Below are 114230 nucleotides of genomic sequence, written 5' to 3'. Positions count from 1 at the left end.
CTCGGTGCCGGTTTCGTTCCAGCAAGCGAGCAGGTGGGCATTCAGGTCAAAGGCTGAGTCGCCCGCACTCGCGTCGGTGAAGCGCTTGAGCATGTCCAGCAGTTCGTCGAGCGCCAGGGCGAGGCCCTGCTCACGGCTGGTCGTGTCGGGTTCGCGGAAGGGCCGGTCGTACTCGCGTTCGAGCAGCCAATGGCTGCCAGGTTGCTCCGGGCGGATGTGCACGATGGAGGAGAAGACCTGGGTCGATTCGATCAATGCCGGCAGGTATTGCGCGGGAATCTCCAACGGCCGGGAGCCAACCACGAGCAGGCAGTGCAGATAGCCACCGGCGACGGTCTGGCTGCGCGGCTCGAAGGCTTCGCCGTCGTCGATGGGCAGGTGCTGGACTTCGATTCGCAGGGCGCGCCCGTACACCTGGTGCAGCAGGCTCCACAGCCCTGGCGGGGCGGGGTGGTGGTTCTGCAGGCAGTTGAAGTGGATTTCCTGCAGGCTGCGGACCATGCGTTGCATCAGCAGGGCGGCGGTCTTGCGCTCGGCGCGGCGGGTGCGCAGCAGGTGCCAGTAGCCACTGAGCAGCCGGCGGTGGAGGGCGACGATGAGTTTTTCCGCCTTGTCGGCCCTGGCCTGTTCGAGCGCGCCGGTGTGCTCGCCGAAAAGGTCGGTGAGGTGGCGGCTGACGTCGAAGATTTCCGGGCGCAGGCGTTCGAGTTGGCGCAGCAGCTTGATGCCGGTCAGGCTTGCGTGATCCTGTTCGATGGCCTTGCGATAGAGCTCCCGCGTTCGCTGGGCCAGGTATTCGAGGGCGGTTTCCATGTGTCCCGAGGTTCCGAAGAATGCTGGCGAACCCTTCGGAGACTGCGAGATTCAGCGCGATTTGCGATTCAGACGAATCTGAATGATGGGGCGTAATGCGTCACAGGAATGAAAAAAGGGAGGCCATGGGCCTCCCCTTTTCGTTTCCCGCCTCCCTGGATTCAGAGCACCCGCACGCTGGCGAAGGTGGATTCGCCCTGGGCCTGACTGAGGGCCGAGATGGCCGAGGAGTTGGGCATGAGGGCGAGATCCTGCGGGATCGGCATGACCATGACCGGCTGGCCGATCGGCTGGCCCTGGCGCTCGTCGCGCGGCGGGATGCCGAAGTACTCGCGGTAGCACTTGGAGAAGTGCGGCGTGGAGACGAAGCCACAGACCGAGGCGACTTCGATGATGGACATGGAGGTCTGCTTGAGCAACTGGCGCGCGCGGATCAGGCGCAGCTTCAGGTAGTAGCGCGACGGCGAGCAGTGCAGGTACTTCTGGAACAGGCGCTCGAGCTGGCGACGCGAGACATTGACGTAGACGGCCAGTTCGTCGAGGTCGATGGGTTCCTCGAGGTTGGCTTCCATCAGCGCGACAATTTCCTGCAGCTTGGGCTGGTTGGTGCCGAGCATGTGCTTGAGCGGCACGCGCTGGTGGTCCTGCTCGTTGCGGATGCGCTCGTAGATGAACATTTCGGAGATCGCCGCCGACAGCTCGCGGCCGTGCTCGCGGCCGATCAGGTGCAGCATCATGTCCATCGGCGCGGTGCCGCCGGAGGAGGTGAAACGGTTGCGGTCGATGGAGAACAGGCGGGTGCTCATGGCCACGCGGGGGAAGGCTTCCTGCATGGCGGCCAGGCATTCCCAGTGCACCGAGCAGTCGTAGCCGTCGAGCAGGCCGGCGCGGGCCAGGGCCCAACTGCCGGTGCACACGGCGCCGAGCTTGCGACCCAGGCGCGCCTGGGCCTGGAGGAAGGTGGTGTGCTCGCGGGTGACGCTGCGCTGGATGCCGACGCCACCGACCACGATCAGCGTGTCCATCTGCGGAGCGCTGTCGCAGGCTGCGTCAGGAGTGATCTGCAGGCCGTCGCTGGCCCAGACCTGGCGGCCGTCGAGGCTCAGGGTGTGCCAGCGGTAGAGTTCACGACCGGACAGCTGGTTGGCCATGCGCAGCGGTTCCACCGCCGAGGCCAGGGAGATCAGGGTGAAGTTGTCCAGCAGCAGGAAGCCGATGGACTGCGGAGCTCGGTTTTGCGGGGGAACTCCGGGGTTGAACGCGTTCATTCGATCACCTCACGCTAGTCACAGTCGCCTCGCTGGAGGCGTTTCTTATGCTTGTTGTTCTGTTCGGGAACCTGACCCGGGCGCGGCCCGGACTGCTCCTCTGTTCTCTCTACCTATTAGCAAGGCAAATGCCGTGCCTAGGTTGAATGGGCGTTCAATTAAAAAAGAAAACGGCATGGGAATGCCGCTTTTGCAGGCCCGGATTGCGACGCCTCGAAGGTCGCAAATACGCATGGATCTTGGGCTGGGGTTTTTGGTAGCACTCACCGGTCACGCGACCGGCGGTGCTGTGCCCGGAACGGTAACGCCCCTGGTGCCGTCGGGACGGGCGTACCGCTTGCGCCATCAGGGGGCGCGCCAGGCCTGGCGTGGTCGATTGCGGGTCAGCACTCGATGATGCTGACGGCCAATCCGCCGCGCGAGGTTTCCTTGTACTTGTCGTGCATGTCGGCGCCGGTGTTGCGCATGGTGCGGATCACCTGGTCGAGGCTGATGAAGTGCTGGCCGTCCCCGCGCAGGGCCATTTGCGCGGCGTTGATGGCCTTCACCGCGGCGATGGCGTTGCGCTCGATGCAGGGCACCTGGACGAGGCCGCCGACCGGGTCGCAGGTCAGGCCGAGGTTGTGTTCCAGGCCTATCTCGGCGGCGTTCTCGACTTGCTCGGGGCTGGCGCCGAGCACTTCGGCGAGGCCTGCGGCGGCCATGGCGCAGGCGGAACCGACTTCGCCCTGGCAACCGACCTCGGCACCGGAGATGGAGGCGTTCTTCTTGCACAGGATGCCGACGGCCGCTGCGGCCAGGAAGTAGTTGGTGACGTCGTCGTCGCTGGCATCGGGGTTGAAGCGCATGTAGTAGTGCAGCACCGCCGGGATGATGCCGGCCGCGCCGTTGGTGGGCGCGGTGACCATGCGCCCGCCGGCGGCGTTTTCCTCGTTCACGGCGAGGGCGAAGAGGTTGACCCATTCCATGGCCGAGAGCGTCGAGCCGATGACGTTGGGTTTGCCGATTTCCTGCAGGTTGCGGTGCAGGCGTGCGGCACGCCGCTGCACGTTGAGGCCACCGGGGAGGATGCCTTCCTGGCTCAAGCCGTTGTTCACACAGTCGCGCATGGCCTGCCAGATGACCTTGAGGCCTTCGCGGATGTCGGTTTCGCTGCGCCACATGCGCTCGTTGGCCATCATCAGCTCGGACACGCGCAGGTTGTGGCGGCGGCAGAGCACGAGCAGTTCGGCGGCGCTGGCGAAGTCGTAGGGCAGCACGGTGCTGTCGGTGTCGAGGCTGCCGGAGGCGGCCTGTTCCTCGTCGACCACAAAGCCGCCACCGATGGAGTAGTAGGTGTCGCTGTGCAGCACCTGGTCGCCTTTGATGGCGGTCAGGCGCATGGCGTTGGGGTGGTAGGGCAGGTTCTCTTCGAGCAGGCGCATGTCGCGGATCCAGTCGAAGGGGATCGCGCGACTGCCGGCCAGCAGCAATTCGCCGGACTCGCGCAGCGTGGCCATGCGTGGTTCGATCTGGCGCGGGTCGATGCGGTCCGGCCATTCGCCCATCAGGCCCATGATCACCGCGCGGTCGGTGCCGTGGCCGACGCCAGTGGCGGACAGCGAGCCATACAGGCGCACTTCCACGCGCGTGGTGCGTTCGAGCATCTGCCGCTCGCGCAGGGCGCCGACGAACAGCGCGGCAGCGCGCATGGGGCCGACCGTGTGCGAGCTGGAAGGGCCGATACCGATCTTGAACAGGTCGAACACACTGATTGCCATGCCGGACTCCGAGCGAGCTGCGCATCCGTAAGAGAGTGGGATAGGCACGTCCCTGTGCCCGCGATGCCCGGTCATGATCGACCCAAGTCCGGCACCGGCGACGTCCATCGACGACGCGGCCGTATCCAATAACGCCGCCGGTACACCTTGCCGGAGCAGGGCATGGGGCCGCCTGTTCCGGGGCCGACGAAAGCTTGCCTCTTTACGACGCGATCGCCGCGAACCACGACCGGTCGATAGGCGTGGGCGGGCGCGCTGTTCCATGATCCGCCACCGACGAACGGCCGCGTTCGCCCGTGTCCACCCCCCTTCTCCGCAGTCAGAGGCTGGCCTCATGAAGAGTCTTGTGTCGTCGCTGTTGGCGTTATCCGTGGTACTACCGGGCGCTGTGCGCGCCGCCGAACCCGAATCCTGCTCCGTGGTGCGTTTCGCCGACGTGGGCTGGACCGATATCACCGTGACCACCGCGGTGACGCGACTGGTGCTCAGCCACCAGGGTTACCGTACCCAGGTGGTGCGGCTGTCCGTGCCGGACACCTACAAGGCGATGGCGGAGAAGAAGATCGACGTGTTCCTCGGCAACTGGATGCCGAGCATGGCGAACGACATCAAGCCCTTCGCCGACAAGGGCCAGGTGGAAACCGTCGGCGCCAACCTCGAAGGCGCCAAGTACACCCTGGCGGTGCCGCGCTACGCGTACGAGGCCGGGCTGAAGACTTTTGCCGATATCGCAAAATTCAGGGAGCAGCTGGGTGGGCGCATCTACGGTATCGAGCCGGGCAACGATGGCAACCAGCTGATCCAGAAGATGATCAAGGAAAAGGCCTTCGGCCTGGGCGACTTCAAGCTGGTGGAATCCAGCGAGGCCGACATGCTGGCCTACGTCAAGCGAGCCGGGGCCTTGAAACAGCCCATCGTGTTCCTGGGCTGGGAGCCGCACCCGATGAATACCCGCATCCAAATGAACTATCTGGAAGGAGGGGATTCCTACTTCGGTCCCAACTTTGGCGGCGCAACGGTCTTCACCAACGTCAGAGCAGGCTATCTTCAGGAGTGCCCCAATGTCGCGCGGCTGCTGAAGAACCTGAAGTTCGATCTGGCGATGGAGAACCAGTTGATGGATGCGGTGCTCAACGAGCGACGCAATCCCCGCCAGGCCGCCAAGAGTTGGTTGAAAGCCAATCCGCAGGTGCTCGATGGCTGGCTGCAGGGTGTCGCTCCCGGCTCATCGGGCGCGGCGCCGGGGGGCCAGAAAACCGCCGCCATGGATTGATCCGAGCTTCTGGAAGTCGCTGGAACCGGGCCTTTCCACTGGATGCGACATGGCTGGTGCTGAATACGACTTCGCCTGCACTGGATGCGACCCACCCGGTATGCGACGAAATTTTCCTGCTCCATGATCGTTTACGAAATGACAACAAAAGGGCCCGCCCCAGGCCCCAACCATAATTCAGACCGCCGCGCCCCACCGTGGGCAGCGCCGGCGCCCACCCCGCAGAGGAGTACGCTCATGAATGGTTTCAAGTCTTTGCTGCTGGCTGTGTACATTTGCGCGCCGCTGGCGGTTCAGGCCGCTGAACCTGACTCGTGCGGCACGGTACGTTTCTCCGACGTCGGCTGGACCGACATCACCGTGACCACCGCCACTACCCGACAGGTGCTGGAGTCCCTTGGCTACAAGACCAAGGTGACCATGCTTTCCGTCCCGGTGACCTACAAGTCGCTGGCGAACAAGGACCTGGACGTCTTCCTCGGCAACTGGATGCCGAGCATGGCCAACGACATCAAGCCCTACGCCGACAACGGGTCGGTGGAGACGGTGAAGGCCAACCTCGAGGGCGCCAAGTACACCCTGGCTGTCACCCAGGCGGCCTATGACGGCGGCCTGAAGTCCTTCGCCGACATCGCCAAGTTCGCCGACAAGCTCGACAACAAGATCTACGGCATCGAGCCGGGCAACGACGGCAACCGCCTGGTTCAGGGCATGCTCGACAAGAACCAGTTCGGCCTGGGCAAGTTCAAGCTGGTGGAGTCCAGCGAGGCCGGCATGCTTTCGCAGGTCGGACGCGCCGACCGCCGCAACCAGTGGATCGTGTTCCTGGGCTGGGAACCGCACCCGATGAACACTCGCTTCAAGATGAAGTACCTCGAAGGTGGCGATGACGTGTTCGGCCCCAACTACGGCGGCGCGACCATCTACACCAACGTGCGCAAGGGCTACGCCCAGGAGTGTCCGAATGTCGGCAAGCTGCTGACCAACCTGACCTTTACCCTGGACATGGAGAACAAACTCATGGACGCCGTCCTCAACGGGGGCAAGAAGCCCGAAGAGGCGGCCAAAGCCTGGTTGAAGGACCATCCGGAACTGCTCGACGCCTGGCTCGCCGGCGTGACCACCCGTGACGGCAAACCAGCCTTGGCGGCAGCCAAGGTGGCATTCTCGAACTAAGAGCCGAAGTAATTGCCGTTGGCCGATTCCCTAAGCTTCTGATGGGCCCGCATTATGTTTCTGACTGACCACAAGCTACCGCTGGGTGAGCATATCGCCGCCTTCGTCGACTGGCTCACGCAACATGGCGCGTCGGTGTTCGACAAGATTTCCGACACCCTCGAGTTCCTCATCCACGGCGTCACCAACAGCCTGCTCTGGTTCAACCCGCTGGCGCTGATCGCGCTGATGGTCTTCCTGGTGTTCTACATTCAGCGCAGCTGGGGCCTTGCGGTATTCGCCCTGGCCTCGCTGCTGCTGATCCTCAACCTGGGATACTGGCAGGAGACCATGGAGACCCTGGCGCAGGTGATTTTCGCCACGGTGGTGTGTATCGCCATCGGGGTGCCGCTGGGCATCCTGGCGGCGCACAAGCCCTGGTTCTACACCGGGCTCAGGCCACTGCTGGACCTGATGCAGACGGTACCCACCTTCGTCTACCTGATCCCCACCCTGACCCTGTTCGGCCTGGGTGTGGTTCCGGGCCTGATCTCCACGGTGATCTTCGCCATCGCCGCGCCCATCCGCCTGACCTGCCTGGGCATCCAGGACGTGCCGGCGGAACTGATGGACGCCGGCAAGGCCTTCGGCTGCTCGCGCTGGCAACTGCTGACGCGCATCGAGCTGCCGCACGCCATGCCGAGCATCGGCGCGGGGATCACCCAATGCATCATGTTGTCGCTGTCGATGGTGGTTATCGCCGCGCTGGTGGGTGCTGATGGCCTCGGCAAGCCGGTGGTCAATGCGCTCAACACCGCGGACATTTCCCTCGGCTTCGAGGCCGGTCTGGCCATCGTCCTGCTCGCCATCCTGCTCGACCGGGTGTGCAAGCAACGTTCGCTGCGGGGGAGGTAAGCACTATGTCGGCGATTCGATTCGAACATGTGGATGTGATTTTCGGCACCCACACCAAGGAAGCGCTCAAGCTGCTGGACCAGGGCCTGGGCCGCGAGGAAATCCTCAAGCGCACCGGCCAGGTACTGGGCGTGGAGGATGCCTGCCTGGACGTCAATCGCGGCGAGATCTGCGTGATGATGGGGCTCTCGGGCTCGGGCAAGTCCAGCCTGCTGCGCTGCATCAACGGCCTCAACCGGGTCAGCCGCGGCAAGCTGCTGATCGAGCACGAGGGCCAGCAGGTGGATATCGCCAACTGCTCGCCGGCGACGCTCAAGACCATGCGCACCAAGCGCATCGCCATGGTGTTCCAGAAGTTCGCGCTGATGCCCTGGCTGACCGTGGCCGAGAACATCGGCTTCGGCCTGGAGATGCAGGGCCGCCCGGCCAGCGAGCGGAAGAAGGTGATCGACGAGAAGCTCGAGCTGGTCGGCCTGTCGCAATGGCGCGACAAGCGCCCCGATTCGCTCTCCGGCGGCATGCAGCAGCGCGTCGGCCTGGCCCGCGCATTGGCGATGGATGGCGACATCCTGCTGATGGACGAACCTTTCTCCGCGCTGGACCCGCTGATCCGCCAGCAACTGCAGGACGAACTGCTGGTGCTGCAACGCCAGCTGCACAAGACCATCGTCTTCGTCAGCCATGACCTGGACGAGGCGCTGAAGATCGGCACGCGCATTGCGATCATGAAGGACGGTCGCATCATCCAGCACGGCAAGCCCGAGGAAATCGTGCTCAGCCCGGCGGACGACTACGTGCGCACCTTCGTCGCCCACACCAACCCGCTCAACGTGCTCTGTGGCTCCAGCCTCATGCGTGGCCTGGACCAGTGCCGCCGCCAGGCCGACGAGGTGTGCTTCGACCAGGGCCGCGACTGCTGGCTGGGTCTGACCGAGACCAATCAGATCAAGACCGCGCGCCAGGGCAGCAACATCATCGACCTGCAGCAATGGCGTCCGGGCGACCCGGTGGAGAAGCTCAAGCACGAGCCGACCCTGGTGGACGTCAACATCCGCATGCGCGACGCGCTGCAGATTCGCTACCAGACCGGCCACAAGCTGGTGCTGCAGGAGCAGAGCCGCGTGGTCGGCGTGCTCGGCGACAGCGAGCTGTACCACGCGCTGCTGGGCAAGAACCTGGGCTGATTCGATGCCCGAATGAAAAACGCCGGCTCCCTGCGAGGGGAGCCGGCGTTTTTGTTGGCGCTGGCGACGGTATTCTCCTGTAGCAGCGAGGGGGACGCCCAGTCCTTGCTCGCGAACGGATTACCCGGCGGCGCTGGCGCTGGGCGGTTCGCGAGCAAGCTCGCTCCTACAACTTGTGCCCGGTGCCTCGGCAGGCCCTCACCCTAACCCTCTCCCAGGGGGAGAGGGGACTGTCCTCTGCGCTCGGGAAGCTTGGAGCTTTCCGGCTATCTTCGTTACCGATCCAGTACACCGAACGGCTCCCTCTCCCTTTGGGAGAGGGTTGGGGTGAGGGGCTCTCCCCGTACCGGAGCTTCAGGGGAACGTGGGAGCGGACTCTGTTCGCGATAGCCCCACGCCGGCACAGACCACGGAAGGAGCATCAGTGCTTCAGATCAGCCAACCCCTTGAGCAGCGCCTCGTGGAAGCGCTTCGGGTCCTGGATCTGCGGCGCGTGGCCCATGTCGTCGAACTCCACCAGGGTGGCGTTGGGGATCGCCTTGGCGGTCGCCTTGCCCAGTTCGGCGTAGTTGCCCAGCTTCGGCTTGAGCTCGGCCGGAGCGATGTCCTTGCCGATGGCGGTGTTGTCCTTGGTGCCGATCAGCAGCAGGGTCGGCATCTTCAGCTGGCCGAATTCGTAGACCACCGGCTGGGTGAAGATCATGTCGTAGAGCAGCGCCGAGTTCCATGCCACGCGCTCATGGCCGGCGCCGTTGAACAGGCCGGCGAGCATGTTCACCCACTTGTCGTACTCCGGCTTCCACTGGCCGGCGTAGTAGGTCGCCTGCTCGTACTGGCGGATGCTGTCGGCGCTGGTCTTCAACTCGCGCTCGTACCACTGGTCCGGCGTGCGGTAGGGCACGCCCAGGGCTTTCCAGTCTTCCAGGCCGATGGGGTTGACCATGGCCAGCTGCTCCACCTGCTGCGGGTACATCAGCGCGTAGCGGGCGGCGAGCATGCCGCCGGTGGAGTGGCCCAGCAGGGTGATCTTGCCGATCTTCAGGTGCTCCAGCAGCGCGTGGGTGTTGGTCGCCAGCTGCTGGAAGCTGTACTGGTAGCGCTCGGGCTTGGTGGATTTGCAGAAGCCGATCTGGTCCGGCGCCACCACGCGGTAGCCGGCGTCGCTCAGCGCGGCGAGGGTGGTTTCCCAGGTACCGGCGCAGAAATTCTTGCCGTGCAGCAGCACCACGGTGCGGCCGTTGGGCTGTTTCTTCGGCTTCACGTCGATATAGGCCATGTGCATGTGGTGGCCCTGGGACGCGAAGCTGTAATGGCCGACCGGGTAGGCGTAGTTGAAACGCTCCAGTTCCGGGCCATAGGTGGGTTTGGATTCGGCGGCGTGCAGCGGCAGGGCGGCGGCCAACAGCAAGGCGGGAAGCCAGCGGCGGGGCATCGGGAAGCTCTCCTGGTGGTGGGGCACGGGTCAGACAGCGGGAAAGGCCATAGGTTGGCAGATTTCCGGGCGGGATGCCGCATCGGCGGGTAATGCGAGAAGCGCTTTTTTGTAGGAGCGAGCTTGCTCGCCAACCGGGTGGGTGCGGCCTAGGCGTTCGCGAGCAAGGGCTAGGCGCCCCCCTCGCTCCTACAGGTTTGGGCCAGCGCCGAAGTGGCGTCAGGCCGCGGTGGCGCCGCCGGTCAGCCAGTCGATGAACAGCGAGAACAGTTCCGCCTGGGAGTTGATCTCCAGCTTGGTGTAGAGGTGCTTGCGGTGCATGCGCACGGTTTCCGGTGAGATATCCAGCACCCGCGCGCTGGATTTCACCGAGTGGCCGCGCAGTAGCAGGTGGGCGATTTCCCGTTCGCGCTCGGTCAGCCGGTCGGCGCCGAAGTTCATGAAGGCGGCGCGGATATGCCGGTTCAGCGGCGCCTGCTCGTCCGGGGCGCTGACACTCACACCGCGCCCGGCCAGCAGCAGGTCCAGCCCGCCGTTGCGCTCGAACTGGCGGATCAGTTCGCGCACCAGCGGCAGGACGGTAGCCAGCAGGTCCAGCTGGGTTTCGCTGAAGCGCGCGCCGCTCCTGCCCTGGTACAGGCACAGCGAGACCTTGCGCGACTCGCCCAGGTCGATGATGAAGTGGCAGTCCTCGGTGCAGCCGAACTTGAGGTAGTAGGTCTTGTAGTACTCGCTGGCGAAGAAATCGTCCGGGGCGATATCGGCCAGTGGGTAGAAGCCTTCGGTGAGGCCGTCTTCCATGGCCAGGCAGAAGGGGTCGAGCAGGTAGCCGCGGGCGTAGTAGCGATCGATCAGCGCCTCGTGGTGTTCCGGGTCGATGCCGCGCTGGTATAGCGGTTGCGGCGGCTGGCCGCGCTGTTCCAGGCCGAGCATCACCGACTCCAGTGGTACCAGGCAGCCCAGGGCGTCGGCCAGGCGTTCGACGAAGACGACCTCGCCGACACTGGCCATGACGCGCGCCAGCCCCGCATGCCAGGCATGCAGGGCCAGTGCATCGGACGTTTCGCTCAGTGCCTGAGATTCGCTCATGCCCGGCAGCATAAAGGGCTGCCGGGGTGTAGGCAAAATCCTCGGATCGATCATCAGTGCCCCGCGTAATCACCGCTGCGCTGGAGGTCAGCGGCGGCCTCCAGGATCGATTCGCGCAGGGTGTCGACGATCTCGTCGACCTGCGCGCGGGTGATGGTCAGCGGCGGCGACATCACGTTCAGATGCACGATGGGCCGCACCAGCAGGCCCTTGGCCTGGGCGCGCAGGTGGATCTTCTCGCCGATGTTCAGCTCCTCGGGGAAGAGCACCTTGCTGCGCTTGTCGGCGACGAACTCGACGCAGGCCATCAGCTTCTGGCAACGCACGCTGCCCACCAGCGGCAGGTCGGCCAGTTCCTGCAGACGCTGCTCCAGGTAGCCGCCGACGTCCTTCACGTGCTCCAGCAGATTCTCACGCTCGATGATCTCGATGTTCTTCAGCGCCGAGACACAGCTCACCGGGTGCCCGCTGTAGGTGAAGCCGTGGGCGAAGCAGCGGCCCTTGTCGGCCTCGCCGATCACCTTCCAGATGCGCTCGGAGAAGATGCACGCGCCCAGCGGCAGGTAGCCGGAGGTCAGGCCCTTGGCGGTGGTGATGATATCCGGCTGCATGCCGAACACGTCCTCGGAGGCGAAGAAGGCGCCCAGGCGGCCGAAGGAGGTCACCACTTCGTCAGCGACGTAGAGCACGTCGTACTTCTGGCATACCTGCCACATGCGCTGGTGGTAGCCCTTGGGCGGGATGATCACGCCGCCCGAGCCCATGATCGGCTCGGCGAAGAAGGCGGCGACCTTGTCTGCGCCCAGTTCGAGAATCTTGTCTTCGAATTCCTTCACCAGGAATTCGAGGAAGTCCCCTTCGGTCATCCCTTCCGGCGCGCGGTAGGGGTTGGGGCAGGAAATGTGGTGGATGACGTCCTTGAGGAAGTCGAACTCGGCGGGGTGGTCGGCGACCTTGCCGCCCAGCGACATGGTGAGGAAGGTCGAGCCGTGGTAAGCGTTGACGCGGCTGATGATGTGCTTCTTGTCATGCTTGCCGCGGCAGTTCTGGTAGTACTGGATCAGCCGGTAGGCGGTGTCCACGGCGGTGGAGCCGCCGGTGGTGAGGAACACGTGGTCCAGGTCGCCAGGGGCGAGCTGCGCGAGTTTTTCGCAGAGCTGGATGGCGGTGACGTTGGCCATGTCGCAGAACGGGTTGGAGTAGGCCAGCTGGCGCACCTGCTCGGCGATGGCGTCGGCCATTTCCGCGCGGCCCAGGCCGATGTTGGTGCACCACATGCCGCCTACGGCATCCAGGTAGCGATTGCCCTTGGTGTCGTAGATGTACGCGCCCTCGCCGGCGGCGATGTTCAGCGCACCGTTGACCCGGTGATCGTCGAACACGTGGTAGCCGTGCATGTAGTGGGCTTTGTCGGCGGCGACCAGCTGCTCGTCGTTGAACTGGGCGAAGAAGGCTGGGGTGGTGGTGGTCATTGTCTGTACCTCGAAATTACGGTTCGTCGTGCGAGTCCTTGCCCTCTCCCTGACCCTCCCCCTGAAGGGAGAGGGGACCGTTCGGAGTACTCGGTGACTACGACGGTCATTGCGGGCACGCAGTCAGCGACATCACAGGAAGACGACTTCCTTGAACGTGGCTGCGGGCTGCCCCCTCTCCCTTCAGGGAGAGGGCTGGGGAGAGGGGGCTGTGGTCTTGCGCTATCAGGTCCCGGTCTTCACCGCGTTCCAGGTACGGGTGATCAGGCGGGTGGCCTTGGGGGTCTGCACTTTCTGGGTGAACAGGCGGGCGCGGGTCTCGGCGTCGGGGTAGATCGCCGGGTCGTTGCGCACTTCGGCGGCCAGCAGCGGGGTAGCGGCGGCGTTGCTGGAGGCGTAGCGGATGTAGTCGGCGACACCGGCAGCGACCTTGGGCTGCAGCATGTACTCGATGAACTTGTGGGCGTTTTCCACGTGCGGCGCGTCGGCCGGGATGTAGAAGTCGTCGAACCAGATCAGCGAGCCTTCCTTGGGCACGAAGTAGCCCAGCTTGACCTTGGCGCCGGCTTCGTCGGCGCGGGCCTGGGCGGTGGCGTAGTCGCCGGACCAGGTCATCGCCATGCACTGGTCGCCGTTGGCCAGGCCGTTGAGGTAGCTGGTGGAGTCGAACTTGCGGATATACGGGCGGATCGATTGCAGCAGGTCCTGGGCGGCCTTCAGATCCTCGGGCAGCGCGCTGTTGGGGTCGCGCTTGAGGTAGGCCAGGGCCAGCGGGATCACGTCGGTGGGGGAATCGATGATGGTCACCCCGCAATCGGCGAATTTCGACACGATCTTCGGATCGAACAGCATCGCCAGCGAGCCGATGGGCGCATCGGGCATGCGCTGTTTGATCTTGTCGATGTTGTAGGTGATGCCGTTGCTGCCCCAGGTGTAGGGCGCCGAGTACTTCACGCCCGGATCGTAGTGGTCCAGGTGCTTGAGCACGTCGGGGTCGAGGTTGTTCCAGCTGGGCAGCTTGGACTTGTCCAGCGGCTGGAACACGCCCGCTTTCAGCAGCGGCGGCACCAGGGCGGCGTTGAGCACCACCAGGTCGTAGCCCGAGCGGCCGGGCAGCAACTTGCCCTGCACGGTCTCGTAGGAATCGAAGGTGTCGTAGACCACCTTGATCCCGGTTTCCTTCTCGAAGTCGGCGACGGTGTGCTCGCCGATGTAGTCGGTCCAGTTGTACAGCCGCAGCGTCTTCGCGCCGGCGGCATCCTCCCCGTGACCCAGTGCCGGCAAGGTCGCCAGCGCCGCGCTGAGTACTGCTGCGAGCGTTTTCTGCATGTCAGTCCCACCTTTGATTTTGTTATGGATTGGAGATATCGCGGATGAAGCCACTCTCGACCAGGGGCACAACCCGGACCATTCCCCGAACGGGTAGGTACTGGCGCCTAATCGAACAATCGTTCAGATTGGCCACCTGACACTTTAGGAGCCAGGCATGAACGAGGAAGTCCGCTTTACCCGACTGGAGCCGGAGCAGCGCAAGGCGCTGCTGATCGAGGCCACCCTCGCGTGCCTGAAGCGCCATGGCTTCCAGGGGGCTTCCATTCGCAAGATCTGCGCCGAAGCCGGCGTCTCGGTGGGGCTGATCAACCACCACTATTCGGGCAAGGACGAACTGGTGGCCGAGGCCTACCTGACCGTCACCGGGCGCGTGATGCAGTTGCTGCGCGAAGCCATCGCCGAGGCGGCGCCGGATGCACGCGCTCGGCTGTCGGCGTTCTTCCGTGCGTCGTTCTGTGCCGAACTGCTCGACCCGCAACTGCTGGATGCCTGGCTCGCGTTCTGGGGCGCGGTGAAGACCGCCGAAGCCATCAACCAGGCGCATGACCATTCCTACGGTGAGTACCGCACCTTGCTGGCGCAGGCGCTGAAGGATCTGGCGCAGGAACAGGCATGGTCCGATTTCGACGCCGACCTCGCCGCCATTGCCCTCAGCGCCTTGCTCGATGGCTTGTGGCTGGAATCCGGGCTGAACCCCAATACCTTCACCCCGGAACAGGGCGTGCAGATCTGCGAGGCCTGGGTAGATGGGCTCCAGCATGGCGGCCGGCAGCGTTTCAGCCGGTCGCCGGCGGCCTGTTGATCGATTGTTCAGCGAGCGGTAACCTGCGGCCATCTGCAGGACAGCTCCTACAGCTCTACCTCAACGTATAACAAGAATTGCCCCGCCACGAGCGGTGGCGTCAGCAGGGTATTGCGATGACTTCCCGTGTACTGATCGTCGACGACGATCCGGTGGTTCGCGAGCTCCTCCAGGCCTACCTGGGCGAGGAGGGCTATGACGTGCTCTGTGCCGGCACCGCCGAACAGGCCGAGGCGAGCCTGGCCGAAGCCGAACAGGGCGGGCAGCCCATCGACCTGGTGATGCTCGACATCCGTTTGCCCGGCAAGGACGGCCTGACCCTGACCCGCGAGCTGCGCGTGCGCTCGGAGGTCGGCATCATCCTGATCACCGGCCGCAACGACGACATCGACCGCATCGTCGGCCTGGAGTGTGGCGCCGATGACTACGTGATCAAGCCGCTCAACCCCCGCGAGCTGGTCTCCCGCGCCAAGAACCTGATCCGCCGCGTGCGCCACGCGCGCCAGCCCGCTGCCGCCTGCACGCCAGTCAGTCGTCAGCACCACAAGCGCTTCGCCCAGTGGACCCTGGACCCGGACCGCCGCCGCCTGATCGACCTCGATGGCAGCGAAACCCCGCTGACCCACGGCGAGTTCCAGCTGCTCGGCGTGTTCCTGCGCAACACTGGCCATACCCTCAGCCGCGACCAGTTGATGGACCAGATCCGCAACCGCGAATGGCTGCCCAACGACCGCTCCATCGACGTGCTGGTCGGCCGCCTGCGCCGCAAGCTGCGCGACGACCCGGCCGAGCCGGAGCTGATCATCACCATCCACGGCGCCGGCTACCTGTTCACCGCCACGCCTGCCGACGCCTGAGACATGCGCTGGATGTTCCTGCTGTGCCTGGCGCTATCTTTGCCGACTGCGGGCGGTGTTGCTGGCGCCGCCCAACCCGTCCGCTATTGCGACTACCCCGTCTATCCGCCCATCTCCTGGAGCGACGGCCACGAAGTGCGCGGCCTGGCGCCGCAAACCGTGCGCAGCGTGCTTGGCGAACTGGGCTACGAGGTGAAGACCGTGGTGCTGGGCAACTGGAAGCGCTGCCTGCTGGACGCCGCCGAAGGCCGCGTCGACGTGGTGCTCGCCTACCAGACCCCGCAGCGCGACGACGGCCTGCTGTTCTCCCGCGTGCCGGTGCTGCGCGAGGAAGTGGCGATCTTCTACAACCGCCGCAAGCCGGTGCGTTTCGACCAGTTGAGCGATCTGGCGAATTACCGCGGCGGGCTGCTCTTCGGCGAGAGCTACGGACCTGAGTTCGACCGTTTCGTCGCCGAGCACGGCAACGTCGAATGGGTCTCCGACAGCCGCCAGAACTTCGGCAAGCTGATCCGCCAGCGCATCGATTTCATCGCCCATGAGCGGCGCACCGGCACCCTGTTCGCCGAGCAACTGGCCGGCGGGCAGGACATCGCCGCGCTGCCCCGGCCGCTCACCGTGGATTACCTGCGCATCGCCGTCTCGCGCCATTCGCCGCTGGCCGCGCGGATGGACGAGATCGACGCCGCGCTGAAACGGCGCGTGGTCGACGGCAGCATCGCCCGCTGGCTGGACGAGAGCGAGCGCGGTTACCGCGCCATGCTCGCCGGCGACGGGGTGCCGCGTTGAAGCTGCCCGGCGGCCTGGCCCGGCGCCTGCTGCTGCGGGTGCTGCTGTTCAGCCTGTGCTTCACCGTGCTGGCCAGCGCCGCACAACTGTACTTCGAATACCGTCGTGAGATGCGTGACATCGATGCGCGCCTGGAGCTGATCCGCGTCGGCTACCTCGCCAGCTTCGAGCGCAGCCTGTGGGACCTCAACCAGGAGCAGCTCAACGTGCAGTTGCACGGCCTGGCCGACTTCCCCGACATCGCCCAGGTGCGCCTGCGCAGCGCCGACTTCAACCTGGTGCAGGACGCCGACGACACACGTGGGCCGTTCCGTACCGAGCGCTACGCCCTGGCCTTCCAGCCGCCGGACGGCGAGCGCCGCGACCTGGGCGAGCTGGAAGTCAGCATCGATCTCGGTGCCGTCTACCTGCGCCTGCTGCACGGCGGGCTGACCAGCCTGTTGTGGATGGGCGTGTTCCTCTGCGGCCTGGCGGTGGCACTGAGCTGGCTGTTCCACAGCCTGGTTACCCGCCACCTGCGCGCCATGGCCGAATTCGTCCGCGGGCTCACTGGCGGCAACCTGGGCACCGAGCTGGCGCTGGCTAAAAAACGCTCAGGCGAAGAGGACGAGATCGACACCGTCGCCGATGCCCTCGACGGTTTGCGCCGGGCCCTGCGTGCCGAGTTGCGGCGGCGCGAGGCTGACCGCGAAGCGCTGCAGAGCAAGCGTGACGAATTGCAGCGGCGGGTCGAGCGGCGCACCGCCAGCCTGCGCCGCGCCAAGGAGGAGGCCGAGGCCGCCAACCGCGCCAAGAGCCGCTTCCTTGCCACCATGAGCCACGAGATCCGCACACCGCTCAACGGCATCCTCGGCATGGCCGAACTGCTGCGCGCCGCGCCCCTGGGGGAGCAGGACCGGCGCCGGCTTCAAGCGTTATCCACAGCAGGCGAAGGACTGCTGGCGATCCTCAACGAGGTGCTGCACTTCGCCAAGCTGGAGGACGGCGCCAGCCAGCCGGAGCCGGTGGACTTCTCCCTGCGGCGCCTGCTGGACGACGTGGTGACCCTGCTGGAGCCATGCGCCGACGACAACGGCACTTGCCTGCGCTTGCGTATCGAACCCCAGGTACAGGACGGTTGCCGGGGCGCCGAGCAGTTCCTGCGCCAGGTGCTGAGTAACCTGCTGGCCAATGCGCTGAAGTTCACCGAGGAGGGCGAGGTGCTGCTGGAGGTCGCTGTGCTGGAGACCGGCGACGCCGGCCAGCGTCTGCGCTTCAGCGTGACCGACGACGGTATCGGCATCTCCGCCGAGCAGCAGGAAAAGATCTTCCAGCGCTTCACCCAGGCCAGCGACGAGGTAGCGCGGCGCTACGGTGGCACCGGGCTGGGGCTGGCGATCAGCAAGCGGCTGGTGGAAGCCATGGGCGGCGAGATTGGCGTGGAAAGCCTGGAAGGCGAGGGCAGCACCTTCTGGTTCGAGATCGTGCTGGCGCCGGGCGTAGTCCCGCGCTCCAGCGTGGCCGTCGAACAGGCGCCAGCGCTGGACGTGCTGGTGGTGGAGGACGTCGCCCTCAACCGCGAGGTCGCCCAGGCCCTGCTGGAGCGCGACGGTCACCGCGTGCAACTCGCCGAGGACGCGGCGCCGGCGCTGGCGCTCACCGCCGCGCGGCGCTTCGATCTGATCCTGCTGGACATGCACCTGCCGGGGATGAACGGCCTCGACCTGTGCCGGGCGATCCGCACGCAGGCCAGCGGACTCAACGCGACCACACCGATCCACGCCTTCACCGCCAGCGTTCAGCCGGGCATGGTCCAGCGCTATTTCGAGGCTGGCATGCAGGGTGTGCTGGGCAAGCCGCTGCGCCTGGACGACCTGCGCCGTGCGCTGTCCGGCGTGACCTGGGAGCTGTTGCCGGAGGCTGTGGATAACGGCCCGCTGGATCGGCAGGTCCTGGAGACCCATCGTCGTTTGCTGGGCGAGCACAAACTGAACGAGCTGCTCGCCAGCCTGTGGAAGCTGCTCGATGAGCAATGGCCGCTGCTGCTGGATGCGCTGCGCCAGGATGACGCCGTCGAGGCTGCGAGCTTGGCACATCGGCTGGCCGGGAGCTGCCGGTCCATGGGGTTGCGCGGGTTGGGGGATTGCCTGGGTGAGCTGGAGGAGGCGGCGTTGGCGGGGGCTTTGCTCGGTGATTGGCTGGAGCGGCTGGAGCGGGAGAGGGTGGTTGCTTCTGAGCTTTTTAAGAGCATCCGGACGTAGTTTCGGCGCGGGCGGACGGCCCTCACCCCAGGCCTCTCCCAGGGGGAGAGGGGGCCGTTCGGCGTAGTTGGCGCGTTCGGCATTCGCCGGCGAGCACCAATTTTGCAGCTTGCGCAGGACAGTCCCCTCTCCCCCTGGGAGAGGGCCAGGGTGAGGGGATCGCCCCAGCGTCTTGCCAGCCAGGGAGCGCTCTTACAAAAGAAACCCGCTGAAAGCCCAGCCCCACGCGCCCCGCACAAAATCCTTACATCTTTCTACAACTTCGATCCGTAGGAACAACGGGGTCTTACATCGCCTTCCAATAATCCGGTGGCATCCGTGCCCGAGCCACGGCCTCTGATTGATTGGAGATAACAATAATGATCCAACGTAGAGTTCCGCTCCGTCGCGCCCGCCGTTTCCCGGAGGTGCGCCATGTCTGAGTCCCATCACGCCCGTAGCGGCGAGAAGATCCAGCTCACCCGCGCGCTCAAGAGCCGCCACATCTTCATGCTGTCCCTCGGCGGCGTGATCGGTACCGGCCTGTTCATGGGCTCGGGCGTCACCATCAGCTCGGGCGGCCCGATGGGCGCCATCCTCGCTTACCTGGTTGCGGGCCTGCTGATGTATCTGGTGATGGTCTGCCTGGGCGAGCTGTCGGTGCAGATGCCCGTCTCCGGCTCCTTCCAGGCCCACGCCACGCGCTTCATCGGCCCGGCCACCGGGTTCATGATCGGCTGGGTCTACTGGATGAGCTGGGCCTCCACCGTCGGCCTGGAATTCACCGCCGCCGGCATGCTGATGACCCGCTGGTTCCCCGACGTGCCGATCTGGCTGTGGTCGGGCTTCTTCGTGGTCGTGCTGTTCTCCCTCAATGCCCTGGCTACCCGCGCCTTCGGCGAGGCCGAATACTGGTTCTCCGGGATCAAGGTTGCGGCCATCCTCGGCTTCATCGTGGTCGGCCTGCTGGTGATCTTCGGTGCCATCCCGCTGAACAGCGGCGAGGCCGCGCCGGGGCTGTCCAACCTGGTCGGCGACGGCCTGTTCCCCAACGGCCTGTCCGCCGTGTTCGCGGTGATGATGACGGTGGTCTACGCCTTCCAGGGCTGCGAGATCATGGGCGTCGCCGCCGGCGAGACCGACCAGCCGGAAAAGAGCATCCCGCGCGCCGTGCGCAACGTGGTGTTCCGCGTGCTGATCTTCTACGTGCTGGCGATTGCCGTGCTGTCCTGCATCGTGCCGTGGAAGCAGGCCGGGCTGATGGAAAGCCCCTTCGTGCAGGTGTTCGACAGGGTCGGCATTCCCTACGCCGCCGACCTGATGAACTTCGTGATCCTCACCGCGATCCTCTCGGTGGGTAACTCCGGCCTCTACGCGTCGACCCGCATCCTCTGGGCCATGTCCAAGACCGGCATGGCGCCGCGCAAGCTGTCCAAGCTCAGTGCCCGTGGCGTGCCGCTCTACGCGTTGCTGATCAGCCTCGGCTTCGCCCTGCTGTCGCTGCTCACCAGCGTGGTCGCCGCCGACACCCTGTTCATGGTGCTGATGGCGGTGAGCGGAATGGCCGGCACCGTCACCTGGATCGTCATCGCCTACGCCCAGTACCGCTTCCGCCGCGAGCACATGGCCAAGGGCGGCACCGTGGCCGACCTGAAGTACGCAGCGCCCTTATTCCCGCTGATCCCGCTGGCGTGCATCGCGATCTGCTGCTCGCTGTTCGTGTTCCTCGCCATGGACCCGACCCAGCGCCCGTCGCTGTACTGGGGCTTCGGCTTCATGGGCGCGTGCTATCTCGCCTACTACCTGCTCAGGCGCAAGCGTGGCCAGGTGCTGAGCGAGGAGGCGCTGCCGGGTATCGGTTGAGTCTTCCTGCATCGGAAAAGCCCCGCCTCGCGGGGCTTTTTCTTTGGCTCTTTGTAGGAGCGAGCTTGCTCGCGAACCCGCCCAACTCCGGAACCGCCGGAAAATCTGTTCGCGAGCAAGCTCGCTCCTACAAGGATTCCACCGCTCCCGGAGGCGCAGGAGTGGACTCTGTCCGCGAAGGCCCGCAGGGCCGTTTGTTCGAAGTTGTAACAAGCTCTCGGGGAAAACCCTGTGGAAACCCCTCAGCCCCCGCGTCGCGCGGCCTTCCCGCCGTTCGGCGGCACGTTACAAGCCCCCCATTCGGGTGGATTGCGAGCTTGCTGAACACTTGTTTAGTATTGCCTCCAACGCTTCATCCGCCTCAGCCAACGACTACAAGAACGAGGGCAGCATGACTCAGCCATCCCCGCTCAGCCGGGTCCAGGACGGTATCGCCTGGATCACCCTGAACCGCCCCGAGCAGCGCAACGCGCTCGACGTCCCCACGCTCAAGAACCTGCTGGCCCTGCTCGATGCTTACGAGGCCGACGAAGCCGTGCGCGTCATCGTGCTCAGCGGTGAAGGCCGCAGCTTCTGCGCCGGCGCCGACCTCGCCGAATGGGCCGAGGCCGAGGCGCGCGGCGAGCTGGAAACCTACGGCTGGACCGAAACCGCCCACGCCCTGATGCGCCGCCTGCACAGCCTGGACAAGCCGACCATCGCCGCCGTCAACGGCACCGCCGTCGGCGCCGGGATGGACCTGACCCTGTGCTGCGATTTCCGCATCGCCGGCGCCTCCGCCCGCTTCAAGGCCGGCTACACCGGCATGGCCTACTGCCCGGACGCCGGCGCCAGTTGGCACCTGCCGCGCCTGATCGGCGGCGAAGCGGCCAAGCGCCTGCTGTTCCTCGACGAACTGTGGAACGCCGAGCGCGCGCTGAACGCCGGCCTGGTCGGCGAAGTGGTCGCTGACGATCAATTGCAGGCTCAGGTCGGCGAATTCGCCGCACGCCTGGCCGCTGGCCCGACCTACGCCTTCGGCCACACCAAGCGCCTGATCCGTGAAGGCGCCAGCCGCACCCTGGCCCAGCAGCTGGAAGCCGAACAGGCCGCCGGCTTGCTCTGCGGCCGCAGCGAAGACGCCGCCGAGGCGCTGCGCGCCGTGGCCGAGAAACGCTCCCCCCAATTCAAAGGCCGCTGACGGCTGCAGGTGATGTGATGGATTTCCAACTGACCCAAGAACAGGAAATGCTCGTCGAGGCGGTCAAGGCTTTCGTCGAGAAAGAGCTGCTGCCCTACGAGGAAGAAGTGGACCGCGCCGACGCGGTGTCCCCGGAACTGGCCGCGAAGATTCGCGGCAAGGCCCTGGCGGCCGGCTTCTACGCTTTCAACATGCCCGAGGAAGTCGGCGGCGGCGGCCTGGACTACCTGTCCCAGGCGCTGGTCGAGCGCGAACTGTCCAAGGTCTCCTGGGCCCTGCACGTGTTCGTCGCGCGCCCCTCGAAGATCCTCATGGCCTGCAAGGGCGAGCAGATCCAGAACTACCTGCTGCCGGTGGTGCAGGGCGAGAAGATCGACTGCTTCGCCCTCACCGAGCCGGGCGCCGGCTCCGACGCCAACTCGATCAAGACCCGCGCCGTGCGTGACGGCGAGGACTTCGTGATCAACGGTTCCAAGCACTTCATCAGCCACGCCGGCCACGCCGACTTCGCCATCGTCTTCGCGGTGACCGACACCTTCGAGCGCAACGGCAAGAAGCGCAACGCCGTGACCGCCTTCCTGGTCGACAAGGGCACCGCCGGCATGACCGTGCGCCGCGGCCCGAAATGCGTGAGCAACAAGGGCTACCACACCTACGAAATCTTCTTCGACGACTGCCGCGTGCCGGCCTCCCAGGTCCTGGGCGAAGTCGACAAGGGCTGGGAAGTGGCCAACGCCTGGCTCACCGCCGGCCGTGTGATGGTCGCCGCCAACTGCGTCGGCCAGGCCCAGCGCGCGCTGGACCTGGCGCTGCAATGGTCGGCCGACCGCAAGCAGTTCGGTGCGGCGATCGGCAGCTACCAGGGCATCTCCTTCAAGCTCGCCGACATGGCCACGCAGATTCGCGCCGCCGAGCTGATGACCCTGCACACCGCCTGGAAGATGGATCACGGCAGCATGACCGACGGCGAAGCCGGCATGGCCAAGCTGTTCGCCAGCGAAGTGCTGGGCAAGGTTGCCGACGAGACCGTGCAGATCTTCGGCGGCATGGGCCTGATGGACGAAGGCCCGGTGGAACGCATCTGGCGCAACGCGCGCATCGAGCGCATCTGGGAAGGCACCTCGGAAATCCAGCGCCACATCATTTCCCGCGAACTGCTGCGTCCGCTGCTGCGCTGAGGCCCGTGCCATGAAACGCGAAAACCTCCAGCGCCTGCTGGCCCCCCGTCACGTCGCCTTCATCGGTGGCCGCAGCATGGCGCGCGCGCTCAAGCGCTGCGCCGAAGGCGGCTTTCCCGGTGCGATGTGGCTGGTCAACCCGCAATACGACGAACTCGAAGGCGTGCCCTGCGTGCGCAGCGTCGCCGAACTGCCCGAAGGTCCGGACGCGGTGTTCGTCGCCACCAACCGCGACCTGACCCTGCAGGCCGTCGCCGAGCTGGCCGCGAAAGATGCTGGCGGCGCCATCTGCTACGCCTCCGGCTTCGCCGAGACCGGCGCCGAAGGCGAAGCGCTGCAGTGCCGCCTGCTCGAATCCGCCGGCGACATGGCCCTGCTCGGCCCCAACTGCTACGGCCTGCTCGACTACCTGCACGGCTCCGCGCTGTGGCCGGTGGCCCACGGCGGGCACATGGTCGAGAAAGGCGTGGCGGTGCTGACCCAGAGCGGCAACTTCGCCTACAACCTGTCCATGAGCGACCGCTCGCTGCCCATCGCCTACATGGCTTCGGTGGGCAACCAGGCGCAGCTGGGCGTGGCCGAACTGATGGACGTGCTGCTCGACGAGCCGCGCGTCACCGCCATCGGCCTGCACCTGGAAGGCCTGAAGAACGTCCCCGGCTTCGCCCGCGCCGCCTTCAAGGCGTTGAACAAAGGCATTCCGGTGATTGCGCTGAAGACCGGCGTGTCCGAGATCGGCGCCGAGCTCGCGCTCAGCCACACCAGCTCCCTGGCGGGCTCCGATGCGCTGTACGACGCGCTGTTCGACCGCCTCGGCGTGATCCGCGTCAGCGGCCCGGTGAGCTTCATCGAAACCCTCAAGGCCGCCGCCTGCGGCAACCTGCCGGCCGGCCCGAGCCTCGCCGCGTTGGCCTGCTCCGGGGGCGACGCCGGGCTGATCGCCGACTACGCCGAACGCAATGGCCTGAGCCTGCCCAAGCTGCTCGACGCACAGCGCGCCGAACTGGCGCAGGTGCTGCCGGACTACGCCAATATCGCCAACCCGCTGGACTTTACCACCGCCATCTGGGGCGATGGCCCGGCGCTGGAGAAGATGCTCGACAGCGCCCTGCAGACGGAAGCCGACGCCGCCCTGCTGGTGCTCGACTACCCCGGCGAAGAAACCGGCGAGCGCCCGCAGTGCGACCTGCTGCTGGAGCTGTACTGCGCCGCGCTGGAGCGCCACGGCAAGGTCGGCTTCATCGCCTCCGCGTTGCCGGAGCTGCTGCCCAAACATGCCCGCGAACTGCTGCATTCCCACGGCGTCGCCGCGCTGCAAGGGGTGGAAGACGGCCTCGCCGCCTGGGGCCGCATCGCCCATTACCGCCAGCGTCGCGAAGCGCTGCTGACCCGCGGCGAAGCCGCCCTGGTGCCGCTCTGCCCGCAGACGCTGGAAGGCGAAGGTCGTCTGCTGGACGAGTGGCAGTCCAAGCAGGCGCTGAAACCCTTCGGCCTGCCGTTGCCGCGCGCCGCGCTGAGCACGCCGACCCAGGCCCGCGAAGCGGCCGCCGATGTCGGCTTCCCGCTGGCGCTGAAAGTGGTCAGCGCGCAACTGCCGCACAAGACCGAGGCCGGCGGCGTGGCGCTCAACCTGCGCAACGAGGCGGCGCTGGAAGCCGCGTTGTTCGACATGCGCGAGAACATCGCCCGCCACGCCCCCACGGTGCCGTTCGACCAGGTGCTGCTGGAGCGCATGGCCAATCCGCCGCTGGCCGAGCTGATCGTCGGCATCAAGCGCGAGAACGGCTTCGGCCTGGCGTTGGTGCTGGGCGCCGGCGGCATCCTCGTCGAGCTGCTCAAGGACAGCCGCAGCCTGCTGCTGCCCACCACCGACGCGGCGATCCGCGACGCCTTGCTCAGCCTGCGCAGCGCGCCGCTGCTCACCGGCTTCCGTGGCCGCGCGGCGGTGAACCTGGAGGCGCTGGTCGAGGCGATCCGTGCGGTGGCCGACTACGCCTGCGAACACGTGGACAACCTGCTGGAACTCGACGTGAACCCGCTGCTGGCGGACGCCGAGGGCGCCGTGGCGGTGGATGCGTTGATCCGCACCGTTGAATGACCTGCCTGTAGGCACGGGCTGCCCGCGAACGAATCCACCGAGGAGCGTTCGCGGGCAGGCGTGTTTCTACGAAGAACGCTTCGAGGAGTGAACATGCAGAACGACAAGAAACTCACCGGCGGCCAGGCCCTGGTGCGCCTGCTGGCCAACTATGGCGTCGACACCGTGTTCGGCATTCCCGGCGTGCACACCCTGGAGCTGTACCGTGGCCTGCCCGGCAGCGGCATCCGCCACGTGCTGACGCGCCACGAGCAGGGCGCCGGCTTCATGGCCGACGGCTACGCGCGCATCAGCGGCAAGCCGGGCGTGGCCTTCATCATCACCGGGCCGGGCGTGACCAACGCCGCCACCGCCATCGGCCAGGCCTATGCCGACTCGATCCCGATGCTGGTGATCTCCAGCGTCAACCACACCGCCAGCCTCGGCAAGGGCTGGGGCTGCCTGCACGAGACCCAGGACCAGCGCGCCATGACCGCGCCGATCACCGCGTTCTCCGCCGTCGCCTTGAGCGCCGAAGACCTGCCCGAATTGATCGCCCGCGCCTACGCCGTGTTCGACAGCGAGCGTCCGCGCCCGGTGCACATCTCCGTGCCGCTGGACGTGCTCGCCAACCCGGTTGCCCGTGACTGGACCAAGGAAGTCGTGCGCCGCGCCGGCCGTGGCCAGCCCAGCAGCGAAGCCTTGACGCAGGCTGTGGATAAACTCAAGGCCGCCCAGCGCCCGATGATCATCGCCGGCGGCGGCGCGCTGCATGCCGCCGATGCCCTGGCTGCGCTGAGCGAGCGCCTGGCCGCGCCGCTGTTCACCAGCGTCGCCGGCAAGGGCCTGCTGGCGCCGGACGCGCCGCTATCCGCTGGCGCCACCCTGTGCACCCAGGCCGGCTGGGACATGATCGCCGAGGCCGACGTGGTCCTCGCCATCGGCACCGAGATGGCCGACACCGACTTCTGGCGCGACCGCCTGCCGGTCAACGGCGAAGTGATCCGCGTCGACGTCGACTCACGCAAGTTCAACGACTTCTACCCGAGCGCCGTGGCGCTGCTGGGCGATTCGAAAGCGACCGCCGAAGCCCTGCTCGCCGCACTGCCGAGCGCAGACCGTGACGCGGCGAAAGCACAATCGCGCATCGCCGAACTGCGCGCGCAGATCGACGCCGGCCACGCCCCGCTGCAACGTATCCACCAGTCGATCCTGCAGCGCATCGCCAAGGTCCTGCCGGACAACGCCTTCATCGCCAGCGACATGACCCAGCTGGCCTACACCGCCAACTATCTGTACCCGAGCAAGGCCCCGCGCGGCTGGCTGCACCCCACCGGCTACGGCACCTTGGGCTATGGCGTACCGGCCGGCATCGGCGCCAAGTTCGGTGCGCCGGAGCGCCCAGGCCTGGTGCTGGTGGGCGACGGCGGCTTCCTCTACACCGCCCAGGAACTGGCTACCGCGACCGAGGAACTGGACAGCCCGCTGGTGGTGCTGCTGTGGAACAACGATGCGCTGGGGCAGATCCGCGACGACATGATCGGCCTGGACATCGAGCCCATCGGCGTCCTGCCGCGCAACCCGGACTTCGCCCTGCTCGGCCGCGCCTACGGCTGCGAGATGCGCCAGCCGCAGAGCCTGGACGAACTGGAGCGCGACCTGCGCAGCGGCTTCGCCCATCCGGGCGTGACGCTGATCGAGCTGAAACACGCCTGCGCCCAGTAGGACCTGTTGCACCCGCCGGGGCCCCTGGGCCCTGGCGCCTTGAAGGATGAACACCATGCGCTACTCGAACTTCACCCAACGCATCGCCGGCGACGGCGCCGCCGCCTGGGACATCCACTACCGCGCCCTGGCGCGCATGGAGCAGGGCGACGACATCCTGCTGCTGTCGGTGGGCGACCCCGATTTCGACACTCCCGTGCCCATCGTGCAGTCGGCCATCGACAGCCTGCTGGCCGGCAACACCCACTACGCCGATGTGCGCGGCAAGCGCGCGCTGCGCGAAGCCATCGCCCGTCGCCACAGCCAGCGCAGCGGCCAGGCGGTCACCAGCGACGACGTGGTCGTGCTGGCCGGTGCGCAGTGCGCGCTGTATGCCGTCGCGCAGTGCGTGCTCAATCCGGGCGACGAGGTCATCGTCGCCGAGCCGATGTACGTCACCTACGAAGCGGTGTTCGGTGCCTGCGGCGCCAAGGTCATCCCGGTGTCGGTGCGTTCCGAGCACGGCTTCCGCGTGCAGGCCGAGGACGTCGCCGCGCTGATCACCCCGCGCACCCGCGCCCTGGCCATCAACAGCCCGCACAACCCCTCCGGCGCCAGCCTGCCGCGCGCCACCTGGGAAAAGCTCGCCGAGCTGTGCGTGAGCAATGACCTGTGGATGATCTCCGACGAGGTCTACAGCGAGCTGCTGTTCGACGGCGAACACATCAGCCCCGCCAGCCTGCCGGGCATGGCCGAGCGCACCGCGACCCTCAACAGCCTGTCGAAATCCCACGCCATGACCGGCTGGCGCGTGGGCTGGGTGGTCGGCCCGCGCGAGCTCTGCGCGCACCTGGAAAACCTCGCCCTGTGCATGCTCTACGGCTCGCCGGACTTCATCCAGGACGCCGCCTGCACCGCGCTGGAAGCCAAACTGCCGGAACTGGAAGCCATGCGCGAGGCCTACCGCCAGCGCCGCGACCTGGTGCTCGACTGCCTGGCCGATTGCGTCGGCGTGCGCGCCCTGCGCCCGGACGGCGGCATGTTCGTGATGGTGGATATCCGCGCCACCGGGCTCTCCGCCCAGGACTTCGCTGATGTGCTGCTGGACCGCCACGGAGTCTCCGTGCTGGCCGGCGAAGCCTTCGGCCCCAGCGCCGCCGGGCACATCCGCCTGGGCCTGGTGCTCGGTGCCGAACCGCTGCGCGAAGCCTGCCGCCGCATCGCCCTGTGCGCCGCCGAACTGCTCCAGGAGAAACGTTATGCGTGATCGTTCTCAGCTTTACATCGATGGCGCCTGGGTGGCGCCGCAAGGGCAGGGCGTGGCCGAGGTGCAGAACCCCGCCACCGAGGACTGCGTCGGTCGCGTGCCGCTGGGCGGCGAAGGTGACGTGAACCGCGCGGTGGACGCCGCCCGCCGTGCCTTCCCGGCCTGGTCGCAGACGCCGTCCCACGTGCGCGCCGGCTACATCCGCGCCCTCGCCGAACAACTGAAGAACCGCGCCGACGAAATGGCCGCGCTGATCACCGCCGAGCTGGGCATGCCGGTGCAGTGGTGCCGCATGGTACAGGTCGACGGGCCGATCGAGGGCCTGGAAAGCTATGCCGCGATGGCCGCGCACATGGACGAAGTGCGCGAGGTCGGCAACTCGCTGATCGTCAAGGAAGCGGTGGGTGTCTGCGCCTTCATCAACCCCTGGAACTACCCGCTGCACCAGCTGATCGGCAAGCTCGCCCCGGCGCTTGCCGCCGGCTGCACCGTGGTGGTCAAGCCGAGTCAGGACACCCCGCTGCACGCCTTCCTGCTGGCCGACATGGTCCACGCCATCGGCCTGCCAGCCGGCGTGTTCAACCTGGTCAGCGGCCCCGGCTCCAAGGTCGGCGAAGCGCTGGCACGGCATCCGGACGTGGACATGGTCTCGTTCACCGGCTCCACCGGCGCGGGCGTCAAGGTCTCCGAAGCCGCGGCGCCGACGGTCAAGCGCGTGTGCCTGGAGCTGGGCGGCAAGTCGCCGTTCCTGATCACCGCCGATGCCGATCTCGCCGCCGCTGTGCGCCACGGCGTGCAGGACGTGATGATCAACTCCGGGCAGACCTGCACCGCACTCACGCGCATGCTGCTGCCGGCTCATCGCTATGCCGAAGCCGTGGAAATCGCCCGCGCCGAAACCCTTGCGCTGAAGATGGGCGACCCGCTGGACGCCGACAGCTTCCTCGGCCCGATGTGCTCGGGTGGCCAGCGCCGCACCGTGCTCGACTACCTTCGCGTCGGCCAGGAAGAGGGCGCGCAGCTGATCTGCGGCGGCGCCGAACGCCCGGCGCAACTGGAGCGCGGGCACTATGTGCAGCCGACCCTCTTCGCCGGGGTGAACAACCAGATGCGCATCGCCCGCGAGGAAATCTTCGGCCCGGTGCTGTGCCTGATTCCCTATGTCGATGAAGCAGAAGCCATCGCTATCGCCAACGACTCGCCGTTTGGTCTGTCCAGCGCCGTCTGGGCGGGCGATCGCGAAGATGGCCTGCGCCTGGCGCGGCAGATGCGCGCCGGCCAATGCTTCGTCAACGGCGGTGCCTTCAACTACCGTGCGCCTTTCGGCGGCTACAAGCAGTCCGGCAACGGCCGCGAATGGGGTGAGCAGGGCTTGCACGAGTTCGTCGAGCTCAAGGCCATTCAACTCTGAGCGCCTGAACAGCGCCCTCTCCCCAGCCCTCGGCTTTGCGCTCTACCTCCTGCAGCCATGCAGTCGTCTCCCGCAAGCGGGAGAGGGGCGCAAAAGCGCTTCGGCGCGACCGGCGGGAGACGGTGCATGAATACGAATACTCCCTCGCCCTTCAGGGAGAGGGCTGGGGAGAGGGTGCCGAGCCAACACACCGATCCGCCAAGAATTGCCTTTCCGGCCAGGAATCCACATGAACGTACTGATCGTCCACGCCCACAACGAACCGCAATCCTTCAGCACCGCGCTGTACCAGCTCGCCGAGGAAACCCTCCGCGGCCAGGGCCACGAAGTGCAGGTCTCCGACCTCTACGCGATGAACTGGAACCCGGTGGCCAGCGCCGCCGACTTCGGCGCCCGCGCCAACCCCGAGTACCTGGTCTACGCCCTGGAACAGCGCGAAGGCGCCAAGGCGAAAACCATCGCCGCCGACATCCAGGCCGAACTGGACAAGCTGCTCTGGGCCGACCTGGTGATCTTCAATTTCCCGATCTACTGGTTCTCCGCGCCGGCCATCCTCAAGGGCTGGTTCGACCGCGTGCTGGTCTCGGGCATCTGCTACGGCGGCAAGCGCTTCTACGACCAGGGCGGCCTGGCCGGCAAGAAGGCGCTGGTGACCGTGACCCTCGGCGGGCGCGACCACATGTTCGGCGACGGCGCCATCCATGGTCCGCTGGAAGATATGCTGCGGCCGATCCTGCGCGGCACCCTGGCCTACACCGGCATGAGCGTGCTGCCGCCGTTCGTGGCCTGGCATGTGCCCTACATCAGCAACGACGCGCGCCAGGACTTCCTGCGTCAGTATCAGGACCGTCTGCAGAATCTGGAGAACGACCAACCGCTGGAGTTCGTGCGCCTGGAGCAGTTCGACGAGCGCCTCTACCCGCTGCCGCGCTAGACGCTTTTCTACAGGTTCTGCCTTCTGCCCGGTGTAATGGCTTGCGCCTGCCAATCAGCTGGCCAGAAACGAAAAAGGGCGGCCATCCTAAGAAGGCCGCCCCTGGAGAAAGAGTCAGTCGCTGCAGCCAGGTATGCGCGGGGGAGAGGGCCGTCGATTGGTGTATCGGCGGCCGTACGATGAGCCTGGTATGCCCAACGTTGCTGCAGCGACTTGTCCGGCACTATACGTGGTAACAATCGCTAAAAAACGACCCTATACTGCGATTCAGTTTTGCGGCGCGGACAATAATTGTCGTCGTCTCCTACAAGACGGATAAGCAGGGGGAAGGATGGACGTACTTCACGCGATGCGGGCTTTCGTCCGGGTGGTGGATGCTGGCAGTTTCACCGCCGCCGCCAACGCCCTGGGGTTGTCCACCGCCCAGGTCTCGCGCGTGGTTTCCGACCTTGAAGCGCAACTTGAAGCCCGCCTCCTGCACCGCACGACACGGCGCCTGGCGCTGACCGAAACCGGCGAGCGCTACCTGCTGCGCTGCCGGGAAATCCTCGCCGACGTCGAAGAGGCGGAAGCCGAGGCCAGCGGCGCGCACCTCAAGCCGCGCGGCCGGCTGCGCGTGCACTCGCTCACCGGCCTTGGCCAGCAGCACCTGATCCCGCTGATCTCGCGCTACTGCGAATCCTTTCCCGAGGTCTACATCGAGCTGACCCTGGCCCAGCGGCAGCCGGACATCCTCGAGGAAGGCCAGGACGTGGTGATCACCCGCGACCGCGAACTGCCCGACTCCGAGTTCGTCGCCCAGACCCTGGGCACTATCTACAGCGTGCTCTGTGCCAGCCCCGAGTACCTCAAGCGGCGCGGCACCCCGACCAGCGTCGCCGACCTGCACCAGCACCAGTGCCTGCGCCTGCAGGACCCGACCTTCCCCGAGGGCTGGGCCTTCGAGGAGGGCAATGAAGAGAGCGTGATCCGCCCGCGCGACACCTTCATGGTCAACGTTGCCGAGGCGCTGACCGGCGCAGCTGCCGCCGGCATGGGCATCTGCCTGCTGCCCAGCTATGTCGCCGCGCCCGCCCTGCGGCGTCGCTCGCTGGTGCGCGTATTGCCCCGGCACAGCTTGCACGTGAGGCACATCTACGCGCTGTACCCGTCGCGACGCTTCCTCGACGCGAAGATCCGCACCTGGGTCGAGTTCCTCAAGATGGAATTGCCGAAGATGTTCGAAGAGGACGAAGCAGCGCTCAACGATCCCGTCAACTGGGCATAAGGCCATCTCGGACCTTGGGCGCTGGCGCGGCAGATCGTCGCAGCCGCTCTATATCGGTGTTCTCGGACGATCGGCGCGGATTGTTGCTTTTTAGGCAATGCTTTGTTGGTTAGCTAGCTATTTTTCTACCCACTGTTGCGCCGTAACCTTTCTCCAACCCCGACCAATCGGGTGTTCAGAAAGGATCACCGTCATGTCCCGTTCGCTTTATGTTGCTGCCCTGCTGTCCGTCTGCTCGCTGTCCTTCACTCAGCTGAGCTTCGCCGAAGAATCGCGCCTGATGACCGACAAGATGGTCAAGGCCAACGAAGCAGTGATCGCCCAGCAGCAGGCCCAGTCCGCCGAGCAGACTGCCAAGGCCGCTGCCAGCAGCAACGCCGATTCCTGATCGGCCGCTTCCCCCGGGAAGTCCGGAGCGTGAGCCGGGCTTCTCAACACCTTGCGCCGCATACGATATGCGGCGTTTTTTTTGCCCGCGTTTCAGGTGGTTGCCAGATGACTGTTACAGATGCTGTAACAGTCTTTCCCCGTCCGTGATCTGTATTCCTGTCTGATCGGTCAATATACTTGACCCAACAGCGCGGCTTTCGAGCAGCGCTGTTACCGGCCTCACCGCCGGCAAGCTTCCCGACGCCGATTCTTGATTGCTCCAGATCGACGTCCGTCTCAAGGCCGCTGCTATCAGCGGCCTTTTTTTATGCGCGGTGGAAAAGAGCCGGCGGGCTGGTAGGCTGGGCACACTCCGCGCCGCAGGCCGGATTCGACAAGGATGCCGAGATGACCAGTGACAATCCCTTTGCGACACCCCAGGCACCGCTCACCGCACCGAAAGCCGCTTTGGCATCGGTCGGCCGCGAGCCCCTGCAGTTCGTCGCCGCCATGATCGTGGCCGCGGCCGTGGTGTTCTTCGGCAGCAATGCCGTGCAGTGGATCTTCGACCTGGGCAACTACCGCGAGCGCCTGCCTCAGTACTTGCCGACCATGCTGGCGAACTGGCTGGGTGGGCTGGCTTTCTATGCCGCGGCAGTCCTGCTGCTGGTGCATTACCAGCGCGAGCGCCACGGTATCGCACGCTTCCAGCCGCTGGCCGGACTGTTGGTAGGCTTCGGCGTGGCCTATCTGATCGCCACCATGGTCGTCAGCACCGCCGTGTCCTACCTGAGCGTGTCCTTCTACCAGTGGGCTTTCGAGCAGGGCTCCCGGACCCTCTGGATAGCCCTGTATGGCCAGGTCAATTCGCTGATCAACCTGGCCCTGGGTTGCCTACTGCCGCTCTGGCTGGTCCTGCACCTGGCGCGCTCACGGTGTGAACCGATGGCGCCGGGCCAGGCCGCCGTGCTGCCGTCCTGGCATGTGGCGTTGGCGGTTGCGCTGTGCTTCACCGCGGTGATCTACAAGCTGGTCACGGCACTGGGCTACGGAGTGCTCTACCTGTACAGCGGCGCTGACGGCTGGCAGTCGGTATTCATGCTGTCGAGTTGCGTACTGCCTTTCGCCATCGTCATGACGGCCGTGCGGACTCGCCTGCCCGCCCGGCTCTCGCGCTTCGCCGCCGGCCGCGTGCTGGCCTGCGCGCTGGTGCTGCTGGCGTTATGGATGGTCGCTATCGTGCTGGCGTCGGTCCTGGTGGCCTTCGCCGCCTACAGCTCGCTGAACTCCAGCAGCCTGCCGCTCTACCTGCTGCCTCCAGCGATCCTGCTGCTCGCACTGCTCTGGCCGCTGGCGCGCTGGTGTACCGGCTGGTTCTTCGCCGAGCAGATGGCGGCTGCCGCGCCCCGGTAGCCCTCTGTCGATTGCTGATGCCCGGCACAATAGTCATCAGCAGCAAACTTTCAGGATCCCGACAAGTGCAGGAAAGCCCATTCAGTACCCCCCTGGCCGAACTGGGGGAAGAGGCGGAGGCCTCCGTGCCAGCGCTCTGGCAGCCATATCTCGTGGTGGCAGCGATGTTTCTCGTCGGCATGGGCGCCATGCTGTTGGATACACTGCGACGCTGGAGCGAAGGCGCCCCAATAATGCGGCTGTTGTCGGATGCACCGGATTTGCTTGGGCCCTGGCTGTCTTCGCTGGTGGCCAGCGCAGCGGTGGTCGTGCTGTTCATGCAGGCACAGCGCGAGCGCCATCGGATTCGAAAATTCATGCCCCTCGTGACACTGGCAGTAGTCTTTGCGGTCTTGCAGGCGCTTGCGATGGAGTTGTACCGCGCATTCCTCCTGGGCAAGATCCAGGGGATCGCCCGTCTGCTGAACGAGCTCAGTGACTTCTCGATGTTCGTCATCCCGGCCGTACTGATTGTCGGCACGTTGGCGCACCTGCTGCTCTGCCTTGTTCCTCTGTGGATCCTGTTGGCGGCCATCCGGTCGCGTTGTGCGCGCCAGCGTCTGACAGAGCCGTTGCCGATTCCGCGGGTGCACGTTGCATTGGGTGTAGCGCTGGGATTTTCTGCACTCGCCGCGAAGCCGCTGTCGGGTGTGGTGCGGGTATTTCTGCTCAACAAGGTGGGGCAGTGGGCGCTGGCAGTGGAAATGCTGTCCTGGCTGGTTCCTGCCACGGTGGTGCTGGCGTGCGTCTATCTGAAGCTTCCGCCATGGCTGCCCCGGTATTCTACGGGCCGAATTCTGCTCGCAGCCGTAAGCACTTTCTTCGGCTGGGTTTGCATCACCGCCATGTTTGGTCTGCTGGGCTACGTCTTTTTCCATGAAGCCGTGATGCGTCTGCAGGCTTCCAGCGGTCTGCCCCTCGTCGCGTCAATCGCGATCCTCGGGCCGTTGCTTCTGCTGGTTCATTGGGCTTGCATAGGCGCCCTCTGGTTGACCCGGCGCACGAAGTCCGAGCCGTTGCCGGCTCAGTCCTCGCCCAGGTAGTCCCCACGGCTCAGCCCGTGGCGCTGCATCTTCTCGTTGAGGGTGCGGCGCGGCAGGCCGAGCAGCTCCATCACCGCCTTGATGTCGCCCTTGCACTGGCCCAGCGCCTGGCGGATGCACTGCGCCTCGTAGGCTTCCATGCGTTCGAACAGGCCGTTGCCGGCCGGCGCTTCCGGTAGCTCGGCGCGGTCCAGGCCGAGCACGTGGCGCTCGGCGGCGTTGGCCAGTTCGCGGACGTTGCCCGGCCAATCGTGGGCGAGCAGGCGGGCCAGTTGGGTTGCCGACAGCGGCGCAGCTTCGCGGCCGAACTTCTCGCTGGCCAGCAGCGCGTAGTGCTCGAACAGCAGCGGGATGTCCTCGCGGCGTTCGCGCAGGGGCGGCAGGCGCAGCTCGGCGACATTCAGGCGATACACCAGGTCCTCGCGGAAGCGCCCGGCGCGGGCCTCTTCCAGCAGGTCCGGCTTGGTGGCGGCGATCACCCGCAGGTCGACCTTGATGCTCTGGTTCGAACCCAGGCGTTCCAGCTGCTGTTCCTGCAGCACGCGCAGCAGCTTGACCTGTTGGGCCAGCGGCATGCTTTCGATCTCGTCGAGGAACAGGCTGCCGCCGTTGGAGTGCTCCAGCTTGCCGATGCGCTTGCCCTGGGCGCCGGTGAAGGCGCCGCTTTCGTGGCCGAACAGTTCGGTCTCGAACAACTGCTCGGGGATCGCCGCGCAGTTCAGTGCGACGAAGGGCTTGCCGGCGCGCGGGCCGAAGTCGTGCAGGCAGCGCGCGACCAGCTCCTTGCCGCTACCGGTGTCGCCACGGATCAGCACGTTCACCGGCGTACCGGCCAGCGCCATGATCTGCCGGCGCAGGGTTTCCATCGGTCGCGAGACGCCCAGCAGGCGGGATTCGATCTGGTCCTTGAGCGCCGCCTGCTCGCGCAGCTGGCGGTTCTCCTGCACCAGCCGGCGTTTCTCCAGGGCGCGGCGCAGGCTGTCGAGCAGGCGTTCGGGGGTGAAGGGTTTCTCGATGAAGTCATAGGCGCCCTGGCGCATCGCCTGCACCGCCATGGGCACGTCGCCGTGGCCGGTGACCATGATCACCGGCAGGTCGCGGTCGAGCTGCTGCAGGCGGTCGAGCAGGGCCAGGCCGTCGGTGCCGGGCATGCGTACATCGCTGATGACCACGCCGGGAAGCTCGCGGGCGACGCCTTTCAGGCACTCGTCGGCGCTGCTGCACAGGCGCACTTCGAAACCGGAGAGTTGCAGCCATTGCTGCACGGCGTCGCGGATGGCGGCTTCGTCGTCGACGAAGAGAATGGTCTCGCTCATGGTCTGGATTCTTCGCTGGCGGCCGGCAGGCTGAGCCGGAATACGGCGCCGCCGGAGGGCTGGTTGGCGGCGCCGAGGCGCCCGCCGAGTTCGTGGACGATGCCGTAGGATACCGCCAGCCCCAGGCCCAGTCCTTCTCCCACCGGCTTGGTGGTGAAGAAGGGGTCGAAGACGCTGGCCAGGTGCGCCTCATCGATGCCCGGTCCGTTGTCGGCGACTTCCAGGCACCAGTGCTCGCCGTCGCGGCGCAGAGTCAGCTCGATGCGTGGCTGGGCGCTGTTGGCCACTGCGTCCAGGGCGTTGCGGATCAGGTTGACCAGCACCTGCTCCAGGCGGATCGCGTCGCCCAGCACCCAGGCCGGTGATTCCAGCGCCTGGCGGATGTCCACGCCTTCGGTACGGATGCGCACGGCCAGCAGTTGCAGCGCCTGCTCGACCACGTGGCCCAGTTCGATGCGCTCGCGCAGGCCGCCGGGGGTCTTGCGGGCGAAGGTCTTCAGGTGGCCGGTCAGCGCGGCCATGCGTTCGAGCAGCTCGTCCACGCGCACCAGCGCGGCGCGGGCGTCGTCCTGGCGGCCGGCATCGAGCAGCAGGCGCACGCTGGCCAGCTGCATGCGCTGGGCGGTGAGCGGCTGGTTGATTTCGTGGGCCAGCGCGGCGGACATCTGCCCCAGAGCCGCCAGCTTGGCAGCTTGCACCAGGCCGTCCTGGGCAGTGCGCAGGGCGGCGGTGCGCTGCTCGACCAGGCGCTCCAGTTCTTCCTGGTTGCGCTGGCGCAGGCGGGCCAGGCGCCGTCGCTGCTGCAGCCAGAGGACGAGGAATACCAGTGCCATCCACGCACCGGCGGCGGCCAGGCGGGCGCTGGTGACGTCCGACTGTACGCCGCGGGTGTCGCGCAGCAGGTGCAGGGTCCAGTCTTCTTCCGGCAGGCCGACCGATTGCCAGAGGTAGTCGCCGCTGATTTCCTGGCCGTCGACACGCACCATGCGCGCATGCTCGCCGAGGCTTTCCAGCGTCCGGTGCGGCAACGCGCTGAGCGGCTGCCGGTGGTACTGGCGGGTATCGGCCAGTTCCGCGCGGGCCACCGCGTCCAGCGGCATCAGCTCGCGGTAGCGCCAGCGCGGGTGGTTGGCGAGGAACACCACGCCCTTGCTGTCGCTCACCAGCACCACGTCCGGGGTCTGGCTCCACTGCCGTTCGAGGTCGGGAAACTCCAGCTTGACCACGATGGCGCCGAGGAAGGTGCCCGCGTCGTCACGCAGTGCGTTGGACAGGAAGTAACCGGGAATGCCGGTGGTCACGCCGACTGCGTAGAAGCGCCCGGCGCCCTGGGCGATGGTCTGGCGAAAGTACGGCCGAAAGCTGTAGTTGTGGCCGACGTAGCTGGTCGGCAGGTTCCAGTTGCTGGCGGCCACGGCGAGGCCGCTGCGGTCCAGCAGCTCCAGCGTCGACGAGCGTGCCGCGCCGTTGATTTCCTGCAGCTTGAGGTTGAGCCGGTGCTGCACTTCGTCCGTCAGCGGGCCGCGCATGGCCGCGCGCAGTTCCGGGTCCAGCGCCAGCACGGAGGGAATGCTGCGGAAACGCTCGATCAGGGTATGCAGGGAACTGGCGTAGAGGCCCAACTGCTCATGGGCGGTTTCCGCCTCGGCCAGCAGCGCGCGGTGCCGCGCCTTCTCGCCTGCCCAGAACACCGACAGCACCAGCCCGGCCAGCAGGAGCAGGCAGATCAGCAGCAGGCGAAGGGGGCGGGTAGGCGACATGTTCGACGGTGTTCGACCAAGGGTCGGCGACAATAGCATGACCGCGCGCTGGTCCGGCGCCCCGCTGCCTCGCTAAACTGCCGCATCCCGATGGAGAGCTTCGATGCAGTTGTCGTCCTGGACCCACGAAGGGTCCGCCGGTTTCACCCTGCGCGGCTGGCGCAGCGAGCCCAGTGGCAAGCCGCTGCTGCACTTCCTGCATGGCAATGGCTTCTGTGGCCGTGCCTACGAGCCGATGCTGAAAGTCCTGGCGGAGGATTTCGACCTCTGGCTGTGCGACGTCCAGGGCCACGGCGACAGTGACCACGGCGGGCGCTTCCATGGCTGGAACCGCAATGCCGAGATGGCGGTGGAGGCCTTCCAGGCCGGCAACAAAGCCTTTGGCGACGTGCCGCACTACGCCGCCGGGCACAGCTTTGGCGGCGTGCTCACCAGCCTGATCCTCGGCCGGCATCCCGAGCTGTTCCGCCGCGCGGTGCTGCTCGACCCGGTGCTCTTTACCCCGGCGATGATCGGCGTGATGGCGCTTTCCGAAGTACTCGGCCTGCACAAGCGCCGCACCATGGTGCAGAAGGCGCGCTCGCGGCGCAGCCAGTGGCCGGACCGCGAGGCGGCCTACGCCGGCCTGCACGGCCGCGGTATCTTCAAGGGCTGGACCGACGCCGCGCTCCGGGCCTACGTGGAGAACGCGATGAAGCGCACCGAAGCAGGTGTCGAACTGAAATGCCGGCCCAGCCGCGAGGCGGAAATCTTCAGTTCCTTTCCCAAGCGCCTGTGGCCGTCGCTGGGCAAGGTGGTGACGCCGACCCAGGTGCTGTTCGGCGAGCGCACCTACCCGTTCGTGCCCAAGTCGGTGGCACGCTGGTGCGCTTCGAACACGGTGGTGAGCGGCCAGTGCGTCGACGGTGGCCACTGCTTCATGCAGGAGTTTCCCGAAGACAGCGCCGAGCGCGTGTCGCGCTTCCTGCTGGGCCACGAATGAACGACCCGGCCCGCGAGTCCGTCTGGCTGGCCCTGTCCGAGCTGTGGCTAGATACCGAGCTGGACGAGGCCGATCTCGCTACCATCGCGAGCACCCTGGCAATCAGCGGCTACCCGCCGGAAGAACTGGAGGCGATCTATCGCCTGGAAGTGGCGCCGGTGGTCTGGAGCAATAGCTGGGTGACGGCGGGGGTGTGGGACGGCTTCGATCCCGACTGGCTGTTCGAGGGCTGCCGGCGCAACCAGAAGCGGCGCTATTCACTCTGGCATCGCGGGCGCTGCCGGCTGCTACGCAAGGCAATGACGGCGGCGGTGGAAGAGGACTGGCGGAAGATCCGCGCGCAGCTCTAGTCGCCGACTTTCTTGCCCTGGTGCGCGCGGCGCCATTCGTCCAGGCGCACCACTTCTGCCTTGGCGCGCGGCGCTGCAGGGGTGTCGTCGAAGACCGCGTCGATAATCTCTTCGTCCACCGGCTGGGCGGCGGGATGGAAGGTAGCGACCGGCGAGAGCGGCATGCGCGGCTCCGGCTCCATGCGGAACGGCGCCAACTCGACCCGGCCCAGGTGCTGGCCGAACATGGCGATGCTACCGGCGTAGCGTTCCTGGCCGGTGGCGGTGAACTCGAAGGCGTATTCGCGGGCCAGGCGCAGGTTGCCGCGGCCGTCGCGCTGGAAGCGGAAGCGCTGCAGGGCCATGGCGTCATCCAGCAGTTCCACGCCCTCGCGCGCGCAGTGCTGCTTGGCCAGGACCAGTGCACGCTCGCGGATGCCATGGGCGCGCCACCACCAGGCGGCGCCCGCGACAACCAGCATGAAAATGAAAAGATTGCCCAGGTCCACTTCGGCTTCCTCGGAATCGGCGCATCAGCTTACTCACTCCGCCGCCGGGCGGCGAGAGGGGGATGTTCACAGCGTGTGAATTGCGCCCCATACTGCCCCATTCTGTAGCAGGACACCGTTATGCCGCGCACTCCCCACGTTCTCGCCATCCAGTCCCACGTCGTCTTCGGCCACGCCGGCAACAGCGCCGCGGAGTTCCCCATGCGACGCGTCGGGGTGAACGTCTGGCCGCTGAACACCGTGCAGTTCTCCAACCATACCCAGTATGGCCACTGGACGGGCCAGGTGCTGCCGCCGGAGCAGATTCCGGCGCTGGTGGACGGCATCGCTGCCATTGGCGAGCTGGGCAATTGCGACGCGGTGCTGTCGGGCTACCTGGGCAGTGCGGCGCAGGGCCGTTCGATCCTCGAAGTGGTGCGCCGCATCCGCGAGGCAAACCCGCGTGCGGTCTACCTCTGCGACCCGGTGATGGGCCATCCGGAAAAGGGCTGCATCGTCGCCCCGGAAGTCGGTGAGTTTCTGCTCCACGAGGCCGCCGCGGTGGCTGACTACCTGTGCCCGAACCAGCTGGAGCTGGACAGCTTCTGCGACCGCCAGCCGACCTCCCTGGAAGACTGCGCGGCAATGGCCCGTGGCCTCCTCGTGCGCGGCCCGAAGGCGATCCTGGTGAAGCATCTGAACTACCCTGGCAAGCCGGCGGATGCCTTCGAGATGCTGCTGGTGACCCTCGACGAGACCTGGCACCTGCGCCGCCCGCTGCTGGCCTTCCCGCGCCAGCCGGTAGGCGTGGGCGATCTGACCTCGGGCCTGTTCCTCGCCCGTCTGCTGCTGGGCGACGACCTGCGCACAGCCTTCGAATTCTGCGCCGCCGCCGTGCACGAAGTGCTGCTGGAGACCCAGGCCTGCGGCAGCTACGAGCTGGAGCTGGTGCGCGCCCAGGACCGCATCGCCCATCCGCGGGTGAAGTTCGAGGCGGTGAAGTTGGGGTGATCTGAACGGGGTTTTAGGGGGGAATCCTGCGCTGGGTGCGCCCCTCACCCTCACCCTAACCCTCTCCCGGGGGAGAGGGGACTGTCCTGAGCGGGCGGGCAGAGTGGAGTTCGCTGGCTGACGCCGAGTTATCCACAGAATGCCGATCGGCTCCCTCTCCCTTCAGGGAGAGGGCGGGGGAGAGGGCGAGTCCCGCGCGCCGAACTTTCCTTGTGGGACCGATGGGCGCCTAGCCCCTGCTCGCGAACGGATTTCCTGGCAGCTCTGGCGTTGGCGCTGGGTGGTTCGCGAGCAAGCTCGCTCCTACCAAGAGCGGATCAAAGCATGTACTTGCCCAGCAGCAACCCGCCCACCACCATCGCGGTGAGCAGGCCGAACGCCAGCCCCAGGCGTTTCTCGATGGCCTCGCGCAGCGCCGGGCCGGCCCAGAACAGCAGGGCGCAGGTCGCCGCGAAACGCAGGGTACGCGCCACCACGCTCAGGGCGATGAACAGCACCAGATCGAGCTGGGTCACCCCGCTGGTGAGGGTGATCAGCTTGTAGGGCAGCGGGGTGAAGCCGCCGCCCAACAGCACCATCAGCCAGCCGAGCTCGTTGTAGCGCTCGGCGACCTCGGCGAAGTTCTCCTGCAGCCCGTAGAAGGCCAGGATCGCCTGGCCCACCGTCTCGAACAGCAGCAGGCCGATGAAGTAGCCGGCGATGCCGCCCAGCACCGAGCTGACAATGCAGATCGCCGCGTAGCGCCAGGCCTTGGCGCGGTTGGCCAGCACCATCGGCACCAGCAGTGCATCCGGCGGGATGGGGAAGAACGAACTCTCGGCGAAGGTCACTCCGCCCAGCGCCAGCTCCGCCCGCGGATGGCCCGCCAGGCGCATGGTCCAGTCGTAGAGCCGGCGCAGCATGGCGTCAGGCCGACTGCGGCAGGTGGTCGTCGCCCGGTGCCGCGGCGGCGTCCTCGCGTTCGACCCGCTCGACCATGCCGCGGGCGATTTCGCGCTCGCCCATGATCACCAGGCTGGCGCCGTTCTGCTCCAGGTAATCCACTTCGGCGTCGAAGTGGGCGCGGGCGATGATGTCCAGGTTCGGGTTGATCGCCCGCGCGTGGCTGGCGATGGTCCCGGCCTCGAAACCGTTGGGAATGGCGATCAGCAGCCAGCGCGCCGAAGTGATGTTGGCCTGGGTCAGCACATCGGGATTGGCGGCATTGCCCACCACCACGCAGAGGCCGTGCTCGCGCAGTTCGGCGGCCTTCTCGCGCTTGTCCTCGATGACCACCACCGGCACCTTGTCCTTGCGCAGCCGCTCGCTCACCAGCGCGCCGACGCGGCCGTGGCCGATGAGGATCGCGTGGTTGTGCTCCAGCACCGGCGGCGGCAGGTCCTGGGGCTCCACCTGGACCACGCCGGGCTCGCTCTCGGCCTTCTGCTCCTGGCGCGCCTGCAGGCGGTCGATGGCGATGAACAGCAGCGGGTTGACCAGGATCGACAGGATCGCGCCGGCCAGCACCAGGTCGCGACCGGCTTCGGGCAGCAGGTTCAGGGTGACGCCCAGGCCGACCAGGATGAAGGAGAACTCGCCGATCTGCGCCAGGCTGGCGGCGATGGTCAGCGCGGTGCTGTTGGGGTGGCCGAACATGCGCACGATGACGTAGGCCGCCACCGACTTACCGAAGACGATGACCAGGAAGGTCGCCAGCACCGGCAGCGGCTCCTGGATCAGGATCGCCGGGTTGAACAGCATGCCCACCGAGACGAAGAACAGCACGGCGAAGGCGTCACGCAGCGGCAGCGAGTTCTCGGCGGCCTCGTGGCTCAGCTCGGACTCGTTGAGGATCATCCCGGCGAAGAACGCGCCGAGGGCGAAGGACACGCCGAAGATCACCGCCGAGCCGTAGGCGATGCCCAGGGCGATGGCCAGCACGGCGAGGGTGAACAGCTCGCGCGAGCCGGTCTTGGCGACGCGCTCCAGCACCCAGGGCACGAAGCGGCGACCGCCGACGATCATCACCGCGACGAAGGCCGCGACCTTGCCCAGGGTCAGCAGGATCGGCATCAGCAGGCCGCCGTCGCCACCGTCGGAGGTGCCGCCCAGGGAGCCGGCCAGGGCCGGCAACAGGACCAGGGTGAGGACCATCGCCAGGTCCTCGACGATCAGCCAGCCGATGGCAATGCGCCCGCGCTTGGTGTCGATCAGCTGGCGCTGCTCCAGCGCGCGCAGCAGCACGACGGTACTGGCCACCGACAGCGCCAGGCCGAAGACCAGCCCGCCGCCGAAGTTCCAGCCCATCATCCACGCAAGGCCCAGGCCGAGCAGGGTGGCGACGCCGATCTGCACCACCGCACCGGGGATGGCGATGGCTTTCACCGACAACAGGTCCTTGAGCGAGAAGTGCAGGCCGACGCCGAACATCAGCAGGATCACGCCCAGTTCGGCGATCTCCACGGACAGCGCCTGGTCGGCGACGTAGCCGGGGGTGAACGGCCCGGCCAGCACACCGGCGAGCAGGTAGCCCACCAGCGGCGAGATACGCAGGCGGTTGGCCAGGGCGCCGAGGACGAAGGCCAGCACGAAGCCGACGGCGAGGGTGGTCAGTAACGGGGTGTGATGCATGGTCTGGGCTCCGGGCACTCAGGGAGCGACCGGACTGCGCATCAGCACCGGGTCGCTCGACGGTGGGTCACGGGGGCAAACCCGCGTGTGAAAAGTTTAGGCGTAGTAATCAATTCCTACCTTGCTTTCACGCAAGGGTAACCTGTTGACGCATTGGGAAATTTCCGCGGCACGCGGGATTTCTTTTCAGGAAATGTCGCGAACGTCCGTCATTCGTCGCGAAGCTCCTTGTAGCGCTGTTCCAGCTCCTGGCGAATTTGCCGACGCTGTTGGGCCTGGGCAAAGCGACGTTTCTCGTCCTTGGTCTGCGGATCGAGTTGCGGCACGACGATCGGCTTGCGCTCGTCGTCCAGCGCCACCATGGTGAAGAAGCAGCTATTGGTGTGGCGCACGGACTTCTCGCGGATGTTCTCGGTGACCACTTTCACGCCGATCTCCATGGAGGTGCGGCCGGTGTAGTTCACCGAGGCAAGGAAGGTGACCAGTTCGCCGACGTGGATCGGCTGACGGAAGATCACCTGGTCCACCGACAGGGTCACCACGTAGTGGCCGGCGTAACGGCTGGCGCAGGCGTAGGCGACCTCGTCGAGGTACTTGAGCAGGGTGCCACCGTGGACATTGCCGGAGAAGTTGGCCATGTCGGGGGTCATCAGGACGGTCATGCTGAGCTGGTGGTTGCCAGGTTCCATGGAATTCTCGGGCAATTGTCTGGGGAAAAGGAAAGGGGCCTCACTCTGGACAACCCGAGCGCGGCTGGCGACACAGTTTTTTCTATATCCCTGATTGAGCAGCGGCGCCAGTGGACCCTTCGCCAGCGGTGTATCTGCCGTTCGAACAACGCCCTGAACGAAAACGGGCGACCCCTGGCCGCCCGTTCACGTCGCTGCGCTTCAGCGCCCGGCCGAGAGGCCGAAGTCGATGGCCAGGTCCGCACCGGTGATGGCTTCGGATTCCGGCTTGCAGAGGTACCAGACCAGCTCGGCGACTTCCTCCGGGCGGATGAAGCGCGCCACCTTGCCCTGTGGATAATCCTTCAGCAGTTCGCGCTTGTAGGCCGCCGGGTTGCCCTGGCCGTAGCGCTCGGCCTGGTAGTCGAGCATCGGCGTGGCGATGTCGGCCGGCGAGATGGCGTTGACCCGCACGCCGGATTCGGCGAGTTCCAGGGCCAGCGTGCGGGTGAGCATGGTCAGCGCCGCCTTGCTCGCACAGTAGGCCGCGGAGCCGCGATAGGCCTGGCGGCCGGAGTCGCTGGAGATATTGACGATGCTGCCGTGGTTTTCCTTGAGGTAGGGCGTCGCGGCCTGGCACATGTAGAACGCCGCCTTGAGGTTGACCCCCAGGACCAGGTCGAAGTCGTCCTCGTTGAAGTCTTCCACCGGGCCTTCGCGCCAGACACCGGCGGCGTTCACCAGGGCATCGAGGCGGCCGGTGCGGGCGAGGATGTCGGACATCAGGCTGTGGCAGTTGTCCGCTCGTCGCAGGTCGCCGACGGCGGTGGCGTCCAGCGGTACTTGCGCGTTCAGCGCATGCAGGCCGGCTTTATCCACATCGGTGGCGGCGATGCGCCAGTGGCTTTGGGCGAAACGTTTGGCGATGGCTTTTCCGAGGCCACCGGCAGCGCCGGTGATCAGTACGACGGGAGTGCTCATTGTCTACGGGTTCTCCCTGCCTGAGAGAGGACGGCGGCCGGCAGGCAGACCGGCGGCGCCGCGTTGACCACGGAAGCGCTCAGCCGCGCCCCGTGGAACTACTGACCAAGAAAAGACCAGAATCTTCACTCTGGCAGGGTAAATTTTTCGTAAGTCTTTTGCGTGTCGGCGGGTGAGCTGATTGCTGGGCGCAAAATGGCGGATAACGCTTCGCGTTATGCGCCCTACGGGAGCCCAGGGGACATCTTACGTAGGGCGAATAACCGTTCACGGTTATCCGCCGTTTCGGTCAGTCGTTCAGGCGTGATGCAGATACCAGCGCCAATCCTGCTCGCCGACTTCGCCCATGAACTGGCGGAACTCTTCCCACTTGATCGCCAGGAACACCTTGAGGAATTCCTCGCCCAGCGCGTCGCGCGCCCAGGTGGAGGACTCCAGCGCGCGCAGCGCGGTGAGCCAGTCGGTGGGGAGGAATTCGGTGGCCTGCTCGTAGCCGTTGCCGACGATGGGCGCGCCTGGGTCGATCTGCTCGCGGATGCCTTCATGGATCGCCGCAAGGATCGCCGCCGCCGCGAGGTACGGGTTGGCGTCGGCGCCGCAGATGCGATGCTCGATGTGCCGGCTCTTCGCCGGGCCGCCAGGCACGCGGAACGACACGGTGCGGTTGTTCACGCCCCAGCTCTTGGCCAGCGGCGCATAGCTGTTGGCCTGGAAGCGGCGGAAGGAGTTGGCGTTGGGGCAGAAGATCGCCAGGGAATCCAGCAGGCGCGCCATCATGCCGCCGATGGAGTGGCGCAGCAGTGGAGTGCCGTGAATGTCTTCGCTGGCGTAGAGGTTGTTGCCCTGTTCGTCGGCCAGGCTGACGTGCAGGTGCATGCCGGAACCGGCGCGGTCGCCGAACGGCTTGGCCATGAAGCAGGCCTGCAGGCCGTGCTTGTTCGCCACGCCCTTGACCAGGCGCTTGTAGCGCACGCCTTCGTCGATGGCCTGCATGACGTCGAAGCGGTGCTCCAGGGTCAGCTCGACCTGGCCTGGCGCGTACTCGGAGATCGCCGTGCGTACCGGCAGGCCCTGCACTTCGCAGGCGGCGTAGAGGTCGTCGAGGAACGGCTGCAGTTGTTCGAGCTCGTAGACGCCGTAGACCTGCGGCGCTTCCGGACGGATGCCGTTCATCTGCAGCGCCGGCTGCGGGCGGCCGTTGGCGTCGCGCTGCTTGTCCAGCAGGTAGAACTCCAGCTCCACCGCCATCACCGGGTGGAAGCCGTCGGACTTCAGCCGGTCGACCACGCGGGACAGCGCCTGGCGCGGGTCGGCGGGCGTGGCGGGCAGGCCCTGGGTCGGGTGCATGCTCACCTGCAGCTGGCCGGTGGGGCTGGCGCGCCAGGGTTGCAGGGTCAGGCTGCCGGGCAGCGGGTAGGTCCAGCAGTCGGCGTCGGCCACTTCCCAGACCAGCCCGGTGCCTTCGACGTCCTCGCCCTGCACGGTCAGCGCGAGGATCGAGCTGGGCAGCGGGCGGCCGTTGTCGTAGATCGCCAGCAGCTCGTCGCGGTGCAGCAGCTTGCCGCGCGGGATGCCGTTGGCGTCGATGATGAAGAGTTCGATGCTGCGCACGTCCGGGTGGGCGGCGAGGAAGGCTTCGGCTTCCTTTCGATCGGCGAATTGCATGGTGGTCCTCGGTGGGCGCGGGGCGCCGAATTGTCTCTTCGTAGGAGCGAGCTTGCTCGCGAACGCTCTTTTGTAAATCCGCTGCGGGGCGGGTTCGCGAGCAAGCTCGCTCCTACAGGGGGAGTTTCGATCAGGCCTCGCGCGCGCCGGGAATCGCCAGCAGCTCGGTGATGCCGGCATCGAGGGTCTCGATCAGGCGATCCACGTCCGCGGCGGTGGTGTCCGGGCAGCACAGGGTCATGTTGTGGAACGGCGTGATCAGGATGCCGCGGTTGATCAGGTACAGGTGCAGCGCCATCTGCAGCTCGTCGTGGAAGGCCGCTTCGGCCTCGGCGCCGGTACGCGGGGAGACGGGGCAGAACTGGAACTCGCTGCGCGCGCCCAGCTCGGTCACCGACCACTTCAGGTCGTGCTTGGTGATCAGCGTGCGGAAGCCATCAGCCAGGCGCTTGGCCAGCGGCAGCATGTGGTCGTAGGCCGCCTGGGTCATCACCTGTTCCAGGTTGGCGCGCATGCAGTGCATGGCCAGGGCGTTGGCCGAGAGCGTGGTGCCCATGCCGCTGTGGCCGTGCCCGTGGCTGTCTTCCTGGGCGCTCTTGCGCGAGGCGGCCATGCGTTCGGCCATCTCCGCGCTGCAGCCGAAGATGCCGCAGGGCACGCCGCCGGCAATCGGCTTGCCGACCACGAAGAAGTCCGGGTCGAGGTTCCACAGCTGGGTGCAGCCGCCGATATTGGTGGAGATAGTGTGGGTTTCGTCGATGATCAGCAGCGAACCGTACTTGCGCGTCAGTTCGCGGCACTTCTGCATGAAGCCCGGATCGGGCAGGACCATGCCGATGTTGGTCATCGCCGGCTCGCACAGCAGCGCGCAGACGTCACCCTGGGCCAGTGCGGCTTCCAGCGCCTCGACGTCGTTGAAGGGGATGGAGCGGCTGTGCTGGGTCAGGTCGTAGGCCTGGCCGACCAGGCCGGAGCGGTGCACGGTTTCGCCGTCGCGGTAGCGCACCATCACGTCGTCGACGGTGCCGTGGTAGCAGCCGTCGAACACCAGCAGGGTCTTGCGCTTGGTCACCGCGCGGGCCCAGCGCAGCACGTAGCGGTTGGAGTCGGTGGCGGTAGCGGTTACCTGCCAGTAGGGCAGGCCGAAGCGCGCGGCGAGCAGCTCGCCGCAGACCACCGCGTCTTCGCCGGGGAGCATGGTGGTCAGGCCGCGCGCGCCCTGTTCGGCAAGGGCGCGGGCGATCGGCGCCGGCGAGTGGCCGAACATGCTGCCGGTATCGCCGAGGCAGAAGTCCACGTAGTCATGGCCGTCCACGTCGTAGAAGCGGGCGCCCTGGGCGCGTTCGACGAACAGCGGGCAGGGCGTGGACCAGTCGGCCATCCAATGCATCGGCACGCCGGCGTACAGCGACTGGTGCGCGCGCTCGGCAAGGGCGACGGACTTGGGATTCTGTTCCAGGAAGCGCTGGCGCTCGCGGGCTGTGAAAATATCCACGGCCTGTTGGGCGATTCCGCTGGCGGTCATGTTGCACACCTCGTTTGTTATTTCGCACATCTTCCATTTGTGATCACAAAAATGTCAATACAGCGAAGCGACTGCCTGATAATCTGCCCTGTAACGAATTTTGTGATCACAGAACAAGAAGATGCCCATGAAAGATGTCACGAATGAGTCCGCCTGGGCCGGCCAGGTAGCTCTGGTCAGCGGCGCCGGCAGCGAGTCCGGCATCGGCTTCGCCAGTGCCCGCCGGCTGGCGCGCAACGGTGTGAAGTTGCTGCTCACCGCCAGCAGCGAGCGGGTCCTGCAGCGGGCGCAGGAGCTTTGCGCCGAGGGCTTCGAGGCCCGCGCTCTGCCCGCCGACCTGACCGATGAAGGCGACGTCCTTGCCCTGGCCGAGTGGGCGCAGGCGCAATGGGGAAGGGTAGACGTGCTGGTGAACAACGCCGGCATGGCCATGCAGGGTAGCCCCGAACCCTTCGCCGAACTCGCGGCGATGGACCTGGCAACCTGGAACCTGTCGCTGGCGCGCAACCTGACCAGCGCCTTCCTGCTCACTCGTGCGCTGCTGCCGGGCATGCTGGAGCGCGGCTACGGGCGCATCGTCAACGTCAGCTCCACCACCGGCACGCGGGCCAGCAATCCGGGCGAGTCGGCCTACAGCGCGGCCAAGGCCGGAATGCTCGGCATGAGCATGGGGCTGGCGCTGGAAGTGGCGCAGCGCGGGGTGACGGTGAACAGCGTGGCGCCGGGCTGGATTGCCACCGGCTCCAGCAGCGAAGAAGAAATCCAGGCCGGGCGGCGCACGCCGCTGGGTCGTTCCGGGCGACCGGAGGAGGTGGCCGCCGCCATTGCCTTCCTGGCCTCGCCCGAAGCCAGCTACATCACCGGCGAAGTGCTGGTGGTGGATGGCGGCAACTGTCTGATCGAAAACAAGGGATAAGCGAGATGAAGCACGACTGCAGCCTGACCTTCGCCCAACTGCCGGCGCCGCCGGCCGGGCGGGAGTGAAACCATGGCCGACAACCTTCAGGAACAGCTCTACCAGAACCTGCGCCAGGCCCTTTTGAGCGGGCGCTTCCAGCCTGGCGAGCGGCTCAAGATCCGCGACCTGGCTGACGAATGGGGCACCAGCCCGATGCCGGTCCGCGCCGCCCTGCAACGCCTGGTGGCAGAGGGCGCGCTGGAAGGTGAGCCGCAGCGCTCGCTACGGGTGCCGGTGATGACCCGCGAGCGCTACCTGCAGATCCTGCAGGTGCGGCAATCCCTGGAGGGGCTGGCGGTGGAGGATGCGGCGCGGCACCTGCGGCCCGCCGACATGGCCGTGCTGCGTGATTGCACCAAGCGCATGGAAGACGCGCTGAACGCCCGTGACGTCCATGGCTACCTGGAAGCCAACAGCCTGTTCCACCTGACGCTCTACCGCGCCTGTGGCAACCCCACGCTGTTGCGCATGATCGAGGCGCTGTGGCTGCAGGTGGGGCCGTTCTTCAACCGGCTTTTCACCGAGGCCGACCTGTCGCTGCGCCTCAACGACTTCCACGAAGACACCCTGCAGGCGCTGGAGCGTGGCGATGGCGCAGGCGCACGCAAAGCCATCGAACAGGACCTGGGCTACTGCGGCCAGTACCTGCTCAATCTGCTGGAGCTGGAAAGCGGGGGAAGGCTGGGGGCGCGCTAGGGCGCCCTTCAGGGGGTCTTGATGAAGCGGACGTTGTCCTTCTTGATCAGGATCGTCTCGCCGTTCAACTGCTCGAATTCGTAGTAGTCATTGTATTTGTCGTAGTCGGAGTGATCCTTCACCAGGATTTCGCTGCCGTCCTGCAGCGTCACCACGGCCTTGTCGGCGCATCCGGCTAGGCCGAGCAGCAACAGGCAGGTGAACAAGGCTTTCAACTTCATAGTTTCTCCACGGGGCATCGTACCCGCCCGGGCAGCAAGGGCTGGAGGTACGCTGGGTTGCCTGTGTGACCATGGAAGTTTCAGGAAATTCCGACATGGGGCTTCAAGTATCGAGCCATACGTCGCGTGCCCAGGTCCAGACGGAGTCCCAGGTTTCCTCGGTGAGCTCGCCGTCGGCCCAGAGAATCACCTCGCCGTCCTCGGCGACCGCGTAGTAGTCGTCACCGTCGGCGCAGAGCGGGATCAGCTCGCGCGGCAGGCCATTGGCCCAGGCCACGGCCGCGACTTCCGGCAGGTAGGTGTGGGACTGTGGATCGGTCGCCGTGACGGGTTCCAGGCGGCCATAGACGACGTCGCTGACCAGCAGGAGGAACTCGCGGAATTCCGACGGAATGCCGATCAGCAGCGCTTCCTCGATCTCCACCAGCAGTTCTTCGTCGGGCAGTTCCAGCGGTACCGGAACCGGCTCGTTCGCTTCACGCAGTTTCTCGATCACATCTTCCACAGACGGGGCCTCTCTATATTCGACGAATGGCGCGCTTTATACAGTAGTAGCCGGCCCTCCGCGCAAGACCACTGCGCGGGCGCCGTCCGGACGAGCGGCGGGGGCAGGGCAAGCCTGTGGCCGATGTGCAAAAACGAAAAAGCCCGGCAATCGCCGGGCTTCTTCTTCACGCGCTAGGGTCAGTTCTGGCGGATGCCAGCCACCAGCCAGGGCTGGTTGTCGCCCTGGGCGCGCTCCATGCGCCAGCTTTCGCTGAAGGGTTCGCCCTGGTCGAAGCGCGAGGACTTCGACACGCCGCTGAAAGTCAGGGTGGCGATGGTCTTGTCGGCCTGGTCATCCACGCCCTCGAGCTGCACGTCGAGGTTGTCGATGTAGGTGGACTGGTAGCTGTCGCCCAGGTCCGCGCGCTCCTGCTTGAGGAACTGCAGCATCTGCGGGGTGACGAATTCGGCGATCTTGTCCATCTCGTTGGCGTCCCAGTGCTGCTGCAGGGACATGAAGTGCTCGCGGGCGGCGCCGATGAAACGGGTCTCATCGAACCAGCTCGGGGCGTTGATCACCGGACGGCTGTCCATCACCGGGCGGGACGCGCCACCGAAGATCGACGGCGGAGCAGTCGGCATTTCACGCTGCATCGGCGCATGGCCGCCGGCCATGGCGGGCTGCTGGCCCTGCTGCTGGCGGCGACGCGAAGCGATGAAGCGGAACGCGATGAAGGCGATCAGCGCGATGATCAGGATGTCGAGGAACTGCATGCCCTGGAAGCCGTCGCCCATGAACATGGAGGCGAGCAGGCCACCGGCGGCGAGGCCGGCCAGCGGGCCGAGCCAGCGCGAAGCGCCGCTCTTGGCAGCGGCGCCGGCAGCGCCTGCGGCGGCACCGGTCGCGGCCGGGCCGGCGGCAGTCGGGGAATTCGGCGCGGCGTTGGGTTGCGCCTGGCGGGTCTGGTGGCTCGGCGCAGAGCCCATGCTCTTGCCGCCACCGAAACGTTTGGCGGCGTTGACGTCGAGGCTGAGCGTCACGGCGACACAGAAGGCCATGGCAAGGCTGAGAAAGCGCTTCATCGTTGTCATTCTCTTGGTTGGTATACGACGCACGTCATGTTGCAGGCCGGGGCCGGTGAGGGCCAGCCGGATTTTGTTTCGTGCTGTTGCCCTGTTCGGGCCCGACCCCCTGATATGGGGGCGGTTGAATCCCTTTCCAAATCAGTCTGTTACTGATTCTTTCAGAGCCGCCTGTCGGAAGGCTCGGATGGTAGGCTTCGCTGAGCGAGGCCGTCAGCCGCGCGATCCCTGACCCCACGCCGCGAGGACCGCCGACCATGCATGCCATCGACTTCATCCAGGACCTCGCGGTGATCATGCTGATCGCCGGTTTCGTCACCATCCTCTGCCACCGCTTCAAGCAGCCGGTGGTGCTGGGCTACATCATCGCCGGGGTGATCATCGGCCCGCACACCCCGCCCTTCGCGCTGGTGCACGACGAGGACACGATCAAGACCCTCGCCGAACTGGGGGTGATCTTCCTGATGTTCTGCCTGGGGCTGGAATTCAGCCTGCGCAAGCTGTTCCAGGTCGGCGCCACGGCCTTCATCGCCGCGTTCCTGGAAATCACCCTGATGATCTGGGCCGGCTTCGAGATCGGCCGCCTGTTCGACTGGAGCACCATGGATTCGCTGTTCCTCGGCGCGATCCTGGCGATGTCTTCCACCACCATCATCATCAAGGTCCTGGGCGACCTGAAGATGAAGAACGAGCGCTTCGCCCAACTGATCTTCGGTGTGCTGATCATCGAGGACATCCTCGGCATCGGCATCATCGCCCTGTTCTCCGGCATTGCCGTGAGCGGCACGGTGGAGGCCGACCAGGTGTTCTCCACGGTCGGCAAGCTGAGCCTGTTCATGGTCGTCGCGCTGGTCGTCGGCATCCTGCTGGTACCGCGCCTGTTGGCCTACGTGGCGAAATTCGAAAGCAACGAGATGCTGCTGGTGACGGTGCTCGGCCTGTGCTTCGGCTTCTGCCTGCTGGTGGTGAAGCTGGAATACAGCATGATCCTGGGTGCCTTCCTGATCGGCGCGATCATGGCCGAGTCGCGCCAGCTGATCCAGATCGAGCGCCTGATGGAGCCGGTGCGCGACATGTTCAGCGCGATCTTCTTCGTCGCCATCGGCCTGACCATCGACCCCAAGGTGCTGGTGGACTATGCCGCGCCGATCCTGGTGATCACCCTGGTGGTGGTCGCCGGCAAACTGATCTCCTGCGGTGCCGGCGCCTTCATTGCCGGCAACGACGGGCGCACCTCGATGTGCGTGGGCATGGGCCTTTCGCAGATCGGCGAGTTCTCCTTCATCATCGCCGCGCTGGGCATGAGCCTGGGCGTGACCAGTGACTTCCTCTACCCGGTGGTGGTCGGCGTGTCGGCCATCACCACGCTGCTGACGCCCTACCTGATCCGCTCCGCCGACCCGCTGGCGCTGTACCTGGGCCGCAGCCTGCCATCACCCATGGTGCGGGTGTTCAGCCTGTACGGCGAGTGGCTGCGCAGCATCAAGCCGCGGGGCGACAAGGCGATCCTCGCCGGAATGATCCGGCGCATCCTGCTGCAGGTCGGGGTCAACCTGACCCTGGTGATCGGCATCTTCTTCGGCCTGGCGTTCTTCGCCGGGCAGATCGGCCAGTGGCTGGCGCAGTTCGTCGAGCCCGAGGCGCTGCACAAGGCGTTGATCTGGGGCGCCGCGCTGTTGCTGTCGCTGCCGTTCCTGATCGCCGCCTACCGCAAGCTCAAGGCGCTGGCGATGCTGCTGGCGGAAATGGGCGTGAAGGCGGAAAGCGCCGGCCGCCACACGGCCCGCGTGCGCCGGGTGATTTCCGAGCTGATCCCGCTGCTGTCGCTGGGCGGCATGATGCTGCTGCTGGCGGCGCTCAGTTCGAGCATCCTGCCGCCGGGTGAGTTGCTGGTCGTGGTGGCACTGATCGCCGCGCTGGTGATCGCGGTGTTCTGGCGCTGGTTCATCCGCGTGCATTCGCGGATGCAGGTGGCACTGATCGAGACCTTCGAGCAGAACGGCGGCGGGCATCACTGAGCCCGCCGGTCGAGCGGGGGAGTGACCTGTAGGAGCGAGCTTGCTCGCGAACCTCACGGCACTGCAGCTTCCGGTGAATCCGTTCGCGAGCAAGCTCGCTCCTACAAAAAGCGGCTCCGAGGTGCCGGCGGATAACCTGTTCCAGGTTATCCGCCCTACGGCCCTGAAGCAGACGGCTCAGATCGCTTCCAGCTTCGCGTAACCCATCATCAGCCACTTGCTGCCCTCGCTGTCGAAGTTCACCTGCACCCGTGCCTGGGCGCCGGAGCCTTCGAAGTTGAGGATCACGCCGTCGCCGAACAGCGGGTGGCGCACGGACTGACCGAGGCTGAACGGGGTGTCCGGCACGCTGGCGCCGCTGAACAGGTTGCCGCTGCGCTGGTTGCCCGAGAGCGGGCGGCTCACCGAGTTGGACAGGCGCACTTCCTGGATCAGGCTCGGCGGGATCTCGCGGACGAAGCGCGAGACCTTGTTGTAGGTCTCGCTGCCGTACAGGCGGCGGGTTTCCGCATAGGTCATGACCAGGCGCTGCATGGCACGGGTGATACCCACGTAGGCCAGGCGGCGTTCTTCTTCGAGGCGGCCGGGCTCTTCCAGGCTCATCTTGTGCGGGAACAGGCCTTCTTCCATGCCGGCGAGGAACACCAGCGGGAACTCCAGGCCCTTGGCGCTGTGCAGCGTCATGAGTTGCACGCTGTCCTCGAAGGCGTCGGCCTGGGTGTCGCCGGATTCCAGCGCGGTGTGGTCGAGGAAGGCCACCAGCGGCGGGGTGTCCTCGTCGTCCGGGGTCTCGAAGGCGCGGGCGGCGCTGACCAGTTCTTCCAGGTTTTCCACCCGGGCCTGGCCTTTCTCGCCCTTCTCTTCCTTGTGGTAGGTGACCAGGCCGGACTGCTCGATGACGATCTGGGTCATCTGGTGCAGCGGCAGGCCCTCGACCTTCACCGCGAGCAGGTCGACGGTCTCCAGGAAGCCGTTCAACGCGCTGGCGGCGCGGCCGGCCACGGCCTTGGCGGCGATCACGTCGTTGATCGCGCGCCACATGGAGGTGCCGTTCAGGCGCGCGGCGTTGCGGATCGCCTCGACGGTCTTCTCGCCGATGCCGCGCGGCGGCACGTTGATCACCCGCTCCAGCGCGGCGTCGTCATCGCGCAGGCGGATCAGCCGCAGGTAGGCCAGGGCGTTCTTGATCTCGGCGCGTTCGAAGAAGCGCTGGCCGCCGTAGATGCGGTAGGGGATCTTCTCGCGCAGCAGCGCCTCTTCCAGGACGCGGGACTGGGCGTTGGAGCGGTAGAGGATGGCGATCTCGCTGCGCTTCAGACCATCCTTGCGCAGGGCGTCCTCGATGGTCTCGACGATGTAGCGCGCCTCGTCGTGCTCGTTGAACCCCGAATACAGGGTGATCGGCTCGCCGTCGACGCCGTCGGTCCACAGCTCCTTGCCCAGGCGCCCGCTGTTGTTGGCGATCAGCGCGTTGGCGGCCTTCAGGATGGTGCCGGTGGAGCGGTAGTTCTGCTCCAGGCGGATGTCCTCGGTGCCGGCGAAATCGTCACCGAACTGCTGGATGTTCTCGATCTTCGCGCCGCGCCAGCCGTAGATCGACTGGTCGTCGTCGCCCACCACCATCAGGCTCTCGCCGCCCTTGCCGAGGAAGCGCAGCCAGGCGTACTGCACGGCGTTGGTGTCCTGGAACTCGTCCACCAGGATGTGGCGGAAGCGCCGCTGATAGTGCTCCAGCAGGCTCGGTCGGTCGCGCCAGAGGTCCAGCGAGCGCAACAGCAGTTCGGCGAAGTCGACGACGCCGGCACGGGCGCAGGCGTCTTCGTAGGCCTGGTAGACGCTGACCATGGTCGACAGGTAGAGGTCGCCGCCGGCCTGGATGTTCTGCGGGCGGTTGCCCTCGTCCTTCTGCCCGTTGATGAACCACTGCGCCTGGCGCGGCGGCCAGCGCTGCTCGTCCAGCCCCATCTCGCGCACCACGCGCTTGACCAGGCGCAGTTGGTCGTCGCTGTCGAGGATCTGGAAGTTCTCCGGCAACCCGGCTTCCTGCCAGTGCGCGCGCAACAGGCGATGCGCCAGGCCGTGGAAGGTGCCGACCCACATGCCCGCCGGGTTGATCCCCAGCAACTGCTCGATCCGCGCGCGCATTTCGGCGGCTGCCTTGTTGGTGAAGGTCACGGCCAGGATGCTGTGCGGCGAGGCGTTCTCGACCTGGATCAGCCAGGCGATGCGGTGCACCAGCACGCGGGTCTTGCCGGACCCGGCGCCGGCGAGTACGCGCTGGCGCCCCAGCGGCGCGGCTACGGCCTGGCGCTGCGGGTCATTGAGGGAGTTGAGCAGGTAGGAGATGTCATCGTTCATGGGGAGGCATTCTACCGACGGGCGGTTTTCCCCGGCAAACCGGGCCGCCGTCCGGCGTCTTCCCGACGAAAGTTGGGAGGGCTTACAGCCAATTGCCATCATCCTGCTTGGGTGGGGCTAGCTCCTCGGGTATGCTCCGCCGACGCCTAGGCCAGAACCTACAAGAAAAACGCCTATGACCGCTTATGTAGAGCCTTCGGCGATCCCGGTGAGCCATGCCGAGATCCGCCAGCAGTACGCTCACGAAATTGCCGTCGAACGCACGCGCCTGCTCTACCAGGGCTCGCGGGTGCCGACCCTGCTCATGCTGCTCAATGGCCTGGCCTGCGCCGGGCTGCTGTGGGACTACGTGCAGCCGGGGCTGCTGGCCGGCTGGCTGGTCTGGCTGGTGCTGCTGGCCGTGCTGCGGCTGATCCAGGTCTCCGCCTTCAATGCCGCTTGCGCCGAGCGCCAGGCCAGCCCGCACTGGCAGCGCACCTTCCTGTTCGGCGCCGGGGCTTCGGGCCTGACCCTGGCCTTTGCCGCGATCGCCCTGGTCCCGCCGGATGCCTTCCTCCAGCAATCCCTGGTGTTCGGCCTGATCGCCGCGGCCATCCTGTCCGCCAGTGTCGCCTACGCGGTCAGCCTGCCGGCCTTTCTCACCTTCGCCTTGCCCTGCCTGTTTCCGTCCATTGCCTATTTATTGATCAGCGATAACCCGTTGCAGCAGGGCTGGGGCGTGCTCGGGGTGATCCTGCTGGCCGCGCTGCTGGTGGTGGCCTGGCAGATTCATCGGGTCGTCCACGTCGGCCTCCTGCGGCGTTTCCAGGCCCAGGCGCTGGTGGCGCACCTGGAGCGCGCCAACGCACAGACCGAGGCGCTGAACCAGGACCTGGAGCGTGAAGTCGAGCAGCGCCGCCGCGCCGAGCGCGAACTGTGCCGCGCCCGCGACGCGCTGCAGGAGCGAGTGGAGGCGGGCAGCGCCAAGCTCAGCCACACCGAGGCGCGCCTGGCCCTGGCGCTGGAGGCCAGCGAGCTGGGCCTGTGGGACTGGAACCTGCTGACCGACGAAGTGCACCACTCGCACCTGGAGGAGATCTTCGGCATCACCCAGGAATCGGTGAAGAGCGTGCGCAACGACCTGCGCCCGCGCCTGCACCCCGACGACGTACCGCTGCTGCGCCGCGCGCTGGTCGAGCACCTCAAGGGCCGCACCGACGGCTACCGCATCGAATACCGCGTGCGCCACGCCGCCGGCCACTGGGTCTGGGTGGAAGACCGTGGCCGGGTGATGGAGCGCGATGGTCGCGGGCAGGTCACGCGGATGGTCGGCACCCGCGCCGACATCTCCCCGCGCAAGCTGCGCGAGGAGGAACAGCGCCTGGCCGCCACGGTGTTCGAGGCCGCCAGCGAAGGCATCATCATCCTCGACCCCGATTACCGCCTGATCGCCATCAATGAGGCCTTCACCTCACTCACCGGCTACCGCCGCGAGGAGTTGCTGGGGCACAACGTCGCGCGGCTGATGGGCTCGGCGGAGAGCCTGCGGCGCTACCAGTCGATCCGCACCGAGCTGGAGCGCCAGGGCACCTGGCAGGGCGAGCTGATCGAGACGCGCAAGAACGGCGAGTTGTACCCCCAGTGGCTGCAGCTCAACGTGGTGCGTGACAGCCGGGGAGCGGTGGCCCATGTGGTCGGCTTCTTCGCCGACCTCACCGCCCGCCGCGATGCCGAGGAGCGCCTGCGCTACCTGTCGCACTACGACGAACTCACCGGGCTGGCCAACCGCACGCTGTTCAAGGAGCGCCTGCACGAGGCCAGCCAGCGGGCGCGCCAGGAAGGCCGCACGGCGGCGCTGCTGCTGATCGACCTGGACCGCTTCAAGCTGCTCAACGACAGCCTCGGCCACGAGGTCGCCGACCAGTTGCTGCGGCAGATGTCGCGGCGCATGACCCAGACGGTGCCCGAGGCCGACACCATCGCCCGCTTGTCCGGCGACGAGTTCGCCGTGCTGATCGACTCCTACGCCAGCCTTGCCGCGCTGGCGCGGCTGTCCAGCCGGCTGCTGGCGAAGCTGCGCACGCCGATGACCGTGGGCGGCCACGAACTGGTGGTCAGTGCCTCGGTCGGCATCAGCCTGCTGCCGGACAACGCCTGGGAAATCTCCGCGCTGATGAGCCAGGCGAACATGGCCATGCAGCATGCCAAGCACCTGGGCGGGAATACCTTCCAGTTCTTCACCGACAACCTGCAGGCCTGCACCCTGGAGCGCCTGCAGCTGGAGACGCGGTTGCGCAAGGCCATCGACGAGGGGCAGCTGGACGTGCACTACCAGCCCAAGCTGAACCTCGCCAACGAGCGCCTGGACAGCGCCGAGGCACTGGTGCGCTGGCGCCATCCGGAGATGGGCATGGTGCCGCCGGGCGATTTCATCGGCTTGGCCGAGGAGACCGGGCTGATCGGCGCCATCGGCGAGTTCGTCCTGCGCCGCGCCTGCCAGCAGGCCCGCGCGTGGCAGCGCCAGGGGCGCGAGCTGCGGGTGTCGGTCAACCTGTCGGTGCACCAGTTGCGCACCGGCAATCTGGTCGACCTGGTGCGGACCGTGCTGGAGGAAACCGGCCTGCCGTCGTACCTGCTGGAGCTGGAATTGACCGAAAGCCAACTGCTGGACAACGTCGAGAGCGTCACCGCGACCTTCCGCCAGCTGCGCGAGATGGGCGTGAAGCTGGCCATCGACGACTTCGGCACCGGCTATTCCTCGCTCAGCTACCTGAAGCGCTTCCCGGTGGACTATGTGAAGATCGACCAGACCTTCATCCGCGACCTGTCGGAGCGCGGCGAGGACGCGGCCATCACCCGCGCGATCATCGCCATGGCGCACAGCCTGGAACTGAAAGTGGTGGCGGAGGGCGTCGAGCACGCCGAACAGCTGCGCTTCCTGCGCGCCCACGGCTGCGACGAAATCCAGGGTTACCTGATCAGCCAGCCCGTGCCGGCCGATGCCTGCCTGGCGTTGCTGGAGAGAAGCGACCGGCTGGTTCAGTGATGCTGGTGGTCGCCGGACACGCCCTGTAGCACGCTCTGGTCGATTTCGCTGAAGCGCAGTACTCGCCCGCCTTCGGCGGTGGCCATGCGGTCGGCGTCCGCGCGGTCGGCGAATGATGCCAGCGTGGCGCCCATGGCGCCGGGGCGCTTCACCCCGACCACGTAGAACGCGCTGGTGGCGTCGATCAGGTGGCGGTCATCGGGGTGGTTCCAGTCGCTGCGGGCCATGTCGTGCACGTACAGGCGCGCGCCGCTGTGCTGGTTTTCCGGCTGCAGCCACCAGCCCAGCAGCTCGGCGGTGGAGCAGAACTTGCGCACTGCGCCGGGGGCCACGGCTTCGCCTTTCGGCCCGGCGAAGTCGCCGATGTTCATGCCGCACACGTGGCATTCCTCGCCGTTCTGGAAAGGCACCGGAGCGAGATTGGCGTTTTGCCGGGCGGCATCGTCGCAGCCGCCGAGCAGCAGGGCGAGGATGCCGGCGGTGAAACCCAGGCGAAGGGAGCGGGACAGCAGCATGGTGAAACTCCTCAAGTCAGATCGGGCGCCGGCGGAACAGCGCGTAGGCCAGCGCCAGCGCGGCCAGGGTCCAGGCGCACAGCGCCAGCCAGAGTGCCGCGACGGGAACGGCCAGATCCCGGCCGAGGGTCAGCACGCCGCCCAGTTCGGCACCGAAATCGGGCAGGTTGATCAGCCGGTAAAGGTCGGTCGGGTTGAGCAGCAGTAGCCAGGGCAGCAGGTTGGCGCTGAGCTGGCCCTTGCCGATCACCAGCAGGGCGAGCAGCGCGAGGTCGAACAGCAGCACGAAGAAGAACCACACGCCCAGCGCCAGCCCGGCGGCGGTGGACTTCTCGCTGACCCGGCTGCTCAGCGCATAGGCCATGGCCAGGAAAGTCCAGCCGAGCAGGCAGGACGAGAGGATGAAGCGGGCGAAGGAGCCCAGCAGTTGCCCCAGCGGGATGCCCGGCACCAGTACGGCAATGGCCAACGCGGCGGCGGAGAAGCCCAGCAACGTGGCGAGACCGAGAATCAGGCCATGGCCGAGGAACTTGCCGACCAGAAGCTGCCCGCGGCCCAGCGGGTAGGTCAGCAGTAGCAACAGGGTGCCGCCTTCCTCCTCGCCGACGATGGCGTCGTAGGCCAGCAGCAGGGCGATCAGCGGCATCAGGAAGGTCGCCAGGCTGGTCAGGCTGGCCAGCGTTGCCGGTAGCGAAGTGAAGCCCACCTGTCCGCTGGCGGCCGCACCCAGCCAGGCGATACCGACTGCGAGCAGCGCGAACAGCAGGCTGATGGCGAGCAGCCAGCGATTGCGCAGGCCGTCGGCGAGCTCCTTGCGGGCGATGTTCCAGATCATGGTCATGTCGGGACTCCCGCGTGCGCGCTTTGCATGTGGTGCCGATAGAGGTCTGCCAGCGACGGCGGCAACACCTCGAGCTCCTGTGCTTGCTCGGCGAGCAGCACGCTGAGCACTTCGTGCTGGTGCGCTTCGCCGACCCGCACCTCCACGCGCCGGCCATCCAGGGCGGTAACGCCATGACCTGCCTCGCGCCAGTGTTGCGGCCAGTCGCCGTCGAGCCTGCCGGCGTAGCGGATGCGCACTGGCAGCCTGGCATCGCGGCGCAGGTCAGCGAGGCTGCCGGCGGTGAGCAGCCGGCCCTTGGCAAGGATCGCGGCGCGGTCGATGTGCGACTCCACTCCGGGCAGCACATGGGAACAGAGGATGATCCCGGTGCCCTGTGCGCGCAGGCGGTCCAGCCACTGGTAAAGCTCGATGGTGGCCAGCGGGTCGAGGCCGACGGTGGGTTCGTCGAGCAGCAGCAGTTGCGGCTGGCCGAGCAGCGCCTGGGCCAGGCCAAGGCGCTGGCGCATGCCCTTGGAGTAGGTTTTCACCCGGCGCTGCGCGGCGTGGCCGAGGCCGACCTGCTCGAGCAGTTCGTCCACCTCGGCGGGCCGTGCGCCCTTGAGCCGGGCGAAGTGCTGCAGCGTCTCGCGGCCGCTGAGCTGAGGGTAGAAGGTCACGTTCTCCGGCAGGAAGCCGATGCGCCGGCGCACCGCCGGGTCTCCCGGCGACTGGCCGAAGACGCGCACGCTGCCCCGTGTCGGACGCAACAGGCCGAGGATCAGCTTGATCGTGGTGGTCTTGCCGGCGCCGTTATGCCCCAGCAGGCCGAGGACTTCGCCGGCGCCCAGTTGCAGGTCGAGGCCATGCAGCGCTGTGAAGCCGCCGTAGTCCAGGGTTGCGTCTTGGATCTCGACGGGGTTCATGGTTGCGCCTCCAGGTCAGGGGCGCGCATCAGCGGGAAGCTGTCGCGCACGCCGGGTGGACGGGTGACGGGAAACGCGCGCTGGACCCAGCGCAGCAGTTCGATGGCGGGGCTGGTCATCAGCAACTGCACTTGTGGGTACATCCACAGCAGTTGATCGACCTTGTCGTTGGGTTCGTAGGCGACGTCGCCGACGCCGTCGGCATTGCGGTCCCAGCCCAGGTAGTCGCTCCAGTAGTTGCCGCGCCCGTCGGCGGACCATTCCTGGTTGCGGCTGGCGACGTACTTGACCTGCTGGCGGTTGCCGATGAAGGCATTGCCGCTGATGCGGTTGTCCTCGGAGCCGGCAGTCAGGTGGATACCCAGCGCGCTGCTTTCGAAGCGGTTGTCCTCGATGCGGTTGAACAGCGAGTTGTAGATGAACAGGGCCTTGCCCTCGGCCCCGGCGATCATTGCGTCGCCGCCGCCATCGCCGCTGCGCACGGCTTCGACACGATTGCCGGTGAGGGTGGAATAGGTGATGTAGTTCATCAGGATGCCGTAGTTCTGGTCATCCACCGAACGGTTGCCGATCACGGTGAGCTTGCGGCTCTGCATCAGCGCGTAGCCTGTGCGGGTGTGCCGGGTGGTGTTGCCGATGACGCGGCTGTTATGGGTGAACATGTAGTGCACGCCGTAGCGCAGGTCTTCGAAGAGGTTGCCTTCGATGGTGCTGTCGTTGGAGGTGTCGATGTACACGCCGTCGCGGGTCTGGCGGACCTGGTTGCCGCGCACCAGGGCATTCTTCACCGCGTAGAGGTGGACGCCGTTGCCGCGGTCCTGGGAGCGCACGGCCGGTTCGCCCTGGATGCGGTTGTCGAGCACCTGCACGTCGGCCGTTGCATCCAGCCAGATGCCGAAGCCGGCGCCTTGCAGGTCATTGCTACGCACCACGGTGCCGCGCGCGGCCTTGTCGACGAAGATCGCCGCGTCCAGGGCCGTCAGGTCACGCCCCCAGTTACGCAGGGTGCAGTTCTCGATGGTCACGCCGGGCACGCGCACATGCAGCGTGCTGCCGGCACCCTGGCCGTCGATCACGGCGCCGGGCGCACAGCGCAGATGCAGTGGCTGGTCGATGGTGAAGTTGCCGGTGTAGGTGCCGGCCGGCAGGGTGCGGATGTCGCCATCGCCCTGCAGCGGCAACTGGTCGATGGCTTGTGGTTGCGCCTGGGCGCTTGCCGCGAGCAACAGCGACAGGGCGAGGCCAGGCCTGGTGAGTCCCATGCAACACCTTCTCGTCGATGCCCCGCCAGCGGCTGCCGGCGGGGCCAGGGGCGCGGATATCAGGCCTTTTCCACCAGCATGCGGCCGACCATTTCCATGTGCAGCGCATGGCAGAACCAGCTGCAGTAGTACCAGTGCAGGCCGGGCTTGTCGGCGGTGAAGGTGATGGAGGAGGTCTGCTGCGGGCTGATCTCCATGCTGACGCCGTGGTTGACCACGACGAAGCCGTGGGAGACGTCCTCGATCTCGTCCAGGTTGGTGATGGTGACGGTCACTTCGTCGCCCTGCTTCACGGTGAACTCGGTGAGGCCATAGGCGGGAGCGGACGAGGTCATGTACACGCGAACCTTCTTGCCGTCGCGAATGACCTTGTTGTCCTGCATCAGGTCGATACCGTCGCGCTTGGCGATCGCCACGGTCTCGGCGAAGAAGGGATCGTCGCGCGCCCAGATCTTGCGGGTCTTGATCTGGTCGCGGCGGGCCAAGATGCAGTCATGCGGCTCGGCGAAGGTGGGGCCGTCGTGCACCAGTTTCATCTCGTCGCCGGAGATGTCGATCAGCTGGTCGTTCTCCGGGTGCAGCGGGCCGGTGGGCAGGAAGCGGTCCTTGGAGAACTTGCTGAGCACGACGATCCACTTGCCGTCGGCTTCCTTGGTCTCGGTCAGTGTCGCGTGGTTGTGGCCAGGCTGGTAATGCACGTCGAGCTTCTGGCGGATGTAGTCGACCTTCTCGCCCTGGTAGGCGCGAATCGCGTCATCGATGTTCCACTTCACCAGTTGGCTGTCGATGAACAGCGTGGTGTAGGCGTTGCCGCGACCGTCGAAGGTGGTGTGCAGCGGGCCCAGGCCCAGTTCCGGCTCGCCGACGATGACGTCGCGCGGGTCCTTGAGCTTGCCGGCGAACAGGTCGGGCAGCTTGTCGATGGCGATGATGCTGCAGGTGGGCGAGAGCTTGCCGTTGGCGATGAAGTACTTGCCGTCCGGCGAGGTGTTGAGGCCGTGGGGATTCTTCGGCACCGGAATGTAGCGGGTGACTGCGCTGTCCTTGCCATCCTTCTTGCGGCCATCGACCACCGGTACCTTGCTGTCGCCCAGGGTGATGAAGCGCTTGGCCTTGATCTCCTTCTCGATGGCGGGGACGTCGAACACGACCACCCAGTCGCGCTCGTTGCGCATCATGCCGGCAAGATCGGTGGCTTTTTCCGAGTTGTAGCAGGTGGAGGCGGCGAAGCGGCCGGTGTAGTCCATGTCGCTGTTGTCGAGGTTGCCGTCGACAATGACCTGCCACGCCACTTCCATGGTTTCGGCATCGAGCGCGTTGTACAGGGTGAAAGCGTTGTCGCCGGTGATGTCGAAGGTCGAGCCGTCATTGGGGTGCGGGATGATGAACTCGGCGTTGCAGAACACGTATTGGGTGTGCGGCACCTTCTGCAGGCGCAGGCCGTGGATGGCCTGGACGTTGGGAATGGTGGTGATCCTGTCGCACTTCATGATGTCCAGGCGGATGCGTGCGACGCGGCTGTTGGCCTTGTCGTTGATGAACAGGTACTTGCCGTCGTATTTGCCGTCGGTCATCGAGATGTGCGGATGGTGGCAGTCGCCGTTGTGGAACCGTGCGCTGTCGCCGAGGACGCGCTTGCTCTCGTTGGTCAGCCCCCAGCCAGTGGCCGAGTCGACGTTGAACACCGGGATGCGCATCAGCTCGCGCATCGAGGGAATGCCCAGTACCCGCACCTCGCCCTGGTGGCCGCCGCTCCAGAAGCCGTAGTACTCATCCAGCTCGCCGGGGGCGACATTGATCTTGTCCTGCGCCGACTTCACCGCGTCCGCCCAGGCCTCGCGCGATGTGAAAGCACCCATCGAGCCCGCCGTTACCAGCGCTGCGGCACCGGTTACCGCGGAGGCGCCGAGGAATCCCCGCCGGCTGAGCCCGGCAATCTCGTCCTGTTGCTGCTTCTTGTCAGTCATGTCCTGCTCCTTCCTTAAGGCAAATGGTCAAATCTGTTGCACCGCGATCAGCTGGTCGTCGTCACTGGTGGCCGTGCGCTTGCCGCGCTTCTTGCGCTTGTTCACCAGCGGCGGGCACTTGTGCTCGTTGTGGTAGGTCATCTGGCAGTCGAGGCAGTAGTGGCACTCGTTGGCGTTGATCCTTCCATCGGGGTGGATGGCCTGGATCTCGCATTCCGTGGCGCAGAGCTGGCACGGCTTGCCGCATTCCTTGCGCCGCTTGAGCCAGTCGAACAGGCGGGCCTTGCCGGGGATCGCCAACGCTGCCCCGAGCGGGCAGACGTAGCGGCAATAGACCTTGCGGGTGAACAGGTTGATGACCAGCACCACCACCACGTAGGCGACGAACCACCATTGGCGATCGAAGTGCAGGGTGATGGCGGTCTTGAACGGCTCGACCTCGGCGAAGCGCTCGGCGGTGGACAGTGATTCCAGGGAGAGGCCGAACAGCACCAGCAGGACGATGTACTTGATCGCCCAGAGCCGCTCATGGACGGCAAAGGGCAGCTCGAACTGCGGCACCTTGAGCTTGCGTGCCGCCTCGTTGAGCAGCTCCTGCAGGGCGCCGAACGGGCACAGCCAGCCGCAGAACACGCCACGTCCCCAGAGCAGGATGCTGGCGGCGGTGAAGGTCCAGAGGATGAACAGTACCGGGTCGATGAGGAACAGTTCCCAGCGGAAGCCTTCGAACAGCGAGTGGACGAAGGTCAGCACGTTCACCACCGAGAGCTGGCCCAGGCAGTACCAGCCGATGTAGGTCAGGGTGAACAGCAGATAGCCGCGGCGCAGCCAATGCAGCAACTGCGGCCGACGGGCCAGGTTGTCCTGCAGGAAGAGGATCCCCGCCAGTAGCCCCAGGGCGCCGAGCAGCACGCCGATCTGGAAGCTTTTCTGGTACCAGACGCGCAGCCACATTGGCCGCTTCGCATCCTCCAGGGCCTCCAGTTCCGCCGCGCTGGGCTGCGGCCGGTCGAGGTAGCCCTCCGGCGTCTGGTAGCCGAGGTCGAAGGTGGTGAACAGGCTGTCCACCGGGCCGGTCTGGCGCCGCACCAGCAGTTCCAGGTCGAAGGGTGTGCCGGGGTCGAAGCGTTGTGCGGCGCGGACGATGAAGATCGCCATCTCGGCGAAATGCGGCATGCCCTCTGCGTAGGTATCCGACAGGCGCTGGTAATCGAGGTCGCGGAAACTGAGGATGTCGCCGAACTGGCGAATCTGCACCCGGTCGAAAATGCCGCCGCGCACATAACCCGAGCCCTTGAAGGAGTACTCGCCGCTGCCCAGTACCACGACGGCATATTCATTGGGCTTCAAGGACTCCATCAGCTCGCGGTATTGCTTGTCGCCGAGCAGGTTGCGGCCGACGTTGGGCGGGTTGAGCAGGGCGGTGTAGAGATCGATGAAGGTGTCTTCGCGCTGTTGCGCATCGCGGGCCTGGTTGACCTTTTCGGCGGCGGTGCCCTTGAAGCCGTCGTCGATCTGCCCGCGGGTCAGTTTCAGTTGGCGGATCGCGCCATTGCCCAGCAGCTCGCGCCAGCTCGCCGGTTGATAAACGTCGGTGCGGACGAGAGCGGGCTTGGGTCGCACCTGGCCGTCGTCCTTGATCAGCTTGAGCGACACCGCCACGGTACGGGCAGCACGCATGATGATCTCGTTGACCACCATGACCGTCACGGTGGCGCCGGCGACAGCATCCACGGTCACCGTCTGCGGATCGCCGGAGCGCCCCACGGCCACGCGCTGGTCGGCGCGCAGGCCGCTGTAGCCGGCGGTGAAGGCGTGGAGTTTTTCTTCAGGAATGCCGATCAGCAGGATCGGCTCGTGGTGTTCGAGGACGTAGATGTCGCGGATCACTGCCTCCGGATCGAGGATCACCTGGACGTTGATCGGCTTGCCGGAATACGCGGGAATGCGGGTGACACGAATGCTCTGGAAGGCGTAGCCCAAGAGTTTGTCGCCGTGGGACAGACGCCGCACGTCGTACTCGCCCTCGGGCTCGCCAATGTGGTCGGCCTGGGGGAACACCTGCTGGATGCGCGTTCGCTCCAGATCGCTGAGGTCGGCGCTGTGCGCCGCCAGGCCAAGCATCAGTAACAGGCAGCCGAGCAGCGCCCTGTACAGATCGCGAACGCCCGCCATGGGGCCTCCTTCCTCCATCGCCCGGTCGGGCGGAACTGCGTCAGAAGGCGGTGGGCGCCGATCTCACGCAACGGGTCACTTGAGGGTGACGATCCACTCGGCCAGGGTCTTGGCTTCTTCCGGGCTCACGGCGTTGGCGGGCATCGGGATCGGGCCCCAGTTGCCTTTGCTGCCGGTCTTGATGCTGTTGGTGATGTGGGCAACGCCGTCGGCCTGTGGACCGTACTTGGCGGCAACGTCATGGAAAGCGGGGCCGACGAGCTTCTTGTCGACCGAATGGCAGGCCACGCAAGCCTTCGCCTTGAACAGCTCCTCGCCGGTGCTGGCCATTGCGGTTGTCTGGACCAGCAGGCCGCCGAACAGCAGGGCTACCAGGGCTTTGTTCATGAACGCTTCTCCTCACAGGCTGGCGCTTCGAGGCGCCGATCGTTTTCGCCGGCTTCCCGCCCGGCGTCTGTGGCGATTCTAGGAGCGGCCCCTGCGGCTTCCGCTTGATGCCAATCAAGAAGTTCCCGCGCCGTGCTTGAGGCATTGCGCCGCGCTGGCTAGCGTGCGAGCCGACAACTGCCAACCGAGAGTCGCCCGCCATGAACGCCCCCGCGCAGAACGATCCGCCGCTCTTCTATCAGCCGACCGGCAACGAGGTGGCGCTGTTCACGCAGGCGTCCGCGCAGGGCATGCCGGTACTGATCAAGGGCCCCACCGGCTGCGGCAAGACCCGCTTCGTCCAGCACATGGCGCAGCGCCTGAACCTGCCGCTGTACACCGTGGCCTGCCATGACGACCTGTCGGCAGCGGACCTGGTCGGCCGCCACCTGATCGGCAGCGACGGCACCTGGTGGCAGGACGGCCCGCTGACCCGCGCGGTGCGCGAAGGCGGCATCTGCTACCTCGACGAAGTGGTCGAGGCGCGGCAGGACACCGTGGTCGTGCTGCACCCGCTGGCGGACGATCGCCGCGAATTGTTCATCGAGCGCACCGGTGAATCTCTGGTGGCGCCCCCCGGCTTCATGCTGGTGGTGTCCTACAACCCCGGCTACCAGAACCTGCTCAAGGGCATGAAACCCAGCACCCGCCAGCGCTTCGTCGCCCTGCGCTTCGACTATCCGGCGCCGGAAGCGGAGGCTGCGATCATCGTCCGCGAGGCCGGGGTCGCGCCGGAACTGGCGCAACGCCTGACGCAGCTGGGCGTGGCCCTGCGCCGGCTGGGCCGGCAGGAGCTGGAGGAAGTCTGCTCGACACGCTTGCTGGTGCTTACCGCGCGCCTGTTCAACGCCGGCGTGGCGCCCCGCGATGCCTGCCGCGCCGGGCTCGCCGAGCCGTTGTCGGACGACGAGGCCACGGTCGCCGCGCTGATGGACCTGGTCGATGTCCACTTCGCCTGACGCGACACTCGATGCCCGGCACCTGCCGGGCGACCTGGCGATGTGGTTGTTCATCCTCGCCGAGCTGACCGTCTTCGCCATCCTCATCATCGTCTTCGCCGTGGCCCAGTACCTGGACGTCGAAGGTTTCCGTGCCGGCCGCGCGCAACTGGACCTGTCCACCGCCCTGGCGCTGACCCTGACACTGCTTACCGCCGGCTTCTGCGCAGCGCTGGCGGTGGAGCAGGTGCGCCACGGCCGGCAGCGGCGTGCGGCTGCACTGCTGGGGGTTGCCGTGTTGCTGGGGCTGGTCCACGTAGTGCTAAAGTCCGGCGAATACCATCACCTCGCCGCGCAGGGGCTGGACCTGGAATACAGCACCTTCTTCACCCTGTTCTGGCTGATCACCGGCTTCCACTTTCTGCACGTGCTGCTGGGGCTGGTGATCCTCGGCTGGATGACGTTGCGCTGCCTGCGCGGCGCCTACCGCGGCGATGCCCTGGGTGGGCTGGAGTCCGGCGCGCTCTATTGGCACATGGTCGACCTGGTCTGGGTGGTGCTGTTCCCGCTGGTCTACGTGCTGGCGCCTGGCTCGTGAACACGCTGCTGCTTGCCTGGCTGCTGATGCTGCCGATGTCCGCTGCCGCCGTCTGGCTCGGTCACCACGCGCCCGATGCCCTGTTGCCGGTGGCGGTGATCCTGCTGCTGGGCCTGGGCAAGGCATGGCTCATCGTGCTGCGCTTCATGGAGCTCGGCCATGGCCCGCGGCTGTGGCAATCGCTGCTCCTTGGCTGGCCGCTGCTGGTTACCGGGGCGATCCTCGTCCTACATGCAACTCACTGATTTCATGTAGGAAAAATACCCGACTAGAAGCATTGGTCTTTCTTGATTGCCATCAAGCGAGGCGGCCAGGGACGGTTTCTACAATGGCCCCGACCGTGACCTAGGAGGGCCCCATGTCAGAGACATTTACCAAAGGGATGGCGAGGAACATCTACCTGGGAGGAGGCGTTTTCTTCTTCCTGGTGTTCCTCGCGCTGACCTATCACACCGAAACCACCTTCCCCAAGCGCACCAACGAGAGTGAGCTCACCGAGTCGGTGGTGCGCGGCAAGCTGGTGTGGGAACAGAACAACTGCGTGGGGTGCCACTCCATCCTCGGTGAAGGCGCCTACTTTGCGCCGGAACTGGGCAACGTCGCGATCCGCCGCGGAGGCGACGCCGCCTTCGGCTCCTTCCTCGCGGCCTGGATGAAGATGCAGCCGCTGGGCGTCCCCGGCCGCCGGCAGATGCCGCAGTTCCACCTGAGCGACCAGGAGGTCACCGATCTCGCGGCGTTCCTGCTGTGGACCTCGAAGATCGACACCAACAAATGGCCGCCGAACAAGGAGGGTTGAGCATGACCCCGGGCAATCCCTATCTGAAATTCGCCTCGCAGTCGGTGGCCAAGCCGTACTTCGTGTTCGCCCTGATGCTCTTTGTCGGGCAGATCGTCTTCGGCCTGATCATGGGCATGCAGTACGTGGTCGGTGACTTCCTGTTCCCGGCCATCCCGTTCAACGTCGCACGAATGGTGCACACCAACCTGCTGATCGTCTGGCTGCTGTTCGCCTTCATGGGGGCGGCCTACTACCTGATCCCCGAAGAGGCCGACCGCGAGCTGTACAGCCCGAAACTGGCCATCGTGCTGTTCTGGGTCTTCGCCATCGCCGGCGTGCTGACCGTCCTCGGCTATCTGCTGGTGCCGTACGCGGGTCTCGCCAGGCTGACCCACAACGAGTTGCTGCCGACCATGGGCCGGGAGTTCCTCGAACAGCCGACCATCACCAAGATGGGCATCGTGGTCGTGGCGCTGGGCTTCCTCTTCAACATCGGCATGACCATGCTCAAAGGCCGCAAGACCGCCGTCAGCGTGGTGATGATGACCGGCCTGGTGGGCCTGGCGGTGTTCTTCCTGTTCTCCTTCTACAACCCGGAGAACCTGTCGCGCGACAAGTACTACTGGTGGTGGGTCGTGCACCTGTGGGTGGAAGGCGTGTGGGAACTGATCATGGGCGCGATGCTGGCCTTCGTGCTGATCAAGATCACCGGCGTCGACCGCGAAGTCGTGGAGAAATGGCTTTACGTGATCATCGCCATGGCCCTGATCACCGGCATCATCGGCACCGGCCACCACTTCTTCTGGATCGGCGCGCCGCAGGTCTGGCTGTGGCTGGGTTCGATCTTCTCGGCGCTGGAGCCGCTGCCGTTCTTCGCCATGGTGCTGTTCGCCTTCAACATGGTGAACCGCCGCCGTCGCGAGCACCCGAACAAGGCCGCCGCACTGTGGGCGCTGGGCACCACCGTGACCGCCTTCCTCGGCGCCGGCGTGTGGGGCTTCCTGCACACCCTGGCCCCGGTGAACTTCTACACCCACGGTTCGCAGCTCACCGCCGCCCACGGGCACCTGGCCTTCTACGGCGCCTACGCGATGATCGTGATGACCATGATCAGCTACGCCATGCCGCGCCTGCGGGGCATCGGCGAAGCGCCTGATGCCCGTGCGCAGAGCCTGGAGATCTGGGGATTCTGGCTGATGACCATCTCCATGCTGCTGATCACCCTGATGCTCACCGCCGCCGGCATCGTCCAGGTCTGGCTGCAGCGCATGCCAGCCGATGGCGCTGCCATGCCATTCATGGCCACGGTCGAGCAGCTGAAGATCTTCTTCTGGCTGCGCCTGTACTCCGGTGTGGGCTTCTTCATCGGGCTGATCTGCTACCTGTTGAGCTTCCGTCAGCGCGGTCGTATGGCTGTCGCTTCCGGCGTGGCACAGGTGGGCTGATCGATCTCGCCAACCCGGGCCCGTCCGCTTTGCGGCGGGCCTTTTTCGTTCTGCAGGGGGCGTCATGACCATCCACCTCGAAATCGAAGAAGGCTTCGGCCGCGCCTGGCACCGCTTCATCACCCGCCGCGCCAGCCCGGAGTTCGAAGAGGCGGCAGTGGCCCTGGAGGAGGTGCGGCGCAGCCTGCTGTTGCTGTTCCGTGGCACCGGCGGCGAAGCCGGGGTCGGCGTGGAGGCGGCCAGTGCCCGTGAGCTGCTGGTACGCCGCAGCCTGCTGCAACAGGTCGCCGGGACCTGCCAGCAATTGCCGGTGGCCTGGTTCGACGCCGATTCCCTGCGCCTGCCCGCGCAACTGGCGGTGTTCCCCGACGCCGAGCTGAACCGCGAACTCTACCGCTGGCTGGCGCTGCTCGCCGCCCACGGCCAGCCGATGCGCCACTGGGCCCGTGATAACCAGGCCTGGACGCGAACGGTGCTGGAGCGTTACCCACTGCTGCGCCCGCGCTATCACCGAATGGTGAACGCCCTGCTCAGCCTGAGGCCTGACCCGGGCACGCTGCCGCCTGCCGAAGCCGAGCTGGAGCTGGCGCTGCAACAGGCGCTGCGCGATCCGGGCAGCATCGAACGTCTGCCCCGAAGTGAAAAGGCGCCCTGGCCGGTGCCGCTGTGGCTCTACCCGCCGCAGCGCCTGGCCGCGCCGCAGCACACCGACCTGATCGATGGCGCCGAGCAGGGCCGCTCCGCCCACAGCGAAGCCAAGGGCCTGGCGCGCAAGCGTGCCGAGCGTGTCGAACAGGACCCCGGCCGTGGCGGTCTGCTGCTGTTCCGTCTGGAGAATCTGTTCAGCTGGTCCGAGCACATCGAACTGGATCGCGCCGGCGATGACAGCGAAGACCTCGATGCAGCGAAGGTTGCCGACGACCTCGATCACCTGAGCCTGTCCCGGCAACGGCAGAAGAAGGGCGGCGGGTTGAAGCTCGATCTCGATTTGCCCGCCGCCGACTTCGACGACGTGCCGCTGGGCGAGGGCATCCGCCTGCCGGAATGGGATTACCGCCGCCGGCAACTGATCGAAGACCACGTCTGCCTGCAGCCGATGCTGCCTCGCGATGCCGTGCCGGCGCCGCTGCCGGACGCTCTGGCGCCCATCGCGCGGCGGCTGCGCCGGCAGTTCGAAAGCCTGCGCCAGCAGCCGCAGTGGCTGCGCCGGCAACCCCAGGGCGCCGAACTGGACCTGGAGGCCTGGCTGGATTTCAGCGTCGAACGACGCCTGGGCGCCTGCAGCGAGCCGGGGTTGTTTCTTGAGCGACGGCAGACTCGCCGCGACCTGGCGTGCCTGCTGCTGGCGGACCTGTCGATGTCCACCGACGCGCATATCGACAACGACCACCGCGTCATCGACCTGATCAGCGACAGCCTGTTGCTCTTCGGCGAGGCGCTGCAGGCAGTTGGCGATCGTTTCGCCCTGTACGGGTTCTCCTCACTGCGCCGGCAGCAGGTGCGCCTGACCCAGCTGAAGACCTTCGACGAGCGCCACAACGACACCGTGCGCGGGCGCATCCGCGCGCTGCGTCCTGGCTATTACACACGCATGGGCGCGGCGATCCGCCGGGCCACGCAGTTATTGCTGGAGCGCAAGGAACGCCAGCGCGTGCTGCTGATCCTCACCGACGGCAAGCCCAACGACCTGGATTTGTATGAGGGACGCTATGGCGTCGAGGACACCCGCCAGGCGGTGCTGGAAGCCCGTCGCGCCGGACTGGTGCCGTTCTGCATCACCATCGATCGCGAGGCCGCGGATTACCTGCCGCACCTGTTCGGCAGCCAGGGCTACCTGCTGCTCAACGACCCGGCGCAGCTGCCGGTGCAGTTGCCGCAGCTGTATCGGCAACTCACCCGTCGCCAGGGATGACCAGCAAGGAATGTAGGGCGAATGAAGCGGAACGCTTTATCCGCCACGGCGGATAACGCCTGGGCGTTATGCGCCCTACGAAGCTACGGGGCTGATGGCACATTCTGTAGGAGCGAGCTTGCTCGCGAACCGAATCCCGCAGCGGGGCCAGGTTCGCGAGCAAGGGCTAGGCGCTCCCCGCGGTCCTACGAAAAGCAGGCGAGCGGGCCTCAGCGCGGCAGCCAGACCATCATCGCCGCGCAGAACACCGCGAGCATCGCGCAGTACCAGGCGAAGCGCTTCAGCCGGCGCTGCTTTGCCAGTTCCTGATCAAGCGGCAGAGGCATCCCGCACTGCGGGCAATCGGCAGCGTCCTCGGGGCTCTCGTGCTGGCAATACAGGCACTGGCGCATGGACCTACTCGAACTGTTCCAGCCGCGCGACGTCGAGTACCTGCACGTTGCGCCCGTCGAGGTCGATGATCTTTTCGTCGATCAGCCGCCGCAGCACGCGGGAGAAGGTCTCCGGCTGGATCGACAGGTGCCCGGCCACCAGTTGCTTGGCCATCGGCAGCTCGAAGCGGTTGATTTCGCTGCCCTGGCGATTGAGCTGGGTGATCAGGTAGCGCACCACGCGGTGGGTGGAGTTCTTCAGCGACAGCGTTTCGATCTCGTTGATCCGCCGGTGCAGGCGTACGCAGAGGGTGGCGAGCAGGGAGAAGGGCAGCTGCGGGTTGCTGTGCAGCAGCTCCATGTAGGTGCGGTTGGCGAAGCGGTAGACCTGCGTGGGCTCCAGCGCCTGGGCCGAGGCCACGTAGTCGGGGGTATCCATCAGCATCATGGCTTCGGCGAAGGTCTGCCGGCTGCCGACCACCTCCAGCACCTTCTCCTGTCCTTCCGGCGTCAGGCGGTAGATTTTCACCGCCCCGGAAATCACGAAGTAGAAGGCATGGGCCGGCTCGCCCTGGAGGAACAGCTTGTCGCCCTTCTCCAGGTTGAGCAACGTGCTGGTGGCGAGCAACTGCTCCAGCTGTTCCTCGTTGAGCACGTTGAACAGGTGGTGGCCGCACAGAATCTGGTGGTGGACGCGATGCGCTTGCATGGCGGGGCGCTCCTGGGCGGGGACAATCCCGCCAGTATGCGCGATGCCGCCGGGCAGCGTGGTGAGGCAAGCTGTCACTGGTCGCCCTCCTGGCTCCCGGTCCGGCGCTCAGGCCGGGTGGTTGGCGCCGAGGAACAGCAGGTTGTTCTCCAGGTGGATGTGCTGCATCAGGTCGCGACGCAGTTCTTCCAGGCCGCTGTAGAGACGCCGCCAGCTGTTGCAGCCGTCCGCTGGCACGGTGAGGTCGTCGGTCAGGTCGGCCAGCACGGCGAGGGATTGCGAGTGCTCGTCGTGCTCATGGCGCATCACGCCGATCGGGCCCTGCACGTGGGACAGCGGGATGCCCTGGCGCAGCCAGGGGAAGAGCACGCTCTCCTCCTTGCACATGTGCCATTCCAGCTCTTCCTGGATGGTCTTCAGGTGCGCCGTCAGGCCGGCGGGGCACTGCGGGTGCGCGGCGTGGGTCTTCTCCACCCGTTCGGCCAGCGGGATCAGCGCCGGCAATTGCTCGCGGTGGACCTTGTGGTAACGCTCGAGGATGTGGTCGATGAGCTGGTCGTTGCTGGTCAGACGCCAGTCGGTCTGCTCATTGGCCGGTGGCAGCGCCTGCAGTTCTTGGGCGATGCGCCGGGCGTCCAGGCCCTGCTCGCTGGCGGCCTCGCCCAGGCTGCGTTGGCCGGCACAGCAGAAGTCGAGCTTGTAGTCGTGGAACAGCGCACAGCTGCCCGGCAGGCTGAAGGCCAGGTCGCTCAGGGTGCGCTCGATGAGGGTATCGGTCATGGCTGGCCTCGGGCGGAGTGGGGTATGGCGGCCGCAGTCGTGGTGGCCGTCAATCTTGGCAGGGAGGCGGTCAGTCTAGGGAAGGGCGCGCGCCAAGCTCCTTGATTGCAGTCAAGCGTCCTCGACCAGCACTTCCCGCTCGTCGCCACCGGCCACTCGCATCAGCTGCTGCGGGTTGCACACCAGCAGCTTCTGCCGGCCACCGCGCACCAGACCACGCTCTTCCCAGGCGCTGAGAATGCGCGAGACGGTGTGCAGGGTGGTGCCGGTCATTTCGGCGATGTCCTGGCGGGTCACCGGGAAATCGATGCGGATACCGTCGGCTTCCGCTCGGCCGGACTGCTGCACCAGGCGCAGCACGGTATGCGCGACGCGCCGTTCGACCTCTTCGGTGGCCAGCTCGCAGAAACGTACGTGGGCTTCCTGCAGGCGCTCGCCGATGGCCTGGACGGTGTTCAGGGCGAAACCGGGGTGGCGGGCCAGCAGCGGTTCCCACTGGCTGGTGGGCCAGGCCAGCACGAGGCTGTCCCGGTTGGCGGTGGCGGTCGCGGGGTAACTGCTAAGGCCCAGGGCGCGCACGAAGCCGAACAGGTCGCCCGGATTGACCACCCGCACCAGCACCCGCTGGCCATCGCCGGTGAGCTGGGTGGCCTTCAGGCGGCCGTGCACCAGCAGGTAGAAGTTGCTCGCCGGCGCGCCCTGCTCGAACACGGCCGCGCCGCTGACCAGGCGCAGGATGCTGGCCTGGCGGAGGATGTCGTCCTGTTCCTCGCGGCTGCTGTTGGCGAAGGGCGGCAAACTGCCCAGCCAGGCGCGGTGGAGCGAGAGATTGGCGGTCACGGCGATGATTCCCGTCAGTTCGCCGCAGCATACCGGCTAAGGGCCGTGGCGGAACTTGAGGGGAATCAAGGGATGTCCCTGACCAGGCGGAAGCCGAGGTTGTCCGGTGGTTGCCCGGCGCTGCAGCCGCCACCGCGGGCATCGCGGACGAAATCGTTGATCGCCGCCCGGTGGCGACCTTCGGCGATGCGGATCGAGCAGTATTCGGCGCGTTCGGTCTGTGCGCCGCGGGCGTCGAGGTTGACCCGCTGATGGCAGCTCTGGGTCCATTCCCAGACATTGCCGCCCAGGTCGGCCACGCCGTATTCATTGAGCCCGTGATTGCCGCGCACCTGGGGCAGCGCCGAGGCACTCGTGCGGGTCTGTGCTTCCAGGCGGTAGCGCGCCAGCCAGCGCCGGGCCGGGTTGCTGCCATCGTCGTCGTCGATGCGCAGGGCATCGTCGGCCCAGCGCGAGCCGGCGAAGAAGGCCCACTCGCGATCGGTCGGCAGCCGCCACTGCTGGCCAGTGCGTCTGGACAGCCAGTCGGCATAGAGCTGCGCATCGAGCAGGCTGGCGCCGGTGAGAGGCAGGTCGTCGCGGGGAGCGCTGTTGTCCAGCGGTAGGCAATCGCCTTCGGCCACGCAGCGGGCGTACTCGCCCTGGCTGACCTGGAATTTCATGACTTCGAAGCGCGGGGCGAGGTGTTCTCGCCGCGAAGGCGCGTCCACTGCCTGTTTCTCCAGCCAGTAGTCGCCCGCCGGACGGAAGTCGAAGTCGCGGGGTTCGAGTCTCACGGTTTGCGGTGCGAGTTCCGCTGCGTACTGTGGCCGCAGCAGGAGGAAAGCCCCGCCCAGCAGCAGCGCGACGGGTACGCCGATCAGGATGGTCTTGCGCATGGTCTGCCCGGTCGTCGTTATCGTTTGCTGGGAAGGGGCCGGCCCGGATGGGCCGGCCTCGGGGCCTACTTGATCGCAGTGGGCGGCTGGATCTGGCTCATCAGGTCGTTGTTCCATTGGCCTTCGACCTGGATATGCGCTGCGGCGCCCAGCAGCACCGCTTCGATGAGGTTGTGGTTGAGGTAGGTGTACAGGCCCGGCTGGAGGAAGGTGTACAGCGCCGCGCCGGCCGCACCGCCGGGGATGAACCAGGTTTCCAGGTCCTCTTCCGGCGGATTGTTGAACTTGCCGGTGGCCCAGACGTGATCGCCATGGCCGCCGATCAGGTGTGGGCGGGTATCGCGGTTGGCCTGGGAGTGGACGATCAGCAGGGTCTCGCCGACTTTGGCCTTGAGCGCATTCTTGCCGGTCAGGGCGCCGACCTTGCCGTTGAACACGATGTGACTGGGAATCAGCCCCTTCATGACCTGCTGCATATCGTTGTAGCTTTCCATGGGCGTGCCATAGCGCTTGAAGTTGCCGTCCTTGTCGCGCGGGACGTAGAAGTCCTGCTCGCCGATATAGACCACCTTGTCGTACTTCAGCGCCTTGCCGTCGCGGTCTTTCAGGCCGTCGCGCGGCAGCACCATGATCGCCCCGTTCATGCCCGAGACCACATGCCAGGGGATCATCGCGCCGCCCGGTGCGCAGTGGTAGACGAACACGCCGGGGCGGGTGGCGCGGAAGCGCAGTTTCACTTCCTCGCCGGGCTGGATGATGGTCAGCGCGCCGCCGCCCAGGGCGCCGGTGGAGGCATGGAAGTCGATGTTGTGGGTCAGGGTGTTGCTCGCCGGGTTGACCAGGGTGAGTTCCAGGTAGTCGTCCTGGTGCACCACCATCATCGGCCCGGGCACCGAGCCATTGAAGGTCATGGCGTGGATCTCGGTGCCGTCGTCGTCGATGACCTGCTTCTTCTCCTCGATCACCATGCGGAACTGCACGACCTTGGGCTTGCCCTTGGCGCGCTGCTCGTGGGCATGGACGAAGGGTGGCGCAACCAGCTCGACCTGGACGTGCTCCAGCTTCGAGAGGTCCACGGCCGGCCCCATGTTCTTCGGCGCTGCCTCCCCGTCGGCCATTGCCGTGCCGCTGCCAAGCATGCTGCCGGTGACGCCCAGAACCACGGCGCCGGCCAGCAGGGTGCGGCGGGAAAGCGAAATCTCTTCCTGATCAAGCATGGGTAACTCTCCGTATTCGACGATCTGTCGTTGGGAGAAGAAATACCCGGTCGGCAAATTCCTTCTTTGAGCCGGAACAAAGAAGGAATCAGCTGGACAACGTGTCGCAGGCCCTGCTGTGCGGTAGATCGCTTTTACAGTCTTGCCCCCATGCAGGCGGGCAAGACCAGGCGCGGCGAGGTAAGATTCTTCCTGCTCTGAATTCCGGCCCGGCGTGCGGGCTCCAACGGACAAGGATCATTCATGCGTCTGTACGGACTGACCCTGCTGGCCCTGATCACCGGCTGCCTCGGCGTGCAGGAGGCGCGCGCGAGCAGCGACGACTCCTGTTATCCGAGCTGGAACCTCAAGCGCGACACGCTGGACGTGTGCAACAGCCTGCCTTTCCTGAGTCCGGGCAACGACAGCCGGGTCAATCTGCAACTGCTGCTGGCCGATGCCGGCCAGGCCAGCATCCCCAACCGCGCGCTGACCGACGACGAGCAGCAGCTGGGTTACGGCCAGGTGCCTTTCCCGCTGGCCCGCTGGCTCGACGGCGCGGCTCCGGAAGACGCGACCGACAGCACCAGCACCGCGTCCCTGGCCGATCTTGCCGCGCGCATCGGCCTGCCGGCGGATACCGTGCAGTCCTCCGCCGACAGCTTCGCCAGCGGCGAAGGCAGCCGCTGCCGCAGCAACAATCCGCTCACCGCCCAGGACTTCCTCAGCCAGCTGCTGCTGGCCGACAGCCTCACCGCCGGCGAGCGCCAGGGCCTGGCCCGGGCGCGTTTGACCCTGCTGGGTGCCTGCCAGTGGGACGAAACCCAGCTCAGCGTGCTGCTGCCGGGCGACCTGCAGAGCGCCCCGGCCAAGGCCTACCGTACTTACCTCAAGGGTGCGGCGGACTTCTACAGCGGGCGCTTCGCCGACGCGCTGAAATCCTTCCGTAGCCTGCAGGACAGCGACCAGGCCTGGCTGAAGGAAACCTCGCGCTACATGGTCGCCCGTGCGCTGCTCAACCAGGCGCAGCAGAACGCCTTCGACGAGATGGGCTACCCGGATCTGCGCAAGGTCGACAAGAAGATCCTCGTCCAGGCCGAATCCGCGCTGGGCGACTACCTCAAGGCTTATCCACAAGGCCGCTACGGCGCCTCGGCCAAGGGCCTGACGCGGCGTGTCTACTGGCTGATGAGCGATGAAGGCCGGCTGGCCGGCGAGTACGCCGAGCTGTTCGCCCGCGAGGATGCCGACGATCTCGCCCAACTGGTGCAGGAAGTCGACAACAAGCTGCTGGTCACCGCGCACCCGGCCGACGTGCGGGATGCGCGTCTGCTGGCGGTGCTCGATCTGATGCAGATGCGCCACCACGAGCCCAGCGAGCCCCGCGCCCTGGACGCTGCGGGACTGGCCGCGCAGAAGGACCTCTTCGCGAAGAACCCCGGCCTGCACGACTACCTGACGGCGGCCTACCAGCTCTATGTCGAGGAAAAGCCCGTCGAGGCGCTGAAGTCGCTGCCCGAAGAGCCGCCCGCCAAGCTCGACTACCTTGCCTTCAGCCAGCAGGTCCTGCGCGGTTTCGCCCTCGAGGCCGGCAACGACTGGATCGCCGCCGAGAAACTCTGGTTGCGCCTGTTGCCGCAGGCGGTACAGCCGCTGCAGCGCGACCAGCTGGAGCTGGCCCTGGCCTTCAACTATGAGCGCAGCGACCGCCTGGTGAAGGTGTTCGCCGAAGGCTCGCCGGTGCACACGCCGATCATCCGCGAAATCCTCCTGCGCCACATCGCGGGGCCCGAACTGCTGCGCCAGCAGGCGAAATCCACCAGCGTCTCCGTGGAAGAGCGCGATACCGCGCTGTTCGCCCTGCTCTACAAGGACCTGCTGCATGGCCAGTACCAGGCCTACATCGACGACCTCTCCCTGCTGCCCACCGATGGCAGTGGCAAGCCCCTGGGCGCCAGCATCGGCTACCTCTACGGCAGCATGCCGCTGTCGCTGTTCCAGTGGCCCGGCGGCAAGAACGACAGCGGCTACGAGTGCCCGGCGATCGTCGACGTCGCCCGCGACCTGCTGCAATCTCCGCAGCCGCCCAAGGCGCTGAACTGCCTGGGCGAATTCATCCTGCGCAACGGCCTGGACGGCTTCCCCCTCGACACCCAGCCCAGCGAGCGCGAACTGGGCGGGGGCGAGTCGCTGTTCCCCGGCACGCCCTACTCGCGCATGGACGGCTACCTCAAGGTCATCGCCGACAAGCAGGCGGTGGAAGAGGACCGCGCGTACGCGCTGTTCCGCGCCATCAACTGCTTCGCGCCCAGCGGCTTCAATGGCTGCGGCAGCCAGGACATTGCCCCGGTGCAGCGCAAGCAGTGGTTCCGCACGCTCAAGGGCCAGTACTCCGCCACGCCCTGGGCGAAGTCTTTGAAGTACTACTGGTAATCCTGGTGCGCCGGGCCGTGGTGCTGGCGCTGGCGCTGCTCGCGGGCAACGCCTCGGCGGCCGGCGTGGACGCCGCGGACCACGATGCCTTCTGGCTCTGGAGCGGCGTCGCGCCCCAGCCAGTGCTGGCCCAGGCTCGCACGCTCTACGTCCTGCAGGGGCAGGTCAGCGCGCCGCGCCAGCGCGAAGGCCAGGCCCGCCTGATCGCCCAGGGCATCGCCATTCCGCGCCTGAAGCAGGGCGAGGTCTGGGTGGTCTACCGCGCCCACACCCTGCGCTGGAGCGAGGACATCTACCGCACCCTGCTGTCCCAGCTGCGCCGCTGGCGCGCGGCGGGCAACCCGGTGGTGGGCGTGCAGATCGATTTCGATGCGCGCACGCGTTACCTGGACGAGTACGTCGACTTCCTCCAGGACCTGCGCACGCGCCTGCCCGAGGACTGCAAGCTGAGCATCACCGGGCTGATGGACTGGGGCAGCAATGGCGCACCGGAGACCATCAATCGCCTGGCCGGCGTCGTCGACGAAGTAGTGGTGCAGACCTACCAGGGACGCACGACCATTCCCAACTACCAGGCCTACCTGCCGCGCGTGGCGCGCCTGCAACTGCCCTTCCGCATCGGGCTGGCGCAGTACGGGGAATGGCAGGCGCCGGATTACCTGGCGCAGAGCCGGTGGTTCAGGGGGTATGTGGTGTTCCTGCAGAACCCGTGAGAGTGGTGCAGGTGACTAACCAAGCTCGCGGTTCCTGCAGCTAAATCAACCGCCACCACACCCACACTTGCCGCACTCGTTCGCGCATCCGTCGGCCGTCGCTTCGCGAGCATCCCGTGTGGTTCCGCCATTCAGGTTACGCATCAGTAAGGCGTACTGCAGGTCCAGTTCCCCGGGCACCGGGATATGCACCAGATGGCCATCACCCGGCGCGACGCCGATTGACTCGCCACGGGCGTTCTCCATGGCATTCAGGCGGAAGGTGCGGTTGCTGGCCGGGGTCATCAGCTCGACGCTGTCGCCCACTTCGAAGCGATTCTTCACCCGCACTTCGGCCAGGCCGTTGCGCCGCTCGCCGGTGAACTCGCCGACGAACTGCTGGCGCTCGGAGAGCGAGTGGCCGTACTGGTAATTCTGGTACTCGTCATGCACATGACGACGCAGGAAGCCCTCGGTGTAGCCGCGGTGGGCCAGGGATTCGAGGGTGTCCATCAGGCCGAGGTCGAAGGCGCGCCCGGCGACGGCGTCGTCGATCGCCTTGCGGTAGGCCTGGGCCGTGCGCGAGACGTAGTAGTGGGACTTGGTGCGGCCCTCGATCTTCAGCGAATGCACGCCCATCTGCGTCAAACGTTGCACATGCTGGATGGCGCGCAGGTCCTTGGAGTTCATGATGTAGGTGCCGTGCTCGTCCTCGAAGGCCTCCATCAGCTCGCCGGGGCGGTTGGCCTCTTCGAGCAGGACGATCTCCTTGGTCGGTGCGCCGATGCCCAGGGTCGGTTCGACGTTGCGCACCGCAAGGCCCAGCTCGTCTTCGTGGGCGGCGTGGGTCTGGTATTCCCAGCGGCAGGCGTTGGTGCAGGTGCCCTGGTTGGGGTCGCGGCGGTTGATGTAGCCCGACAGCAGGCAGCGCCCGGAGTAGGCCATGCACAGCGCGCCATGGACGAAGACTTCCAGCTCCATGCCCGGCACGCGCTCACGAATCTCGCCGATCTCTTCGAGCGACAGCTCGCGGGAGAGGATCACCCGCTTCAGCCCCTGCTGGCGCCAGAACTCCACGCTGGCCCAGTTCACCGCGTTTGCCTGCACCGACAGGTGAATATCAATCTCGGGGAAATGCTGGCGAACCAGCATGATCAGGCCGGGATCGGACATGATCAGCGCATCCGGCCCGAGGGCGATCACCGACTCGACGTCCTGCAGGAAGGTTTTCAGCTTGGCGTTGTGGGGGGCAATGTTGACCACCACGTACAAGCGCTTGCCCAGGGCATGGGCTTCGTTGATGCCGGTGGCGAGATTGGCGTGGTCGAACTCGTTGTTGCGCACCCGCAGGCTGTAGCGAGGTTGGCCGGCGTAGACGGCGTCGGCGCCGTAAGCGAAGGCGTGGCGCAGGCTTTTCAGCGAGCCGGCGGGGCAGAGCAGTTCAGGGGCAAACGGAGTGCGGGACATGGCAATGCGGCGGGTAGTGGGAAAAAGGCTGCCACTCTAGAAAGTCCGCGGGCTGCGCGTGCTGAGCGAGGTCAACGGATCGCGCCAGAATTCGGTACGTCCGATGTATGCAAGAGTAACGGTCTTCTGTCGGCCACGCGGTGCCAGCGCATTCCCTCGCTCCAGCCCTCTCCCCAAGGAGAGGGAGCCGTCCGTACCGGCTGACGCCAAGGCTTCATCCTCCACCGAACGGTCCCCTCTCCCGCTTGCGGGAGAGGGTTAGGGTGAGGGGGCCTTTGATCCTGTAGGAGCCCTATCACTCCAGCCAGCGCCGTCCCTGCAGCTCCAGCAGCGTCTGCGCCTGCTCCGGTCCGTTGCTGCCGGCCGGATAGGGGCGTGGGCTCTGGTAGTGCTCGTGCCAGCCCTTGATGATCGGGTCGACCCAGCTCCACGCCGCTTCCACCTCGTCGCGGCGCATGAACAACGTCGAGTCGCCCTCGATCACGTCCAGCAGCAGGCGTTCGTAGGCGTCCCAGCGGCGCTTGTTGATGCTGAAAGCCTGGGCGAGGTTGAGGTCCAGCTCCACTGGTTCCAGCTGCATGCCCTTGCCGGGGGCCTTGGCCATCAGTTGCACGCTGATGCGTTCTTCGGGCTGCAGTCTTATCCACAGACGGTTGGCCGCGCCGGCACCGTTGCCGATCAGGCTGTTGGGGACCGGCCTGAACTGAATGACGATCTCCGAGCACTTCTTCGCCATGCGCTTGCCGGTGCGCAGGTAGAACGGCACGCCAGACCAGCGCCAGTTATCGATCTCCGCCTGAACGGCGACGAAGGTCTCCGTATCGCTGTCGTTGTCGACGTTTTTCTCGAACCAGTAGGCCGGAACATCCTGTCCGCCAATGTGTCCGGCGGTGTACTGGCCGCGCACGGTCTTGTCCTGCACGTCCTGCCCGGTGATCGGCTTGAGCGCCTGGAGGATCTTTACCTTCTCGTTGCGTACCGCCTCGGCATCGAAGCGCACCGGCGCTTCCATGGTCACCAGGCAGAGCAACTGCAACAGGTGGTTCTGCACCATGTCGCGCATGGCCCCGGCATGGTCGTAATAGCCGCCGCGGTTTTCCACGCCCAGGGTTTCGCTGACGGTGATCTGCACGTGATCGATGAAACCGTTGCGCCATACCGGCTCGAACAGGGTGTTGGCGAAGCGCAGGGCCATCAGGTTCTGCACAGTTTCCTTGCCCAGGTAGTGGTCAATGCGGAACACGCGGGATTCGTCGAACACCTCGCCGATGGCCTGGTTGATCGCCACCGCCGATTCCAGCGAATGGCCCAGCGGCTTCTCCAGCACGATGCGCGCCAGCGGCCCGGCCAGGCCGGCGATCTTCAGGTTCTGTGCAATGGGCGCGAACAGGCTCGGTGTGGTGGCCAGATAGTGCACCAGCACGCGACCTTCGGTGCGCTTGAGGGCCTTGGCCAGGCGACCGAAGTCGGCGCTCTGCGAGGCGTCCATGGCGACGTATTGCAGGCGCTGGGCGAAGCTGCGCCAGGCTTCGGCGGAGAAGTCGCTGCGCGCCACCTGCACCCGGCAGTTGCGCTCGGCAAGGGCAAGGTAGGAGGCATTGTCGCGGTTGCTGCGGGCGAGGGCGAAGATCCGCGTGTCGGCCGGCAGGCGATTCTCCCGGTGCAGGTGATAGAGCGCCGGAAGCAGCTTGTGCAGGGCCAGGTCACCACTGCCGCCGAATACCAGGATGTCGCAGGAACTGGGAAGACTAAGGCTGGCGGGCATATTCAACGACTTATTCCCTGGGCTTGGCGAGTAGTTTTGTAGTATAACTACAACAAGACTACATAAATTTCAGACAACTATCACCGAGCCCATCCCTGTGAACCTTTTGCAGCACATTGCCCAGTCGCGTCATCTGCTCCGCAAGTCGGAGCTCAAGGTTGCCGATCACGTGATGCAGGACCCTGCATCGGTCATGCACAGCTCCATGGCGGACCTCGCCCATGGTGTCGGCGTCAGCGAGCCGACCATCGTGCGTTTTTGCCGCGCCATCGGCTGCAGCGGTTTCCAGGACCTCAAGCTCAAGCTGGCGCAGAGCCTGGCCGCCGGCGCCAGTTTCGGCCAGTTCTCGATCAACGAGAGCGACTCGGTGGCGGACTTCAGCCTGAAGATCTTCGACACCACCCTGCACTCGCTGATGGAAGTGCGCGAGCACCTCGACACTCACGCCCTGGAGCGCGCCATCGCGGCCATCGCCCACGCCCAGCGTGTCGAGTTCTACGGCTTCGGCGCGTCGGGCGCGGTGGCGGCGGATGCCCAGCACAAGTTCTTCCGCCTGCTGCTGTCGGCGGCGGCGTATTCCGACCCGCACATGCAGGCCATGTCGGCGGTGACCCTGAAACCTTCGGACGTGGCGATCTGCATCTCCCAGTCCGGCCGCTCCAAGGACCTGCTGGTGACCGCCAACCTGGTGCGCGAAGCCGGCGCCACGCTGATCACCCTGTGCCCCAGCCAGACTCCGCTGGCGGACCTGGCGACCGTGAACCTCGCGGTGGACGTGCATGAAGACACCGACATCTACACCCCGCTGACCTCGCGCATCGCCCACCTGGTGGTGATCGACGTTCTGGCGATGGGCGTGGCCATGGCCCGCGGCCCGGACCTGGTGAACCACCTCAAGAGCGTGAAGCGCAGTCTGCGCAGCCTGCGCCTGTCGCCCAAGGTGGTAAAGAACCACGAAGAGCGGCCGGAAGAGGCGTCCTGATTCGGCCGTAACGGTGCCGCCGACCGCTCGTCGGCGTCACCGCCGCTTTCATTGCCGCGTCGTCAAACCGTCATCCGCCCCCAGCATGCTGGCGTCTCCAGCCCTTAGGCCTTGGGAGATGCGAGATGCCCCGCCATATCGACGACACCCAGCTCCAAGTGGATAGCAAGACCCGCCGCAAGCTCGAAGACCAGCGGCGCATGCAGTTCCGTCGCGCCATCGAGGACCGCATGGAGGCCCAGCGCCTCGCCCTCGAAACCTCCGATTACCCTGACCTGATCGCGGCCGCCTACCTCACTTCGGCGAAGGCGGGCCGGCGAAGCGTTCGGCAAGCTGGCTGATCAGCGCCCGCTCTTCACGGATGAAGGCGACGAACGCCTGGGCCACCGGACTCAGGCGCTTGCCGCGGGCATGTACCAGACACCAGCTGCGGTAGAGCGGCAGCTCTTCCACCGGCAGTTCGTGCAGCAGCCCGGACTGCAGCTCGCGGCTCACCGCATGGCGTGGCAGCAGCGCCAGTCCCAGTCCCGCCAATACCCCTTCCCGTGACCCCTCCAGCGAGGCGAATTCCAGCGTCTGCGCAAAGTGCGCGCGTTTCTGCTGGAAGTGCTCCTCGCAGGCCTTGCGCGTGCCCGAGCCGGGCTCGCGGATCAGCAACGGGTAGGGTTCCAGGTCCTTCAGCGAGAGCTTGGCGGCGTTGCACAGCGGGTGGTCCGGCGGCGCCACGGCGACGATCGGGTTGTTCAGGAACGGCAGGAACTCCAGCGCCATGTCCTGCGGCACCAGCGACATGATCACCAGGTCGTCGCGGTTGTCCGACAGGCGCTTGATCACCTGGGCGCGGTTGACCACCGTGAGGTTCAGGCTGACGTCCGGGTGTTGCGCGTGGAAGGCGGCGAACAGGTGCGGGGTGATGTACTTGGCGCTGGATTCCACCGCCAGGCGCAACTGGCCCTGCAGCGAGCCCTTGAGGTCGGAGAGGTTCATGTCCAGCACTTCCAGGCGCTGGAAGATGTCGTTGGTGGCGCGCAGCAGGGCGTCGGCGGCATCGGTCTGGTAGAGCTTCTTGCCGATGTACTCGAACAGCGGCTGGCCGACCAGTTCTTCGAGCTGGCGGATCTGCAGGCTGACCGCCGGCTGGGTCAGGGCCATTTCCTCGGCGGCGCGGCTGTAGGAACGGCTTTCGCACACCGCGCGGAAAACCTGCAGCTGGCGAAGGGTCATACGCATCAATGACTTACGCATAGAAGCCTGCTCGATGGCGACATTTTCCAGCGACTATAAAGCATTCTTTATGGCTACCCCAATAATTATTGATTTTGGTTAATCCTCCCTCCCGCGCTAGGGTAAAAACACGCCGGAACCCGCTCCGGCCACGAATATCCACAAGAGAATCCAGCTGCCTGAACGGGGCTGCCGATTGGTCTTTACGCCGGGGTCCACAAGGCCCGGGCCGAGGGAAAGCCGCAGTGATCAAGAAAATCCTGATCGCCAACCGTGGGGAGATCGCTGTCCGGATCGTGCGCGCCTGCGCCGAGATGGGCATTCGTTCGGTGGCCGTCTATTCCGACGCCGACCGCCACGCCCTGCATGTGAAGCGTGCCGACGAAGCGCACAGCCTGGGCGCCGACCCGCTGGCGGGTTACCTCAACCCGCGGGCGCTGGTGAACCTGGCCGTGGAAACCGGTTGCGACGCCCTGCACCCCGGTTACGGCTTCCTCTCCGAGAACGCCGAGCTGGCCGATATCTGCGCCGAGCGCGGGATCAAGTTCATCGGCCCGTCCGCGGAAGTCATCCGCCGCATGGGCGACAAGACCGAGGCGCGCCGCAGCATGATCGCCGCCGGCGTGCCCTGCACTCCCGGTACCGAAGGCAACGTCGCCGACCTGGCCGAAGCCCTGTCCGAAGCCGAGCGCATCGGCTACCCGGTGATGCTCAAGGCCACCTCCGGTGGCGGCGGCCGCGGTATCCGCCGCTGCAACAGCCGCGAAGAGCTGGAGCAGAATTTCCCCCGGGTGATCTCCGAGGCCACCAAGGCCTTCGGCAGCGCGGAGGTCTTCCTCGAGAAGTGCATCGTCAATCCGAAGCACATCGAGGCACAGATTCTCGCCGACTCCTTCGGCAACACCGTGCACCTGTTCGAGCGCGACTGCTCGATCCAGCGCCGCAACCAGAAGCTCATCGAGATCGCCCCCAGCCCGCAGCTGACCCCCGAGCAGCGCGCCTACATCGGCGACCTGTCCGTGCGCGCCGCCAAGGCCGTGGGCTACGAGAACGCCGGCACCGTGGAGTTCCTGCTCGCCGATGGCGAGGTGTACTTCATGGAGATGAACACCCGCGTGCAGGTGGAACACACCATCACCGAGGAAATCACCGGCATCGACATCGTCCGCGAGCAGATCCGCGTGGCGTCGGGCCTGCCGCTGTCCGTGAAGCAGGAAGACATCATCCACCGCGGCTTCGCGCTGCAGTTCCGCATCAACGCCGAAGACCCGAAGAACAACTTCCTGCCGTCCTTCGGCAAGATCACCCGCTACTACGCGCCCGGCGGCCCCGGCGTGCGCACCGACACGGCGATCTACACCGGCTACACCATCCCGCCGTACTACGACTCGATGTGCCTGAAGCTGGTGGTCTGGGCGCTGACCTGGGAAGAGGCGCTGGACCGCGGCCTGCGTGCGCTGGACGACATGCGCGTGCAGGGCGTGAAGACCACTGCGGCCTACTACCAGGAAATCCTCAAGAACCCGGAATTCCGTAACGGCCAGTTCAACACCAGCTTCGTCGAAAGCCACCCGGAACTGACCCAGTACTCCATCAAACGCACCCCGTCGCACCTGGCCATCGCCATCGCTACCGCCATTGCCGCCCACGCTGGCCTGTGAGGATCACGTACATGACCGTTGCCAAGAAAGTCACCGTCACCGATACCATCCTGCGCGACGCCCACCAGTCGCTGCTGGCGACCCGGATGCGCACCGAGGACATGCTGCCCATCTGCGACAAGCTCGACAAGGTCGGCTACTGGTCGCTGGAAGTCTGGGGCGGCGCCACCTTCGACGCCTGCGTACGCTTCCTCAAGGAAGACCCGTGGGAGCGCCTGCGCAAGCTCAAGGCCGCGCTGCCCAACACCCGTCTGCAGATGCTCCTGCGCGGGCAGAACCTGCTGGGCTACCGCCACTACAGCGACGACGTGGTCCGTGCCTTCGTTGCCAAGGCGGCGGTCAACGGCATCGACGTGTTCCGCATCTTCGACGCGATGAACGACGTGCGTAACCTGCGCGTCTCCATCGAAGCGGTGAAGGCTGCTGGCAAGCACGCCCAGGGCACCATTGCCTATACCACCAGCCCGGTGCACACCATCGAGGCCTTCGTTGCCCAGGGCAAGGCCATGGCCGACATGGGCGTGGACTCCATCGCCATCAAGGACATGGCCGGCCTGCTGACTCCGTATGCCACCGGCCAACTGGTCAAGGCGCTGAAAGAGGCGCTGCCGCTGGACGTGGTGGTGCACTCCCACGACACCGCCGGCGTGGCCAGCATGTGCCAGCTCAAGGCTGTGGAAAACGGCGCCGACCGCATCGACACCGCGATCTCCAGCATGGCCTGGGGCACCAGCCATCCGGGCACCGAATCCATGGTCGCCGCCCTGCGCGACACCCCGTTCGATACCGGCCTGGACCTGGAGCTGATCCAGGAAATCGGCATGTACTTCCACGCCGTGCGCAAGAAGTACCACCAGTTCGAGAGCGAGTTCACTGGCGTGGATACCCGCGTGCAGGTCAACCAGGTACCGGGCGGGATGATTTCCAACCTGGCCAACCAGCTCAAGGAACAGGGCGCGCTGAACCGCATGCCCGAAGTGCTCGCGGAAATCCCCCGCGTGCGCGAAGACCTCGGTTTCCCGCCCCTGGTCACCCCGACCTCGCAGATCGTCGGCACTCAGGCGTTCTTCAACGTGCTGGCCGGCGAGCGCTACAAGACCATTACCAACGAGGTGAAGCTCTACCTGCAGGGCCGTTACGGCAAGGCGCCGGGCAAGATCAACGAGCAGCTGCGCCGCCAGGCCATCGGCAACGAGGAAGTCATCGACGTGCGCCCGGCCGACCTGATCAAGCCGGAGCTGAACAAGCTGCGCGAAGAGATTGGCAGCCTGGCCAAGTCCGAAGAGGACGTGCTGACCTTCGCCATGTTCCCCGACATCGGCCGCAAGTTCCTCGAGGAGCGTGCCGCCGGCACCCTGAAACCCGAAGAGCTGCTGCCGATCCCCAACGGCAAGGGCGTCGCCGCTGCCGGCGGTGAGGGCGTACCGACCGAATTCGTGGTCGACGTGCACGGCGAGAGCTACCGCGTGGACATCACCGGCGTCGGCGTGAAGACCGACGGCAAGCGCCACTTCTACCTGTCGGTGGATGGCATGCCCGAAGAAGTGGTGTTCGAGCCGCTCAACGAGTTCGTCGGCGGCGGCGGCAACAAGCGCAAGCACGCCAGCGAGCCGGGCCATGTCAGCACCACCATGCCGGGCAACATCGTCGATGTGCTGGTGAAGGAAGGCGACAGCGTGAAGGCCGGCCAGGCCGTGCTGATCACCGAAGCCATGAAGATGGAGACCGAAGTGCAGGCGGGCATCGCCGGCACCGTGAAGGCCATCCACGTAGCCAAGGGCGACCGGGTCAACCCCGGTGAGATCCTGGTTGAAATTGAAGGCTGACCAAGGACAGACGGGTCTTTAAGGTTCAGTCCCACGGGGGAGCACGATGCTCCCCCTTTTTTTGCCCGCAGGTTTATCCCGACGGATCGTTTGCTTGATCTGCGTCGGAAACTTCCTTCAGAAACCCATTAGCGTCGACGCTGGGAAAACTGACCAGGGTGCGGTGATGGGGAGAGTCGTTCTGTGGTGGGTGCTGCTGTGCGCGAGCGCCCAGGCATTGGCGCAGTCATCGGAAATGATGGATCGGCTTGCTGCCCTGGAGAAGGACCCGGCCAAGCGCGAACAGGCCTATGCGGCCGCCGAGGAGCGCATCCTGCTGTGCAGCAAGTGTCACGGCAAGGACGGCAACAGCAAGCGCGATTACATCCCCAACCTGGCCGGGCAGAATCCGCAGTACCTGTTCGATGCCTTCGAGAAGTACGTCGACGGCCAGCGCACCGACTTCGTGATGAACCAGGCGGCCAAGCTGCTGACGCTCAACGAGCGGGTGAATATCGCTTACTACTTCAGCCAGCAGGAGGTCCTGCCACGCACGGAAGCCGTGCCTGACGCGACGGAGATCGAGCAGGGTGCCCAGCGTTTCGCCACGGTCTGCGTGACCTGCCATGGCGCCCAGGCGATGGGCCGTGATGGCTTCCCGCGCATTGCCGGGCAGCCAAGGCCATACCTGACCCACGCGCTGCAGCGCTACCGTGACAAGGACCCGAGCCGGGCTGGCTCGCCGATGCTGGCGGTAGCCGGGCTACTCAGCGATGACGACATCAAGGCGCTGGCCGCTTACCTCAGCCAACTGCGCCCCTGAATCAACCAGCCGCCCTGCGGCGGCTGGCTGGAATGCGCTGTAAAGCCGGGTGAAATCCTACTGCTGCTTGTTCTCGGCCGGCTTGTCGGCGGTCTCGGGTTGCGCTTGCGGTGCGGCCTGTTCGGCGGCTGGCTGCTCTGCCGGAGTGGCTTGTTCCTCGGTGGAAGCCGGTGCGGGCTGCTCCGCCGGCGCGGCTTCAGGTTGCGGCGCAGGCTTGGCTTGCTGGGTGGCGGCTGCGGGCACAGCGGTCTGCGAGGTCGGCTCGGGTTTCTTGTCGCAGGCGGCGAGGACGGCGCAGGCGGCGATCAGGAGGCAAAGCTTTTTCATGAGGGTGCTCACTCATCGAGGGTTGGCGAATGCCGGTCGGTTGACCGGGGCCGCAAGCTTTGCCGTCTCCGGGGTGTGAGGCCATTTGCCGTGCTCCGAGATTGGCCGGGAAATTTCCGATTCATCCGTGTCAAAGACTCAAAGGAAAAAGCCCGGTGGGTACCGGGCTTTTTCGTTGCACGTTGTTCAGGTCAGAACGCCATCTGCCACTGGGCGATCAGCGCGTGGTTCTGCGCATTGCTCCCCATCTGCCCGCTGTAGCCGATGCCGACGCTATTGCGTGCGGACAGGCCGACGTCGAAACCGACGTCCAGCAGCAGGCTGTTGCGGTCCAACGCGGTGCCCTGGACGCTGAAGGCATCACCGCCGGCAATGAAGGACTGGCGGGTTTCGCTGTCGATGTCGCCGAAGGTGTGACGCCAGCCCAGGCCCAGGCGCGGGGTGAAACTCATGCCGTTGCTCAGGGTATCCAGGCGGGCGATGCGCAGGCCCAGGGTGCTGCTCAGGTTGTCCTGGTCCTGGGAGTCGACGTGCAGTGCGGCGGCGCCGCCTTTCTCGTCGTACGAATCGCGCTCGTAGCGCTGGTAGTCCAGGCGTGCGTAGGGCTCGGCGCTCAGGCGGCCGCTGCCCATGGAGTAGCCAGTCTCGGCGAAGGCCTGCCAGCTGTCGGCGTCATAGTCACCTTTGGGGCGATCGCTGACGCCGTCGAACTCGACCCGGCGTTTGCTCTCGCCGTCGTGGCTGCTGTAGGCCGCGCCCAGTCGCAGGGCCAGCGGGCCGCTCTGGTGCAGCGCGTAGGCGCCCAGGTGCCAGCTGTCGATATCGCCGGAAACACCGCCGCTGCCATCCAGGTCAGTGTGCGAGTAGCCGCCCAGCACGCCCAGGCGCCAGTCCGGAGTCACCGCCCAGTCGGCACCGAGCAGGGTGCCGCCGGTGTTCTGTTGCAGGTCGCCACTCTTGTTGTGTTCGTCGAGCTTGCCGTGGCTGCCGATGCCCTGTACCCACAGCCGGCCGGAGGCGTTCGGGTCGTTCAGGTTGCGCGCTTCGCTGGGCACGCCGGTGGCGGCGAGCATCGGTGTATCGTTGCGCTCGGTGGCAGCCAGCAAGCTGCTGCTGCCCAGTTGGCGTACGGCGTTGAGCATGGCGCTGCCGACCTGCTGGCTGCCGACGATGGTCGCGGCGGCGAGGCTGGCGTTACTGGCGCCGGCCAACTGCTCCAGGGCAGCGCTGGCGTTGCTTGCATCGCTGGTGACCAGTGCGTTGTACAGCGCGCCGCCGTTCTGGCTTTGCAGCGCGGCGCCGGCATTGCGGCCGTTGCTGCTGCTGGCCAGGTCGCCGAACTGCACGTCGTTGCGGATCAGTTGCAGGTCGACGCTATTGGCGCTGTAGCTGAGCGTCGGGGTGAGGAAGGCGAAGTTGCTCTTCACGTCGGCGAACTGCCCGCTGACGCCGCCGGTAGCGCTGATGACCTGCACACTGCTCTGCCACGGCCAGTTGCCGCTGCCAGCCTGCACGGCGAGGTGCGAGCCTGCGATGCTGGCGGTGCCGTCCACCTGCACGATGGCGTGGGCGCCGCTGGGCTCCACGCCGAAGGAGAGCGTCGAGCCGCTCTGCAGGTTGAGGTTGCCGGTGACGTGGGCAGCGCCCAGGGTCGGCGAGGCGACCAGGGTGCCGGCGACGTCCAGGCCGCCGACACTGCCGCTGCCCGAGTAGGTGGCGCCCTGGTCGACCTGCAGGGTGCCGAGGAGGCTGCCGGTGTTGCTCAGGCTGGCGCCGCTGAAGACTTCGCCGCCTTCGCTGAAGTCGTTCACGCTGGAGAGGGCCCAACTGCCCTGTTTCACCTCCAGCCATTCGAAGTTGCTGCTGTTGCCGAAGCTGCCGCCGGCGGCGTCGTCGAGGGTCACGCTATCGCGGCCGCTGCCGCCGTCCACCAGGCCTTCGAAGCGGCTGCCGGAGAGCAGCACCAGGCTGTCGTTGCCGCCGCCCATTTCCAATGCGATGCCGTTGCCGCCGAGGATCAGGCCGTCGTTGATCACGGTGTCGTCGAGGTCGCCCGAGAGGGTCACGCCCGAGGAGGATTCGCCGGAAATCGTGCCGTGGTTTTCCAGTGTGGTGGAGCTGAAGCCGCTGTTGCCGTTGCCGTCGTCGACCAGGATGCCGCGGTCGACGCTGCGGATGATGGCGCCGGCGTAGTTGATGATGGTGCCGCCGCCCATGGCGATGCCTTCGCTGCCGTTGGGCGAGCCGTCCTTCGAGCCGGCGGCGCCGAGGCCTTCGATGATGCCGTGGTTCTCGATGCGGCCGGTGTAGTCGATGTCCACGCCATCGCCGTCGCCGTCCGGCACCAGGCCGTTGTAGGCGCCGCTGATGCGCCCGTAGTTGATCACGGTGCCGTCGCCGTCCGAGCCGAAGCCCGAGCCGTTGCGGCCGATGATCACGCCGTCCGCATGGTTGATCAGGGTGGCGCCCATATCGGTGGTGATGCCGTGGCGGCCGCCGCTGATCAGGCCGTGGTTTTCCACCTGGCCGCCCGCGGCACCCTGGAAGTCGATGCCGTCGTTCTTGGTGTCGGCGGTGACCATGTCGGAGCTGCTGATCTCGCCGTAGTTGGTGATGCTCGCGTTGCCGCCGGGGCGAATCGCGTCGTTGCCGTCGCTGTGGATGACCCCGCTGGCGCGGTTGATGATCGTGGTGGCGGCGGCGCTCTGCAGCTTGTCCAGGTCCAGCGCCTGGCCGGTGGCCGAGGTGATGCTGCCGGCGTTGTCGATCAGCAGGCTGCCGGCGCTGAACGGGTTGTTCATGCGGATGGCGTCGTCGTAGCCGCCGATGCGGCCGCCTTCGCGGTTGATGATCTGGTAGAAGCGCGTGGTGCTGTCGCTGCCGGAGGTATCGACCACGCGGCCGGTGGTGGACTGCAGCAGGCCGCTGTTGTCGATGACCACGCCGCTGCCGGTAGCTGCGCCCTTGAGGTCGAGGCTCTTGCCGCTGGTGACCAGGCTGCCGGTGCGGGTGACCGTCAGGGTGTCCTGGTTGGCCAGGGTCCGGCTGCTGGTCTGCGCGTCGCTGATGATGGGCGATACCGGAACGGCATGGGCGGTTTCGGCGGCCAGGCTCGCCAGAACGACGGCGATGCTCAGCGCGAGCGGGGAGGGCTTGTGCAGCATGGCGTGGCGTCCTTTTTCTTATCGAAGAGGCCGCCTTTTATAGCGATGGATTCTTACGCTTTTGTAACGGTGCTGGCTCATTGTCAATGCTGTTGCCGGGCAGGGACGGGAGAAACCTTATATACTCTGCGGTCTTTTTACCGTTTCCACTGTGAGAACCGCCGTGAGCCAGCTGCCGCCCTGCCCCAAATGCAATTCCGAATACACCTACCAAGACGGCGCCCAGCTGGTCTGCCCCGAGTGCGCCCATGAGTGGTCCGCCGATGCATCCGCCGAGGCTGACGGCGACGCGCGCGTGATCAAGGACTCGGTGGGCAACCTGCTGCAGGACGGCGATACCGTCACCGTGATCAAGGACCTCAAGGTCAAGGGCTCGTCCCTGGTGGTTAAGGTCGGCACCAAGGTGAAGAACATCCGTCTCGTCGACGGCGACCACGACATCGACTGCAAGATCGACGGCATCGGCGCGATGAAGCTGAAGTCGGAGTTCGTGCGCAAGGTCTGAGCCTACTGCACAGCGATGAGAAAGCCCGGCCAAGTGCCGGGCTTTTTGTTGCCTGCCTGCCGCAATACCTCCGGCTTTCTGTAGGAGCGAGCTTGCTCGCGAACCGCCCAGCTTCGGTGCATGCCTGGAGCCCTGTTCGCGAGCAGGCTTGCTCCTACAGGTGACCCATGCCCCTCAGAAAACGGGTCTGAGGCACTTATTCCTTGTAGTAAACGATCTGGTTGCTGGTCGCCAGCAGCGCGCCGGACTCGCTCCACAGCTGCGCGCTCTGGTCGAAGAAGCCATTGCGGAATTCCTGGGCGCGGGCGTCGCCCAGCAGGTGGCCGGTGCCGACCTCGGCCAGTTGCGCCGCGTCGGTGTGGAAGTAGGTGGTGATCGACACGGTGCCGGCCGGTACCGGCGTGGCGCGGCGCAGCCAGACGCGCGGGTAGAAGATGTCGCTCAGCGCCGCCAGGGACAGGAAGTCCAGCGGGCGTGGTTGTGCATCGCGCATCCAGAGCTGGCTGCGGCTGGTCTCGCCGCTGCCGTCCCATTTCGTCGGGAAGGCGCCGGAGACCGGGCGCATCTCGTACTGCCTGGGCCAGGCCACGCCCTTGGCGGCTGGGCTCATCGGCTCGAAGTCGCTGGGCGGAGCGACGTTCGGCGCGGGGATATCGGTCAGGCTCCAGGTTTCGCGGCGCAGCGCGGTGACCAGGGTGGCGGTGGTGGTGACCTGCTGTTCGCCGGCGTCATCGGGCTGGGTCAGTTGCAGCAGCCAGTGCTGGGTGGAGCGGTTGGTGCGCACCGGGACGGCTTCGACCTGGAAGGCGCCTGCCACGACGGCAGCGGCATAGTTCACCGTCAATGACACCGGGCTGCCGAGCAGCTGCGGATGGCGCAGCGCGCCCTGCAGCAGGACCGCGGCGGTCACGCCGCCGAAGGGGCCGACCATGTTCCAGTAGTCCTGGCTGGTGTGGCCTTCGTAGAGGTTGGGCTGGCCGGCTACGGGTTGCAGGGCCACGGCGCGGTCGAACGGGTGCAGGGCAGTATCGGTCATGACTCTCTCGGTGCTTTTTGTTCTCGGGAGAGGCTCTATGTAGAGGAAAGCGCCGAGGCGGGTCAAGGATACCGAGCGGTCAGGGCGTGACCTCGAAGCGCAATGTGCCGATGACTTGTCCGGCTTCGGTGAGCACCTGCACCTGCCACTTGCCGCTGGGGTCGCTGGGGAAGTTCTGCTTGTGCGTCCAGGCGCGATAGCCGGCTTCGCGGCCGCCCTTGATGTCCAGGGCGATGCGGTCGACTTCCTGGCCGTCCTTGCGCCAGGCGTGATAGATGCGCTCGTTCAGCCCGCGCGGAGCGTTGATCGCGGTGTAGGCGTAAAGGCCCTGGCTCTTGATCTGCGCGACGCTGACCGTCTCCAGGCTGTCGCCGGGAGTGCGCTGGGCGTTGTCGAAGCTCTCGGTCACCGCCATCTCGGTCATCCACAGGGTCGACGGCGGCACCCAGGCGCGGGCGAACCAGCCCACCGCGCCGATGGACAGGGTCAGGCCGACGAGGGCGAACCAACGCCACCATTTGTGGATCTTCACCGTCACCGCGAGGCTCGGGAAGGACAGCAGCACGGCGATGCCCAGCGCCGCCTGGTAACTCTGCGGGGTGCTCAGGTGGAGGATGATCGGCAGCGCGGTGAGCAGCACCGCGAACAGCGTCAGGGTGTGATAGCCGAGGAAGGTCCAGCGCCGCACCGACAGCCACTTGTAGTAGATCGGGTCGGTGATCGCGGCAAGCCCCGCCAGCGTCAGCACGCCGGTGAACAGCGCCTGGCCGCTGTTCCAGGTGGTGGTGACGAAGAAGAACGGCAGGCAGAAGAACAGGCTTTCCTGGTGGATCAGCTGGGTGGCGTAGCGCAGCAGGCCCGGCGGTACTTCCCAGCCGAAGCGGCTCTTGAAGCGCTTGGTGAGCAGGTTCTCCAGCATCAGCCAGATCCAGCTGACCAGCATGACGATGGCCATGGCGCGGGCGAAACCGGCGCGGTGGCGGTCGACCATGACGAAGCTGAACACCCCGGAGCAGAAACCGAAGAGGGCGATCAGGCGCGGGTAGCGCTGCAGCAGGCCGAGGACGAGGGTGATCAGGCGCTGCACGCGCTCTTTCCAGATGAGCATGGGGACGATGGGACAACGGAAACGAAAGGGGGCGAGATTGTAACGCCGGATGTCGGCGAGGGGCACGGGGAGTGACGGGAGGGGAGTTTGGTGCCTGGGTGTTTCCCTCACCCCAGCCCTCTCCCAGGGGGAGAGGGGGCCGTTCGCAGTGTTGGCTTGTTTTCGGAGTTAGCCGGCGAGCGCTGTGTATTCAGTGCATGCCGACCAGTCCCCTCTCCCTCCGGGAGAGGGCGAGGGCAGGCCGCAGCGCCGACGTCTGTTCGCGAGCAAGCTCGCTCCTACGAAGAGCGGGCTTCAATGCTTCCCGCTCAACTCCTCCCGTGCGAAGTCGACGAATAGCTGCGCCGGCTTGGTCAGCTGGGCGCGCTTGAGCCAGGCGGCGACCAGGCCGGAGGCGCTGACGTCCTCGGCGATGTTCACCATCACCACCTTCTTGCCGTCGTAGGTGCACTCCGAATGCGGGCGGGTGACCAGCACCGAGAAGCCGAAACCCTGGCCGACCATGCCGCGCACCATCTCGATGGAGGGCGAGCTGAAGGCGATGTGCGGGTTCAGCCCCAGTTCCTCGAAGATGCGCACGAAGTAGGTGCGGCTGGGTTGCACGTCCAACAGGATCATCGGTTCCAGCACCAGGTCGCGCAGGGAGACCTTGTCCTGCTTGGCGAAGCGGTGGTTCTCCGGCAGCAGCGCGTAGGGGCGCTGGGCGGGCATCAGCGGGTCGGTGGAGATGGTCGCGTCGAGGTCGTGTTCGTAGAGCAGCGCCAGGTCGAAGCGGCCGGCGGTGAGGCCCTGCACCAGCTCCTGCTGTTCGCCGTCGCTGATGCGGATTTCCACGCCCGGATAGCGCTCGCGGAAGCCCGAGATCAGCCGCGGCAGGTAGAGCGGGGCGACCGTCTCGAAGCAGCCGATGTCGATCTGCCCGGCGACCACGTCGTTGTCGGCCAGGGCGTTCTGCTCGAATTCGTGGGCCATGCGCAGCAGTTCCTGCGCCTTGCGGTAGAAGCGCGCGCCGCTGGGAGTGAGCGACACGCCCTGGGCGTGGTGGCGGATGAACAGCTGCACGCCGAAGCTCTCTTCCAGACCCTTGATCGCCGTGGAGATGGACGGTTGCGCGATGTACAGCTTGCGCGAGGCTTCAGCCACGCTGCCGCACTCCACGGTGGTCACGAAATACTTCAGTTGCCGCAAGGTATAGGAAGCCACTGCACGCCTCGTTGATGCTTTTTTATACAAGATACCGCGTTGAGCCGGCCGGCGGGGGCGGCCCGTGGCGAAGATTTTCCTCGCCGGGGACCACATTTTTCATGGCCTTGGCCGCCTGCTGCGTCCCTCCGGGCGCGGGCATACTCCGCCCAAACCCAAAATGCACCCTGCAAATCCCGTACACGCGGACTGGAGTAAAGCCCATGCGCATGGCCCTGTGGCAGACCTGCGGACTTCCCGGCGACGTTGCCGGCAACCTCGACCAACTGGAGCGCCAGGCCAGCGCGGCCGCCGCAACCGGCGCGCAGCTGCTGCTCTGCCCGGAACTCTGGCTGGGCGGCTACAACGTCCCGCAGCAGATGAACGAGCTGGCCGAAGCGGCGGACGGGCCATCCGCCCGGCGTATCGGCGAGCTGGCGCAGCGCCTCGGGCTGGCTATCGCCTACGGCTACGCCGAACGCCACCCTCAGGGCGGCAAGCCGTACAACTCGGTGCAGGTGATCGGCCCATCCGGGAAGGCCATCGGGCACTACCGCAAGGCGCACCTGTTCGGCGCCATGGAGCGCGAAGTGTTCAGCGCCGGCGATGTGCTGGAAGCCCCGTTCGACTACGCCGGCTGGCGTATCGGCCTGCTGATCTGCTTCGACGTGGAGTATCCCGAGGCGGTACGCACCCACGCACTGAACGGCGCCGGGCTGATCCTCATCCCCACCGCGCTGACGCCGGAGTACGGCGCGGTTCCGGGCGTGATCGTCCCGGCGCGGGCGGTGGAGAACCAGTTGTTCGTCGCCTACTGCAACCACTGCGGCGTGGAGGACGGACTGGCCTTCCTCGGCGGCTCCTGCATCGTCGCGCCGGACGGCGAGCGCCTGGCTGCCGCCGGGCCCGCGGAGAGTCTGCTGATCGTCGATCTCGACACGCAGCAGCGTGCCCGCCAGGCCGGCACTTTCCCTTACCTGGCGTGCCGCCGCCCCGAGCTGTACGGTGCGCTGACCCGCTGAATACGGGCCCTGCAGCGGTGCGCAGGCACGCCCCGCGATGGCGCGCCATGCTCCGGGCTGGTGCGAGGCTGCCCAGCTTTTTCATATACCCCGAAGACAAATTTAATAATTTTCCTTGGCAAGGCCTTCGGCGACCATCCAATCCACATTCCAACAACAACGATCCTCCACGGAGTGCCCTGGTGTACGAGCTCAACGATTGGCGGCAGCGTGCTGCCCGGCAGACCTTCATCGACAGCGCGCTGATCGGCGGCCGCCGCGTGGCTGCGCAGGACGGCGCGACCTTCGCGTCCATCGACCCGGCGACCAATCGCCTGCTGGCCAATGTCGCCGCCTGTGGCGCGGCCGAGATCGACGCCGCCGTGCGGGTTGCCCGCCAGGCCTTCGAGACCGGCCCCTGGGCGCGCATGGCGCCGCGTGAGCGCAAGGCCGTGCTGCAGAAGCTCGCCGAGCTGATGATGGCCAACCGCGACGAACTGGCCCTGCTCGATACCCTGAACATGGGCAAGCCGGTGATGGACGCCTGGAATATCGACGTGCCCGGCGCCGCTGGCGTGTTCTCCTGGTACGCCGAAAGCCTCGACAAGCTCTACGACCAGGTCGCCCCGACCGCGCAGAACGCCCTGGCCACCATCACCCGCACGCCGCTGGGCGTGATCGGCGCCGTGGTGCCGTGGAACTTCCCGCTCGACATGGCCGCCTGGAAGCTGGCGCCCGCGCTGGCCGCCGGCAACTCCGTGGTGCTCAAGCCCGCCGAGCAGTCGCCGTTCTCCGCCCTGCGCCTGGCCGAGCTGGCGCTCGAAGCCGGCATCCCCGAAGGCGTGCTGAACGTCGTGCCGGGCCTGGGCGAAACCGCCGGCAAGGCGCTGGGCCTGCACCCGGATGTGGACGCCCTGGTGTTCACCGGCTCGACCCAGGTCGGCAAGTACTTCATGCAGTATTCCGCGCAGTCCAACCTCAAGCAGGTCTGGCTGGAGTGCGGCGGCAAGAGCCCGAACCTGGTGTTCGCCGACTGCCGCGACCTCGACCTCGCCGCTGAAAAAGCCGCCTTCGGCATCTTCTTCAACCAGGGCGAAGTCTGCTCGGCCAACTCGCGCCTGCTGGTGGAGCGCTCGATCCACGACGAGTTCGTCGAACGCCTGATCGCCAAGGCCCGCGACTGGACGCCGGGCGACCCGCTGGACCCGGCCAGCCGCGCCGGCGCCATCGTCGACAACAAGCAGACCGCCGGCATCATGGCCTGTATCGACCGCGCCCAGAGCGATGGCGCGCAGCTCGCCTGCGGTGGCCGCCAGCTGAGCTTCAATGGCTCGGACAATTTCATCGAACCGACCCTCTTCACCGGCGTGCGCCCGGAACAGTCCCTGGCCCGCGACGAAGTGTTCGGCCCGGTGCTTGCAGTCATCCCCTTCGACAGCGAAGAGGAAGCCGTGCGTCTGGCCAACGACAGCATCTACGGCCTCGCCGCTTCGCTGTGGAGCGACGACCTGCACCGCGCTCACCGCGTGGCCCGCAAGCTGAACGCCGGCACCGTGTCGGTGAACACCGTGGACGCGCTGGACCCGGCGATTCCCTTTGGCGGCGGCAAGCAGTCCGGCTTCGGCCGCGACCTCTCGCTGCACTCGTTCGACAAGTACACCCAGTTGAAAACCACCTGGTTCCAGCTGCGCGACTGAAGACAAGACAGGCCGCCGGGGTCGAACCCGGCGCCTGAGCAATACCCCGATTCATAAGAGCCTGTTTTTAACGCCGCCATGCCGACGCGCAGCAGATCGTAAACAGGTTCTAACCGAACCGTTCGAGACGGCCGGTGAGACTGCCCAGGTAAGTCCGTCGCCCTCGATCCCCTGAAGACCCCTCAGGCCGGCTGCCGGAGCACCGCCGAGGGATAGAGGAGAAAGTCGATGACCGACAACACCCGCGCCCCGCGCGACACCCGTGAATACCAGAAAGCCGACGCGGCCCACCACATCCATGCCTTCCTCGACCAGAAGGCGCTGAACGCCGAGGGCCCGCGCGTGATGGTGCGTGGCGAAGGCCTGCATCTGTGGGACAACGACGGCAACAAGTACATCGACGGCATGTCCGGCCTGTGGTGCACCAACCTGGGCTACGGCCGCAAGGACCTGACCGCCGCCGCCACCGCCCAGCTGGACGAGTTGCCGTACTACAACATGTTCTTCCACACCACCCACCCGGCGGTGATCGAACTCTCCGAGACGCTCTTCAGCCTGCTGCCCGACCACTACAGCCACGCGATCTACACCAACTCCGGCTCCGAGGCCAACGAGGTGCTGATCCGTACCGTGCGCCGCTTCTGGCAGATCGAAGGCAAGCCGCAGAAGAAGATCATGATCGGTCGCTGGAACGGCTACCACGGCTCGACCCTGGCGGCCACCGCGCTGGGCGGCATGAAGTTCATGCACGAGATGGGCGGCCTGATCCCGGACATCGCGCACATCGACGAACCCTACTTCTTCGCCGCCGGCGGTGACCTGACCCCGGCCGAGTTCGGCCGTCGCTGCGCGCTGCAGCTGGAAGAGAAGATTCTCGAACTGGGCGCCGACAACGTCGCCGGCTTCATCGCCGAGCCGTTCCAGGGCGCCGGCGGCATGATCTTCCCGCCGGAAAGCTACTGGCCGGAAATCCAGCGCATCTGCCGTCAGTACGACGTGCTGCTGTGCGCCGACGAAGTGATCGGTGGCTTCGGCCGTACCGGCGAGTGGTTCGCCCACCAGCACTTCGGCTTCCAGCCGGACACCCTGTCCATCGCCAAGGGCCTGACCTCCGGCTACATCCCCATGGGCGGCCTGGTGCTGAGCAAGCGCATCGCCAAGGCGCTGGTGGAAGAGGGCGGCGTGTTCGCCCACGGCCTGACCTACTCCGGCCACCCGGTGGCCGCCGCCGTCGCCGTCGCCAACCTGCGCGCGCTGCGTGACGAGGGCTGGGTGACTGCGGTGAAGAACGACACCGGCCCGTACCTGCAGCAGTGCCTGCGCGAGGTCTTCGGCAACCACCCGCTGGTGGGCGACATCCAGGGCACCGGCTTCGTCGCCGCGCTGCAGTTCGTCGAGGACAAGGCCACCCGCAAGCGCTTCGACAACGAGAACGACATCGCCTGGCGCTGCCGCACCATCGGCTTCGAGGAAGGCGTGATCATCCGTTCCACCCTCGGCCGCATGATCATGGCCCCGGCGCTGGTCGCCGGTCGTGCCGAGATCGACGAACTGGTCGACAAGACCCGCCGCGCGGTGGATCGCACGGCCCAGGAAATCGGCGTGCTGTAAGGCACGCACTTTTGTAGGAGCGAGGAGGACGCCTAGTCCTTGCTCGCGAAGCTTTTGTGCTGGGTCTGAGGGCCCCTCTCCCTAACCCTCTCCCTGAAGGGAGAGGGGATTTATCCGAGTCGCCGGGAAGTGCCGTGCTCAATGGCGGCGCCGAACGGTTCCCTCTCCCTGAAGGGAGAGGGCGGGGGAGAGGGAACCCGCTAGCGCCGAAGTTTCACGAGCAATCCCGCTCCTACAAAAAAGAACACCAACAACAACGCCGCGAGCGCAAAGACGCCCGCGCGATGGAACCCTTTTGCCCGGCTTCTGGCCGGGGGTACTGCCCAGCAACACAACAACGCCAATCCGGCTGTGGGAGTCGTTCCATGAAAGTGTCCTTGCTCACGCGCATCTCCATCACCTGTGCCCTCGCCGCTGCTGTCGGCAGCGTGAATGCCCAGTCCCAAAGCATCACCGTCATCTCCTTCGGCGGCGCCACCAAGGCGGCCCAGGAGCAGGCCTACTTCAAGCCCTTCGAGGCCAGTGGCGCCGGCAAGATCGTTGCCGGCGAATACAACGGCGAGATGGCCAAGGTGAAGGCCATGGTCGATGTCGGCAAGGTCACCTGGGACGTGGTCGAGGTGGAAAGCCCCGAGCTGCTGCGCGGCTGCGAGGAAGGCCTGTTCGAGCGCATCGACCCGGCGGCCATCGGCGACGAGAAGAACTTCGTCCCCGGCACCCTCAGCGAGTGCGGCGTGGCCACCTACGTCTGGTCCATGGTCATGGCCTACAACGGCGCCAAGGTCGCCAAGGCCCCGCAGTCCTGGGCCGACTTCTGGAACACCGCCGAATATCCGGGCAAGCGCGGCCTGCGCAAGGGCGCCAAGTACACCCTGGAAATCGCCCTGCTGGCAGACGGCGTGAAGCAGGAAGATATCTACAAGGTGCTCGGCACGAAGGAAGGCGTCGACCGCGCCTTCGCCAAGCTCGACCAGCTCAAGGGCAACATCCAGTGGTGGGAAGCTGGCGCGCAACCGCCGCAGTGGCTGGCCGCCGGCGACGTGGTGATGAGCGCCGCCTACAACGGCCGCATTGCCGCCGCGCAGAAGGAAGGCGTGAAGCTGGGCATCGTCTGGCCGGGCAGCCTGTACGACCCGGAATACTGGGCCGTGGTGAAAGGCACGCCGAACAAGGCGCTGGCCGAGAAGTTCATCGCCTTCGCCAGTCAGCCCCAGACCCAGAAGACCTTCTCCGAGAACATCCCCTACGGCCCCGTGCACAAGGGCACCCTCGACCTGCTGCCGGCGGACGTGCGCGTCGCGCTGCCCACCGCGCCGGCCAACCTCGAAGGCGCCCGCTCGGTGGACGCGGCCTTCTGGGTCGACCACGGCGAAGAGCTGGAACAGCGCTTCAACGCCTGGGCCGCTCGCTGATTTCCCTTTCCTGATCCGCGCCCGGCGCTTGCGCCGGGCCTGCCTTGCCAACGACGCGTGAGAAACACCATGACAACGACGCACAACCAGGCGACGACGCTGGAGCTGAGCACCATCCAGCCCATCGCTGCGCATGAACGACACGGCCGCGCCCGCGACCTCTTCACCATCTGGTTCGGCAGCAACATCATGCTGCTGACCGTGGTCACCGGCGCCCTGGCGGTCACCGTGTTCAAGCTGCCATTCTTCGCCGCCGTGCTGGCGCTGGTGCTGGGCAACCTGGTGGGCGGCGTGTTCATGGCCCTGCACTCGGCCCAGGGCCCACAGCTGGGCGTGCCGCAGATGGTGCAGACCCGCGGCCAGTTTGGCTCCTTCGGCTCGCTGCTGGTGGTCGCCCTGGTGGTGATCATGTACCTGGGCTTCTTCGCTTCCAACCTGGTGCTCGGCGGCCAGGCGTTGCACGCGCGCTTCGAGGTGATCGGCACCAACACTGGCATCCTGCTGGTGGGTGCGATCAGTGTGATCGCCACGGTGTTCGGCTACCGCCTGATCCACGGCTACACCCGCGTGATGTCCTGGCTGTCCGGCGCGGTGCTGCTGATCAGCTTCGTCTGGCTGGTGTTCGTCCACGGCCTGCCGGCGGACCTGCTGCAGCGCAACGAGAACAACATCCCCGGCTTCCTCGGCGCGCTGTCCATCGCCGCGCTCTGGCAACTCGCCTACGCCCCCTACGTTTCCGACTACTCGCGCTACATGCCGCAGGGCACCGGTGCGCGCACTGCGTTCTGGTCGAGCTACTGGGGCTGCTGCCTGGGCTCCATCCTGCCAATGCTGCTGGGTGTGCTGGTCGGCCTGTCGGTGGGCGAGGGCGACGTCATCGCCGGCCTGATCGAGATGACCGGCGGCTTCAGCGCCATCATGGTTGCGGTGTTCTCCATCGGCATCGCCGCGACCAACTCGATGAACCTGTACTGCGGCACGCTCTCGGCCATCACCGTCGGCCAGACCCTGCTGCCGTCCTGGTCGGCCCAGGCCGGCTGGCGCGCGGTGATCGCCCTGGCGCTGTTCGGTGGCTCGCTGGCCATCGCCCTGCTCGGCCAGGACAACTTCATGGCCAACTACACCAACTTCATCCTGCTGCTGCTCTACGTGCTGGTGCCCTGGAGCGCGATCAACCTGGTCGACTACTACCTGGTGGCCCACGGCGAATACGACGTGCTGTCGTTCTTCCGGCGTGACGGCGGTATCTACGGCACCTTCAACTGGACCGCGGTGAACTGCTACATCCTCGGCATCCTGGTGCAGGTGCCGTTCATGTCCACCGCGCTCTACACCGGCGCCGCCGCGCAGGCCATGAACGGCGCGGACATCTCCTGGGTCGTCGGCCTGGGCGTGGTCTCGCCGGTCTACTGGCTGTTCAGCCGCAAGCGCCAGCGCGCCCTGAAGGCGGCCCGCGCATGAGCCGTCGTACCGGGTTCTTCTTCGACGAGCGCTGCTTCTGGCACGCGACCGGGCTGCATGCCCTGATCCTCCCGGTCGGCGGCTGGCTGCAGCCGCCGGTGGGCGCCGGCCACGCCGAGTCGCCGGAGAGCAAGCGCCGGCTGAAAAGCCTGATGGATGTCTCCGGCCTGAGCAGCCAGTTGCACCTGTCCAGCGCGCCGCTGGCCAGCGAGGAAGACCTGCTGCGCGTGCACCCGGCGAGTTACCTGGAGCGCTTCAAGGCCTACAGCGAAGCCGGCCACGGCGACATGGGCGAGGAAACCATGGTCAGCCATGGCACCTACGACATCGCCCGGCAATCCGCAGGCCTGACCATCGCCGCGGTGGACGCGGTATTGCGCGGCGAACTGGACAACGCCTACGCGCTGTCCCGCCCGCCGGGCCACCACTGCCTGCCCGATCGCGGCATGGGCTTCTGCTACCTGGCCAACATCGCCGTGGCGGTGGAGACGGCCAAGGCGCGCCACGGTATCCAGCGCGTGGCGGTGCTCGACTGGGACGTGCACCACGGCAACGGCACCGAGGCGATCTTCTACGGCCGTGACGACGTGCTGACCCTGTCGATCCACCAGGCCGACTGCTACCCCACTGGGACTGGCGCCGTGGACGACATCGGCGAAGGCGCGGGCAAGGGCTACAACCTCAATGTGCCGCTCTATCCGGGCAGCGGCGACGACGCCTACCGCGCGGCCATGGAAACCCTCATCGTGCCGGCGCTGGAACGCTTCCAGCCCGAGCTGATCGTGGTCGCCAGCGGCTTCGACGCCAACGGCGTGGACCCACTGGCGCGGATGCTCGCCCACAGCGAGACCTTCCGCTTCATGACTGCCGCCGTGCGTGACGCTGCCGAGCGCCTGTGCGATGGTAAGCTGGTGGTGGTGCACGAGGGCGGCTACGCGGAAGCCTACGTGCCGTTCTGCGGTCACGCGGTGATCGAGGAAATGGTTGGCGTGCGCACCGAGGTGGTCGATCCCTTCCTGCCGATGCTTGAAGGCCAGCAGCCGGACGCGGACTTCCGCGCCTTCCAGCGTCAGGCGCTGGAGCGGATGGCGGCGAAGCTGCTGGGCTGAACCTGCGACGAAACGGCGGATAACCGCGAGCGGTTATCCGCCCTACGGTATCGCGCCAAATCCCGTAGGGCGCATAACGCCCCCAGCGTTATCCGCCGCCTTCTCACGAGCTGAGCTTGGGTCGATGTCCTGCATCGACTTCGCGCCCGAGCGGCTAGAGTAGGGACTCCATCCAAAACAACGGATCGCGTCCCCATGAAGTTCCTGCTCCTTCCCCTCGGCCTGCTGGCCTTCTCCGCCCTCGCCCAGGCCGCTGCCGACTGCGCCGACGCCCAGACCCAGGCGGATATCAACGCCTGCATCGGCTCCGCTTACAAAGCCAGCGACAAGCGCCTCAACGACCTCTACGGGCAGTACCGCCAGCGCCTGGATGCCGGACAGAAGAAAGCGCTCACCGCCGCGCAGAAAGCCTGGCTGAACTACCGCGACTTGAGCTGCAAGTTCGAGACGTCCAGCGTCGAGGGTGGTTCGGGTTACCCGATGGCCTACAGCAACTGCCTGAAGGCCATGACCGATCAGCGCATCAAGGAGCTGCAGACGCTGTCCGACTGCCAGGAAGGCGACTTCAACTGCCCCGCTCCCAAGCACTGACGTCTTTTCTGTAGGAGCGAGCTTGCTCGCGAACAGATGTCCCGGTTGCGCCGGTGCTGGGCGGGTTCGCGAGCAAGAACTAGGCGTCCCCCTCGCTCCTACACGCCCCGGCCGCGCGGACAAAAAAAGGGAGCCTTGCGGCTCCCCTGGAGAGACGGCCGCGGAAGTGGAGTCGCGGCCGGGGGGCATGCGCCGTCAGGCGGCGCGGAACAGGTTGTGCGGGTCGATGACGAATTTCTTCGGCACCCCGGCATCGAACTCGCCGTAGCCTTTCGGCGCATCGTCCAGGGTGATGACTTCCACCCCGACGATGTCGGCGATCTTGATGCGGTCCCACATGATCGCCTGCATCAGCTGGCGGTTGTACTTCATCACCGGGGTCTGGCCGGTGTGGAAGCTGTGCGACTTGGCCCAGCCCAGGCCGAAGCGGATGCTCAGGCTGCCGTGCTTGGCGGCATCGTCCACGGCGCCCGGATCCTCGGTGACGTACAGGCCGGGAATGCCGATCTTGCCGGCCACCCGCACCACGCCCATCAGCGAGTTCAGCACGGTGGCCGGAGCCTCGTGCTGCGACCCGGAATGACCATGGCCGCGGGCCTCGAAGCCCACCGCGTCGACCGCGCAGTCCACTTCCGGCTCGCCCAGCAGGTCGGCGATCTGTTCGTGCAGCGGAGTGTCCTTGGACAGGTCGGCGATCTCGAAGCCCTGCGCCTTGGCGTGGGCCAGGCGGGTCGGGTTGACGTCACCGACGATGACCACGGCGGCGCCCAGCAGGCGGGCCGAAGCAGCGGCGGCAAGGCCCACCGGACCGGCGCCGGCGATGTAGACGGTGCTGCCCGGACCGACGCCGGCAGTCACTGCGCCGTGGTAGCCGGTGGGCAGGATATCGGAGAGGCAGGTCAGGTCGCGGATCTTCTCCATCGCCGCGTCGCGGTTGGGCAGTTTCAGCAGGTTGAAGTCGGCGTAGGGCACCAGTACGTATTCCGCCTGGCCGCCGACCCAGCCGCCCATGTCGACGTAGCCGTAGGCGCCGCCGGCGCGAGCCGGGTTGACCGTCAGGCAGACGCCGGTGTGCTGTTCCTTGCAGGTGCGGCAGTGGCCGCAGGCGACGTTGAAGGGCACCGAGACCAGGTCGCCGATCTTCATGGTCTCCACGCCCCGGCCGATCTCGACGACTTCACCGGTGATCTCGTGGCCCAGCACCAGGCCCTCCGGCGCGGTGGTACGGCCGCGGACCATGTGCTGGTCGGAGCCGCAGATGTTGGTGGAGACCACGCGCAGGATCACCCCGTGGTCGATCTGCTTGCCTTGCGGGTCCTGCATCTTCGGATAGGGGATGTTCTGGACCTCGACCTTTCCTGGGCCGAGATAAACCACACCACGATTGCCAGACATACGCATTCCTCATTGTGTTTGTGGGTACAAAGGCGGGCCCTGCGGCTCGCGGTTTTGCACTGGGATGTCGTGTGTTGCGCGACAGGGCCGGTCGGTACAGCTGGCAGCCGGCTGGGCTGTCGGTGTTGCTCGGTGCGTGGGAGGAGGTCTAAGAGCCCCTCACCCCAGCCCTCTCCCAGAGGGAGAGGGGGCTTGTTCGGTGCGCTGTCTGGTCACCGGCTTCACCGGCGGCTCCAGAAGCGTAGGGCGGATGAGCTCCATCCATCCGCCGTTCAGGCCGGCACGGCGGATAACGCCTGTGGCGTTATGCGCCCTACGGGTGCTGCTCTACAGCACCACCGTCCGGTTGGCATTCAGGAAGACGCGCTTCTCGATGTGGTAGCCCACGGCCTTGGCCAGGGTCAGGCACTCCACGTCGCGGCCCTTGGCGATCAGGTCCTCGGGGTAGTGGGAGTGGTCCACGGGCTCGACGCCCTGGGCGATGATCGGGCCCTCGTCGAGGTCGTTGTTGATGTAGTGGGCGGTGGCGCCGACCAGTTTCACGCCCTTCTGGTAGGCCTGGTGGTAGGGCTTGGCGCCCTTGAAGCCGGGCAGCAGCGAGTGGTGGATGTTGATCGCCCAGCCGTCCAGACGCCGGCATAGCTCGGGGGACAGCACCTGCATGTAGCGGGCGAGGATCACCAGCTCGGCGCCGGTTTCCTCGATCACCTGCCAGACCTTCGCCTCCTGCGCGCCCTTGTCGTTGGGGTCGAGGGCGAAGTGGTGGTAGGGAATGCCGTGCCAGCGCGCCAGCGGTTCCAGGTCCGGGTGGTTGGAGATCACCGCCGCCACGTCCATCGGCAACTGGCCGATGCGCTGGCGGTAGAGCAGGTCGTTCAGGCAGTGGTCGGCCTTGGAGACCATGATCACCACCTTGCTGCGGTAGCCCGGCGGGGTCAGTTCGACGTTCATCTGGAAGCGCGAGACGCGGTCGGCGAGGCCGGCGCGGAAGGCCGCCTCGTCGAAGCCGTCGCCGGCGCGGAATTCGATGCGGATGAAGAAGCGCTGCGCCAGGCGGTCGTCGAAGGAGTGGTGCTCGGTGACGTAGCAGCGCTGTTCGAACAGGTAGCGCGTGACCACGTCCACCGTGCCCAGCAGGCTCGGGCTGTCGGCGGTGAGGATCCAGGTATCGGGGGTGCGGCTCATGGTCTGGCTCCGAAGTTTTCCTCTGGTTGCAGAGGTTGGCGTGGGGTTTCCCTCACCCCGGCCCTCTCCCAGGGGGAGAGGGGGAAGAGCGTTTCTTATGCCGCTACCTGCAGGCCGTACTCGGCGCAGGCGTCCTGCAGCCACAGCCAGATGTAGTCGGAGAAGCTGCGGCGCACCACCAGCTCCCAGGTGTGCTCGCCGGTATGGCGGATCACCAGCTGGGACTTGGCGAAGTTCGTACCGACCGCCTTGCCCACCGGGAAGTTGCTCGGGTGCACGTCGTAGCCGGTGGACTTCATCAGCACTTCGCGGACCTTGGCGCCTTCGAGTTCCAGCAGGGTCTGGCCGCCGCTGACGTTGATCACCGAGTAGTGCAGTTCTTCGCCAAGCGCCTCGCGCAGGCGCTGCTCCACGGCGAATTCCTCGCCGCCGGGGACGATCAGCAGCCACTCGTCCGGGCCGAGCCACTGCAGCGAGGTTTCGCCCTTGGCCACCAGGCCCAGGGCGACCGGCAGCTCCAGGCCCAGGGCCTGGTGCACGCCACCGGCGAAGGCTGGGTCGTGGGCGTCGCCGCGCAGGGTCAGGTGGCCGAGGAATTTCTTCTCGCGCAGGGTCACGCCGGCATTGGCCACCTTGCGCGCGGCGAGCTTGTCCAGCTCGGCGTGGTGCAGGGGCGATTCGGCCTGGATGCCGTCGGCGGGGCGTTGCTGGTAGAGGTTGGCTTTGCTCATGTTCTGTTCACCTTGGGGGCGCTTATCGCCTGTTTCCCCTCACCCCAGCCCTCTCCCGAAGGGAGAGGGGGCCGAGCTGAGTATGCTGTGAGTGTCGTGCTCGCCGGCCGCCTCGAACTACACCCTCTCCCTCCGGGAGAGGGTGAGGGCAACCGGCCGATCCGAATCAATCCACGTTCTGCCGCTCCCCTTTCGGGTCGTAGAACACCGAGCTGCAGATTTCCGCCTCGATCACCCGGCCGTCCGCCAGCGGGGCATAGACCTTCTCGCCCAGGCGCTTGATGCCGCCCTTCACCACCGCCAGAGCGAAGCTGTAGCCCAGGCTGCTGCTCATGTAGCTGGAGGTGACGTGGCCGACCATGGTCGCCGGGACGCTGTGCTGCGGGGTGAACAGCAGTTGCGCGCCTTCGGGCAGCAGGTCCATCGGGTTGGTCGGCTTCAGGCCCACCAGCTGCTTGCGGTCTTCGCGCTGGCAGTCGGCGCGGTTCATGCCGCGCCAGCCGATCCAGGAGAAGGGCTTGGTACGACCGACCGCCCAACCCATGTTCAGGTCGTCCGGGGTCACCGAGGCGTCGGTGTCCTGGCCGACGATGATGAAGCCCTTCTCGGCGCGCAGGACGTGCATGGTCTCGGTGCCGTAAGGCGTCAGGTTGTACTTGGCGCCGGCGGCGACGATGGCCTCCAGCACACCCATGGCGTAGTTGGCCTGGATGTTCACCTCGTAGGACAGCTCGCCGGTGAAGGAGATGCGGAACACCCGCGCCGGCACGCCGGCGACCTTGCCTTCCTTCCAGGTCATGAAGGGGAAGGCGTCCTTGTCCAGGTCGATGTCGGTGACCTCGGCCAGCAGCTTGCGGCTGTTGGGGCCGGACAGAGTGAGGGTGGCCCAGTGGTCGGTGACCGAGGTGAAGTACACCTTCAGCTCCGGCCATTCGGTCTGGTGGTACAGCTCCAGCCACTCCAGCACGCGCGCCGCGCCGCCGGTGGTGGTGGTCATGACGAAGTGGTTGTCGGCCAGGCAGGCGGTGACGCCATCGTCGAAGACCATGCCGTCTTCCTTGCACATCAGGCCGTAGCGGGCCTTGCCCACGTCCAGCTTGGTCCAGGCGTTGGTGTAGACACGGTTGAGGAACTCGCGGGCGTCCGGGCCCTGGATGTCGATCTTGCCCAGGGTGGAGGCGTCGAGCAGGCCGACGCTTTCACGCACGGCGCGGCACTCGCGGGCCACGGCGGCGTGCATGTCTTCGCCGCGCTTGGGGAAGTACCACGGGCGCTTCCACTGGCCGACGTCCTCGAATTCGGCGCCGTTCTTCACATGCCAGGCGTGCAGGGCGGTGAAGCGTACCGGCTCGAACAGATGCCCGCAGTGGCGGCCGGCGACGGCGCCGAAGGTCACCGGGGTGTAGTTGGGGCGGAACATGGTGGTGCCGGTGTCGGCGATGCTCTTGCCCTGGGCGCGGGCGGCGATCGCCAGGCCGTTGATGTTGCCCAGCTTGCCCTGGTCGGTGCCGAAGCCCAGCGCGGTGTAGCGCTTGACGTGCTCGATGGACTCGAAGCCCTCGCGGCAGGCCAGTTCGATGGCGGCGGCGGTGACGTCGTTCTGGGTATCGACGAATTGCTTGGGCGCGCGCGCCGTGGATTTCTCGTGGGGCACCTGGAACAGCGCGAGGGTGGCGTCCTCGGCGCGCTCGGCGACCACCGGCAGCTCGCCGTCGACAGCCTTGAAACCGCCGTCGACAGCGGCCTGGCTGCCGGCCTGGTAGCCGTCGGCCAGGGCATCGGCGAGGCGGAACACGCCGTTCACCGCGCCGGCACAGAGGCGTTTCTGGAAGGCCAGGCCGGGCACGAAGGCGAGGATGTCCTCGCGCCATTCCGGCTTGCCGCCCAGGTGCGAGGCCAGGTGCACCACCGGGCTGTAGCCGCCGGAGCTGGCGACCAGGTCGCAGTCCAGCCACTCACCGGGCGCATTGACCTTGTGACGGAAGGTGTCGATGGACGCCACCTTCGCACCGCTCACGCGTTTGCTGCCGCGTGCCTCGATCACTGCGCTGCCGGTGATGACCCGCATACCGCGCTTGCGCGCTTCCTCGACCCACTCGCCACGCGGATTGGGGCGGGCGTCGGCGATGGCGACCACCTGCAGACCGGCTTCCTGCCAGTCCAGGGCGACGCGGTAGGCGTAGTCGTTGTTGGTGGACAGCACCAGTTTCTTCCCCGGTGCGACGCCATAGCGGCGTACGTAGGTGGAGACGGCGCCCGCGAGCATGTTGCCCGGCACGTCGTTGTTGCCGTAGACCAGCGGGCGCTCGTGGGCGCCGGCGGCCAGTACCACGCGGTTGGCGCGCACGCGGTGCACGCGCATGCGCACTTGACCCAACGGAGCGGTCTCACCGAGATGGTCGGTGCGGCGCTCGTGGATGGTGAGGAAGTTGTGGTCGTGGTAGCCGTTGACCGTGGCGCGCGGCAGCAGGAGCACGTCCGGGTTGCCTTCCAGCTCGGCGATCACCTTGGCCACCCATTCCTCGGCCGGCTTGCCGTCGAGGGTTTCGCGGGTATCCAGCAGGCTGCCGCCGAACTCTTCCTGTTCGTCGGCGAGGATCACCCGCGCACCGCTGCGCGAGGCGGCCAGGGCGGCGGCGAGGCCGGCGGGGCCGGCGCCGACGATCAGCACGTCGGCGTGGTGGTTCATCCAGTCGTAGCTGTCCGGGTCCACTTCGGTGGGCGCGCGGCCGAGGCCTGCGGCCTTGCGGATGTACTTCTCGTAGGTCAGCCACATGGACTGCGGGTACATGAAGGTCTTGTAGTAGAAGCCCGGCGGCATCAGCTTGCCGCCGACCTTGCCGAAGATCCCCATGAGGTCGTTCTGCACGTTCGGCCAGCCGTTGGTGGCGGTCGCCACCAGGCCGCTGTACAGCGCCTGCTGGGTGGCGCGCACGTTGGGCACCTGGGTGGATTCGCGCGAGCCGATCTGCAGGATGGCGTTGGGCTCTTCGGCGCCGGCGGCGACGATGCCGCGCGGGCGCGAGTACTTGAAGCTGCGGCCGAGGATGTCGACGCCGTTGGCCAGCAGCGCGGCGGCCAGGGTGTCACCGGCGAAGCCCTGGTAGCTCTGGCCGTTGAAGCTGAAGGTCAGCGGCTTGTTGCGGTCGATGCGACCGCCACGGGACAGGCGATTGATCTGGCTCATTAGGCCTTCTCCACGGCGGGCTGGACAGCGGATTTCTTCTCGGAGTTGGCGGCGGTGACGCTGGGTTTTTCGCCGATCTTGTAGGTTTCGAGAATCTCGTAGGTCACCGTGTGGCGGGTGACGTTGAAGTACTGGCGGCAGCCGGCGGCGTGCACCCACAGCTCGTGGTGGATGCCGCGCGGGTTGTCGCGGAAGAACAGGTAGTCGCCCCATTCGGCGTCGGTGCAGGCGGCCGGATCGAGCGGGCGCGGGATGTGCGCCTGGCCCTTGGCGTGGAATTCCTCTTCGGAACGCAGCTCGCCGCAATGGGGGCAGAAGATGTTTAGCATTTTGTAGCCTCCGGAAACTGATCTTGCCGGCTGACCGGCTCCCTCTCCCTTCAGGGAGAGGGTTGGGGAGAGGGTCGCTCTCCCGTTGTTTCGTTTCAGTTGAGGGTTGGCTCGCGCCTTCAGCACCCTCTCCCGCCCTTCGGGCACCCTCTCCCTGAAGGGAGAGGGTCATCAGATTTCGCCCTTCGGGCGGCTTTTAGTGAGCGACGGCGGCGGCGCCGTGTTCGTCGATCAGCGCGCCGGTGTGGAAGCGTTCGATGGAGAAGGGCGCGGCCAGCGGATGCGGCTCGCCCTTGGCGAGGGTGGCGGCGAAGACGTTGCCCGAACCGGGCGTGGCCTTGAAGCCGCCGGTGCCCCAGCCGCAGTTGAAGAACAGGTTCTTCACCGGAGCCTTGCCGATGATCGGGCAGGCGTCCGGGGTGGTGTCGACGATGCCGCCCCACTGGCGGTTCATGCGTACGCGCGAGAGCACCGGGAACATCTCGACGATCGCCTGCAGGGTGTGTTCGATCACCGGGTAGGAGCCGCGCTGGCCGTAGCCGTTGTAGCCGTCGATGCCGGCGCCGATGACCAGGTCGCCCTTGTCCGACTGGCTGATATAGCCGTGCACGGCGTTGGACATGATCACGCTGTCGATGATGGGTTTCAGCGGCTCGGAAACCAGCGCCTGCAGCGGGTGCGATTCGATCGGCAGGCGGAAGCCGGCGAGCATCGCCATGTGCCCGGAGTTGCCGGCGGTGACCACGCCGACGCGCTTGGCGCCGATGAAGCCGCGATTGGTCTCGACGCCGATCACCGCGCCGTCCTGCTTGCGGAAGCCGATCACTTCGGTCTGCTGGATCAGGTCCACGCCCAGGGCATCGGCCGCGCGGGCGAAGCCCCAGGCCACGGCATCGTGACGGGCCACGCCACCACGACGTTGCACGGTGGAGCCCATGACCGGGTAGCGGGCGCTCTTGGTGCAGTTCAGGTAGGGAATCTCTTCGGCCACCTGCTGGGCGTTGAGCAGTTCGCCGTCCACGCCGTTGAGTCGGTTGGCGCTGACGCGGCGCTCGCCGTCGCGCATGTCCTGCAGGGTGTGGCAGAGGTTGTAGACCCCGCGCTGGGAGAACATGACGTTGTAGTTCAGGTCCTGGGACAGGCCTTCCCACAGCTTCATCGCGTGTTCGTAGAGCAGCGCCGACTCGTCCCACAGGTAGTTGGAACGCACGATGGTGGTGTTGCGCGCGGTGTTGCCGCCGCCCAGCCAGCCCTTCTCGACCACCGCGACGTTGGTGATGCCGTGCTCCTTGGCCAGGTAGTAGGCCGTGGCCAGGCCGTGCCCGCCACCGCCGACGATGACCACGTCATACACCGGCTTGGGCGTGGGCGTGCGCCACATGCGCTGCCAGTTCTCGTGGTGGCTCAGGGAGTGCTTGAACAGGCCGAAGCCGGAGTAGCGTTGCATGGGGTGCTCCTGATCTCTTCCCCCTCTCCCCGGGGGAGAGGGCTGGGGTGAGGGGGTTGCTCCCCCCCCCCCCCCC

96 protein-coding genes (1 of these 96 running past the window's edge) are annotated in these 114230 nt (G+C 66.4%); 49 read left to right on the top strand and 47 right to left on the bottom strand.

Annotated elements, in window-relative coordinates:
• The 3 genes from A9513_RS01325 to A9513_RS01315 all read right to left on the bottom strand — a co-directional run.
• Positions 1 to 813, bottom strand: the 5' portion of a protein-coding gene (locus tag A9513_RS01325; RefSeq protein ID WP_065083771.1) for a hypothetical protein. Its footprint begins 645 nt before the window's first position; the window shows 813 of its 1458 coding nt (coding positions 1–813); the start codon lies at positions 811 to 813; the stop codon falls past the left edge of the window.
• 161 nt (positions 814 to 974) lie between these two features.
• Positions 975 to 2081: a GlxA family transcriptional regulator gene (locus A9513_RS01320; RefSeq protein WP_024766695.1), complete on the bottom strand. Its 1107-nt coding sequence runs from the start codon at positions 2079 to 2081 to the stop codon at positions 975 to 977.
• A gap of 383 nt (positions 2082 to 2464) precedes the next feature.
• Entirely contained in the window at positions 2465 to 3841 is a 1377-nt protein-coding gene (locus tag A9513_RS01315) for an L-serine ammonia-lyase (RefSeq protein WP_065083770.1), read from the bottom strand.
• 334 nt (positions 3842 to 4175) lie between these two features.
• On the opposite strand from A9513_RS01315, the gene A9513_RS01310 reads away from it, so the two are divergent.
• From A9513_RS01310 to choV, 4 genes are all read left to right on the top strand, one after another.
• The gene (locus A9513_RS01310; RefSeq protein ID WP_024766697.1) at positions 4176 to 5114 is read left to right on the top strand and encodes a choline ABC transporter substrate-binding protein; all 939 of its coding nucleotides are present in this window, start codon (positions 4176 to 4178) and stop codon (positions 5112 to 5114) included.
• A gap of 237 nt (positions 5115 to 5351) precedes the next feature.
• The gene (locus tag A9513_RS01305) at positions 5352 to 6290 is read left to right on the top strand and encodes a choline ABC transporter substrate-binding protein (RefSeq protein WP_065083769.1); all 939 of its coding nucleotides are present in this window, start codon (positions 5352 to 5354) and stop codon (positions 6288 to 6290) included.
• A gap of 54 nt (positions 6291 to 6344) precedes the next feature.
• The gene (gene choW, locus A9513_RS01300; protein ID WP_038803445.1) at positions 6345 to 7184 is read left to right on the top strand and encodes a choline ABC transporter permease subunit; all 840 of its coding nucleotides are present in this window, start codon (positions 6345 to 6347) and stop codon (positions 7182 to 7184) included.
• Between the two features lie 5 nt (positions 7185 to 7189).
• Positions 7190 to 8368: a choline ABC transporter ATP-binding protein gene (gene choV / locus A9513_RS01295; RefSeq protein WP_024766699.1), complete on the top strand. Its 1179-nt coding sequence runs from the start codon at positions 7190 to 7192 to the stop codon at positions 8366 to 8368.
• A 421-nt stretch (positions 8369 to 8789) separates the two neighbouring features.
• On the opposite strand, the gene A9513_RS01290 is transcribed toward choV, so the two are convergent.
• The 4 genes from A9513_RS01290 to A9513_RS01275 form a co-directional block, all read right to left on the bottom strand.
• The gene (locus A9513_RS01290; protein ID WP_024766700.1) at positions 8790 to 9800 is read right to left on the bottom strand and encodes an alpha/beta fold hydrolase; all 1011 of its coding nucleotides are present in this window, start codon (positions 9798 to 9800) and stop codon (positions 8790 to 8792) included.
• A 219-nt stretch (positions 9801 to 10019) separates the two neighbouring features.
• Positions 10020 to 10889, bottom strand: a complete 870-nt coding sequence (locus A9513_RS01285) for a helix-turn-helix transcriptional regulator (protein WP_065083787.1) — start codon at positions 10887 to 10889, stop codon at positions 10020 to 10022.
• A 53-nt stretch (positions 10890 to 10942) separates the two neighbouring features.
• The gene (locus A9513_RS01280) at positions 10943 to 12361 is read right to left on the bottom strand and encodes an aminotransferase (protein ID WP_065083768.1); all 1419 of its coding nucleotides are present in this window, start codon (positions 12359 to 12361) and stop codon (positions 10943 to 10945) included.
• A 225-nt stretch (positions 12362 to 12586) separates the two neighbouring features.
• Complete coding sequence (locus A9513_RS01275; protein WP_024766703.1) at positions 12587 to 13690, bottom strand: polyamine ABC transporter substrate-binding protein; 1104 nt, start codon at positions 13688 to 13690, stop codon at positions 12587 to 12589.
• Positions 13691 to 13847: 157 nt separating this feature from the next.
• On the opposite strand from A9513_RS01275, the gene A9513_RS01270 reads away from it, so the two are divergent.
• The 16 genes from A9513_RS01270 to A9513_RS01195 all read left to right on the top strand — a co-directional run bounded on the left by A9513_RS01270 (position 13848) and on the right by A9513_RS01195 (position 34105).
• Complete coding sequence (locus tag A9513_RS01270; RefSeq protein ID WP_037013083.1) at positions 13848 to 14495, top strand: TetR family transcriptional regulator C-terminal domain-containing protein; 648 nt, start codon at positions 13848 to 13850, stop codon at positions 14493 to 14495.
• Positions 14496 to 14605: 110 nt separating this feature from the next.
• Entirely contained in the window at positions 14606 to 15352 is a 747-nt protein-coding gene (locus tag A9513_RS01265) for a response regulator (protein ID WP_141678323.1), read from the top strand.
• A 12-nt stretch (positions 15353 to 15364) separates the two neighbouring features.
• Complete coding sequence (locus A9513_RS01260) at positions 15365 to 16141, top strand: ABC transporter substrate-binding protein (RefSeq protein ID WP_065083786.1); 777 nt, start codon at positions 15365 to 15367, stop codon at positions 16139 to 16141.
• Positions 16138 to 18381, top strand: coding sequence for a hybrid sensor histidine kinase/response regulator (locus A9513_RS01255; protein ID WP_065083766.1), 2244 nt, complete (start codon positions 16138 to 16140; stop codon positions 18379 to 18381). The genes A9513_RS01260 and A9513_RS01255 overlap by 4 nt, the downstream gene beginning before the upstream one ends.
• Before the next feature lie 414 nt (positions 18382 to 18795).
• Entirely contained in the window at positions 18796 to 20223 is a 1428-nt protein-coding gene (locus A9513_RS01250; RefSeq protein ID WP_024766709.1) for an amino acid permease, read from the top strand.
• A gap of 391 nt (positions 20224 to 20614) precedes the next feature.
• Positions 20615 to 21403 carry an enoyl-CoA hydratase/isomerase family protein gene (locus tag A9513_RS01245; RefSeq protein ID WP_065083765.1) on the top strand — a complete coding sequence of 263 codons (789 nt, stop codon included), beginning with the start codon at positions 20615 to 20617 and terminating at the stop codon, positions 21401 to 21403.
• Positions 21404 to 21420: 17 nt separating this feature from the next.
• A complete protein-coding gene (locus A9513_RS01240; RefSeq protein ID WP_065083764.1) occupies positions 21421 to 22581 on the top strand; it encodes an acyl-CoA dehydrogenase family protein in 1161 nt (386 codons plus the stop codon).
• Positions 22582 to 22591: 10 nt separating this feature from the next.
• Positions 22592 to 24679, top strand: coding sequence for an acetate--CoA ligase family protein (locus tag A9513_RS01235; protein WP_065083763.1), 2088 nt, complete (start codon positions 22592 to 22594; stop codon positions 24677 to 24679).
• Between the two features lie 93 nt (positions 24680 to 24772).
• A complete protein-coding gene (locus tag A9513_RS01230; protein WP_065083762.1) occupies positions 24773 to 26383 on the top strand; it encodes a 5-guanidino-2-oxopentanoate decarboxylase in 1611 nt (536 codons plus the stop codon).
• A 55-nt stretch (positions 26384 to 26438) separates the two neighbouring features.
• A complete protein-coding gene (locus A9513_RS01225) occupies positions 26439 to 27629 on the top strand; it encodes a pyridoxal phosphate-dependent aminotransferase (protein WP_065083761.1) in 1191 nt (396 codons plus the stop codon).
• Positions 27622 to 29040 (top strand): aldehyde dehydrogenase family protein, encoded by a 1419-nt coding sequence (locus A9513_RS01220; RefSeq protein ID WP_065083760.1) that lies wholly within the window; start codon positions 27622 to 27624, stop codon positions 29038 to 29040. The genes A9513_RS01225 and A9513_RS01220 overlap by 8 nt, the downstream gene beginning before the upstream one ends.
• 229 nt (positions 29041 to 29269) lie before the next feature.
• On the top strand, positions 29270 to 29974 hold the full coding sequence (locus A9513_RS01215; protein WP_038803440.1) for an NAD(P)H-dependent oxidoreductase: 705 nt from the start codon (positions 29270 to 29272) through the stop codon (positions 29972 to 29974).
• Between the two features lie 331 nt (positions 29975 to 30305).
• Positions 30306 to 31241 (top strand): LysR family transcriptional regulator, encoded by a 936-nt coding sequence (locus A9513_RS01210; RefSeq protein ID WP_037007681.1) that lies wholly within the window; start codon positions 30306 to 30308, stop codon positions 31239 to 31241.
• A gap of 193 nt (positions 31242 to 31434) precedes the next feature.
• Positions 31435 to 31629: a hypothetical protein gene (locus A9513_RS01205; protein ID WP_024766827.1), complete on the top strand. Its 195-nt coding sequence runs from the start codon at positions 31435 to 31437 to the stop codon at positions 31627 to 31629.
• Between the two features lie 389 nt (positions 31630 to 32018).
• On the top strand, positions 32019 to 33023 hold the full coding sequence (locus tag A9513_RS01200) for a hypothetical protein (protein WP_065083759.1): 1005 nt from the start codon (positions 32019 to 32021) through the stop codon (positions 33021 to 33023).
• A 65-nt stretch (positions 33024 to 33088) separates the two neighbouring features.
• Entirely contained in the window at positions 33089 to 34105 is a 1017-nt protein-coding gene (locus A9513_RS01195; protein WP_065083758.1) for a hypothetical protein, read from the top strand.
• Here the strand turns inward: A9513_RS01195 and A9513_RS01190 are convergent.
• A complete protein-coding gene (locus tag A9513_RS01190; protein WP_065083757.1) occupies positions 34087 to 35421 on the bottom strand; it encodes a sigma-54 dependent transcriptional regulator in 1335 nt (444 codons plus the stop codon). The two genes, A9513_RS01195 and A9513_RS01190, sit on opposite strands and share 19 nt — an antisense overlap.
• Positions 35418 to 37181, bottom strand: a complete 1764-nt coding sequence (locus A9513_RS01185) for an ATP-binding protein (RefSeq protein ID WP_037012776.1) — start codon at positions 37179 to 37181, stop codon at positions 35418 to 35420. Before A9513_RS01185 ends, A9513_RS01190 begins: the two co-directional genes overlap by 4 nt.
• 103 nt (positions 37182 to 37284) lie before the next feature.
• Here A9513_RS01185 and A9513_RS01180 point away from each other — a divergent pair, with 103 nt between their 5' ends.
• Both A9513_RS01180 and A9513_RS01175 read left to right on the top strand, forming a co-directional pair.
• Positions 37285 to 38163: an alpha/beta fold hydrolase gene (locus tag A9513_RS01180; RefSeq protein WP_024766831.1), complete on the top strand. Its 879-nt coding sequence runs from the start codon at positions 37285 to 37287 to the stop codon at positions 38161 to 38163.
• Positions 38160 to 38513, top strand: a complete 354-nt coding sequence (locus A9513_RS01175) for a hypothetical protein (RefSeq protein WP_065083756.1) — start codon at positions 38160 to 38162, stop codon at positions 38511 to 38513. The genes A9513_RS01180 and A9513_RS01175 overlap by 4 nt, the downstream gene beginning before the upstream one ends.
• Here the strand turns inward: A9513_RS01175 and A9513_RS01170 are convergent.
• Complete coding sequence (locus A9513_RS01170; RefSeq protein WP_024766833.1) at positions 38510 to 39001, bottom strand: DUF3301 domain-containing protein; 492 nt, start codon at positions 38999 to 39001, stop codon at positions 38510 to 38512. The two genes, A9513_RS01175 and A9513_RS01170, sit on opposite strands and share 4 nt — an antisense overlap.
• A 120-nt stretch (positions 39002 to 39121) precedes the next feature.
• Here A9513_RS01170 and pdxY point away from each other — a divergent pair, with 120 nt between their 5' ends.
• On the top strand, positions 39122 to 39991 hold the full coding sequence (pdxY, locus tag A9513_RS01165) for a pyridoxal kinase PdxY (RefSeq protein ID WP_065083755.1): 870 nt from the start codon (positions 39122 to 39124) through the stop codon (positions 39989 to 39991).
• 317 nt (positions 39992 to 40308) lie between these two features.
• On the opposite strand, the gene A9513_RS01160 is transcribed toward pdxY, so the two are convergent.
• The 6 genes from A9513_RS01160 to A9513_RS01135 all read right to left on the bottom strand — a co-directional run bounded on the left by A9513_RS01160 (position 40309) and on the right by A9513_RS01135 (position 47440).
• Positions 40309 to 40893, bottom strand: a complete 585-nt coding sequence (locus A9513_RS01160) for a YqaA family protein (protein WP_024766834.1) — start codon at positions 40891 to 40893, stop codon at positions 40309 to 40311.
• Positions 40894 to 40897: 4 nt separating this feature from the next.
• Positions 40898 to 42601 (bottom strand): YbaL family putative K(+) efflux transporter, encoded by a 1704-nt coding sequence (ybaL, locus tag A9513_RS01155; protein ID WP_024766835.1) that lies wholly within the window; start codon positions 42599 to 42601, stop codon positions 40898 to 40900.
• Between the two features lie 209 nt (positions 42602 to 42810).
• Positions 42811 to 43290, bottom strand: coding sequence for an acyl-CoA thioesterase (locus A9513_RS01150; RefSeq protein WP_065083754.1), 480 nt, complete (start codon positions 43288 to 43290; stop codon positions 42811 to 42813).
• A 201-nt stretch (positions 43291 to 43491) separates the two neighbouring features.
• The gene (locus tag A9513_RS01145) at positions 43492 to 44250 is read right to left on the bottom strand and encodes an SDR family NAD(P)-dependent oxidoreductase (protein ID WP_024766837.1); all 759 of its coding nucleotides are present in this window, start codon (positions 44248 to 44250) and stop codon (positions 43492 to 43494) included.
• Positions 44251 to 44547: 297 nt separating this feature from the next.
• Positions 44548 to 45915, bottom strand: a complete 1368-nt coding sequence (locus A9513_RS01140; protein WP_065083753.1) for a glutamine synthetase family protein — start codon at positions 45913 to 45915, stop codon at positions 44548 to 44550.
• Between the two features lie 130 nt (positions 45916 to 46045).
• Positions 46046 to 47440 (bottom strand): aspartate aminotransferase family protein, encoded by a 1395-nt coding sequence (locus tag A9513_RS01135; protein WP_065083752.1) that lies wholly within the window; start codon positions 47438 to 47440, stop codon positions 46046 to 46048.
• A 127-nt stretch (positions 47441 to 47567) separates the two neighbouring features.
• Here A9513_RS01135 and A9513_RS01130 point away from each other — a divergent pair, with 127 nt between their 5' ends.
• Together A9513_RS01130 and A9513_RS01125 are read left to right on the top strand one after the other, a co-directional pair.
• Positions 47568 to 48356 (top strand): SDR family NAD(P)-dependent oxidoreductase, encoded by a 789-nt coding sequence (locus A9513_RS01130; protein ID WP_065083751.1) that lies wholly within the window; start codon positions 47568 to 47570, stop codon positions 48354 to 48356.
• A gap of 72 nt (positions 48357 to 48428) precedes the next feature.
• Complete coding sequence (locus A9513_RS01125) at positions 48429 to 49094, top strand: GntR family transcriptional regulator (RefSeq protein WP_065083750.1); 666 nt, start codon at positions 48429 to 48431, stop codon at positions 49092 to 49094.
• Between the two features lie 8 nt (positions 49095 to 49102).
• On the opposite strand, the gene A9513_RS01120 is transcribed toward A9513_RS01125, so the two are convergent.
• From A9513_RS01120 to A9513_RS01110, 3 genes are all read right to left on the bottom strand, one after another.
• On the bottom strand, positions 49103 to 49315 hold the full coding sequence (locus A9513_RS01120) for a YgdI/YgdR family lipoprotein (protein ID WP_017521498.1): 213 nt from the start codon (positions 49313 to 49315) through the stop codon (positions 49103 to 49105).
• 103 nt (positions 49316 to 49418) lie between these two features.
• Entirely contained in the window at positions 49419 to 49820 is a 402-nt protein-coding gene (locus tag A9513_RS01115; RefSeq protein ID WP_024766840.1) for an SMI1/KNR4 family protein, read from the bottom strand.
• A gap of 179 nt (positions 49821 to 49999) precedes the next feature.
• Positions 50000 to 50884, bottom strand: a complete 885-nt coding sequence (locus tag A9513_RS01110; RefSeq protein WP_038803436.1) for a Tim44 domain-containing protein — start codon at positions 50882 to 50884, stop codon at positions 50000 to 50002.
• Positions 50885 to 51141: 257 nt separating this feature from the next.
• On the opposite strand from A9513_RS01110, the gene A9513_RS01105 reads away from it, so the two are divergent.
• Both A9513_RS01105 and A9513_RS35945 read left to right on the top strand, forming a co-directional pair.
• On the top strand, positions 51142 to 52902 hold the full coding sequence (locus A9513_RS01105; RefSeq protein WP_065083749.1) for a cation:proton antiporter: 1761 nt from the start codon (positions 51142 to 51144) through the stop codon (positions 52900 to 52902).
• A gap of 40 nt (positions 52903 to 52942) precedes the next feature.
• Positions 52943 to 53104 (top strand): hypothetical protein, encoded by a 162-nt coding sequence (locus A9513_RS35945; RefSeq protein WP_157837670.1) that lies wholly within the window; start codon positions 52943 to 52945, stop codon positions 53102 to 53104.
• Here the strand turns inward: A9513_RS35945 and uvrD are convergent.
• Complete coding sequence (gene uvrD / locus A9513_RS01100) at positions 53080 to 55260, bottom strand: DNA helicase II (RefSeq protein ID WP_065083748.1); 2181 nt, start codon at positions 55258 to 55260, stop codon at positions 53080 to 53082. The two genes, A9513_RS35945 and uvrD, sit on opposite strands and share 25 nt — an antisense overlap.
• Positions 55261 to 55435: 175 nt before the next feature.
• Here uvrD and A9513_RS01095 point away from each other — a divergent pair, with 175 nt between their 5' ends.
• Positions 55436 to 58285, top strand: a complete 2850-nt coding sequence (locus tag A9513_RS01095) for an EAL domain-containing protein (RefSeq protein ID WP_065083747.1) — start codon at positions 55436 to 55438, stop codon at positions 58283 to 58285.
• On the opposite strand, the gene A9513_RS01090 is transcribed toward A9513_RS01095, so the two are convergent.
• The 7 genes from A9513_RS01090 to A9513_RS01060 all read right to left on the bottom strand — a co-directional run bounded on the left by A9513_RS01090 (position 58279) and on the right by A9513_RS01060 (position 66337).
• Positions 58279 to 58800 carry a nitrous oxide reductase accessory protein NosL gene (locus tag A9513_RS01090; RefSeq protein ID WP_065083746.1) on the bottom strand — a complete coding sequence of 174 codons (522 nt, stop codon included), beginning with the start codon at positions 58798 to 58800 and terminating at the stop codon, positions 58279 to 58281. The two genes, A9513_RS01095 and A9513_RS01090, sit on opposite strands and share 7 nt — an antisense overlap.
• Positions 58801 to 58816: 16 nt before the next feature.
• On the bottom strand, positions 58817 to 59641 hold the full coding sequence (locus A9513_RS01085) for an ABC transporter permease (protein WP_024766096.1): 825 nt from the start codon (positions 59639 to 59641) through the stop codon (positions 58817 to 58819).
• Positions 59638 to 60546, bottom strand: coding sequence for an ABC transporter ATP-binding protein (locus A9513_RS01080; protein WP_065083745.1), 909 nt, complete (start codon positions 60544 to 60546; stop codon positions 59638 to 59640). Before A9513_RS01080 ends, A9513_RS01085 begins: the two co-directional genes overlap by 4 nt.
• Positions 60543 to 61808, bottom strand: coding sequence for a nitrous oxide reductase family maturation protein NosD (locus A9513_RS01075; protein ID WP_024766098.1), 1266 nt, complete (start codon positions 61806 to 61808; stop codon positions 60543 to 60545). Before A9513_RS01075 ends, A9513_RS01080 begins: the two co-directional genes overlap by 4 nt.
• A gap of 59 nt (positions 61809 to 61867) precedes the next feature.
• Positions 61868 to 63775 carry a TAT-dependent nitrous-oxide reductase gene (gene nosZ, locus A9513_RS01070; RefSeq protein ID WP_065083744.1) on the bottom strand — a complete coding sequence of 636 codons (1908 nt, stop codon included), beginning with the start codon at positions 63773 to 63775 and terminating at the stop codon, positions 61868 to 61870.
• A gap of 27 nt (positions 63776 to 63802) precedes the next feature.
• Positions 63803 to 65950 carry a transcriptional regulator NosR gene (gene nosR / locus A9513_RS01065; RefSeq protein WP_065083743.1) on the bottom strand — a complete coding sequence of 716 codons (2148 nt, stop codon included), beginning with the start codon at positions 65948 to 65950 and terminating at the stop codon, positions 63803 to 63805.
• A 75-nt stretch (positions 65951 to 66025) separates the two neighbouring features.
• Positions 66026 to 66337: a c-type cytochrome gene (locus tag A9513_RS01060; RefSeq protein WP_054910310.1), complete on the bottom strand. Its 312-nt coding sequence runs from the start codon at positions 66335 to 66337 to the stop codon at positions 66026 to 66028.
• A gap of 200 nt (positions 66338 to 66537) precedes the next feature.
• On the opposite strand from A9513_RS01060, the gene A9513_RS01055 reads away from it, so the two are divergent.
• The 6 genes from A9513_RS01055 to A9513_RS01030 all read left to right on the top strand — a co-directional run bounded on the left by A9513_RS01055 (position 66538) and on the right by A9513_RS01030 (position 72050).
• Entirely contained in the window at positions 66538 to 67335 is a 798-nt protein-coding gene (locus A9513_RS01055; protein ID WP_065083742.1) for a CbbQ/NirQ/NorQ/GpvN family protein, read from the top strand.
• Entirely contained in the window at positions 67319 to 67912 is a 594-nt protein-coding gene (locus tag A9513_RS01050) for a cytochrome c oxidase subunit 3 (protein ID WP_065083741.1), read from the top strand. Before A9513_RS01055 ends, A9513_RS01050 begins: the two co-directional genes overlap by 17 nt.
• The gene (locus A9513_RS01045; protein WP_246228395.1) at positions 67909 to 68157 is read left to right on the top strand and encodes a cytochrome C oxidase subunit IV family protein; all 249 of its coding nucleotides are present in this window, start codon (positions 67909 to 67911) and stop codon (positions 68155 to 68157) included. The genes A9513_RS01050 and A9513_RS01045 overlap by 4 nt, the downstream gene beginning before the upstream one ends.
• Before the next feature lie 113 nt (positions 68158 to 68270).
• Positions 68271 to 68711 (top strand): cytochrome c, encoded by a 441-nt coding sequence (locus A9513_RS01040; RefSeq protein ID WP_024766105.1) that lies wholly within the window; start codon positions 68271 to 68273, stop codon positions 68709 to 68711.
• A gap of 2 nt (positions 68712 to 68713) precedes the next feature.
• Positions 68714 to 70138 (top strand): cbb3-type cytochrome c oxidase subunit I, encoded by a 1425-nt coding sequence (locus A9513_RS01035; protein WP_065083740.1) that lies wholly within the window; start codon positions 68714 to 68716, stop codon positions 70136 to 70138.
• 64 nt (positions 70139 to 70202) lie between these two features.
• The gene (locus A9513_RS01030) at positions 70203 to 72050 is read left to right on the top strand and encodes a nitric oxide reductase activation protein NorD (RefSeq protein WP_065083739.1); all 1848 of its coding nucleotides are present in this window, start codon (positions 70203 to 70205) and stop codon (positions 72048 to 72050) included.
• 209 nt (positions 72051 to 72259) lie between these two features.
• Here the strand turns inward: A9513_RS01030 and A9513_RS01025 are convergent, their stop codons facing one another.
• From A9513_RS01025 to nirK, 6 genes are all read right to left on the bottom strand, one after another.
• Positions 72260 to 72442 carry a hypothetical protein gene (locus A9513_RS01025; RefSeq protein ID WP_024766108.1) on the bottom strand — a complete coding sequence of 61 codons (183 nt, stop codon included), beginning with the start codon at positions 72440 to 72442 and terminating at the stop codon, positions 72260 to 72262.
• Between the two features lie 4 nt (positions 72443 to 72446).
• Positions 72447 to 73130 (bottom strand): Crp/Fnr family transcriptional regulator, encoded by a 684-nt coding sequence (locus tag A9513_RS01020; RefSeq protein ID WP_024766109.1) that lies wholly within the window; start codon positions 73128 to 73130, stop codon positions 72447 to 72449.
• Positions 73131 to 73238: 108 nt separating this feature from the next.
• A complete protein-coding gene (gene ytfE, locus A9513_RS01015) occupies positions 73239 to 73910 on the bottom strand; it encodes an iron-sulfur cluster repair protein YtfE (protein WP_065083738.1) in 672 nt (223 codons plus the stop codon).
• Positions 73911 to 74021: 111 nt separating this feature from the next.
• Positions 74022 to 74750 (bottom strand): Crp/Fnr family transcriptional regulator, encoded by a 729-nt coding sequence (locus tag A9513_RS01010; protein ID WP_024766110.1) that lies wholly within the window; start codon positions 74748 to 74750, stop codon positions 74022 to 74024.
• Between the two features lie 65 nt (positions 74751 to 74815).
• The gene (locus A9513_RS01005; RefSeq protein WP_065083737.1) at positions 74816 to 75628 is read right to left on the bottom strand and encodes an SUMF1/EgtB/PvdO family nonheme iron enzyme; all 813 of its coding nucleotides are present in this window, start codon (positions 75626 to 75628) and stop codon (positions 74816 to 74818) included.
• 65 nt (positions 75629 to 75693) lie between these two features.
• Positions 75694 to 76746, bottom strand: a complete 1053-nt coding sequence (gene nirK / locus A9513_RS01000; RefSeq protein ID WP_255302810.1) for a copper-containing nitrite reductase — start codon at positions 76744 to 76746, stop codon at positions 75694 to 75696.
• Positions 76747 to 77088: 342 nt separating this feature from the next.
• Between nirK and A9513_RS00995 the strand changes: the two genes are divergently transcribed.
• Together A9513_RS00995 and A9513_RS00990 are read left to right on the top strand one after the other, a co-directional pair.
• Positions 77089 to 79257: an outer membrane assembly lipoprotein YfiO gene (locus A9513_RS00995; protein WP_065083735.1), complete on the top strand. Its 2169-nt coding sequence runs from the start codon at positions 77089 to 77091 to the stop codon at positions 79255 to 79257.
• 5 nt (positions 79258 to 79262) lie between these two features.
• Complete coding sequence (locus tag A9513_RS00990) at positions 79263 to 79970, top strand: DUF3142 domain-containing protein (RefSeq protein ID WP_024766113.1); 708 nt, start codon at positions 79263 to 79265, stop codon at positions 79968 to 79970.
• A 45-nt stretch (positions 79971 to 80015) separates the two neighbouring features.
• Here the strand turns inward: A9513_RS00990 and yegQ are convergent, their stop codons facing one another.
• Both yegQ and zwf read right to left on the bottom strand, forming a co-directional pair.
• Positions 80016 to 81416, bottom strand: a complete 1401-nt coding sequence (gene yegQ, locus A9513_RS00985; RefSeq protein ID WP_024766114.1) for a tRNA 5-hydroxyuridine modification protein YegQ — start codon at positions 81414 to 81416, stop codon at positions 80016 to 80018.
• A gap of 295 nt (positions 81417 to 81711) precedes the next feature.
• Positions 81712 to 83187 carry a glucose-6-phosphate dehydrogenase gene (gene zwf, locus A9513_RS00980; protein WP_024766115.1) on the bottom strand — a complete coding sequence of 492 codons (1476 nt, stop codon included), beginning with the start codon at positions 83185 to 83187 and terminating at the stop codon, positions 81712 to 81714.
• 91 nt (positions 83188 to 83278) lie between these two features.
• Here zwf and hexR point away from each other — a divergent pair, with 91 nt between their 5' ends.
• Together hexR and A9513_RS00970 are read left to right on the top strand one after the other, a co-directional pair.
• Complete coding sequence (gene hexR / locus A9513_RS00975; RefSeq protein WP_024766116.1) at positions 83279 to 84163, top strand: transcriptional regulator HexR; 885 nt, start codon at positions 83279 to 83281, stop codon at positions 84161 to 84163.
• 125 nt (positions 84164 to 84288) lie between these two features.
• A complete protein-coding gene (locus A9513_RS00970; RefSeq protein WP_024766117.1) occupies positions 84289 to 84504 on the top strand; it encodes a PA3496 family putative envelope integrity protein in 216 nt (71 codons plus the stop codon).
• On the opposite strand, the gene A9513_RS00965 is transcribed toward A9513_RS00970, so the two are convergent.
• The gene (locus A9513_RS00965; protein WP_024766118.1) at positions 84458 to 85393 is read right to left on the bottom strand and encodes a LysR family transcriptional regulator; all 936 of its coding nucleotides are present in this window, start codon (positions 85391 to 85393) and stop codon (positions 84458 to 84460) included. The genes A9513_RS00970 and A9513_RS00965 overlap by 47 nt on opposite strands.
• Positions 85394 to 85632: 239 nt before the next feature.
• On the opposite strand from A9513_RS00965, the gene A9513_RS00960 reads away from it, so the two are divergent.
• The 3 genes from A9513_RS00960 (at position 85633) to A9513_RS00950 (ending at position 89676) form a co-directional block, all read left to right on the top strand.
• Positions 85633 to 87048 carry an acetyl-CoA carboxylase biotin carboxylase subunit gene (locus tag A9513_RS00960; protein ID WP_024766119.1) on the top strand — a complete coding sequence of 472 codons (1416 nt, stop codon included), beginning with the start codon at positions 85633 to 85635 and terminating at the stop codon, positions 87046 to 87048.
• A gap of 11 nt (positions 87049 to 87059) precedes the next feature.
• A complete protein-coding gene (gene oadA / locus A9513_RS00955) occupies positions 87060 to 88874 on the top strand; it encodes a sodium-extruding oxaloacetate decarboxylase subunit alpha (RefSeq protein WP_065083734.1) in 1815 nt (604 codons plus the stop codon).
• A 166-nt stretch (positions 88875 to 89040) separates the two neighbouring features.
• Positions 89041 to 89676, top strand: coding sequence for a cytochrome c (locus A9513_RS00950; RefSeq protein ID WP_024766121.1), 636 nt, complete (start codon positions 89041 to 89043; stop codon positions 89674 to 89676).
• Between the two features lie 57 nt (positions 89677 to 89733).
• On the opposite strand, the gene A9513_RS00945 is transcribed toward A9513_RS00950, so the two are convergent.
• Together A9513_RS00945 and A9513_RS00940 are read right to left on the bottom strand one after the other, a co-directional pair.
• Positions 89734 to 90003: a hypothetical protein gene (locus tag A9513_RS00945; RefSeq protein WP_024766122.1), complete on the bottom strand. Its 270-nt coding sequence runs from the start codon at positions 90001 to 90003 to the stop codon at positions 89734 to 89736.
• Between the two features lie 191 nt (positions 90004 to 90194).
• On the bottom strand, positions 90195 to 93167 hold the full coding sequence (locus tag A9513_RS00940; protein ID WP_065083733.1) for an autotransporter domain-containing protein: 2973 nt from the start codon (positions 93165 to 93167) through the stop codon (positions 90195 to 90197).
• Positions 93168 to 93330: 163 nt separating this feature from the next.
• Here A9513_RS00940 and A9513_RS00935 point away from each other — a divergent pair, with 163 nt between their 5' ends.
• The gene (locus tag A9513_RS00935; RefSeq protein WP_065083732.1) at positions 93331 to 93672 is read left to right on the top strand and encodes a zinc ribbon domain-containing protein YjdM; all 342 of its coding nucleotides are present in this window, start codon (positions 93331 to 93333) and stop codon (positions 93670 to 93672) included.
• Positions 93673 to 93868: 196 nt separating this feature from the next.
• Here the strand turns inward: A9513_RS00935 and A9513_RS00930 are convergent, their stop codons facing one another.
• The 3 genes from A9513_RS00930 to A9513_RS00920 form a co-directional block, all read right to left on the bottom strand.
• Positions 93869 to 94708 carry an acyl-CoA thioesterase II gene (locus A9513_RS00930; RefSeq protein ID WP_065083731.1) on the bottom strand — a complete coding sequence of 280 codons (840 nt, stop codon included), beginning with the start codon at positions 94706 to 94708 and terminating at the stop codon, positions 93869 to 93871.
• 79 nt (positions 94709 to 94787) lie between these two features.
• Positions 94788 to 95816, bottom strand: a complete 1029-nt coding sequence (locus tag A9513_RS00925) for a DUF5924 family protein (protein WP_024766126.1) — start codon at positions 95814 to 95816, stop codon at positions 94788 to 94790.
• A 294-nt stretch (positions 95817 to 96110) separates the two neighbouring features.
• Positions 96111 to 97019: a LysR substrate-binding domain-containing protein gene (locus tag A9513_RS00920; RefSeq protein ID WP_024766981.1), complete on the bottom strand. Its 909-nt coding sequence runs from the start codon at positions 97017 to 97019 to the stop codon at positions 96111 to 96113.
• A 203-nt stretch (positions 97020 to 97222) separates the two neighbouring features.
• Here A9513_RS00920 and A9513_RS00915 point away from each other — a divergent pair, with 203 nt between their 5' ends.
• The 7 genes from A9513_RS00915 (at position 97223) to A9513_RS00885 (ending at position 105880) form a co-directional block, all read left to right on the top strand.
• On the top strand, positions 97223 to 98020 hold the full coding sequence (locus tag A9513_RS00915) for a carbon-nitrogen hydrolase family protein (RefSeq protein ID WP_065083730.1): 798 nt from the start codon (positions 97223 to 97225) through the stop codon (positions 98018 to 98020).
• Between the two features lie 182 nt (positions 98021 to 98202).
• Positions 98203 to 99696, top strand: coding sequence for an aldehyde dehydrogenase (locus A9513_RS00910; RefSeq protein ID WP_024766980.1), 1494 nt, complete (start codon positions 98203 to 98205; stop codon positions 99694 to 99696).
• A gap of 228 nt (positions 99697 to 99924) precedes the next feature.
• Positions 99925 to 101307, top strand: coding sequence for an aspartate aminotransferase family protein (locus A9513_RS00905; protein ID WP_065083729.1), 1383 nt, complete (start codon positions 99925 to 99927; stop codon positions 101305 to 101307).
• Between the two features lie 365 nt (positions 101308 to 101672).
• Complete coding sequence (locus tag A9513_RS00900; RefSeq protein ID WP_065083728.1) at positions 101673 to 102719, top strand: ABC transporter substrate-binding protein; 1047 nt, start codon at positions 101673 to 101675, stop codon at positions 102717 to 102719.
• Between the two features lie 69 nt (positions 102720 to 102788).
• Complete coding sequence (locus A9513_RS00895) at positions 102789 to 104180, top strand: cytosine permease (protein WP_037015378.1); 1392 nt, start codon at positions 102789 to 102791, stop codon at positions 104178 to 104180.
• Positions 104177 to 105289, top strand: a complete 1113-nt coding sequence (locus tag A9513_RS00890) for a class II histone deacetylase (RefSeq protein WP_065083727.1) — start codon at positions 104177 to 104179, stop codon at positions 105287 to 105289. The genes A9513_RS00895 and A9513_RS00890 overlap by 4 nt, the downstream gene beginning before the upstream one ends.
• A 195-nt stretch (positions 105290 to 105484) precedes the next feature.
• Positions 105485 to 105880, top strand: a complete 396-nt coding sequence (locus tag A9513_RS00885) for a lysozyme inhibitor LprI family protein (RefSeq protein ID WP_065083726.1) — start codon at positions 105485 to 105487, stop codon at positions 105878 to 105880.
• A 195-nt stretch (positions 105881 to 106075) separates the two neighbouring features.
• Here the strand turns inward: A9513_RS00885 and fdhA are convergent, their stop codons facing one another.
• The 6 genes from fdhA to A9513_RS00855 form a co-directional block, all read right to left on the bottom strand.
• Positions 106076 to 107275 (bottom strand): formaldehyde dehydrogenase, glutathione-independent, encoded by a 1200-nt coding sequence (gene fdhA, locus A9513_RS00880; protein ID WP_038803808.1) that lies wholly within the window; start codon positions 107273 to 107275, stop codon positions 106076 to 106078.
• A gap of 327 nt (positions 107276 to 107602) precedes the next feature.
• A complete protein-coding gene (locus A9513_RS00875; protein ID WP_065083725.1) occupies positions 107603 to 108460 on the bottom strand; it encodes a formyltetrahydrofolate deformylase in 858 nt (285 codons plus the stop codon).
• Positions 108461 to 108555: 95 nt separating this feature from the next.
• A complete protein-coding gene (locus tag A9513_RS00870) occupies positions 108556 to 109191 on the bottom strand; it encodes a sarcosine oxidase subunit gamma (RefSeq protein ID WP_037012695.1) in 636 nt (211 codons plus the stop codon).
• A 166-nt stretch (positions 109192 to 109357) separates the two neighbouring features.
• Complete coding sequence (locus tag A9513_RS00865; RefSeq protein WP_065083724.1) at positions 109358 to 112378, bottom strand: sarcosine oxidase subunit alpha; 3021 nt, start codon at positions 112376 to 112378, stop codon at positions 109358 to 109360.
• Positions 112378 to 112707, bottom strand: coding sequence for a sarcosine oxidase subunit delta (locus A9513_RS00860; RefSeq protein ID WP_024766974.1), 330 nt, complete (start codon positions 112705 to 112707; stop codon positions 112378 to 112380). The genes A9513_RS00865 and A9513_RS00860 overlap by 1 nt, the downstream gene beginning before the upstream one ends.
• Before the next feature lie 196 nt (positions 112708 to 112903).
• Positions 112904 to 114154 (bottom strand): sarcosine oxidase subunit beta, encoded by a 1251-nt coding sequence (locus A9513_RS00855; RefSeq protein ID WP_024766973.1) that lies wholly within the window; start codon positions 114152 to 114154, stop codon positions 112904 to 112906.
• Positions 114155 to 114230: the final 76 nt, after the last annotated feature.

The organism is Pseudomonas sp. AU12215, assembly GCF_001675465.2.
Taxonomy (GTDB): Bacteria; Pseudomonadota; Gammaproteobacteria; order Pseudomonadales; family Pseudomonadaceae; genus Pseudomonas; species Pseudomonas nitroreducens.
The sequence above is the reverse complement of the archived record's forward strand: the minus strand, read 5'-3'. Positions and strand labels throughout refer to the sequence as shown.

Excerpts from the sequence above, each read along its gene's own strand:
- A9513_RS01310 (WP_024766697.1), top strand. The coding sequence starts at position 4,176 with ATGAAGAGTCTTGTGTCGTCGCTGTTGGCGTTATCCGTGGTACTACCG.
- A9513_RS01245 (WP_065083765.1), top strand. The coding sequence starts at position 20,615 with ATGACTCAGCCATCCCCGCTCAGCCGGGTCCAGGACGGTATCGCCTGG.
- A9513_RS01235 (WP_065083763.1), top strand. The coding sequence starts at position 22,592 with ATGAAACGCGAAAACCTCCAGCGCCTGCTGGCCCCCCGTCACGTCGCC.
- yegQ (WP_024766114.1), bottom strand. The coding sequence starts at position 81,416 with ATGTCCCGCACTCCGTTTGCCCCTGAACTGCTCTGCCCCGCCGGCTCG.
- A9513_RS01080 (WP_065083745.1), bottom strand. The coding sequence starts at position 60,546 with ATGAACCCCGTCGAGATCCAAGACGCAACCCTGGACTACGGCGGCTTC.
- A9513_RS01185 (WP_037012776.1), bottom strand. The coding sequence starts at position 37,181 with ATGTCGCCTACCCGCCCCCTTCGCCTGCTGCTGATCTGCCTGCTCCTG.
- A9513_RS00875 (WP_065083725.1), bottom strand. The coding sequence starts at position 108,460 with ATGAGCCGCACCCCCGATACCTGGATCCTCACCGCCGACAGCCCGAGC.
- A9513_RS01270 (WP_037013083.1), top strand. The coding sequence starts at position 13,848 with ATGAACGAGGAAGTCCGCTTTACCCGACTGGAGCCGGAGCAGCGCAAG.
- A9513_RS01230 (WP_065083762.1), top strand. The coding sequence starts at position 24,773 with ATGCAGAACGACAAGAAACTCACCGGCGGCCAGGCCCTGGTGCGCCTG.
- A9513_RS01305 (WP_065083769.1), top strand. The coding sequence starts at position 5,352 with ATGAATGGTTTCAAGTCTTTGCTGCTGGCTGTGTACATTTGCGCGCCG.
- A9513_RS01060 (WP_054910310.1), bottom strand. The coding sequence starts at position 66,337 with ATGAACAAAGCCCTGGTAGCCCTGCTGTTCGGCGGCCTGCTGGTCCAG.
- A9513_RS01130 (WP_065083751.1), top strand. The coding sequence starts at position 47,568 with ATGAAAGATGTCACGAATGAGTCCGCCTGGGCCGGCCAGGTAGCTCTG.
- A9513_RS01320 (WP_024766695.1), bottom strand. The coding sequence starts at position 2,081 with ATGAACGCGTTCAACCCCGGAGTTCCCCCGCAAAACCGAGCTCCGCAG.
- A9513_RS01085 (WP_024766096.1), bottom strand. The coding sequence starts at position 59,641 with ATGACCATGATCTGGAACATCGCCCGCAAGGAGCTCGCCGACGGCCTG.
- A9513_RS01040 (WP_024766105.1), top strand. The coding sequence starts at position 68,271 with ATGTCAGAGACATTTACCAAAGGGATGGCGAGGAACATCTACCTGGGA.
- A9513_RS01035 (WP_065083740.1), top strand. The coding sequence starts at position 68,714 with ATGACCCCGGGCAATCCCTATCTGAAATTCGCCTCGCAGTCGGTGGCC.
- A9513_RS00905 (WP_065083729.1), top strand. The coding sequence starts at position 99,925 with ATGACCGACAACACCCGCGCCCCGCGCGACACCCGTGAATACCAGAAA.
- A9513_RS00930 (WP_065083731.1), bottom strand. The coding sequence starts at position 94,708 with ATGACCGATACTGCCCTGCACCCGTTCGACCGCGCCGTGGCCCTGCAA.
- A9513_RS00995 (WP_065083735.1), top strand. The coding sequence starts at position 77,089 with ATGCGTCTGTACGGACTGACCCTGCTGGCCCTGATCACCGGCTGCCTC.
- ybaL (WP_024766835.1), bottom strand. The coding sequence starts at position 42,601 with ATGCATCACACCCCGTTACTGACCACCCTCGCCGTCGGCTTCGTGCTG.
- A9513_RS01125 (WP_065083750.1), top strand. The coding sequence starts at position 48,429 with ATGGCCGACAACCTTCAGGAACAGCTCTACCAGAACCTGCGCCAGGCC.
- A9513_RS00855 (WP_024766973.1), bottom strand. The coding sequence starts at position 114,154 with ATGCAACGCTACTCCGGCTTCGGCCTGTTCAAGCACTCCCTGAGCCAC.
- A9513_RS00900 (WP_065083728.1), top strand. The coding sequence starts at position 101,673 with ATGAAAGTGTCCTTGCTCACGCGCATCTCCATCACCTGTGCCCTCGCC.
- A9513_RS00965 (WP_024766118.1), bottom strand. The coding sequence starts at position 85,393 with ATGCGTATGACCCTTCGCCAGCTGCAGGTTTTCCGCGCGGTGTGCGAA.
- A9513_RS00945 (WP_024766122.1), bottom strand. The coding sequence starts at position 90,003 with ATGAAAAAGCTTTGCCTCCTGATCGCCGCCTGCGCCGTCCTCGCCGCC.
- A9513_RS01135 (WP_065083752.1), bottom strand. The coding sequence starts at position 47,440 with ATGACCGCCAGCGGAATCGCCCAACAGGCCGTGGATATTTTCACAGCC.
- nosZ (WP_065083744.1), bottom strand. The coding sequence starts at position 63,775 with ATGACTGACAAGAAGCAGCAACAGGACGAGATTGCCGGGCTCAGCCGG.
- A9513_RS01050 (WP_065083741.1), top strand. The coding sequence starts at position 67,319 with ATGTCCACTTCGCCTGACGCGACACTCGATGCCCGGCACCTGCCGGGC.
- A9513_RS00940 (WP_065083733.1), bottom strand. The coding sequence starts at position 93,167 with ATGCTGCACAAGCCCTCCCCGCTCGCGCTGAGCATCGCCGTCGTTCTG.
- A9513_RS01110 (WP_038803436.1), bottom strand. The coding sequence starts at position 50,884 with ATGAAGCGCTTTCTCAGCCTTGCCATGGCCTTCTGTGTCGCCGTGACG.
- A9513_RS01140 (WP_065083753.1), bottom strand. The coding sequence starts at position 45,915 with ATGCAATTCGCCGATCGAAAGGAAGCCGAAGCCTTCCTCGCCGCCCAC.
- fdhA (WP_038803808.1), bottom strand. The coding sequence starts at position 107,275 with ATGTCTGGCAATCGTGGTGTGGTTTATCTCGGCCCAGGAAAGGTCGAG.
- A9513_RS01215 (WP_038803440.1), top strand. The coding sequence starts at position 29,270 with ATGAACGTACTGATCGTCCACGCCCACAACGAACCGCAATCCTTCAGC.
- A9513_RS00925 (WP_024766126.1), bottom strand. The coding sequence starts at position 95,816 with ATGCTCATCTGGAAAGAGCGCGTGCAGCGCCTGATCACCCTCGTCCTC.
- A9513_RS01220 (WP_065083760.1), top strand. The coding sequence starts at position 27,622 with ATGCGTGATCGTTCTCAGCTTTACATCGATGGCGCCTGGGTGGCGCCG.
- A9513_RS01030 (WP_065083739.1), top strand. The coding sequence starts at position 70,203 with ATGACCATCCACCTCGAAATCGAAGAAGGCTTCGGCCGCGCCTGGCAC.
- A9513_RS01260 (WP_065083786.1), top strand. The coding sequence starts at position 15,365 with ATGTTCCTGCTGTGCCTGGCGCTATCTTTGCCGACTGCGGGCGGTGTT.
- A9513_RS01275 (WP_024766703.1), bottom strand. The coding sequence starts at position 13,690 with ATGCAGAAAACGCTCGCAGCAGTACTCAGCGCGGCGCTGGCGACCTTG.
- A9513_RS01190 (WP_065083757.1), bottom strand. The coding sequence starts at position 35,421 with ATGAGCGAGACCATTCTCTTCGTCGACGACGAAGCCGCCATCCGCGAC.
- A9513_RS01225 (WP_065083761.1), top strand. The coding sequence starts at position 26,439 with ATGCGCTACTCGAACTTCACCCAACGCATCGCCGGCGACGGCGCCGCC.
- A9513_RS01145 (WP_024766837.1), bottom strand. The coding sequence starts at position 44,250 with ATGAGCACTCCCGTCGTACTGATCACCGGCGCTGCCGGTGGCCTCGGA.
- ytfE (WP_065083738.1), bottom strand. The coding sequence starts at position 73,910 with ATGACCGATACCCTCATCGAGCGCACCCTGAGCGACCTGGCCTTCAGC.
- A9513_RS01150 (WP_065083754.1), bottom strand. The coding sequence starts at position 43,290 with ATGGAACCTGGCAACCACCAGCTCAGCATGACCGTCCTGATGACCCCC.
- A9513_RS01250 (WP_024766709.1), top strand. The coding sequence starts at position 18,796 with ATGTCTGAGTCCCATCACGCCCGTAGCGGCGAGAAGATCCAGCTCACC.
- pdxY (WP_065083755.1), top strand. The coding sequence starts at position 39,122 with ATGCCGCGCACTCCCCACGTTCTCGCCATCCAGTCCCACGTCGTCTTC.
- A9513_RS01285 (WP_065083787.1), bottom strand. The coding sequence starts at position 10,889 with ATGAGCGAATCTCAGGCACTGAGCGAAACGTCCGATGCACTGGCCCTG.
- choV (WP_024766699.1), top strand. The coding sequence starts at position 7,190 with ATGTCGGCGATTCGATTCGAACATGTGGATGTGATTTTCGGCACCCAC.
- A9513_RS01315 (WP_065083770.1), bottom strand. The coding sequence starts at position 3,841 with ATGGCAATCAGTGTGTTCGACCTGTTCAAGATCGGTATCGGCCCTTCC.
- A9513_RS00870 (WP_037012695.1), bottom strand. The coding sequence starts at position 109,191 with ATGAGCAAAGCCAACCTCTACCAGCAACGCCCCGCCGACGGCATCCAG.
- A9513_RS01210 (WP_037007681.1), top strand. The coding sequence starts at position 30,306 with ATGGACGTACTTCACGCGATGCGGGCTTTCGTCCGGGTGGTGGATGCT.
- A9513_RS01090 (WP_065083746.1), bottom strand. The coding sequence starts at position 58,800 with ATGCTGCTGTCCCGCTCCCTTCGCCTGGGTTTCACCGCCGGCATCCTC.
- A9513_RS01205 (WP_024766827.1), top strand. The coding sequence starts at position 31,435 with ATGTCCCGTTCGCTTTATGTTGCTGCCCTGCTGTCCGTCTGCTCGCTG.
- choW (WP_038803445.1), top strand. The coding sequence starts at position 6,345 with ATGTTTCTGACTGACCACAAGCTACCGCTGGGTGAGCATATCGCCGCC.
- A9513_RS01200 (WP_065083759.1), top strand. The coding sequence starts at position 32,019 with ATGACCAGTGACAATCCCTTTGCGACACCCCAGGCACCGCTCACCGCA.
- A9513_RS01095 (WP_065083747.1), top strand. The coding sequence starts at position 55,436 with ATGACCGCTTATGTAGAGCCTTCGGCGATCCCGGTGAGCCATGCCGAG.
- A9513_RS01240 (WP_065083764.1), top strand. The coding sequence starts at position 21,421 with ATGGATTTCCAACTGACCCAAGAACAGGAAATGCTCGTCGAGGCGGTC.
- A9513_RS01175 (WP_065083756.1), top strand. The coding sequence starts at position 38,160 with ATGAACGACCCGGCCCGCGAGTCCGTCTGGCTGGCCCTGTCCGAGCTG.
- A9513_RS01180 (WP_024766831.1), top strand. The coding sequence starts at position 37,285 with ATGCAGTTGTCGTCCTGGACCCACGAAGGGTCCGCCGGTTTCACCCTG.
- A9513_RS01290 (WP_024766700.1), bottom strand. The coding sequence starts at position 9,800 with ATGCCCCGCCGCTGGCTTCCCGCCTTGCTGTTGGCCGCCGCCCTGCCG.
- nirK (WP_255302810.1), bottom strand. The coding sequence starts at position 76,746 with ATGGCCGACGGGGAGGCAGCGCCGAAGAACATGGGGCCGGCCGTGGAC.
- A9513_RS00915 (WP_065083730.1), top strand. The coding sequence starts at position 97,223 with ATGCGCATGGCCCTGTGGCAGACCTGCGGACTTCCCGGCGACGTTGCC.
- A9513_RS01020 (WP_024766109.1), bottom strand. The coding sequence starts at position 73,130 with ATGCAAGCGCATCGCGTCCACCACCAGATTCTGTGCGGCCACCACCTG.
- A9513_RS00865 (WP_065083724.1), bottom strand. The coding sequence starts at position 112,378 with ATGAGCCAGATCAATCGCCTGTCCCGTGGCGGTCGCATCGACCGCAAC.
- A9513_RS00950 (WP_024766121.1), top strand. The coding sequence starts at position 89,041 with ATGGGGAGAGTCGTTCTGTGGTGGGTGCTGCTGTGCGCGAGCGCCCAG.
- nosR (WP_065083743.1), bottom strand. The coding sequence starts at position 65,950 with ATGGCGGGCGTTCGCGATCTGTACAGGGCGCTGCTCGGCTGCCTGTTA.
- A9513_RS01055 (WP_065083742.1), top strand. The coding sequence starts at position 66,538 with ATGAACGCCCCCGCGCAGAACGATCCGCCGCTCTTCTATCAGCCGACC.
- A9513_RS01160 (WP_024766834.1), bottom strand. The coding sequence starts at position 40,893 with ATGCTGCGCCGGCTCTACGACTGGACCATGCGCCTGGCGGGCCATCCG.
- A9513_RS01120 (WP_017521498.1), bottom strand. The coding sequence starts at position 49,315 with ATGAAGTTGAAAGCCTTGTTCACCTGCCTGTTGCTGCTCGGCCTAGCC.
- uvrD (WP_065083748.1), bottom strand. The coding sequence starts at position 55,260 with ATGAACGATGACATCTCCTACCTGCTCAACTCCCTCAATGACCCGCAG.
- A9513_RS00885 (WP_065083726.1), top strand. The coding sequence starts at position 105,485 with ATGAAGTTCCTGCTCCTTCCCCTCGGCCTGCTGGCCTTCTCCGCCCTC.
- A9513_RS00970 (WP_024766117.1), top strand. The coding sequence starts at position 84,289 with ATGCCCCGCCATATCGACGACACCCAGCTCCAAGTGGATAGCAAGACC.
- A9513_RS01280 (WP_065083768.1), bottom strand. The coding sequence starts at position 12,361 with ATGACCACCACCACCCCAGCCTTCTTCGCCCAGTTCAACGACGAGCAG.
- A9513_RS00895 (WP_037015378.1), top strand. The coding sequence starts at position 102,789 with ATGACAACGACGCACAACCAGGCGACGACGCTGGAGCTGAGCACCATC.
- A9513_RS01105 (WP_065083749.1), top strand. The coding sequence starts at position 51,142 with ATGCATGCCATCGACTTCATCCAGGACCTCGCGGTGATCATGCTGATC.
- A9513_RS01005 (WP_065083737.1), bottom strand. The coding sequence starts at position 75,628 with ATGCGCAAGACCATCCTGATCGGCGTACCCGTCGCGCTGCTGCTGGGC.
- A9513_RS00860 (WP_024766974.1), bottom strand. The coding sequence starts at position 112,707 with ATGCTAAACATCTTCTGCCCCCATTGCGGCGAGCTGCGTTCCGAAGAG.
- A9513_RS00890 (WP_065083727.1), top strand. The coding sequence starts at position 104,177 with ATGAGCCGTCGTACCGGGTTCTTCTTCGACGAGCGCTGCTTCTGGCAC.
- A9513_RS01075 (WP_024766098.1), bottom strand. The coding sequence starts at position 61,808 with ATGGGACTCACCAGGCCTGGCCTCGCCCTGTCGCTGTTGCTCGCGGCA.
- oadA (WP_065083734.1), top strand. The coding sequence starts at position 87,060 with ATGACCGTTGCCAAGAAAGTCACCGTCACCGATACCATCCTGCGCGAC.
- A9513_RS01025 (WP_024766108.1), bottom strand. The coding sequence starts at position 72,442 with ATGCGCCAGTGCCTGTATTGCCAGCACGAGAGCCCCGAGGACGCTGCC.